This is a genomic window from Amycolatopsis sp. NPDC104819, assembly GCF_055583145.1.
On sequence record NZ_JBVJON010000006.1, the window covers coordinates 280,949 to 392,468 of the forward strand.

At 72.4% G+C, this 111,520-nt stretch carries 114 protein-coding genes (1 of these 114 only partly in view); 59 read left to right on the forward strand and 55 right to left on the reverse strand.

Annotated features, from left to right (window positions below; translation table 11 throughout):
• Positions 1-144: 144 nt before the first annotated feature.
• Genes ACZ63E_RS20710 through ACZ63E_RS20720 form a run of 3 tightly spaced genes read right to left on the reverse strand, consistent with a single transcriptional unit; the run spans position 145 to position 1,668 of the window.
• A complete protein-coding gene (locus ACZ63E_RS20710; RefSeq protein WP_465337776.1) occupies positions 145-786 on the reverse strand; it encodes an anti-sigma factor family protein in 642 nt (213 codons plus the stop codon).
• Entirely contained in the window at positions 783-1,295 is a 513-nt protein-coding gene (locus ACZ63E_RS20715) for a sigma-70 family RNA polymerase sigma factor (protein WP_465307135.1), read from the reverse strand. The genes ACZ63E_RS20710 and ACZ63E_RS20715 overlap by 4 nt, the downstream gene beginning before the upstream one ends.
• 4 nt (positions 1,296-1,299) lie before the next feature.
• Positions 1,300-1,668, reverse strand: coding sequence for a hypothetical protein (locus ACZ63E_RS20720; protein ID WP_465337777.1), 369 nt, complete (start codon positions 1,666-1,668; stop codon positions 1,300-1,302).
• A 105-nt stretch (positions 1,669-1,773) separates the two neighbouring features.
• Here ACZ63E_RS20720 and ACZ63E_RS20725 point away from each other — a divergent pair, with 105 nt between their 5' ends.
• Positions 1,774-2,211: a QcrA and Rieske domain-containing protein gene (locus tag ACZ63E_RS20725; RefSeq protein ID WP_465337778.1), complete on the forward strand. Its 438-nt coding sequence runs from the start codon at positions 1,774-1,776 to the stop codon at positions 2,209-2,211.
• Between the two features lie 69 nt (positions 2,212-2,280).
• Here the strand turns inward: ACZ63E_RS20725 and ACZ63E_RS20730 are convergent, their stop codons facing one another.
• Positions 2,281-2,736: a PTS sugar transporter subunit IIA gene (locus tag ACZ63E_RS20730; protein ID WP_465337779.1), complete on the reverse strand. Its 456-nt coding sequence runs from the start codon at positions 2,734-2,736 to the stop codon at positions 2,281-2,283.
• A complete protein-coding gene (locus ACZ63E_RS20735; RefSeq protein ID WP_465307143.1) occupies positions 2,733-3,131 on the reverse strand; it encodes a PTS sugar transporter subunit IIB in 399 nt (132 codons plus the stop codon). The genes ACZ63E_RS20730 and ACZ63E_RS20735 overlap by 4 nt, the downstream gene beginning before the upstream one ends.
• Positions 3,132-3,216: 85 nt before the next feature.
• Here ACZ63E_RS20735 and ACZ63E_RS20740 point away from each other — a divergent pair, with 85 nt between their 5' ends.
• The 5 genes from ACZ63E_RS20740 (at position 3,217) to ACZ63E_RS20760 (ending at position 7,922) form a co-directional block, all read left to right on the forward strand.
• Positions 3,217-4,005, forward strand: coding sequence for a GntR family transcriptional regulator (locus tag ACZ63E_RS20740; RefSeq protein ID WP_364529260.1), 789 nt, complete (start codon positions 3,217-3,219; stop codon positions 4,003-4,005).
• On the forward strand, positions 4,002-5,237 hold the full coding sequence (locus ACZ63E_RS20745) for a PTS transporter subunit EIIC (protein ID WP_465337780.1): 1,236 nt from the start codon (positions 4,002-4,004) through the stop codon (positions 5,235-5,237). Before ACZ63E_RS20740 ends, ACZ63E_RS20745 begins: the two co-directional genes overlap by 4 nt.
• A gap of 39 nt (positions 5,238-5,276) precedes the next feature.
• On the forward strand, positions 5,277-5,543 hold the full coding sequence (locus ACZ63E_RS20750) for an HPr family phosphocarrier protein (protein ID WP_013224593.1): 267 nt from the start codon (positions 5,277-5,279) through the stop codon (positions 5,541-5,543).
• 82 nt (positions 5,544-5,625) lie between these two features.
• Positions 5,626-6,441 (forward strand): serine hydrolase domain-containing protein, encoded by an 816-nt coding sequence (locus tag ACZ63E_RS20755; protein WP_465337781.1) that lies wholly within the window; start codon positions 5,626-5,628, stop codon positions 6,439-6,441.
• Complete coding sequence (locus ACZ63E_RS20760) at positions 6,438-7,922, forward strand: alpha/beta hydrolase (protein WP_465337782.1); 1,485 nt, start codon at positions 6,438-6,440, stop codon at positions 7,920-7,922. Before ACZ63E_RS20755 ends, ACZ63E_RS20760 begins: the two co-directional genes overlap by 4 nt.
• A 187-nt stretch (positions 7,923-8,109) precedes the next feature.
• Here ACZ63E_RS20760 and ACZ63E_RS20765 read toward each other — a convergent pair whose 3' ends face one another.
• Together ACZ63E_RS20765 and ACZ63E_RS20770 are read right to left on the reverse strand one after the other, a co-directional pair.
• Positions 8,110-9,042, reverse strand: coding sequence for a D-2-hydroxyacid dehydrogenase family protein (locus tag ACZ63E_RS20765; protein ID WP_465337783.1), 933 nt, complete (start codon positions 9,040-9,042; stop codon positions 8,110-8,112).
• A gap of 4 nt (positions 9,043-9,046) precedes the next feature.
• On the reverse strand, positions 9,047-10,240 hold the full coding sequence (locus ACZ63E_RS20770) for an endonuclease/exonuclease/phosphatase family protein (protein WP_465337784.1): 1,194 nt from the start codon (positions 10,238-10,240) through the stop codon (positions 9,047-9,049).
• A gap of 152 nt (positions 10,241-10,392) precedes the next feature.
• Between ACZ63E_RS20770 and ACZ63E_RS20775 the strand changes: the two genes are divergently transcribed.
• On the forward strand, positions 10,393-10,830 hold the full coding sequence (locus ACZ63E_RS20775) for a hypothetical protein (protein WP_465337785.1): 438 nt from the start codon (positions 10,393-10,395) through the stop codon (positions 10,828-10,830).
• 25 nt (positions 10,831-10,855) lie between these two features.
• Positions 10,856-11,515, forward strand: a complete 660-nt coding sequence (locus tag ACZ63E_RS20780) for a TetR/AcrR family transcriptional regulator (protein ID WP_465307157.1) — start codon at positions 10,856-10,858, stop codon at positions 11,513-11,515.
• Here ACZ63E_RS20780 and ACZ63E_RS20785 read toward each other — a convergent pair.
• The 7 genes from ACZ63E_RS20785 to ACZ63E_RS20815 form a co-directional block, all read right to left on the reverse strand.
• On the reverse strand, positions 11,502-12,758 hold the full coding sequence (locus ACZ63E_RS20785; protein ID WP_465337786.1) for a GrpB family protein: 1,257 nt from the start codon (positions 12,756-12,758) through the stop codon (positions 11,502-11,504). The genes ACZ63E_RS20780 and ACZ63E_RS20785 overlap by 14 nt on opposite strands.
• Positions 12,759-12,816: 58 nt before the next feature.
• On the reverse strand, positions 12,817-13,683 hold the full coding sequence (locus ACZ63E_RS20790; protein WP_465337787.1) for a shikimate dehydrogenase: 867 nt from the start codon (positions 13,681-13,683) through the stop codon (positions 12,817-12,819).
• Positions 13,664-15,796: an endolytic transglycosylase MltG gene (mltG, locus tag ACZ63E_RS20795; protein ID WP_465337788.1), complete on the reverse strand. Its 2,133-nt coding sequence runs from the start codon at positions 15,794-15,796 to the stop codon at positions 13,664-13,666. Before mltG ends, ACZ63E_RS20790 begins: the two co-directional genes overlap by 20 nt.
• On the reverse strand, positions 15,793-16,254 hold the full coding sequence (gene ruvX, locus ACZ63E_RS20800; protein WP_465337789.1) for a Holliday junction resolvase RuvX: 462 nt from the start codon (positions 16,252-16,254) through the stop codon (positions 15,793-15,795). Before ruvX ends, mltG begins: the two co-directional genes overlap by 4 nt.
• A gap of 31 nt (positions 16,255-16,285) precedes the next feature.
• Positions 16,286-18,946, reverse strand: a complete 2,661-nt coding sequence (alaS, locus tag ACZ63E_RS20805) for an alanine--tRNA ligase (RefSeq protein ID WP_465337790.1) — start codon at positions 18,944-18,946, stop codon at positions 16,286-16,288.
• A gap of 78 nt (positions 18,947-19,024) precedes the next feature.
• Positions 19,025-19,327 carry a hypothetical protein gene (locus ACZ63E_RS20810; RefSeq protein WP_323335219.1) on the reverse strand — a complete coding sequence of 101 codons (303 nt, stop codon included), beginning with the start codon at positions 19,325-19,327 and terminating at the stop codon, positions 19,025-19,027.
• Complete coding sequence (locus tag ACZ63E_RS20815) at positions 19,324-19,710, reverse strand: DUF948 domain-containing protein (protein WP_370961356.1); 387 nt, start codon at positions 19,708-19,710, stop codon at positions 19,324-19,326. Before ACZ63E_RS20815 ends, ACZ63E_RS20810 begins: the two co-directional genes overlap by 4 nt.
• Positions 19,711-19,837: 127 nt before the next feature.
• Here ACZ63E_RS20815 and ACZ63E_RS20820 point away from each other — a divergent pair, with 127 nt between their 5' ends.
• A complete protein-coding gene (locus ACZ63E_RS20820; protein ID WP_465337791.1) occupies positions 19,838-20,227 on the forward strand; it encodes a hypothetical protein in 390 nt (129 codons plus the stop codon).
• Complete coding sequence (locus ACZ63E_RS20825; protein ID WP_465337792.1) at positions 20,224-20,349, forward strand: hypothetical protein; 126 nt, start codon at positions 20,224-20,226, stop codon at positions 20,347-20,349. The genes ACZ63E_RS20820 and ACZ63E_RS20825 overlap by 4 nt, the downstream gene beginning before the upstream one ends.
• A 111-nt stretch (positions 20,350-20,460) precedes the next feature.
• Here the strand turns inward: ACZ63E_RS20825 and ACZ63E_RS20830 are convergent, their stop codons facing one another.
• Positions 20,461-21,306 (reverse strand): NAD(P)-dependent oxidoreductase, encoded by an 846-nt coding sequence (locus ACZ63E_RS20830; protein WP_465337793.1) that lies wholly within the window; start codon positions 21,304-21,306, stop codon positions 20,461-20,463.
• 97 nt (positions 21,307-21,403) lie between these two features.
• On the opposite strand from ACZ63E_RS20830, the gene ACZ63E_RS20835 reads away from it, so the two are divergent.
• Entirely contained in the window at positions 21,404-23,473 is a 2,070-nt protein-coding gene (locus ACZ63E_RS20835; protein WP_465337794.1) for a phosphocholine-specific phospholipase C, read from the forward strand.
• Here ACZ63E_RS20835 and ACZ63E_RS20840 read toward each other — a convergent pair.
• Positions 23,467-23,844 carry a VOC family protein gene (locus tag ACZ63E_RS20840; RefSeq protein WP_465307176.1) on the reverse strand — a complete coding sequence of 126 codons (378 nt, stop codon included), beginning with the start codon at positions 23,842-23,844 and terminating at the stop codon, positions 23,467-23,469. The genes ACZ63E_RS20835 and ACZ63E_RS20840 overlap by 7 nt on opposite strands.
• Before the next feature lie 127 nt (positions 23,845-23,971).
• Positions 23,972-25,348 carry a replication-associated recombination protein A gene (locus ACZ63E_RS20845; protein ID WP_465337795.1) on the reverse strand — a complete coding sequence of 459 codons (1,377 nt, stop codon included), beginning with the start codon at positions 25,346-25,348 and terminating at the stop codon, positions 23,972-23,974.
• Between the two features lie 140 nt (positions 25,349-25,488).
• Between ACZ63E_RS20845 and ACZ63E_RS20850 the strand changes: the two genes are divergently transcribed.
• The 3 genes from ACZ63E_RS20850 to ACZ63E_RS20860 all read left to right on the forward strand — a co-directional run bounded on the left by ACZ63E_RS20850 (position 25,489) and on the right by ACZ63E_RS20860 (position 28,232).
• Complete coding sequence (locus ACZ63E_RS20850) at positions 25,489-26,184, forward strand: TetR/AcrR family transcriptional regulator (protein ID WP_465337796.1); 696 nt, start codon at positions 25,489-25,491, stop codon at positions 26,182-26,184.
• Between the two features lie 33 nt (positions 26,185-26,217).
• Positions 26,218-27,441, forward strand: coding sequence for a cytochrome P450 (locus ACZ63E_RS20855; protein WP_465337797.1), 1,224 nt, complete (start codon positions 26,218-26,220; stop codon positions 27,439-27,441).
• A gap of 62 nt (positions 27,442-27,503) precedes the next feature.
• On the forward strand, positions 27,504-28,232 hold the full coding sequence (locus ACZ63E_RS20860) for a metallophosphoesterase family protein (RefSeq protein WP_465337798.1): 729 nt from the start codon (positions 27,504-27,506) through the stop codon (positions 28,230-28,232).
• Here the strand turns inward: ACZ63E_RS20860 and ACZ63E_RS20865 are convergent.
• From ACZ63E_RS20865 to sthA, 7 genes are all read right to left on the reverse strand, one after another.
• Positions 28,204-29,052 (reverse strand): SGNH/GDSL hydrolase family protein, encoded by an 849-nt coding sequence (locus ACZ63E_RS20865; RefSeq protein WP_465337799.1) that lies wholly within the window; start codon positions 29,050-29,052, stop codon positions 28,204-28,206. The two genes, ACZ63E_RS20860 and ACZ63E_RS20865, sit on opposite strands and share 29 nt — an antisense overlap.
• 195 nt (positions 29,053-29,247) lie before the next feature.
• Positions 29,248-30,438 carry a phosphotransferase gene (locus tag ACZ63E_RS20870; protein ID WP_465337800.1) on the reverse strand — a complete coding sequence of 397 codons (1,191 nt, stop codon included), beginning with the start codon at positions 30,436-30,438 and terminating at the stop codon, positions 29,248-29,250.
• A gap of 74 nt (positions 30,439-30,512) precedes the next feature.
• A complete protein-coding gene (locus ACZ63E_RS20875) occupies positions 30,513-31,460 on the reverse strand; it encodes a DUF389 domain-containing protein (protein WP_465337801.1) in 948 nt (315 codons plus the stop codon).
• A complete protein-coding gene (gene aspS, locus ACZ63E_RS20880; protein WP_465337802.1) occupies positions 31,460-33,235 on the reverse strand; it encodes an aspartate--tRNA ligase in 1,776 nt (591 codons plus the stop codon). Before aspS ends, ACZ63E_RS20875 begins: the two co-directional genes overlap by 1 nt.
• 116 nt (positions 33,236-33,351) lie before the next feature.
• Positions 33,352-33,954 carry an organomercurial lyase gene (merB, locus tag ACZ63E_RS20885; RefSeq protein ID WP_465337803.1) on the reverse strand — a complete coding sequence of 201 codons (603 nt, stop codon included), beginning with the start codon at positions 33,952-33,954 and terminating at the stop codon, positions 33,352-33,354.
• A 349-nt stretch (positions 33,955-34,303) separates the two neighbouring features.
• Positions 34,304-36,202, reverse strand: coding sequence for an intein-containing Rv2578c family radical SAM protein (locus ACZ63E_RS20890; protein ID WP_465337804.1), 1,899 nt, complete (start codon positions 36,200-36,202; stop codon positions 34,304-34,306).
• Between the two features lie 87 nt (positions 36,203-36,289).
• Positions 36,290-37,702: a Si-specific NAD(P)(+) transhydrogenase gene (gene sthA / locus ACZ63E_RS20895; RefSeq protein WP_465337805.1), complete on the reverse strand. Its 1,413-nt coding sequence runs from the start codon at positions 37,700-37,702 to the stop codon at positions 36,290-36,292.
• 284 nt (positions 37,703-37,986) lie between these two features.
• Between sthA and ACZ63E_RS20900 the strand changes: the two genes are divergently transcribed.
• From ACZ63E_RS20900 to crcB, 3 genes are read left to right on the forward strand one after another with little or no spacing between them, the layout of a single operon-like run.
• A complete protein-coding gene (locus tag ACZ63E_RS20900; RefSeq protein ID WP_465337806.1) occupies positions 37,987-38,394 on the forward strand; it encodes a fluoride efflux transporter FluC in 408 nt (135 codons plus the stop codon).
• Complete coding sequence (locus ACZ63E_RS20905; RefSeq protein WP_465337807.1) at positions 38,394-38,726, forward strand: DUF190 domain-containing protein; 333 nt, start codon at positions 38,394-38,396, stop codon at positions 38,724-38,726. Before ACZ63E_RS20900 ends, ACZ63E_RS20905 begins: the two co-directional genes overlap by 1 nt.
• Complete coding sequence (gene crcB / locus ACZ63E_RS20910) at positions 38,723-39,097, forward strand: fluoride efflux transporter CrcB (RefSeq protein WP_465337808.1); 375 nt, start codon at positions 38,723-38,725, stop codon at positions 39,095-39,097. Before ACZ63E_RS20905 ends, crcB begins: the two co-directional genes overlap by 4 nt.
• 182 nt (positions 39,098-39,279) lie before the next feature.
• Here crcB and ACZ63E_RS20915 read toward each other — a convergent pair whose 3' ends face one another.
• The 5 genes from ACZ63E_RS20915 to ACZ63E_RS20935 are packed head-to-tail and all read right to left on the reverse strand — an operon-like array spanning position 39,280 to position 43,871.
• Positions 39,280-40,230, reverse strand: coding sequence for an LLM class F420-dependent oxidoreductase (locus ACZ63E_RS20915; protein WP_465337809.1), 951 nt, complete (start codon positions 40,228-40,230; stop codon positions 39,280-39,282).
• Positions 40,227-42,326, reverse strand: a complete 2,100-nt coding sequence (locus ACZ63E_RS20920) for a S9 family peptidase (protein WP_465337810.1) — start codon at positions 42,324-42,326, stop codon at positions 40,227-40,229. Before ACZ63E_RS20920 ends, ACZ63E_RS20915 begins: the two co-directional genes overlap by 4 nt.
• Before the next feature lie 20 nt (positions 42,327-42,346).
• Complete coding sequence (locus ACZ63E_RS20925; RefSeq protein WP_465337811.1) at positions 42,347-43,201, reverse strand: PPK2 family polyphosphate kinase; 855 nt, start codon at positions 43,199-43,201, stop codon at positions 42,347-42,349.
• Between the two features lie 17 nt (positions 43,202-43,218).
• Positions 43,219-43,596, reverse strand: coding sequence for an SRPBCC domain-containing protein (locus ACZ63E_RS20930; RefSeq protein WP_465337812.1), 378 nt, complete (start codon positions 43,594-43,596; stop codon positions 43,219-43,221).
• Positions 43,593-43,871, reverse strand: coding sequence for an ArsR/SmtB family transcription factor (locus tag ACZ63E_RS20935; protein ID WP_465337813.1), 279 nt, complete (start codon positions 43,869-43,871; stop codon positions 43,593-43,595). The genes ACZ63E_RS20930 and ACZ63E_RS20935 overlap by 4 nt, the downstream gene beginning before the upstream one ends.
• Positions 43,872-43,979: 108 nt before the next feature.
• Between ACZ63E_RS20935 and rocD the strand changes: the two genes are divergently transcribed.
• Entirely contained in the window at positions 43,980-45,212 is a 1,233-nt protein-coding gene (gene rocD / locus ACZ63E_RS20940; RefSeq protein ID WP_465337814.1) for an ornithine--oxo-acid transaminase, read from the forward strand.
• 112 nt (positions 45,213-45,324) lie between these two features.
• Complete coding sequence (locus ACZ63E_RS20945; protein ID WP_465337815.1) at positions 45,325-46,683, forward strand: DUF2252 domain-containing protein; 1,359 nt, start codon at positions 45,325-45,327, stop codon at positions 46,681-46,683.
• Here the strand turns inward: ACZ63E_RS20945 and ACZ63E_RS20950 are convergent.
• Positions 46,672-47,559: an FAD-dependent oxidoreductase gene (locus tag ACZ63E_RS20950; RefSeq protein WP_465337816.1), complete on the reverse strand. Its 888-nt coding sequence runs from the start codon at positions 47,557-47,559 to the stop codon at positions 46,672-46,674. The two genes, ACZ63E_RS20945 and ACZ63E_RS20950, sit on opposite strands and share 12 nt — an antisense overlap.
• A gap of 80 nt (positions 47,560-47,639) precedes the next feature.
• On the opposite strand from ACZ63E_RS20950, the gene ACZ63E_RS20955 reads away from it, so the two are divergent.
• On the forward strand, positions 47,640-48,191 hold the full coding sequence (locus ACZ63E_RS20955) for a phosphatase PAP2 family protein (protein WP_465338092.1): 552 nt from the start codon (positions 47,640-47,642) through the stop codon (positions 48,189-48,191).
• Here the strand turns inward: ACZ63E_RS20955 and zapE are convergent.
• On the reverse strand, positions 48,145-49,164 hold the full coding sequence (zapE, locus tag ACZ63E_RS20960) for a cell division protein ZapE (RefSeq protein ID WP_465337817.1): 1,020 nt from the start codon (positions 49,162-49,164) through the stop codon (positions 48,145-48,147). The two genes, ACZ63E_RS20955 and zapE, sit on opposite strands and share 47 nt — an antisense overlap.
• Before the next feature lie 89 nt (positions 49,165-49,253).
• Between zapE and ACZ63E_RS20965 the strand changes: the two genes are divergently transcribed.
• The 11 genes from ACZ63E_RS20965 (at position 49,254) to ACZ63E_RS21015 (ending at position 56,157) form a co-directional block, all read left to right on the forward strand.
• Positions 49,254-49,991 carry a pyrimidine reductase family protein gene (locus ACZ63E_RS20965; protein WP_465337818.1) on the forward strand — a complete coding sequence of 246 codons (738 nt, stop codon included), beginning with the start codon at positions 49,254-49,256 and terminating at the stop codon, positions 49,989-49,991.
• On the forward strand, positions 49,988-50,548 hold the full coding sequence (locus ACZ63E_RS20970; RefSeq protein ID WP_465307230.1) for an RNA polymerase sigma factor: 561 nt from the start codon (positions 49,988-49,990) through the stop codon (positions 50,546-50,548). Before ACZ63E_RS20965 ends, ACZ63E_RS20970 begins: the two co-directional genes overlap by 4 nt.
• Positions 50,548-50,961, forward strand: a complete 414-nt coding sequence (locus ACZ63E_RS20975) for an Asp23/Gls24 family envelope stress response protein (RefSeq protein WP_465337819.1) — start codon at positions 50,548-50,550, stop codon at positions 50,959-50,961. Before ACZ63E_RS20970 ends, ACZ63E_RS20975 begins: the two co-directional genes overlap by 1 nt.
• Positions 50,962-51,050: 89 nt before the next feature.
• The gene (locus ACZ63E_RS20980) at positions 51,051-51,488 is read left to right on the forward strand and encodes an Asp23/Gls24 family envelope stress response protein (RefSeq protein WP_465337820.1); all 438 of its coding nucleotides are present in this window, start codon (positions 51,051-51,053) and stop codon (positions 51,486-51,488) included.
• Positions 51,485-51,724 (forward strand): hypothetical protein, encoded by a 240-nt coding sequence (locus tag ACZ63E_RS20985; RefSeq protein ID WP_465337821.1) that lies wholly within the window; start codon positions 51,485-51,487, stop codon positions 51,722-51,724. Before ACZ63E_RS20980 ends, ACZ63E_RS20985 begins: the two co-directional genes overlap by 4 nt.
• A 51-nt stretch (positions 51,725-51,775) precedes the next feature.
• Entirely contained in the window at positions 51,776-51,952 is a 177-nt protein-coding gene (locus ACZ63E_RS20990; protein WP_013224542.1) for a hypothetical protein, read from the forward strand.
• Complete coding sequence (locus ACZ63E_RS20995) at positions 51,949-52,299, forward strand: Asp23/Gls24 family envelope stress response protein (RefSeq protein ID WP_465337822.1); 351 nt, start codon at positions 51,949-51,951, stop codon at positions 52,297-52,299. The genes ACZ63E_RS20990 and ACZ63E_RS20995 overlap by 4 nt, the downstream gene beginning before the upstream one ends.
• Positions 52,300-52,301: 2 nt before the next feature.
• Positions 52,302-52,838, forward strand: coding sequence for a DUF6286 domain-containing protein (locus tag ACZ63E_RS21000; protein ID WP_465337823.1), 537 nt, complete (start codon positions 52,302-52,304; stop codon positions 52,836-52,838).
• Positions 52,835-53,434, forward strand: a complete 600-nt coding sequence (locus tag ACZ63E_RS21005) for an alkaline shock response membrane anchor protein AmaP (protein ID WP_465337824.1) — start codon at positions 52,835-52,837, stop codon at positions 53,432-53,434. The genes ACZ63E_RS21000 and ACZ63E_RS21005 overlap by 4 nt, the downstream gene beginning before the upstream one ends.
• 26 nt (positions 53,435-53,460) lie before the next feature.
• Entirely contained in the window at positions 53,461-54,540 is a 1,080-nt protein-coding gene (locus ACZ63E_RS21010; RefSeq protein ID WP_465337825.1) for an ATP-dependent DNA ligase, read from the forward strand.
• A gap of 66 nt (positions 54,541-54,606) precedes the next feature.
• Positions 54,607-56,157 (forward strand): alpha/beta hydrolase, encoded by a 1,551-nt coding sequence (locus ACZ63E_RS21015; RefSeq protein WP_465337826.1) that lies wholly within the window; start codon positions 54,607-54,609, stop codon positions 56,155-56,157.
• 149 nt (positions 56,158-56,306) lie between these two features.
• On the opposite strand, the gene ACZ63E_RS21020 is transcribed toward ACZ63E_RS21015, so the two are convergent.
• The gene (locus ACZ63E_RS21020; protein ID WP_465307248.1) at positions 56,307-56,549 is read right to left on the reverse strand and encodes a DUF2630 family protein; all 243 of its coding nucleotides are present in this window, start codon (positions 56,547-56,549) and stop codon (positions 56,307-56,309) included.
• 84 nt (positions 56,550-56,633) lie between these two features.
• Here ACZ63E_RS21020 and trxA point away from each other — a divergent pair, with 84 nt between their 5' ends.
• Positions 56,634-57,005: a thioredoxin gene (gene trxA, locus ACZ63E_RS21025; RefSeq protein ID WP_465307250.1), complete on the forward strand. Its 372-nt coding sequence runs from the start codon at positions 56,634-56,636 to the stop codon at positions 57,003-57,005.
• Between the two features lie 48 nt (positions 57,006-57,053).
• Here trxA and ACZ63E_RS21030 read toward each other — a convergent pair whose 3' ends face one another.
• Together ACZ63E_RS21030 and pruA are read right to left on the reverse strand one after the other, a co-directional pair.
• Positions 57,054-57,983 (reverse strand): proline dehydrogenase family protein, encoded by a 930-nt coding sequence (locus ACZ63E_RS21030; RefSeq protein ID WP_465337827.1) that lies wholly within the window; start codon positions 57,981-57,983, stop codon positions 57,054-57,056.
• A gap of 13 nt (positions 57,984-57,996) precedes the next feature.
• Positions 57,997-59,625, reverse strand: a complete 1,629-nt coding sequence (gene pruA / locus ACZ63E_RS21035; RefSeq protein ID WP_465337828.1) for an L-glutamate gamma-semialdehyde dehydrogenase — start codon at positions 59,623-59,625, stop codon at positions 57,997-57,999.
• A 106-nt stretch (positions 59,626-59,731) separates the two neighbouring features.
• Here pruA and ACZ63E_RS21040 point away from each other — a divergent pair, with 106 nt between their 5' ends.
• The 3 genes from ACZ63E_RS21040 (at position 59,732) to ACZ63E_RS21050 (ending at position 62,362) form a co-directional block, all read left to right on the forward strand.
• Positions 59,732-61,285 (forward strand): PucR family transcriptional regulator, encoded by a 1,554-nt coding sequence (locus tag ACZ63E_RS21040; RefSeq protein ID WP_465338093.1) that lies wholly within the window; start codon positions 59,732-59,734, stop codon positions 61,283-61,285.
• A gap of 18 nt (positions 61,286-61,303) precedes the next feature.
• A complete protein-coding gene (locus ACZ63E_RS21045) occupies positions 61,304-61,960 on the forward strand; it encodes a maleylpyruvate isomerase N-terminal domain-containing protein (protein ID WP_465337829.1) in 657 nt (218 codons plus the stop codon).
• Between the two features lie 111 nt (positions 61,961-62,071).
• The gene (locus ACZ63E_RS21050; protein ID WP_465337830.1) at positions 62,072-62,362 is read left to right on the forward strand and encodes a putative quinol monooxygenase; all 291 of its coding nucleotides are present in this window, start codon (positions 62,072-62,074) and stop codon (positions 62,360-62,362) included.
• A gap of 39 nt (positions 62,363-62,401) precedes the next feature.
• Here the strand turns inward: ACZ63E_RS21050 and ACZ63E_RS21055 are convergent, their stop codons facing one another.
• The 3 genes from ACZ63E_RS21055 to ACZ63E_RS21065 all read right to left on the reverse strand — a co-directional run bounded on the left by ACZ63E_RS21055 (position 62,402) and on the right by ACZ63E_RS21065 (position 64,307).
• Complete coding sequence (locus ACZ63E_RS21055) at positions 62,402-62,623, reverse strand: S1 RNA-binding domain-containing protein (protein WP_465337831.1); 222 nt, start codon at positions 62,621-62,623, stop codon at positions 62,402-62,404.
• Positions 62,624-62,873: 250 nt separating this feature from the next.
• Complete coding sequence (locus ACZ63E_RS21060) at positions 62,874-63,866, reverse strand: LLM class flavin-dependent oxidoreductase (protein WP_465337832.1); 993 nt, start codon at positions 63,864-63,866, stop codon at positions 62,874-62,876.
• Positions 63,867-63,914: 48 nt separating this feature from the next.
• Entirely contained in the window at positions 63,915-64,307 is a 393-nt protein-coding gene (locus tag ACZ63E_RS21065) for a DUF6221 family protein (RefSeq protein ID WP_465307262.1), read from the reverse strand.
• A 356-nt stretch (positions 64,308-64,663) separates the two neighbouring features.
• Here ACZ63E_RS21065 and ACZ63E_RS21070 point away from each other — a divergent pair, with 356 nt between their 5' ends.
• Positions 64,664-65,185 carry a hypothetical protein gene (locus tag ACZ63E_RS21070; protein WP_465337833.1) on the forward strand — a complete coding sequence of 174 codons (522 nt, stop codon included), beginning with the start codon at positions 64,664-64,666 and terminating at the stop codon, positions 65,183-65,185.
• On the opposite strand, the gene ACZ63E_RS21075 is transcribed toward ACZ63E_RS21070, so the two are convergent.
• Positions 65,122-66,141, reverse strand: a complete 1,020-nt coding sequence (locus ACZ63E_RS21075; RefSeq protein ID WP_465337834.1) for a DNA polymerase domain-containing protein — start codon at positions 66,139-66,141, stop codon at positions 65,122-65,124. The genes ACZ63E_RS21070 and ACZ63E_RS21075 overlap by 64 nt on opposite strands.
• A 66-nt stretch (positions 66,142-66,207) precedes the next feature.
• Between ACZ63E_RS21075 and ACZ63E_RS21080 the strand changes: the two genes are divergently transcribed.
• From ACZ63E_RS21080 to ACZ63E_RS21115, 8 genes are all read left to right on the forward strand, one after another.
• Complete coding sequence (locus ACZ63E_RS21080) at positions 66,208-66,882, forward strand: TVP38/TMEM64 family protein (RefSeq protein WP_465337835.1); 675 nt, start codon at positions 66,208-66,210, stop codon at positions 66,880-66,882.
• Positions 66,883-67,048: 166 nt separating this feature from the next.
• Positions 67,049-68,656, forward strand: coding sequence for a serine/threonine-protein kinase (locus tag ACZ63E_RS21085; protein ID WP_465337836.1), 1,608 nt, complete (start codon positions 67,049-67,051; stop codon positions 68,654-68,656).
• Between the two features lie 55 nt (positions 68,657-68,711).
• Positions 68,712-69,017 carry an aminotransferase class IV gene (locus tag ACZ63E_RS21090; protein WP_285483171.1) on the forward strand — a complete coding sequence of 102 codons (306 nt, stop codon included), beginning with the start codon at positions 68,712-68,714 and terminating at the stop codon, positions 69,015-69,017.
• A gap of 19 nt (positions 69,018-69,036) precedes the next feature.
• Positions 69,037-69,459 carry a peptide-methionine (R)-S-oxide reductase MsrB gene (msrB, locus tag ACZ63E_RS21095; protein ID WP_465307270.1) on the forward strand — a complete coding sequence of 141 codons (423 nt, stop codon included), beginning with the start codon at positions 69,037-69,039 and terminating at the stop codon, positions 69,457-69,459.
• 88 nt (positions 69,460-69,547) lie between these two features.
• Positions 69,548-70,456 carry a TIGR04222 domain-containing membrane protein gene (locus ACZ63E_RS21100; protein WP_465337837.1) on the forward strand — a complete coding sequence of 303 codons (909 nt, stop codon included), beginning with the start codon at positions 69,548-69,550 and terminating at the stop codon, positions 70,454-70,456.
• A 66-nt stretch (positions 70,457-70,522) separates the two neighbouring features.
• On the forward strand, positions 70,523-71,443 hold the full coding sequence (locus ACZ63E_RS21105) for a TIGR04222 domain-containing membrane protein (protein ID WP_465337838.1): 921 nt from the start codon (positions 70,523-70,525) through the stop codon (positions 71,441-71,443).
• Positions 71,436-72,236 carry an MbnB/TglH/ChrH family RiPP precursor modification enzyme gene (locus ACZ63E_RS21110; RefSeq protein ID WP_465307276.1) on the forward strand — a complete coding sequence of 267 codons (801 nt, stop codon included), beginning with the start codon at positions 71,436-71,438 and terminating at the stop codon, positions 72,234-72,236. Before ACZ63E_RS21105 ends, ACZ63E_RS21110 begins: the two co-directional genes overlap by 8 nt.
• Positions 72,233-72,571, forward strand: a complete 339-nt coding sequence (locus tag ACZ63E_RS21115; protein WP_465337839.1) for an SCO6045 C-terminal-like domain-containing protein — start codon at positions 72,233-72,235, stop codon at positions 72,569-72,571. The genes ACZ63E_RS21110 and ACZ63E_RS21115 overlap by 4 nt, the downstream gene beginning before the upstream one ends.
• Before the next feature lie 124 nt (positions 72,572-72,695).
• On the opposite strand, the gene ACZ63E_RS21120 is transcribed toward ACZ63E_RS21115, so the two are convergent.
• The 4 genes from ACZ63E_RS21120 to hemE all read right to left on the reverse strand — a co-directional run bounded on the left by ACZ63E_RS21120 (position 72,696) and on the right by hemE (position 77,266).
• Complete coding sequence (locus tag ACZ63E_RS21120) at positions 72,696-74,024, reverse strand: CoA transferase (protein ID WP_465338094.1); 1,329 nt, start codon at positions 74,022-74,024, stop codon at positions 72,696-72,698.
• Between the two features lie 8 nt (positions 74,025-74,032).
• Positions 74,033-74,725: a hydrogen peroxide-dependent heme synthase gene (gene hemQ, locus ACZ63E_RS21125; protein WP_465307280.1), complete on the reverse strand. Its 693-nt coding sequence runs from the start codon at positions 74,723-74,725 to the stop codon at positions 74,033-74,035.
• Positions 74,726-74,798: 73 nt separating this feature from the next.
• On the reverse strand, positions 74,799-76,199 hold the full coding sequence (hemG, locus tag ACZ63E_RS21130; RefSeq protein WP_465337840.1) for a protoporphyrinogen oxidase: 1,401 nt from the start codon (positions 76,197-76,199) through the stop codon (positions 74,799-74,801).
• Positions 76,196-77,266: a uroporphyrinogen decarboxylase gene (gene hemE, locus ACZ63E_RS21135; RefSeq protein ID WP_465337841.1), complete on the reverse strand. Its 1,071-nt coding sequence runs from the start codon at positions 77,264-77,266 to the stop codon at positions 76,196-76,198. Before hemE ends, hemG begins: the two co-directional genes overlap by 4 nt.
• Before the next feature lie 88 nt (positions 77,267-77,354).
• Here hemE and ACZ63E_RS21140 point away from each other — a divergent pair, with 88 nt between their 5' ends.
• From ACZ63E_RS21140 to ACZ63E_RS21150, 3 genes are all read left to right on the forward strand, one after another.
• On the forward strand, positions 77,355-77,918 hold the full coding sequence (locus ACZ63E_RS21140; protein ID WP_465307285.1) for a DUF3000 domain-containing protein: 564 nt from the start codon (positions 77,355-77,357) through the stop codon (positions 77,916-77,918).
• 747 nt (positions 77,919-78,665) lie between these two features.
• On the forward strand, positions 78,666-79,382 hold the full coding sequence (locus ACZ63E_RS21145; protein WP_033261886.1) for a response regulator: 717 nt from the start codon (positions 78,666-78,668) through the stop codon (positions 79,380-79,382).
• A 97-nt stretch (positions 79,383-79,479) separates the two neighbouring features.
• Positions 79,480-80,703 carry an HRDC domain-containing protein gene (locus ACZ63E_RS21150; RefSeq protein WP_465338095.1) on the forward strand — a complete coding sequence of 408 codons (1,224 nt, stop codon included), beginning with the start codon at positions 79,480-79,482 and terminating at the stop codon, positions 80,701-80,703.
• A 379-nt stretch (positions 80,704-81,082) separates the two neighbouring features.
• On the opposite strand, the gene ACZ63E_RS21155 is transcribed toward ACZ63E_RS21150, so the two are convergent.
• The 5 genes from ACZ63E_RS21155 to ACZ63E_RS21175 all read right to left on the reverse strand — a co-directional run bounded on the left by ACZ63E_RS21155 (position 81,083) and on the right by ACZ63E_RS21175 (position 85,511).
• On the reverse strand, positions 81,083-81,649 hold the full coding sequence (locus ACZ63E_RS21155; RefSeq protein WP_465337842.1) for a thiamine pyrophosphate-dependent enzyme: 567 nt from the start codon (positions 81,647-81,649) through the stop codon (positions 81,083-81,085).
• The gene (locus ACZ63E_RS21160; RefSeq protein WP_465337843.1) at positions 81,646-82,164 is read right to left on the reverse strand and encodes a hypothetical protein; all 519 of its coding nucleotides are present in this window, start codon (positions 82,162-82,164) and stop codon (positions 81,646-81,648) included. The genes ACZ63E_RS21155 and ACZ63E_RS21160 overlap by 4 nt, the downstream gene beginning before the upstream one ends.
• Entirely contained in the window at positions 82,164-83,333 is a 1,170-nt protein-coding gene (locus ACZ63E_RS21165) for a hypothetical protein (RefSeq protein ID WP_465337844.1), read from the reverse strand. The genes ACZ63E_RS21160 and ACZ63E_RS21165 overlap by 1 nt, the downstream gene beginning before the upstream one ends.
• The gene (locus ACZ63E_RS21170) at positions 83,333-84,676 is read right to left on the reverse strand and encodes a DUF6002 family protein (protein WP_465337845.1); all 1,344 of its coding nucleotides are present in this window, start codon (positions 84,674-84,676) and stop codon (positions 83,333-83,335) included. Before ACZ63E_RS21170 ends, ACZ63E_RS21165 begins: the two co-directional genes overlap by 1 nt.
• Positions 84,677-84,752: 76 nt before the next feature.
• Positions 84,753-85,511, reverse strand: coding sequence for a class I SAM-dependent methyltransferase (locus ACZ63E_RS21175; RefSeq protein ID WP_465337846.1), 759 nt, complete (start codon positions 85,509-85,511; stop codon positions 84,753-84,755).
• Positions 85,512-85,696: 185 nt separating this feature from the next.
• Between ACZ63E_RS21175 and ACZ63E_RS21180 the strand changes: the two genes are divergently transcribed.
• From ACZ63E_RS21180 to ACZ63E_RS21190, 3 genes are read left to right on the forward strand one after another with little or no spacing between them, the layout of a single operon-like run.
• Positions 85,697-87,013: a trans-sulfuration enzyme family protein gene (locus ACZ63E_RS21180; protein WP_465337847.1), complete on the forward strand. Its 1,317-nt coding sequence runs from the start codon at positions 85,697-85,699 to the stop codon at positions 87,011-87,013.
• A complete protein-coding gene (locus ACZ63E_RS21185) occupies positions 87,010-88,047 on the forward strand; it encodes an OsmC family protein (RefSeq protein WP_465337848.1) in 1,038 nt (345 codons plus the stop codon). Before ACZ63E_RS21180 ends, ACZ63E_RS21185 begins: the two co-directional genes overlap by 4 nt.
• Positions 88,044-89,315 (forward strand): lysine N(6)-hydroxylase/L-ornithine N(5)-oxygenase family protein, encoded by a 1,272-nt coding sequence (locus tag ACZ63E_RS21190; RefSeq protein ID WP_465337849.1) that lies wholly within the window; start codon positions 88,044-88,046, stop codon positions 89,313-89,315. The genes ACZ63E_RS21185 and ACZ63E_RS21190 overlap by 4 nt, the downstream gene beginning before the upstream one ends.
• Before the next feature lie 57 nt (positions 89,316-89,372).
• Here ACZ63E_RS21190 and asnB read toward each other — a convergent pair whose 3' ends face one another.
• The 6 genes from asnB to ACZ63E_RS21220 all read right to left on the reverse strand — a co-directional run bounded on the left by asnB (position 89,373) and on the right by ACZ63E_RS21220 (position 96,449).
• Positions 89,373-91,202 (reverse strand): asparagine synthase (glutamine-hydrolyzing), encoded by a 1,830-nt coding sequence (gene asnB / locus ACZ63E_RS21195; protein WP_465337850.1) that lies wholly within the window; start codon positions 91,200-91,202, stop codon positions 89,373-89,375.
• Between the two features lie 19 nt (positions 91,203-91,221).
• The gene (locus ACZ63E_RS21200) at positions 91,222-92,112 is read right to left on the reverse strand and encodes an LLM class flavin-dependent oxidoreductase (RefSeq protein WP_465337851.1); all 891 of its coding nucleotides are present in this window, start codon (positions 92,110-92,112) and stop codon (positions 91,222-91,224) included.
• Between the two features lies 1 nt (position 92,113).
• Positions 92,114-93,445 (reverse strand): hypothetical protein, encoded by a 1,332-nt coding sequence (locus tag ACZ63E_RS21205; protein WP_465337852.1) that lies wholly within the window; start codon positions 93,443-93,445, stop codon positions 92,114-92,116.
• Entirely contained in the window at positions 93,442-94,719 is a 1,278-nt protein-coding gene (locus tag ACZ63E_RS21210) for an MFS transporter (protein ID WP_465337853.1), read from the reverse strand. Before ACZ63E_RS21210 ends, ACZ63E_RS21205 begins: the two co-directional genes overlap by 4 nt.
• 273 nt (positions 94,720-94,992) lie before the next feature.
• Positions 94,993-95,406, reverse strand: coding sequence for a hypothetical protein (locus tag ACZ63E_RS21215; RefSeq protein WP_465337854.1), 414 nt, complete (start codon positions 95,404-95,406; stop codon positions 94,993-94,995).
• 377 nt (positions 95,407-95,783) lie between these two features.
• Positions 95,784-96,449: a TetR/AcrR family transcriptional regulator gene (locus tag ACZ63E_RS21220; protein ID WP_465307313.1), complete on the reverse strand. Its 666-nt coding sequence runs from the start codon at positions 96,447-96,449 to the stop codon at positions 95,784-95,786.
• 293 nt (positions 96,450-96,742) lie between these two features.
• Here ACZ63E_RS21220 and ACZ63E_RS21225 point away from each other — a divergent pair, with 293 nt between their 5' ends.
• From ACZ63E_RS21225 to ACZ63E_RS21260, 8 genes are all read left to right on the forward strand, one after another.
• A complete protein-coding gene (locus tag ACZ63E_RS21225) occupies positions 96,743-97,576 on the forward strand; it encodes an urea amidolyase associated protein UAAP1 (protein WP_465337855.1) in 834 nt (277 codons plus the stop codon).
• Positions 97,573-98,208, forward strand: a complete 636-nt coding sequence (locus ACZ63E_RS21230; protein WP_465337856.1) for an urea amidolyase associated protein UAAP2 — start codon at positions 97,573-97,575, stop codon at positions 98,206-98,208. The genes ACZ63E_RS21225 and ACZ63E_RS21230 overlap by 4 nt, the downstream gene beginning before the upstream one ends.
• On the forward strand, positions 98,205-101,732 hold the full coding sequence (uca, locus tag ACZ63E_RS21235; RefSeq protein WP_465337857.1) for an urea carboxylase: 3,528 nt from the start codon (positions 98,205-98,207) through the stop codon (positions 101,730-101,732). Before ACZ63E_RS21230 ends, uca begins: the two co-directional genes overlap by 4 nt.
• Entirely contained in the window at positions 101,729-103,324 is a 1,596-nt protein-coding gene (locus ACZ63E_RS21240; protein WP_465337858.1) for an allophanate hydrolase, read from the forward strand. The genes uca and ACZ63E_RS21240 overlap by 4 nt, the downstream gene beginning before the upstream one ends.
• A 30-nt stretch (positions 103,325-103,354) precedes the next feature.
• Positions 103,355-104,515: a hypothetical protein gene (locus ACZ63E_RS21245; RefSeq protein ID WP_465337859.1), complete on the forward strand. Its 1,161-nt coding sequence runs from the start codon at positions 103,355-103,357 to the stop codon at positions 104,513-104,515.
• 88 nt (positions 104,516-104,603) lie between these two features.
• Positions 104,604-105,224: a DUF998 domain-containing protein gene (locus ACZ63E_RS21250; protein ID WP_465337860.1), complete on the forward strand. Its 621-nt coding sequence runs from the start codon at positions 104,604-104,606 to the stop codon at positions 105,222-105,224.
• A gap of 140 nt (positions 105,225-105,364) precedes the next feature.
• Positions 105,365-106,555 carry a thiolase family protein gene (locus ACZ63E_RS21255; protein ID WP_465338096.1) on the forward strand — a complete coding sequence of 397 codons (1,191 nt, stop codon included), beginning with the start codon at positions 105,365-105,367 and terminating at the stop codon, positions 106,553-106,555.
• On the forward strand, positions 106,555-108,666 hold the full coding sequence (locus ACZ63E_RS21260; protein WP_465337861.1) for a 3-hydroxyacyl-CoA dehydrogenase NAD-binding domain-containing protein: 2,112 nt from the start codon (positions 106,555-106,557) through the stop codon (positions 108,664-108,666). Before ACZ63E_RS21255 ends, ACZ63E_RS21260 begins: the two co-directional genes overlap by 1 nt.
• Here the strand turns inward: ACZ63E_RS21260 and ACZ63E_RS21265 are convergent.
• The gene (locus ACZ63E_RS21265; protein ID WP_465337862.1) at positions 108,663-109,091 is read right to left on the reverse strand and encodes a hypothetical protein; all 429 of its coding nucleotides are present in this window, start codon (positions 109,089-109,091) and stop codon (positions 108,663-108,665) included. The two genes, ACZ63E_RS21260 and ACZ63E_RS21265, sit on opposite strands and share 4 nt — an antisense overlap.
• 69 nt (positions 109,092-109,160) lie before the next feature.
• Between ACZ63E_RS21265 and ACZ63E_RS21270 the strand changes: the two genes are divergently transcribed.
• Positions 109,161-110,699, forward strand: coding sequence for a twin-arginine translocation signal domain-containing protein (locus tag ACZ63E_RS21270; RefSeq protein ID WP_465337863.1), 1,539 nt, complete (start codon positions 109,161-109,163; stop codon positions 110,697-110,699).
• Positions 110,700-110,765: 66 nt separating this feature from the next.
• Here ACZ63E_RS21270 and ACZ63E_RS21275 read toward each other — a convergent pair whose 3' ends face one another.
• On the reverse strand, positions 110,766-111,520 hold the 3' portion of the coding sequence (locus tag ACZ63E_RS21275; RefSeq protein ID WP_465337864.1) for a sensor histidine kinase. The gene runs 370 nt beyond the window's last position; 755 of the gene's 1,125 nt are visible here — the last part of the coding sequence; its start codon lies beyond the right edge, outside the window; the stop codon is at positions 110,766-110,768.

The window sequence follows — 111,520 nt, forward strand, 5'->3', positions numbered from 1 at the left end:
GCTAACAACGCACTTGTACGGGCACAACACCCCCCCCCCTCCCGGAACCAACCTTGCGCTGGGGAAACACAGGGGGGGGGGGGGGGGCGGCTCCCCCCCCCCCCCCCCCACCCCCCCCCCCCCGGGACCAGCCGGACGAGCGGACTAGAGGGGCAGGCGGAGCAGGGGTCGGCCGCTTCCGCCGCGGACCTCCAACGCCGTCAGGTCCGAGCGTTGCAGGGCCGTGCCGATCACGATGCGGGCCGTGTTGTCCGGGACCGCCTTCCACGTCGCCAGGACCGTCTCCGTGCCGTTGCGGGCGATCGCCACCAGCAGGTAGTCGCCGCCGCTGCGGCCGCCCGTGTAGCTGCACGACATGTCGACCTGGGTGCCCCAGTCGAACGTGTCGAGGCGGGCGTCCGCGCGGACCGGGAACTGGCCCAGTGCCGTCATCTGGATCGCCGGCGGGCCCGACGGCGTCGGCCACGCGGCCACCACGCCGAGCGCGACGCACGCCGACACCGCCAGCGCGGCCGACACCGACGTCACCGCGAACCGGATCCGCCGCCCGCGCCGGACGCGGCGCAGCACCGAAGGCAGCAGCTCCGGCGGAGGCGGCCCGGCGTCGAAGACCGCGGCCGGCGTGTCCACCCTGGCCAGCAGCCCCGGCAGGCCCGCCAGCTCGCGCACCGAAGCCGCGCACCGGTCGCACTCCCGCAGGTGCTGCTCGAAGCGCTGGCGGTCCTCGGGGGCGAGCGCCCCCAGCACGTACGCCGCGTCGAACGTCGCGAACGGGTCCTCGCTCACTGGGTCACCCCCCTCTCCTCCAACACCAGGCGCAGCGCGCGCAACGCATAGTGCGTCCGCGACTTGACCGTCCCCTCGGCCACGCCGAGCCGTTCCGCCGCGTCGGCGACGGAGTACCCCTGGAAGTAGCACAGCAGCAGCACCTCGCGGTGCCGTTCCGACAGCTCCGCGAGCGCCTCCGCGACCAGCCAGCCCTGCACCGCCCGGTCGGTCCCGTCCGCCACGGCCCGCTCCGGCGGCTGGTCGGTGACCACCTCCGAGCGGGCCGACGCCGAGCGCCAGCCGTCGATCGCGATGCGCCGCGCGACGGTGAACAGCCACGCCCGCGCCGAGCCCGTCGACTGGTCCAGCACCGTCGTCGACCGCCAGGCACGCAGCAGCGTCTCCTGGACGACGTCCTCGGCGCGGATCCGGTCGCCGGAGGTCAGGTGGAGCGCGTAGGACCACAGCGCGCCCGCGTGCTCTTCGTGCAGGGCGCGCATCAGCGCGTCTTCGGCGACTTCCCCCACGAACTCAGGCCGCTACTCGACGCCGGTCCTTCACGAACATCAGGGCGAGACCGCCGACGATGCAGACCGCCTCGGTGATCACGCCCCAGTACTCCGGCTGGCTGTCGAACTGGTCGTGGTTGCCGGCGAAGCCGACCGTCGCGGCCAGCACGTACGCGCCGAGCGTCAGCACCCCGAAACCGACCGCGCCCAGCGCGGGCAGCCAGTGCCGCCAGGCCAGCACCGCAATGGCGACGACCAGCCCGCCGATCGCGTCCAGCAGGAACAACGGGCCGACGATGCCCGGGTAGTCCTCGGTCCACAGGAAGTAGTGCACGCCCGCCGAGCCCAGCAACGCGGCCGCCACGACGATGCGCAGAACCCAACCCACCATGATCTTTCCTCCGCTCCACACCCACTCGGGTAGATACACGGAACAGGGGCCGATCCGGTTCACCGCGGATTGAACCGATGCGGTGCCGGTCTCGTTCATTAGGGCATGACTGCCGAACTGCACTCCCGCCGCACCGTCCTCACCACCGGTGCCGCCGTCGCCGGCGCCGCCGTCGGCGCCGTCGCGCTCACCGCCTGTGGCTCGTCGGACGACGCCAAGTCCGGCACCGCGCAGGCCCCGATCGCCGCGGGCACGCCGCTGGTCGCGCTCTCCGAGGTCCCGGTCGGGCAGGCGAAGGCCGCCAAGGCCCCGGACGGCTCCGACGTGATCGTGGCCCGGACGTCCGAATCGGCGTGCGCCGCCTTCAGCGCGATCTGCACGCACCAGGGCTGCACGGTCGCGCCGAAGGGCGCCGACCTCGTCTGCCCCTGCCACGGCTCGGTCTTCAACGCGCTCACCGGGGAGGTCAAGCAGGGCCCGGCGAACAAGCCGCTGCCGTCGGTGGCGGTCAAGGTCGAGAACGGGAAGGTCGTCACCAGCTGACGGGCCGGTCGGCACGAAGGGCCCTTGTGGACGGTCGTCCGCAAGGGCCCTTCGTGTGACAGAAAGAACTCAGGCGTCCCAGGCGAACAGCCGCTCACCGGCGGTGACGTCGCGCTCGCCGTCCAAACCGGACAGCACGTCCGCCGAGGCGTCCAGCGCCACGACCGGGACGATCGCCGAATACCCCGCCGCGGTCACGGCTTCCGGGTCCCAGCTGACGATCGGCTGGCCGGCCCGCACCTGCTCGCCCTTGACGACGTGCAGCGTGAAGCCCTCGCCCTTCTCCTTGACCGTGTCGATGCCCAGGTGCACCAGCACCGCCTTGCCGTCGTCGGTCGCGACGACGTAGGCGTGCGGGTGCAGCGTCGCGACCGTGCCGTCGACCGGCGCGACCGCGTCGGACCGGCCGCCCGAGGGCTGCACCGCGAGGCCCGGGCCGACCATCGCCTCCGCGAACACCGGGTCGGGGACCTCGGTGATCGCCACCACGCGCCCGGCGACCGGGCTGAGGATCTCGAGGCTCACAGCAGGTCCTCGATGTCGCTGGCGATCGTGTCCGCCTCCGGCCCGACGATCACCTGCAGGGCCGTGGACCCCATCTTGACGACGCCCATCGCGCCGGCCTTCTTCAGCGCCGCCTCGTCGACGAGACCCATGTCGTCGACCTCGCAGCGCAGCCGCGTGATGCAGCCCTCGATCTCGGTGAGGTTGCCCGCGCCGCCGAGTGCCGCGAGGATCTGTTCGGGCCTGTCATCCGCCATCGCGGTCTCCTTGATCGCTGTTTGTTCCCAACCTGACGCGAACCGCGTGTCCACCTGTACTACGCCGTTCGTCGGCATGCACCCCGCCGCGGGCCACGAACGGATAACGGTGGTTGACACCCGTCCGCGCGGCGGAGCATCCTGCCCCATCAGATTCATTGGTCTAGACCGGAACGTACCAATGTTCCGGTCCGGACGCGAGCACCGGTCCCCCGGTGAACCGAGAACGAGGAGGGTGACGCCGATGAGCGCGGCCGCGCACGTCCCGCCACCCGACCGGGTCGTGAACGGGCCCACGCCCAAGCACGCCCAGCTGCGGGAAATCCTCCGCCGCACGGTGGAGCGAGAGCTCCCGCCGGGTGCGCCGATCCCGTCGGAACGCGAGTTGGCCCAGCGCTACGGCGTGTCGCGGCTCACGGTCAGATCGGCGATCGGCAAGCTGGTCGAGGAGGGCCTGCTCGCCCGGGTCCGCGGCAAAGGCACGTTCACCGCGGCCCGGCGGATGGAGCTGCAGCTGTACCTGATGTCGTTCACCGACGACATGCGGAGGCGGGGGCTGACCCCGACGACCGAGGTGGTGTCGGCCGCCACCGAGGTCCCACCCACCGCCTCGGCCCACGCCCTCGGCCTGACCGAGGGCGCCCCGGCGCACCACCTGGTGCGGCTGCGCCACGCCGACGGCGTGCCCCTGGCCGTCGAACGGGGCTGGTACCACGCGGGCCGGGCTCCCGGCCTGCTCGAGCTCGACCTGACCCAGTCGATCTACGCGCAGCTGGCCGAGACGTACGACGTGCGTCCCGACCAGGCGTGGCAGACCGTCTGGGCCGAAGGAGCGGATCGCGAGACGGCCCGGCTGCTCGGCATGCGCGCCGGCAGCCCCCTGCTCGTGTTCCGCCGGGTCTCCAGCGCGAACGGCGACCCCATCGAAGACATCACGTCCTGGTACCGGGGAGATCACTACCAGGTGACCATGCAGTTGGACCGGAACACCCCGGAGCCCGGTCAACCACCCCACTATGGAGGATCCAGATGAGCTCCACCACCGCGGAAGGGGCGACGAAGAAGGGCGGCGGAGGCCTCGCCGGTCTTCAGCGCTTCGGCCGTAGCCTCATGCTTCCCATCGCCACGCTCCCCGCGGCCGGCCTGCTGAACCGGTTCGGCCAGGACGACATTCTCGGCAAGACAGGCCTGGGCTGGGACAAGGTCGCCGCCGTCGTCGGCGGGGCGGGCAACGCGCTCTTCGACTTCCTGCCCCTGCTCTTCGCGATCGGCATCGCGGTCGGCTTCGCCCGCAAGGGTGACGGTTCGACCGCCGTCGCCGCGGCCGTCGGCTGGGTCGTGCTCAACCGCGTGATCCAGGCGATCGCGCCGATCAGCAGCCAGACCGGGTACAAGCCGAGCTGGGACGGCTCGCCGCTGCACTGGCCCTACAGCGTGCTGACCGGCATCATCGCCGGTCTCGTCGCCGCGGTGCTGTGGCAGCGCTACTACCGGATCAAGCTGCCGGCGTGGCTGGCGTTCTTCGGCGGCCGCCGGTTCGTCCCGATCATCACCGCTTTCGCCATGATCATCCTGGGCGTCGTGCTCGGCCTGGTCTTCAAGTACGTCGACGCCGGCATCCAGAACCTCGGCGAGGCGATCGTCGGCCAGCCGGTCGTCGGTGGCGGCATCTACGGCTTCTTCAACCGGCTGCTCATCCCGGTCGGTCTGCACCAGCTGCTGAACGTCCCGGTGTGGTTCATCTTCAACGGCGGCGACCTGACCAACTTCTTCAACCACGTGCAGGGCTCGGGCACGTTCATGACCGGGTTCTTCCCGATCTTCATGTTCGCCCTGCCCGCCGCCGCGCTCGCGATCTGGCAGACCGCGCGCCCGGCGCAGAAGAAGGTCGTCGGCGGTGTGATGATCGCGGCCGCGCTGACCTCGTTCATCACCGGTGTCACCGAGCCGATCGAGTTCTCGTTCATGTTCGTGGCGTGGCCGCTGTACATCTTCCACGCGGTCATGACCGGTGTGTCGCTGGCGGTGGTGAACGCGCTGGGCATCAAGCTCGGGTTCTCCTTCTCCGGTGGCGCGATCGACTTCGCGCTCAACTCGAGCCTGGACACCGCGCACAAGGCGTGGCTGCTCATCCCGATCGGGCTCGTGTTCGCGGTGATCTACTACTTCGTGTTCCGGATCGTCATCACGAAGTGGAACCTGCGGACGCCGGGCCGCGAGGACGACTCGATCGAGTCGGACCTCGACCGCACGGCCGCGAAGTAAGATCGGTACGACGTAAACCCCTGTAGTGAGAGGACGAACATGCCGGAGAAACGCGTCGCCGTGGCAAGCAAGGTGGGCCTGCACGCCAGGCCGGCCGCGCTGGTGGCGAAGGCGGCCGCGGCGCAACCCGTCGCGGTGCAGATCGCCAAGGCGGGCGGGAGCCCGGTCGCTGCCGGCAGCGTGCTCAACCTGATGACGCTCGCCGCCGGGTACGGCGACGAGGTCGTCATCAGCGCCGAGGGCGAGGGCGCCGAGGAGGCCGTGGAAGCGGTCGCCCAGCTGGTCGCCACCGACCTCGACGCCTGAGGTAGAACACACTGCGAAGGCCTTCGCACCGGTCCCCCGACACCGGTGCGGAGGCCTTCGTGGCGTTTCGTAGGGTGGACGCATGGACAGCGTGCGCCTGATCGACGAGTGGCCGGTGGACAACGCCGCGACGGCCGTGGTGACCGCCGGCGGGAGTGTCGTGGGCCGCCACGGCGACACCGCGCGGCAGTTCCGGCTGGCCTCGGTCAGCAAGCCGCTGACCGCCTACGCCGCGCTCATCGCGGTCGAAGAGGGCGTCGTCGAGCTCGACACCCCGGCCGGGCCCGAGGGCTCGACCGTGCGGCACCTGCTCGCGCACACCTCCGGGCTCGCCTTCGACGCGCACAAGGCGATGGCCGCGCCGGGCACCCGCCGTCTCTACTCCAACGCCGGCTTCGAGCAGCTCGCCGACGCGCTGGCCGAGCACTCCGGCATCCCGTTCGCGCAGTACCAGGCCGAGGCGCTGTTCGCGCCGCTGGGCATGGGCGCGACCACCCTCGACGGCTCGCCCGCGTCCGGCGCGGTGTCCACTGTGGACGACCTGGTGGCCTTCGCCGCCGAGCTGCAGGCGCCCAAGCTCCTCGACCCGGCCACCGTGACCGCGGCCACGAACGTCGTGTTCCCCGGCCTGTCCGGCGTGCTGCCGGGGTTCGGGCACCAGAAGCCCAACGACTGGGGCCTCGGCTTCGAGATCCGCGACCACAAGAGCCCGCACTGGACGGGCTCGGCGAGCTCACCGCGGACCTTCGGGCACTTCGGCCAGTCGGGCACGTTCCTCTGGGTCGACCCGGACGCCGGCGTCGCCTGCGTCGCGCTGAGCGACCGCGCGTTCGGCCCCTGGGCGGCCGAGGTCTGGCCGCGGTACACCGACGCCGTGCTGGCGGAATTGAGCGCGTGAAGCGCCTTCTCGCCGCGCTGCCGCTTCTGCTCGCCGCCTGCAGCGCGCCCACGGCCGCCCCGCCGCCTCCTTCGCCGTCGCCGGCCGCCGCCGAAGCTCCCCCCGCCCTCGGCACGAACGGCGCCGCCGTGCCCGCGCTGCGCTGGACGCCCTGCCACGGCGGCTTCCAGTGCGCGCCCGCGGCCGTGCCGCTGAGCTACCGCGAGCCGAAGGGCAAGGCCGTCACGCTGTCGGTGATCCGGCTGCCGGCGACCGATCCGGGACGGCGGCTCGGCTCGCTGTTCTTCAACTTCGGCGGCCCGGGCACCGACGGGGTCGGCGAGCTGACGCGGTTCGCGGCGCGGTACCCCGCCGAGCTGAAGGCCCGCTTCGACCTGGTGAGCTTCGACCCGCGCGGGATCGGCGGGTCCGCGCCGATCAGCTGTCCGGGCGCCGACCACGCGCCGTCGCCCGGGTCACCGCTGCGGCAGCCGGACGCCTTCTTCGCGGCGAGCGCGGCGCCGGGCAAGGCCTGCGCGGCGGGCTCCGGCGACCTCTTGGCCCACCTGTCGACGGCGAACGTGGCGCGCGACCTGGAGCTGCTGCGCCAGGCCGTCGGCGACCCGGCCCTGAACTTCTACGGCTACTCCTACGGCACGTACCTCGGCGGCACGTACGCGAACCTGTTCCCGGACAAGGTCCGCTCGATGACCCTCGACGGCACGCTCGACCTGGTCGCCAACGCCACCGGGAAGCCGGGCCAGGAGAAGCAGCCGGTCGACGTCCGCGCCGACGTCGCCGGGGCCCAGCAGCAGGAGCTGGACCAGTTCTTCACGGTGTGCGCCGCGGCCGGACCGAAGTGCGCGTTCTCCAGCGGCGACCCGAAGGCGAGGTTCGCCGGGGTCTTCGCGCGGGCGTCGCGCACCACGGGTGTCGGCGGCCTGATGAAGACGGTCGACAGCGCGCTGTATCAGTCCGGGCGGTGGAAGCGGCTCGCGCAGACCCTCGCGGCGATGCCGGCGGATCCAGCGCTCGCTTCGCCAGTGCTCGACCCGTACGTCCCTACGCACTCCCCCGGCTTCCTGGCCGTCCAGTGCGTCGACAGCGACAACCCGTCCGCGCCGGCGGACTACGCGGCACTGGCGACCCGGGAGAGCGCGCGGCAGCCGTACTTCGGGCTGGGCTCGGTGTTTTCGATGGCGCAGTGCGTCGGCTGGCCCGCCCACGACGAAGACCGGTACACCGGGCCGTGGAACCGGACGCGGAAGAACCCGGTCCTGGTGCTGAACAACCGGTTCGACCCGGCGACCCCGCTGCACAACGCGCAGGCGACGGCGGCGGAGCTGGGTGACGGCCGGGTGCTGGTCGTCGACGGGTACGGGCACACCTCGCTGGACGCGCCGAGCGCGTGCGCGTCGGCGGCCGTGGTGCGCTACCTGACCGACCTGGCCGCGCCGGCGGCGGGGACGACGTGCCCGCCGGACGCGGTCCCGTTCCCGTGAAGGAGAAACCGTTTTCCGGCCCGGTTTCTCACTCACTCCCCGCGAGCGCGGGTCGTTCAGCCTAACGGCCGACGCCGGCAGGGTCTTTGGACCCTGCCGGAGGCACTGCGCGGGTGGTGTGATCCAGGGGTGCGCGCCCGCCGCCGGGCCGGTGCGGGGACCTCGGGCCCCGGCGGGCCGCACACCACTACTGCGCCATGACGCGGATCGGTTCCCCCGCCTGGAAAGCCGCGATGTCCTCGACGGCGTCGCCGTAGAAGATCTCGTAGACCTCCCGCGCGACGAAGCCGATGTGCGGGGTCAGGGTCGCGTTGTCGAGTGTCCTCAGTGGATGGTCGGCCGGGAAGGGTTCGATGTCGTAGACGTCGAGCGCGGCGCGGATCGCCTTGCGCCGCAACGCGTCCACCAACGCGTCCTCGTCGACGACCGGGCCGCGCGAAGTGTTCACCAGGAGCGCGCCCGGTTTCATCGCCGCCAGCTCCGCCGCGCCGACCAGGCCGCGGGTGCGCCCGCTCAGCACGAGGTGGACGGACAGGACGTCCGAGCGGGCGAACAGCTCGTCCTTCGACACCGCCGTGACGCCGTGCGGCTCCGCCTTCTCCGGCGTGAGGTTCTGGCTCCAGGCGATGGTCTCCATCCCGAAGGCCTGCCCGATCTTCGCCGCGCCCGAGCCGAGCCGGCCCAGGCCGAGCAGGCCGAGCGTCTTGCCGTGCAGCATGGTGCCGACGCCGGTCTGCCAGCCGCCCTCGCGCATGGACCGGAACTCCTGCGGGAGGTTCCGCGACGCGGCGAGGATGAGCGCCCAGGTGTGTTCGGCGGTCGGCTCGCCGAGGTAGCCGGTCTTGCACACGACAACGCCGTTGCGCTGCGCGGCGGGCACGTCGATGGCGGCGTTGCGCGGACCGGTGCTGACGAGCAGCTTCAGGTCGGGCAGCCGGTCGAGCACCTCGGCCGGGAAGCGGGTGCGTTCGCGCATCGCGACGACGGCTTCGAAGCCCTGCAGCTGCCCGACGACGTCGGTGAGGGGCTCGGTGAAGACCGTGATGTCGGCCTTCAGCGAGTCCCAGTCACCGAAGGTCAGGGCGACGTCCTGGTAGTCGTCGAGGATGGCGATTCGCATGATCTCACCGTAGTGGCACGAGCACGTCCACGCGGACCAAGTGGTGGTCGGAGGCGTCGTCGAGCCGGGACAGCGGGTCGGCCGGCACCGGCCAGAACACCTCCGCGTGCCAGGGCAGCAGCCCCTTCGACGGCAGCACGTAGTCCGTGCGGAGGTTGCCCGGCGCGACGTCGTTGAAGTCGCCCGTGTCGTAGAACGGGTTGCTCTTCTGGCCCACGTTCGCGCCGCCCTGGGTCTGGGACGCCAGGACCGCGCCGCGGCTGCCCGGGCGCGTCTGGATCACGCGGCGCGCGTTCAGCAGCTGCTCGATCGCGCCCGGGACGCTGTCGCCGTCCAGCGGGTCGGAGTTGTTGTCACCCGCGACGACGAAGCGTTCCGACGCACCCAGGCCGCCGCGGTGGCCGCGGTCGTCGTAGATGTAACCGCCCTTGCCCGGCGTGACGTAGTCGGCCCAGAAGCGGATCTCGTCGTTGTTGCGGGTGCCGTTGCGGTCCTCCGGGCCGTCGAAGCTCGGCGGTGTCGGGTGCGAGACGAGGAAGTGCACCGTCGAGCGGCCGATCTTCAGCGGCAGGTCCCAGTGGGACTTCGACGACAGCCGCAGCACGTTCAGCTCCGCGGGGCTGTACCAGTCGTGCGGCGCCGGCGTCGCGGGGTCGTCCGGCAGGAGCGCGCCCGGCATGTCCTTCCAGAGGAACTTCTGGAACGTCCGCGCGTGCGCGAAGTCGATCGGGTACTTCGAGAGCACGAGCAGCCCGTACTGGCCTTCGAACGTGCCGAAGCCCTGGGCGTCGTTGCCGAGGCCGATGGTGCCGTCGCGGTCGAGGTCGAAGCCGGTCGGGACGCCCGTGTTCACCGGCGCGGTGTAGGCGTACGGGTAGTCGATCGGCTTCGCGCCGTGCTGGCCCACCGCCAGGTAGTTCTTCCGGAACAGGTCCGCGGCCTTGTTGCCCGGCACGTAGTCGAACTCGTTGATCAGCTGGACATCGGCGCGGTTGCGCTGCACGACTTCGGCGACCTCCTGGGCCTGGGCGTTGCCCGGCGTCGAGAGGTCGGTGACCAGCTGCCCGGCGGCCGCGCGGTTGAGCGAGGCGTTGAAGGTGGCGAAGCGGACGTTGGTCCCGAAGCTCGCTTCAGCGGTGGCGGGCACGAAGAGCGCGACGAGCGCGGCGACGGTCAGCCCGGCGGCGATGCGTTTCACGGTGAATACCTCCCAGTCGGGCGACACCCTATGCGGCGAAACCCCGTCCCGGGTGAGCGCCAGGTGAACGGCCGACGTGACCCAGCCCTCTTGAACGCGTTCAAAAAGAGCGCTACCGTTCCTCTTGAACACGTTCAAAACAAGGAGGGACCATGGAACCCGTTGTTGTCGCCTACGCGCTCTACCTGCTGATCAGCATCCCGCTGACGGTGCTCGTCGCCCGGACGCTCAGCAAGCACGGCCGCACCTTCCTCACCGAGGTCTTCGAGGACAGCCCCGGCCTGGCCAACGCCGTCAACCAGCTGCTGGTCGTCGGCTTCTACCTGATCAGCCTCGGCTTCGTGACGCTGTTCCTGACCAGCCACGCCGCCGTCGGCACCGCCCGGGAGGTGTTCGAGCTGCTGTCGGTGAAGGTCGGCGTCGTCGCACTCGTCCTCGGGGTCATGCACCTGTTCAACGTCCTGGTGTTCAACGGCATCCGCCGCCGCCACCTGGCCCCCAAGCCGGCGCCGCAGCCGGTGCTCGCCGGCCGTCCCGTCCCCTACCCCGGCGCGCCGGGCCAGCCGGTCCCGCCCTTCCCGCAACCCTGACGTGGCCGGCGCTAACGTGCAGAGCGTGCCGAAGAGCGAGGAAACGCGGTCCCTGATCGTCACCACCGCCATGCGGCTGTTCACCGAGAACGGCTACGACCGCACGACGATGCGCGCGATCGCCACCGAGGCCGGTGTCTCGGTCGGGAACGCGTACTACTACTTCTCGTCGAAGGACCAGCTGATCCAGGGGTTCTACGACGAGATCGCGCGGCTGCACCTCGACGCCGCGCGCGAGCTGCTGGCGAACGAGCCGGGGTTCGCGCAGCGGCTGAAGGCCGTGCTGCTGTGCTGGCTCGACCTCGCCGAGCCCTACCACCGCTTCGGCACGCAGTTCTTCGTCAACGCGGCCGACCCGGAGTCCCCGCTGAGCCCGTTCAGCCCGGAGTCCGCGGCCGCCCGCGACGCGTCGATCGAGCTGATGCGCGAGGTCGTCGACGGCTCCGACGTCAAGCTCGACCCGGAGCTGCGCGCCCAGCTTCCGGAGCTGCTGTGGCTGTTCCAGATGGGCGTGGTGCTGTTCTGGGTGCACGACCGCTCGGCCGGGGAGAAGCGCAGCCGGATGCTGGTCGAGCGCAGCGTCCCGCTGCTGGCCCGGCTGGCCGCGCTCTCCCGGCTGCGGGTGTTCCGGCCCGTCAGCCGGGAGATCGTCGACCTGATCCAGGATCTCGCTAAGCGGGACTGACCGCGCGGAAGTACAGGAACCGCGGGGTGGTCCGCAGCTTCTCCGTCCACTTCGGATCGGCCTCGGCCGCCTCGGGCACCGGCATCGGCTCCTCCAGGCGGTCGACGGCGAAGCCGGCGTCACGGACCGCGTTGAACGTCCAGCTCAGCGGCCGCCGGTAGAACTGGACCGGGTGGGTGATGCCTTCCAGGCCGAAGTCGTCGTCGAGCAGCTCGACCTCGAAGTAGTTCTCCTTGCCGAACCAGTGCCAGTCCTCGCCGGGGTGGTGCACCGAGAACACGAGCGCCCCGCCGGGCTTGAGCACCCGCCGGAACTCGGCGAGGGTGGCGCCCCAGTCCTTCAGGTAGTGCAGCACGAGTGACGCCGTGATGATGTCGACCGAGCCGTCCTCGACGTCGAGGGGCCGGGTGACGTCCGCCTGCTCGAAGCGGGCGACGTCGCCGAACTCGCGGCGGGCGACGGTGATCATGCCCGCGCTGGCGTCGACCCCGAGGACGTCGGCGCCCCGCGCGGCCAGCAGCGCGCTCAGGTGCCCGGCCGCGCAGCCGACGTCCAGCACGCGCCGGCCCTCGACGTCGCCGGCCAGGTCTGCGATCGCGGGCCGGTCGTAGAGGGCGTTGGTGACGGACTTCCCGGCGTGCTCGGCGTAGGCCTCGCTGTAGGCGTCGTACTGCTCGGCCCGCGCCCGGCCGATGATCTCCTCGATCACCTCGGTCTTGGCGTCGGCGTAGTTCTGGACGTACTTCCACTCCCGCGCGGCCAGCTCACGCTTCTTCGCCGCGTACAGCGCCAGCTCCTCCGGGTGCGAGCGCAGGCGTTCGCGGAAGAGCCGGTAGCGCGGCGTCTGGCCGTTGCCGGGTGAGTAGACGTGCAGGTTGATGTTCGTGTCCGGGCCCTTGAAGCAGCGGTGCTTCTCCCAGTCCGGCTCGCGGATGACGAGCTGGTAGCCCGCGCCTTCCAGCGCCGGCAGGTAGTCGTCCTCGTCGTCGGAGTCCGGCACCTCGAGGAGGATGTCGACGCAGGGCTTGGCGCACAGGCCCGGCACCGACGTCGAGCCGACGTGCTCGAGGACGAGCGCCGTCTCCCCGAGCACGCCGCGGATCCGCTCGGCCTCGTGTTCGAAGACCTTCGGCCACTCCGGGTCGTAGTCGACGAGGGTGATGGTCGAGTCGAGCTTCGGCGGCTCGCCGCCGACCCAGGCGTTCTCCAGCTGGCTGTCGTCGAGTGCTTCTTGGCTGGTCATTCCGGTAGACCCCCTTGCTGAAGGCAGTCGGCCAGAATATCAGCCCGGGGCAAGCGGTTTACGAGATCGGCAACGGCAGGATGTTCCCGGTCGCCTCGCGCAACGCGTCGCGCATCGCCGCACGCGGGGCCGGGCGGCCGGTGAAGTGCTCGGCCTGGCCGAACGCCTGGTGCAGCAGCATGTCCAGCCCGGTCGCGAGGTGGCCCCCGCGGGCCGCGACGGCCTCGGCCAGCGGCGTCGGCCACGGGTGGTAGATGACGTCGAGGACGTGCGCGACCGCCGCGAGGTCGGCCACGTGCGGCCGGACCGCGTCCGGCGGCACGGTGTTGACGAGCACCGCGGCTTCCGCCGCCAGCGCCGCGAAGTCCGTTTCGGACCAGCGCAGCACGTCGACGTCGAGCGAAGCGCGTTTCGCGGCATCGAGGGTGTCCCCGGCCCGAGCCGGTTCCCGCACGACCAGGCGCACCTGCCGCACCCCGAGCGCCGCCAGGCCGACGACCGCCGCGGCCGCGGTGCCGCCCGCACCGAGCACGATCGCGGTGTCCGACGGCGTCGGCGTGTACCCGCCCGCCGCGCCCAGGGCGCCGGTGACGCCGTCGACGTCGGTGCAGTCCGCGAGCCAGCCCTTCGCCGTCCGGACCAGGGTGTTGGCCGCGCCGACGGCGGCCGCGCGCGGTGTCACCTCGGCCGCGTGGTCCAGCGCCGCGCGCTTGCCCGGCATGGTCACCGAGAGCCCGGCCCATTCCGGGCCGAGGCCGTCGACCAGGCCGGGCAGCTCCTCGGCGCTCGTCTCGATCCGCTCGTAGGTCCAGCCGGTCAGGCCGAGCGCGGCGAACGCGGCGCCGTGCAGCACCGGCGACAGCGAGTGGGCCACCGGCTTGCCCAGCACCGCGGCCCGCCGGGGCTCAGAAGATACCGCGGGCATGGGCCAGGTCGACGTTCTTGCGGTGGTCGTCGAACGAGACCGCGAAGCAGGACAGGCCGTTCTTCTCGCACTTGACGAAGTAGACCCAGTCGCCCGCCGCCGGGTGCACCGCCGCCTGGATCGCGTCGGCGCTCGGAACCGAGATCGGCGTCGGCGGCAGCCCGTTGATCTTGTACGTGTTGTACGCCCCGGCCTTCGTCCGGTCGGCGTCGTTGGTCGCCAGGGTAGGCCGGTCGAGCACGTAGTTGACCGTGGAGTCCATCTGCAGCCGCATGTCGATCGCGAGCCGGTTGTAGATCACCCGGGACAGCTTGCCGAAGTCCGCCTTCACCGCCTCGCGCTCGATGATCGAGGCGATGATCAGCGTCTGGTACGGGGTCATCTCCGGGCCGGTCGACTGCGGGCTCAGCCCGGCGTTCTGGATCGCCTCGGTCGAGCTGCGCACCAGCTGGCCGACGATCTCCTGCGCGGTCGCCCCGGGCCGGACGTCGTAGAGCCCGGGCGCGATCAACCCCTCGAGCCTGCGGTCCTTGCGGTCGGCCTTGTTCGCGGGCTCGATCGCCCAGTCCGGCACGCCGAGCGTCTTGAGGTCGGCGCCGTCGACGAACTTGCGCAGGTCGTCGGCCGAGACGCAGGTGCTCTTGCCGTTGATCTGCGCGCACGACGCCTTCGCCATCAGGCTGTAGACGCCGGGGGTCACCTTGCCGTCGGGCTGGGTGATGTCGTCGAACTGCGTGTACGGCCGGACCTCCAGCTGGCCGACCCGCGAGCCGGCCTCGAGGATCCGGTCGACCGCGCTGGCCCCGGACATGTGCGACTTCATCACGTAGAAGCCGTGCTGGATCCGCGACAGCTTCGGGTTGTCCTCGCCGGCCTTGACGAACGCCTTGCCGCTGGCGACCACACCCGCCGTAGCGAGCTTCGCGCCGATCGCCGACGTCGAGTCGCCGTCGTCGACCTGGAACAGGACGTCTCCGTCGCCGGAGCCTTCGAAGTCCTCGTAGCCGAAGAACTTGGTGAAGCCGAAGTAGGCGCCGCCCGCGAGGAGGGCGATCACCGCGATCGCGGCCACCCAGCCGAGGGCACGCTTGCCCTTCTTCTTCCGCGGCTTCTTCGGCTCTTCCTCGTACTCGTCGTAGTCCTCTTCGTAGGCGTCCTCGTCGTAGTCGCCTTCGTACTCGTCGTAGTCCGCGTACTCGTCGTCCTCGGCGAAGAAGCCGTCGTCTTCGGGCTCGTCCGGCGGCGGGGCCGGGGGCTGCGCCGGGATGATGTCGGTCACCGGCTCTTCGCGCACCGGCGGGGGCGGCGGACGGCGACGCCGTGGCGGCTCCGCACCGGTTTCGGGCACGCCGACAGAGCGGTCACCCGGCTGGACGGGCCGTCGCCGGGGCTCGGGGGCGGGACGGCGGCGGCGCGAAACCGGCGCCTCGCCGGTCTCGTCGGGGGGTGGGACGGCTCGGAGGCGGGGCGTTTCGGCCGGCTCGTCGGCACGCATCCGGGCCGCCTGGGCTTCGGCGGCCTCTTCCAGGTCGAGCATCGCCTGGTGACGGCGGGCCGCGTCGGCTTCGGCCAGCTCTTCGGGGCTGGGACGGCGACGGCGGGGGTCCACCGGCTCGTCCCGCTCCGGCGCCGGACGGCGACGGCGGGGCGCCTCGTCCTCGGGCGGGACCGCGCGACGGCGGCGCCGGGGTTCGGCGGCTTCGCCGGGATCCGGCGCGCCGCGACGGCGTGCGGGCGGGGGCGGCGCGTCGGCGCCCTGGTCGAGGCCATGGCGGGCGCGGGCCGACGCCGAGCGCTCGACCTCCTGCGGGTCGAAGCCGTCCTCGGCCGGGGGCAGCGTGCCCGGCGGCTCGAGCCGGCGACGGCGGCCGGTCTGCGGCGCGTCCCGGCGGGGGTCGTAGCCCGGCTCGGGCCGCGCGCGGCGCGACGGCTGGGGCAGCTCGTGCGAGCCGCTCTGCCGCGAAGGCTGTGGAAGCTCCTGGTACCCGCTCGCGCGGGGGTCACGCGGGTCGGCGCGACGCGGCGAGGGCCGGGACGGCGGCGGGGCCGCCGGTTCCGGCTCGCGGAGTCGCCTGCGCCCGCGAGGGGGCACAGGTGGCTGCTCGTCGTTCATCGGTCTCCCTCCCGGGCGCGGTGCGCAGCGGCGGCGTCGATCCAGGCCTGCAGGATCTCGACGGCGGCGGCCTGGTCGACCACCGCGCGCTGCTTGCGGCCTTTGACCCCGCGCTGGGAGAGGATGCGGGATGCGGTGACCGTGGTCAGCCGCTCGTCGCCCAGCCGGACCGGCACGGGCGCGACGCGCCCGGCCAGGCTCTCAGCGTACGCGATCGCCGACTCGGCCGCCGGACCCTGCCGGTTGGCGAGCGTTCTCGGCAAGCCCACGATCACCTCGACCACCTCGTGCTCGGTGACGAGGGCGGCCAGCTGGTCCAGATCACTGTCGTCGGTCGCATCGCGGGAGAGGGTAACCAATGGCGAAGCGAGCATCGGGGCCGGATCGCTGAGCGCGACGCCGACCCGGACGGATCCGACATCAACACCGAGGCGACGGCCGCGCCCCGGATCGGCCACACCGGGCCGGTCCGGGCCGCGGTTTCCGCGGTTAACCAATGCCGGCAATCGCCGAACGCAGCGCCGTGACCGCGTCCGCCGCGCCCGCCGGGTTCGTGCCGCCACCCTGGGCCATGTCGGGCTTGCCGCCGCCGCGGCCGCCGATCTTCTCGGCGAACGACGGCACCAGCTTGCCCGCCGCGATGCCCTTGTCCTGGGCCGCCTTCGTCGTCGCGACGACGAAGCTCAGCTTCTCGCCGGCCGGCGAGAACAGCGCCACGACGCCGGGCCGCGTACCGAGCCGGCCGCGGATGTCCGAGGCGAGCGCGCGCAGGCCGTTGCCGTCGACGTCCGGGACGACCTCGGCGACCACCGTGACGCCGCCGATCTCCTGCGCCTTGTCGAGCAGCGAGCCCGCCGAGCCCAGCACCTGCTGGGTCTTCAGCTGGGTGATCTCCTTCTCGGCGTTCTTCAGCCGGGTCAGGACGTCCTCGATGCGGCCCGGCAGCTCGTCCGAGGGCACCTTGAAGGTGTTCGCCAGCTGCGAGACCAGCAGCTGCTCCTTGCGGACGTACTTCAGCGCGTCCGAGCCGACGAGCGCCTCGACGCGGTGCACACCGGAGCCGATGGAGGCGTCGGAGACCAGCTTGACCAGGCCGAGCTGGCCGATCCGGTCGACGTGCGTGCCACCGCAGAGCTCGCGCGAGTACTCGCCCATGTCGACCACGCGGACGTCGTTGCCGTACTTCTCACCGAACAGCGCGACCGCGCCCAGCTCGAGGGCCTTGTCCTTGGTCGTGGTGAAGCTCTGCACCTCGACGTTGGTCTGCAGGTAGTCGTTGACCTCCTGCTCGACCTCGGTCAGCACGTCCGCCGACACCGAGCCCGGCGTGGTGAAGTCGAACCGCATGCGGCCCGGCGAGTTCAGCGAGCCCGCCTGCGCCGCGCGCTTGCCGTACGCGCCGCGGACGGCCGCGTGCACCAGGTGCGTCGCGGAGTGCGAGCGCTCGATGGACAGCCGGCGGTGCGCGTCGACCGAGCCGGTGAGCTTCGTGTCGAGCCCGACCTCGCCCTCGGTGACCTCGACGCGGTGCACGAACAGCCCCGGGACGATCTTCTGGACGTCGAGGACCTTCAGCTCGACGCCGTCACCGAGCAGCACGCCGGTGTCGGCGACCTGGCCACCGCTCTCGGCGTAGAACGGCGTGCGGTCGAGGACCAGCTCCGCCTTCTTGCCCGCCGAGACGCTGCGGACCGGCTGCCCGTCTTCGAGCAGCGCGACGACCTTCGCCTCGGCCTGCAGGTCGGTGTAGCCGAGGAACTCGGTCTCGCCGTGCTGCTCCAGGACCTTCCGGTACTCCGAGAGGTCGCCGTGGCCGGTCTTGCGCGCCGCCGCGTCCGCCTTCGCGCGGGTGCGCTGCTCGTTCATGAGCGTGCGGAAGCCGTCCTCGTCGACGGACAGGCCCTGCTCGGCCGCCATCTCGAGGGTCAGGTCGATCGGGAAGCCATAGGTGTCGTGCAGCTGGAACGCCTTGTCGCCGGCCAGCACGTCCCCGCCGCCGCGCTTGGTCTCCTCGGCCGCGAGGTCGAAGATGCGCGAACCACTCGTCAGCGTCGAGAGGAAGGCCTCCTCCTCGATCCGGACGACCTCGTTGATGCGGTCGAAGCCCTCGACCAGCTCGGGGTAGGTCGGGCCCATCGTGTCGCGCACGACCTTCGCGAACTCCTGCAGCACCGGCTCGTGCACGCCGAGCAGGCGCGTGGAGCGGACGATGCGGCGCAGGAGCCGGCGCAGGACGTACCCGCGGCCGTCGTTGCCCGGGGTGACGCCGTCGCCGATCAGCAGCACGCCGGTGCGGGCGTGGTCGGCGATGACGCGGAAGCGGACGTCGTCGGCGTGGTTGCTGCCGTAACGACGGCCGGAGAACTCCTCCGCGCGGCCGATGACCGGACGCACCAAGTCGGTCTCGTAGACGTTCTCGACGCCCTGCAGGATCGTCGCCACGCGCTCGACGCCCATGCCCGTGTCGATGTTCTTCGCGGGCAGCTCACCGAGGATCGGGAAGTCCTTCTTGCCGCTGCCCTCGCCCCGGATGTTCTGCATGAACACCAGGTTCCAGATCTCGATGTAGCGGTCCTCGTCGACGACCGGGCCGCCCTCGCGGCCGTACTCCGGGCCGCGGTCGTAGTAGATCTCCGAGCACGGGCCGCAGGGGCCGGGGATGCCCATCGACCAGAAGTTGTCGACCATGTCGCGCGCCTGGATGCGCTCGCCGGGCAGACCGGTGAGCTTGCGCCACAGCCCGGCCGCCTCGGAGTCGTCCTCGTAGACGGTCGCCCAGATGCGGTCCGGGTCGAGGCCGAAGCCGCCTTCGCTCTGGGGCTTGGTGATCAGCTCCCAGGCGTACTCGATGGCGCCTTCCTTGAAGTAGTCGCCGAAGGAGAAGTTGCCGGCCATCTGGAAGAACGTGTTGTGCCGGGTGGTCTTGCCGACCTCGTCGATGTCCGGGGTGCGCACGCACTTCTGGACCGACGTCGCGCGCGGGTACGGCGGCGGCGCCTCACCGAGGAAGTACGGCTTGAACTGGACCATGCCGGCGTTGACGAACAGCAGGTTCGGGTCGTCGAGGATCAGCGGCGCGCTCGGCACGCGCGTGTGGCCCTTACTCTCGAAATGGCGCAGGAAACGGTCGGTGATTTCGTGTGTGTCCACGGGTCAGTCCTTGGCTGGTGCTGGAGTACAGGGTGACGACGGCGGCGGAGCGGCCCCGGGTCGCGCGGGCGCGACCGGTCAGCGCTCCGCCCGGCGAGCTCGCCGGACGGGGCGGCGGTCGGCGGCGTGCCGGCCGGACGCCTGCGGCGTCACCACGCCCGTCCGCTCCTCGACCATGTCGTGCAACTCCTGCTCCCGCTCGTTCATGCCCGCGCGCACCTCGGCGCCGAACGAACCCACGGCGCCCGCCAGCTCGCGCACGGCGTCGCCCAGGTTCGATGCTAACCCCGCGGGAGTGGCCTGACGAGCGGTTTCGGCGGCCTTGCGGGACAGCGCGACACCGGCGACCACGCCGACGCCGAGCCAGAACAGCCGCTTCACTTCGCCGCCTTCTTCGCGGCTTTCGCGGCGCTCTTCTTCTTGCGCGCGCGGATCGCCTTGCTCAGGCCGTAGGACAGCGCCGCCGTCTTGACGAGCGGGCCGCCCAGCGTCGCGGTGAACACCGAGGTCAGCGCGGAGACGTTGCCGGTGACGGCCTGCGCGTTCGACGTGATCCCGTCCACCCGCTCGAGCTGGGTGTTGACGTGGGTGATCGTCTGGTTCGCGCCGATCAGCAGCGGGTCGGTGTTGCTGTTGGTGCGCTCGATCGCCTCGGTGGCCGCGTCCAGCGTCTTGCCGAGCTTGATCAGCGGGATCGCCAGCAGGACGACCAGCACCACGAATGCTCCTGCGGCGATCAACGCGGCGATCTGCCCTGCCGACACGGGCCCTCCTCGGTTCAGCGGTCAAGTGGGCCTGAGGTTACCGCCTGGCCGGGTCCCCGACCGTGTCACCCCGCGCGGGCCGGAAAACGCGTCGCCGCCCGCCCCCGCGACGCGGTACACCTGGGCGATGGGACACGACGACGGGCCCGCCCGGCGGGTGCTCGCCGGGCCGGGCGGCACGGCGGCCGACGTGCTGGCCGCACTGCCGGGCGCGGACCTGACGACGGTCCAGCTGGAGGTGGCCCGCCGACGCGCGGCACGGCTGTCCGCGGCGGACGTCCTGCGCCGCCACCGGACCGACCGGTTCGTCGCGCCGAGCCCGCTGCCGTTCGCGCTGCTGCGGCACGTCGAGGACACGCTGCTGGCGGTGGCGGCGGACTTCGAGCCGGTGACTGGAAGCGGCGGTGCGGCGGTCAGGGGCTGCTCCGGTGCGGCTGGCGACGGGTGCAGCGGGTGGTGCGCGCCCAGCCGGTCCCGGCGGGGTTGTTCGCGCACTTCTCGCTGTTCGGCGCGGTGACGGCCGGTCGCGACACGGGCAACCTGACGTTCGAACGGGCGCGGTTCGAGGAGGTGCTCGCCGCGGTGGACGTCCCGACCCACCCGCTCCCGGAGCGCGAAGGAACGGCTGATGACCAGTGACCTCGGGATGGACCGCCTGGCCACCCCGCTGCCGGATCGACAGCGCCCCAAGGCCACATCGGGTGCGTTCAACGCACCGAAGGCCACATTGGGGGGGGCTTGAAGCCCCGCTCAGCGCTTCTTGACCACCGCGCGGTACAGCGCCGCCATGTCCTCTTCGCCGTGGCCGGCTTCGACCGCGGCCTCCAGATGAGCCAGAGTCGCCTTCGCCCCCGCCATATCGACCTCGGATCCCGCCGCCTCCACCACCAGCCGGGCGTCCTTCGCCGCCAAGCCCGCCGGGAACGCCGGGGGGTACTCGCCGGACAGCATCGCGCCGCCCTTGACATGCGCGTAGCCCACGTCGAGGCCGCCGCCCTTGATCGTCTCCAGGAACAACGCGGGGTCCAAACCCAGCGCGCTCGCCAGGCCCAAGCTCTCGGCCGTGCCGTTCGTCAGCGCCAGGACCCACGCGTTCACCACCAGCTTGAGCCGGCTGCCCTGGCCGGCCGGGCCGAGCCAGCGTGTCTTCGCCGCTACCGCGTCGAACACCGGGGTCGCCGCGGGCCGGGCCTCCTCCGGGCCGGACGCCAGCACCTGCAGCTGGGCCTGCTCCGCGGGCCGGCGGGTGCCGAGCACCGGCGCGTCGACGAACACCACGCCCGCCTTCTCCGCCAGCTCGGCCAGGCGGTCGGTCCACTCGAGGCCGACCGTGCTCATCTGCAACCACAACGTCCCCGAAGCGGGCGACGCGGCTTCGAACGCCGAAGCGACCGCGGGACCGTCGGCGAGCATCGTCACCAGGATGTCCGCGCCCTCGGCCGCCGAGGCCGCCGAATCGGCCACCGTCGCGACGTCGGCGAGGTGCTCGGCCTTCTCCCGGGTCCGGTTCCACACCCGGACGTCGAGACCCGCCTTCGCGAGGTTGGCCGCCATCGGCGCGCCCATGATCCCGGTGCCGAGAAATCCGATGCTCATGTCCCCATCGTGCCGAACGCGCGGCCGCCTCGCAGTCCGCGAAAAGCCATCAAACGGACCTTGTCCCGTTCACCTGGGCCGACGAGGGTCGGAAACCATGCCCGAACTGTCCCGCCGCCGCCTGCTCGGCGTGTCCGGAGCGGCCCTCGCCGGCTCGCTGCTGCCCCCGTCCCTGCACTCGGCGATGGCCGAGCCCATGCGCCGCGGCGGCCTCGACGCCGTCGAGCACGTCGTGGTGCTGATGCAGGAGAACCGCTCGTTCGACCACTACTTCGGCACACTCCGCGGGATCCGCGGCTTCGGCGACGCGCACCCCCTGGAGCTGCCGTCCGGGCGCTCGGTGTTCGAGCAGCCGAACCCGGCGGGCGGCACTGTGCTGCCGTTCTCGCTGCGCAAGGAGGCCGAGCGCGAAGGCCGCGCCGCCGGCGACATCCAGTACCTCGGCGACCTCGACCACAGCTGGACCGGCACCGGCAAGGCGTGGGCCCGCGGCTGGAACGACGGCTGGATCGGCGTCAAGAGCCCGGCGACCATGACCTACTACGACCGCCGCGACATCGCGCTGCAGTACGAGCTCGCCGACACCTTCACCCTGTGCGACGCCTACCACTGCTCGATCTTCGGTTCCACCAACCCGAACCGGAACTTCCTCTGGACCGGCACGGTCGGCTACGAGCCGAACAGCACCGCGCGCGCCGTCACGAACGCCGCGTACTCCTACGACCACGCCGGTTACGACTGGACGACCTACCCGGAACGCCTCGAGAAAGCGGGCGTCTCGTGGCAGATCTACCAGGAGTGGGACAACTTCACCGACAACGCCGTCGAATACTTCTTGCCGTTCAAGAAGATCGGCACCAAGATCCTCGCGTCGGTGAGCGAGAAGTTCCGCACCACCGAAGAGTTCTACGACACGCTCTTCAAGAAGACCCCGGAAGAGCAACAGAAGCTGCGCGCCGAGTTCGACGCGGGTGTCGCCGCGCTGGCCCCGGCCGAGCGGCGGCTGTTCCAGCGCGCGATGTACCGCAGCGAGCCGGAAACGCTCGTCCCGCGCCTGCGCGCGGACATCCGGGCCCGCCGGCTCCCCCGGGTCAGCTGGCTGGTCCCTTCGGCGGTCGACTCCGAGCACCCCGGTGCGTCCACGCCGATCGGCAGCGCCAACCTGATCTACGACGTGCTCGACGCGCTTGCGCAGGACCACGACACGTGGTCGAAGACGGTGCTGCTCGTCAACTTCGACGAGAACGACGGCTACTTCGACCACGTGCCACCGCCGGTCCCGCCCGCCGACGCCGCCGACGACCACTTCGCCGGGCAGCCGCTCGGGTTCGGGCCGCGGGTGCCGATGACGGTCGTCTCGCCGTGGACGATCGGTGGGTTCGCCGACTCGACCGTGTACGACCACACGTCGGTGCTGCGCCTGCTGGAGCGCTGGACCGGCGTCGCGGAGCCGAACATCAGCGCGTGGCGGCGGACCGCCGCGGGTGACCTCACGGGCGCGTTCGACTTCGGCCGCGCCGGCCGCCCGCCGCGGGTCGCCAAGCCGGGCCCGGTCCCGGCGCCGATCGCGCGCTGGCACCCCGCCGCGCCGGCCCGGCCGGAGCCGCCGGCGGTCGAGCCGGGCACCCGGCCCGCCCGCGCACTGCCTTACCAGGCCTCGGTTTCCGGCACGCTCGACGCGTCCGGGAAGCTCGCGCTGAAGCTGGCCAACAGCGGCCGCGCGGCGGCGCACTTCGCGATCTACGCCTACGCGGGCGAGCTCGCGGAACCGGCCCACCACGACGTCCTCGGCACGCGGGACGTCGTGCTGCCGGTGCCCGGCGCGGCGCACCGCGTGGTCGTGCAGGGCCCGAACCGCGGCTGGTGGGAGTTCCGGGGCAGCGCCGCCGGGGTGCGCGTCGACGTGCGGACGCGGTTCGTGCGCGGCGGGCTGGAGCTCACGTGTGCCAACCCGGGCGCTTCGGCGGTCACGCTGCGGCTGACCTCACCGCGCCACGGCCGGACCACCCGGGTGGTCCGGGTGCCGGCCCGCCGCTCGGTGGCGGTGGCCTGGCCGGCTTCGCAGGGCTGGTACGACGTGCGGGTGACCGCCGACGGCGACACCGGGTTCCTGCGCACGCTCACCGGCCGCGTCGAAGACGGCCGGCCGGGCACCTGCGGTCAGTAGTCGCCGAGCAGGCAGAAGGGATGGCCGGCCGGGTCGGCGTAGACGCGCCAGCCCCGGCCGTCCGGGTCCGGGTCGAGCAGCCGGCCGCCGTGCTGCAGCACCTGGTGGTGCGTCTCGCGCATGTCGTCCACCTCGAAGTCGAAGTGGAACTGCTGCGAGAACGCGGGATCGGGCCAGCGCGGCGGCTGGTGGCCCGGCGACCGCTGGAACCCCAGCACCATCCCGCCGACGTGGAGGGTCGAGAAGTCCTCGTCGACCCGCCACCGCGGATCGGGCCGGTCCACCTCACCACCGGCGATCGCCTGGTAGAAGTACGCGAGCACGAGCGGTTCCGGACAGTCCAGGACGATGCACTGCAGCGTCGCGGGCACGGGGAAACCTCCTGCCGTCGCCGGGACCCGGTTCGGGTCACCTCAGGCGCGAAGCTTACGAAACGCGATGATCTTGAAGTTCCCGGCCCGGGTGGTGATCACTTTCCCGGCGATCGTCCGGCTGTGGTCACCGCTCACCGCGGATGGTCCGGCGCAGCTTCGGGACGCGCTCGGCGAGCGGGCGCTCCGCCCCGCGCTGGGTGGGCTCGTAGTAGTCCTTGCCGACCAGCTCGTCCGGCGGGTACTGCTGCGCCAGCACTCCCTCCGGGACGTTGTGCGGATACCGGTAGCCCTGCGCGTTGCCGAGCTTCTTGGCGCCGGCGTAGTGGCCGTCACGCAGGTGCGGCGGGACGCTGCCCGCCAGCCCGGCGCGGACGTCGGCCAGCGCGGCGTCGATGCCGGTGACGACCGCGTTCGACTTCGGCGCCGTGGCCAGGTGGATCGTCGCCTGCGCGAGCGCCAGCCTGCCCTCGGGCATGCCGATGAGCTGGACGGCGTGCGAGGCCGCGACCGCCGCCTGCAGCGCCGTCGGGTCGGCCATCCCGATGTCCTCGCTCGCGTGCACGACCAGGCGTCGCGCGAGGAAGCGCGGGTCCTCCCCCGCCTCGATCATCCGGGCCAGGTAGTGCAGCGCGGCGTCCACATCGGACCCGCGGATCGACTTGATGAACGCGCTGATGACGTCGTAGTGCTGGTCGCCGTCGCGGTCGTAGCGCACCGCCGCCTTGTCCACAGTGGACTCGACGGTCGGCAGGTCGATCGTCTTGGCTTCGGTGGCCGACGCCGCGTCCGCCGCCGCCTCCAAGGCCGTGAGCGCGCGGCGCGCGTCCCCGCCCGCGAGCCGGACGAGGTGGGCGCGCGCGTCCTCGGTCAGCGTCAGCTCGCCGCCGAGGCCGCGCTCGTCGGCCAGCGCGCGCTCGATCAGCTGCGTGATGTCCTCGTCGGTCAGCGGGCGCAGCTGCAGCACGAGCGAGCGGGACAGCAGCGGCGAGACGACGGAGAACGACGGGTTCTCGGTGGTCGCCGCGACCAGCAGCACGGTGCGGTCCTCGACCGCGCCGAGCAGCGCGTCCTGCTGGGTCTTGGAGAACCGGTGCACCTCGTCGATGAACAGCACGGTGTTCTCGGTGTTGTACTGCCGGCGCCGCCGCGCCTCCTCGATGACGCCGCGCACCTCCTTGACGCCCGCCGAAAGCGCCGACATCGCGACGAACCGGCGTCCCGTCGCGATCGAGACGAGGTTGGCCAGTGTCGTCTTGCCCGTGCCCGGCGGGCCGTAGAGCAGCACCGACGCCGGCGCGGCGCCCTCGACCAGCCGCCGCAGCGGAGCGCCTTCGCGCAGCAGGTGCTGCTGGCCGACGACCTCGTCGAGCGAGCGCGGCCGCATCCGCACGGCCAGCGGGGAGCTCGCCGGGTCCGCCTGCCGCTCGTCGGCGTTCGACGTCGTCCGCTCGGGCGGGGGCGCCACGTCGGCGTTCACGGTGAAGAGCTCGTCCTGTGCCACACCGATGACGTTAACCGAACCCACCGACAGAACCCTTACCCCGGTCCGCGGAGCCGCGCTACCGTCGCGGTGACCGGTTGACCGAAAGTGCGATTCCGGTCAACAAGTCAAACGTTCAAGGAACCAGCAGGTGGAGACGCATGAGCCATCCCAACCGCGAGCGCGCCGACCGTATCCTGGACGCGGCGGGCGAGCTGCTGCTGCGCATGGGCTACCGGAAGGTGGCGGTCGACGACATCGCGCGCGCGGTCGGCATCGGCAAGGGCACCGTCTACCTGCACTGGCGCAACAAGGAGCTGCTGTTCCAGGCGCTGATGATGCGGGAGTCGGCCGACCTGACCGACGAGATCCTGGCCCGGATCAAGGCCGACCCGGCGATGATCCTCCCGCACCGGATGATCTCGGCGTCGTTCCTCGTCACCCACCGGCGGCCGCTGGTGATGGCGATGCTGCGTGGCAACGCCGACATGTTCGGCTCGCTCGGCGACCTCGCCCTGCGCAAGCAGCAGGACCAGCTGCGCGCGCAGTTCGAGGAGGCGATGCTCCGGCACGGCCTGATCCGGTCGGACGTGCCGAACCTGACGTATGCGCTCACCACGTCGACCCTCGGCTTCTACCTGGGCGACACGCTTTCCGAAGAGTTCGAGGCCATTCCGCTGGAGGAGAAGGCGGAAGTCCTCGCGTACCTGATCCGCACCGCGTTCGAGCCGGCCGGGGAGCCCGATCCCCGCGCGGTCGCGGACGTGGCGACGGAGCTGAGCTCGGCGCTCGAGGAGCTCGTCTCGGGCTACCGGCAAGGGATCTACGCGCACGATCCCGCCAAGGCGCCCGGCTGATCCCGGGCCACACAGGGGAAAGAAGGGGCGGACATGACCACCACACAAGCGGACACCTGGGGACTCCACGAATCCCAGTTCTGGCTGCGGGGGAAGCAGCCCGAGGCACGCGTGCACCACGCCGCCGACCTCGGGTTCTGGAACGTCTACGGGCACCCGGAGGCCGAAGAGGTCCTCCGCGACCCGGCGACGTACTCCTCGGACACCACGCGGCTGGTGCCGAAGGAGATGATGGCCGGCGTCGACCCCGACGTCGACTTCGAGGAGATGCAGGCGGGCAACCTGCTGCAGCTGGACCCGCCGCTGCACAACAAGATGCGCAAGCTCGTCAGCCGGGCGTTCACACCGAAGGTCGTCGCGGACCTGGAGCCGCGCATCGCCGCGGTGACGCACGAGATGCTCGACGCGGCGGGGTCGTCCGGCCGGCTCGAGCTGGTCGAAGACCTGGCCTACCCATTGCCGGTGATCGTCATCGCGGAGCTGCTGGGGGTCCCCGCGAGCGACCGGCACCTGTTCAAGGGCTGGGTGGACAAGCTGTTCAGCTCCTCGGAGCAGTTCTCGCTGAAGGAGCAGACCGAGGGGCGGCAGGAGGCGGTCAAGAAGTCCTTGGAGGGGCAAAAGGCGCTCGTCGAGTACCTCGGTGTCCACGTCGACGAACGGCGGAAGCAGCCCCGGGAGGACCTGCTGACGAAGCTCGTCGAAGCCGAGGTCGACGGGGAGAAGCTGACGCGCAACGAGGTCGTCAACTTCGCCAACGTCCTGCTGCTGGCCGGGCACATCACCACGACGATGTTGCTCGGCAACGCCGTGCTGTGCCTGGACACGCACCCCGAATGGGACGAGCGGGTGCGCGCCGACCGGTCGCTCGTGCCGCCGATGATCGAGGAGTCGCTGCGGTACCTGTCGCCGTTCGCGGCCGTGGCCCGGGCGACCACGCGGGAGGTGGAGCTGGGCGGGACGACGGTGCCCGCCGACCAGATGCTGATGGTCTGGGTGGCCGCCGCCAACCGCGACGACCGGGTGTTCGCCGACCCGGACACCTTCACCCCGCTGCGCGATCCCAACCCGCACCTGGCGTTCGGGCGCGGGATCCACTTCTGCATCGGGGCGCCGCTCGCGCGGCTGGAGGGACGGGTGGCGCTGAACGTCCTGTTCGACCGCTACCCCACGCTGCGGACGATCCCGGGTGAGCCGCCGAAGTTCCAGGTCAACCCGAACATGACCGGCGTGCGGGAGCTGCCGCTCACCACGGCGTGAACCGGTTGCGCCCTGGGCGAAACCCCTCGCCCGGGGCGCGAGCCGTGCCGCAGAGTGGGCCGATGCGCATCGCGGTGCTCTCGGACATCCACGGCGTGCTCCCGGCCCTCGAGGCGGTGCTGGCCGAGCCGGACGTCGTCGCGGCCGACCGGATCGTGCTGCTCGGGGACATGCTCGCCGGGCCGATGCCGGTGGAGACCCTGGAACGGCTGGTTTCGCTGGGCTCGCGGGCGGTCTGGGTGCGCGGCAACGCGGACCGCGAGCTGGCGGCGTCCGCGCGCGGCGCCGGGATGTTCGTCCCGGACCCGATCTTCCCGTGGGCGGCGAAGCAGCTGCGTCCGGCCGACCTGCCCGTCCTGGACGCGCTCCCGTTGACGGTGACGGTGGGCGATGTGCTGTTCTGCCACGCGACCCCGCGCGACGACACCGAGATCGTGCTCGTCGACAGCCCGTTGGCGCGCTGGGCGGAGGTGCTCGAGGGGGTCGAGGCGTCGACGATCGTGTGCGGGCACACGCACATGCCGTTCGTCCGGCTGGCGGACCGCAAGCTGATCGTGAACCCCGGCAGCGTCGGAATGCCTTACGGCGCTTCGGGCGCGCACTGGGCCCTGTTCGGCGACGGCGTCGAGCTGCGGCGCACGGAGTACGACGTCGAAGCGGCGTGCCGGTTTCTCGCCGAGGAGTGCGCGTACCCGGACATCGAGGAGTGGGCGGACTTCTTCGTCCGCAACCCGGCTTCGGACGCGGAGGCGCTTCGCGTGTTCAGCGGGAGCGAACCGAATTCCACATGATGACGGCGGCGTAAGGAAGGAATTCGCGGCCGCGGCGGCAGAGCCACGGGATTCCCTTGACCACCAGCCAGCCCAGGTGCCCCGCCGCGCTCGGCTCGAGCCCGCCGCCGCAGGTGAGGCTGACCGGCTCCGGCACGTCGAACCCGGCTTCGGCGAGCAGGCCGGTGAAGCCGTCCGCGAGCATGCGGTGGCCGAGCTCGGAGGGGTGCAGCCGGTCGACGCTCCACGACGTCAGGTCGTAGGCGCCGGGAAGCCGGTCGAGGTCGAGGCAGGGCACGCCTTCGCGGGCGACGACCTCGCCGATCGCCGCGTTCAGCTCGGCGACGCGGGCACTGAGCGCGCGCTTGAGCGACGGCGGGAGCCGGAACACCTTGCTGTGGTCGTGGAACCGCACCGGCACGACGGTGGTGCCGGTCGCGCGCAGCCGGTGGATGACCTCGGTGAGGTCTTCGGCGATGCGCGCGGCGTCGAAGTCCGGGCGCAGGGTGTCGTTCATGCCGGCGACGAGCAGGGCGACGTCGGCCCGGTGCGCGACGGCGGCGGGCACCTGCTCGGTGAGCACGCACCGCATCCGCGCCCCGGTGAAGGACGGGTTCAGGTAGCCGTCGGCGTCGACCCCGAGCGCGGCGGCGACGAGCGGGCCGACCCCACGCCAGCCACCCCGCCGCGGCAGGGGATCCCCCAGGCCGACGGCGGTGGAGTCGCCGAGCACCACGAGGCGCCGCGCTCGCTTGGGCGACGGGACCGCCGTGAGCGCGGGGCGGGAGGGTTCGGGTGCGGGAGTGACTTCGAGGCTGATCACGGTCACGCTCAAGACCATCGGCCACGGAAGCTCACCTGCGGTGAGGAGGAGGTAACGCGCCCACGACACCGGGCCTAATTTTTGACGCTCACCTCACGGAGGTCCGAAAAGTCCTGTTCGGGTGGGTGGGAGGGCGCCGGGACGTCATCAATGACTCATTCATGACGTCTGGCGAGATGAATGAGTCATTCACGGCTTCGCAGCCGGGCATGCTCAGCGGAAAGCCGGATAAAACGCCAGGTCCGCATGCGGACCCAGCCGCGCCGCCAGTCCAGCCGCCACCTTGGCCGCGAACTCCGACACCGCCGTCATCCGGACGTACCCCGCGTGCTTGGCCAGGTCGCGCCACCACGTCACCAGGGCCGACTCGCGGCTCACCGGGGCCGCGTGGTGGGACAGGTCCAGTGCGCCGAGCTCCTCGCCCGTGATCAGCCAGACCCGCAGCAGCTCGCTGGTCGTCAGGTGGCCGGCGAGGACGTCGTCGTCGGCGAAGCCGGGCCAGACACCCACCACCTCCGCGCGCCACGCCGCGACCATCGCCTCGCTCATGCCTGCCGGCAGGGCCAGCGCGTCCGGCCAGGCCGCGAACGGCAGCCGCAGGTGGGCCGCGTCGACCAGGGCCGAGCGGACACAGCCGTACTCGAAGTCGAGGAACCGGACGCCCTCGCCCGTGACGAGGTTGTTGTCCGGGCTCAGCTCGACCGGGCTGAACGCGCGGAAGCCCGCTGAGCGGGACTGCTCGAGCGCCTCCGCCACTTGCTCGCGGACCGCGTCCGGCACCGGGATGCCGAGCCGCTCCTGGATGAGCGCCGGCACGCGGGCGAAGAGCTCGTCGTCGCGGCTGGAGGAATCGTTCTTCGCCGGGCCGCCCAGGCGCCGCAGCAGCGCGTTGAAGTCCGCTTCGCGGCCCGCCGTGCTCGCGTGCAGGCGGCCCAGCGACCGGGCCCACGACAGCAGCGCACGCTCGGCCGCGCGGGATTCGCGCGCGTAGAGCTTGTCCTCCAGCGTCGCCGTGCGGCCGAGGTCCTCCAGCACGAGCACGCGGTCGCGGCCGTCGTGGGCCAGCAGCTCCGGGCACATCCGCTCGTCCGGCGAGAGCGCGGTGAACAGCTGGTAGCTGACCGCCTCCTGGGCGAACGGGTCGGCGGCGCCCGGCTCCGGCGTCTCCGGGTAGTGCTTGATCACCAGCGTCCGCGGCAGCGCGAACGACGACGACACCACTCTCGCGCGGACGACCGTGGCCGGTCCACTTCCCGCGAGGTCCTCGGGGGCGACCAGCGTGATCGCACTGCCGAACCGGCGCGAGAGGACTGACTCGCCCGCCGCGACCGCGGCGGCAACGGCGAGCTGCTCGGCTCCTGCCCCGACCCCAGCGTCGCCGGTGGAGGAGGTGTCGACTGTCATTGTCACCGACCCTACTCGTGACTGAGCAACCATGACTACTGACATCCGGTCAAGAAGGATCGTCCGGATGGGTTTCATCCCCGTGAAAGCGGACGCGTTCCCACCGGTGAACGTTGCCCATTCCGGCGCACGATCAACACAATGGCCGCTGCTGCAACGATTCCGAGAAGGTTCACGAGCAGCTGCCCGAGCGACTGGAGACACCGGCTCCACTCCCCCGCGACCGCCGCGACGACCGCGTACCCCGCGGCCGGCACCGTGGTGACGGAGATGAAGACGCCCACCAGCGCGGCCGACTTGGCCGAGGTCATGGCCAGCATCCCGGCGGCACCGGCGAGCATGGCGACCACCAGCGACGGCAACCCGACGGAGAAGACGAAGTCGACCTCGTTGTGCTGCTGCAGCTCGAACGCCTTTTCGCCGAAGACGTCGGTCGCGCGGACCAGCAGCGCGCCGCCCAGGGTGACGACCATGGCCAGCGGGAACCCGACGCCCAGCGCGGCGCCGGCCAGCCGGACGAGGTCCCAGCGGCGCAGCACCACCCCGACCGCCAGCGCGGCCAGCGGCCCGAACTCCGGGCCGACGACCATCGCGCCGACGATCGTCACGGGCGAGTCGGTGAGCACCCCGACCGCGGCCAGCAGGCAGGCGATGGTGAGGAACGCCAGGAACGTCACGTTGAGCCGGGACTCCTCGCCCGAGCGGGCGACCAGCTCCTCCCAGACGACGGCGTCCGCGCCTTCGCCGGGCGCGGCCTCTTCCGCCTTGTCGGCGGCGTCCGAGAGGGCCGTGTCGAGCGCTTCGAGCGTGATCCCGCCGGTGTGGTCGAGCTCCAGCACGCACAGCGCCTCGATGATCTCGTCCGCCGCCTCACGCGCGATGTCGGCCTCGACCAGGTCGCCTTCGGGCGCCACGGCGACGCCGCGGTGCACCACGAGGTGCGCCGTCCCGGCGTGGGCCCGCAGGATCTCGAGCGCCTCGGCGGTCTTCTCCTGCGGGCACACGGCCCTGAGGTGCAGCACTAGTTCGAGACGGGAGGCGCCGGCTTCGCGTCGATGCCGGCCTCCTTGCGCTGCTGCGCCGTGATCGGCGCCGGCGCCGCCGTCAGCGGGTCGTACCCGCCGCCGGTCTTCGGGAACGCGATGACGTCACGCAGCGAGTCGGCCTTCGCCAGCAGCATGACGATCCGGTCCCAGCCGAACGCGATGCCGCCGTGCGGCGGCGGGCCGAACTGGAACGCGTCGAGCAGGAAGCCGAACTTCTCCTGCGCTTCCTCTTCGCCGAGGCCCATCAGCGCGAACACGCGCTTCTGCACGTCACCTCGGTGGATACGGATCGAGCCACCGCCGATTTCGTTGCCGTTGCAGACGATGTCGTAGGCGTAGGCGAGCGCGTTGCCCGGGTCCTGCTCGAACTTGTCGATCCACTCCGGGGTGGGCGAGGTGAACGCGTGGTGCACCGCGGTCCACTTGCCGGAGCCGACCGCGACGTCGTCGCCGATGTCCTCGACCGGCGCGAACAGCGGCGCGTCGACGACCCAGACGAACGACCAGGCGTCTTCGTCGATCAGGCCGAGGCGCTTGCCGATCTCGTCCCGCGCCGCGCCGAGCAGCGGCTGCGTGCTCGACGCCTTGCCCGCGGAGAAGAAGATGCAGTCGCCCGGCTTGGCGCCCGCCGCCGCGGCGACGTTCTCGCGCTCGGTCTCGGACAGGTTCTTCGCGACCGGGCCACCGAGCGTGCCGTCCTCGTTCACCAGGATGTACGCGAGGCCGCGCGCGCCGCGCTGCTTCGCCCACTCCTGCCACGCGTCGAGCTGGCGGCGCGGCTGGTCGGCGCCGCCGGCCATCACGACCGCGCCGACGTAGGGCGCCTGGAACACGCGGAACGGCGTGTCGGCGAAGAACTCCGTCATGTCGGTGATCTCGAGGTCGAAGCGCAGGTCCGGCTTGTCCGAGCCGTACTTGGCCATCGCCTCGTGGTAGGTGATGCGCGGGATCGGCCGCGGGATCTCGTGCCCGACCAGCTTCCACAGCGCGGAGACGATCTGCTCGCCGATGGCGATGACGTCGTCCTGCTCGACGAAGCTCATCTCGATGTCGAGCTGGGTGAACTCCGGCTGGCGGTCGGCGCGGAAGTCTTCGTCCCGGTAGCAGCGCGCGATCTGGTAGTACCGCTCCATGCCGCCGACCATGAGCAGCTGCTTGAACAGCTGCGGCGACTGCGGCAGGGCGTACCAGGAGCCGGGCTTGAGCCGGGCCGGGACCAGGAAGTCGCGGGCGCCTTCCGGGGTGGAGCGGGTCATCGTCGGCGTCTCGATCTCGACGAAGTCCTGGTTGTGCAGCACCTCGCGCGCGGCGCGGCTGACCTCGCTGCGCAGCCGCATGGCCGCGGCCGGGCCGCTGCGGCGCAGGTCGAGGTAGCGGTGCTTGAGGCGGATCTCCTCACCGACGTCGACCCGGTCGTCGATCGGGAACGGCAGCGGCGCGGCCTCGGAAAGGACCTCGAGCTCGGTCGCGAGGACCTCGATCTCGCCGGTGGGGATCTCGGCGTTCGCGTTGCCCTCGGGGCGCTTCGCGACCTCGCCGACGATCTTGACGCAGAACTCGGACCGCAGCGCGTGGGCGCGCTCGGCCATCTCGCCCTCGCGGAAGACGACCTGGGCGACGCCACTGGCATCGCGGAGGTCGATGAAGATGACGCCGCCGTGATCGCGCCGCCGGGCCACCCATCCGGTGAGGGTGACGGTCTGTCCGGCCTGTCCGGCACGCAGGGTGCCGGCTTGGTGAGTGCGGAGCACTGCGACTGCTCTCCTTCGACGTGGGGGTTCTCGCCGCTGAAAGGCTAACGAAGCGCCCAGCGTACGACGTCGGCAGGCTCGCTCGCGCGGCAGTTACGGGGACGGGGTGCCGCCGGTCAGAGCACGAAGCGCGGCCGGGCCTCCAGCGCGGCGACCAGCCGGTGGGCCTGGGCCAGGTAGGCCGCGACCGGGTAGATGCGCCCGCCGGGGTGCCCGACCAGCCAGGTCGCGGCCGCGGACGCCGCCGCGAAGAACGGCTGGCCCGCGCAGGCCACGGCGTCGGCGCTCGCCAGCCCGAAGCCGAGGTCGACGGCCGCGACCACGGCGGTCGGCGGGTCGGCCTGGAGGATCGTGTGGTCGTTGAGGTCGATGCGGATGCGGGTGCCGGTGACCGGGCACACGGCGGCGGCGTGCACGCGTTCGCCGGTGGCGATGGCCAGCAGGAACATGTCGACCGAGCCGTCGGGGCCGGCGCCGAGGGTGCCTTCGGCCGGCTGGAGGCGGTGGTGGGCGCCGCGGGGCGCCGGGCCGGTGCTCACGAGGTCGCGGTGCAGGGTGAAGCCGATCAGCTCGACCAGCCGGCGGGCCTCGACGGTCGCGACGCCGACGGTCGCGGCCAGCCGGTCGACGCTCACCGGGTGCCGCCCGGCCCGGGTCAGCTTCAGCGCGGCCCAGGCGAGCCGGGCGGCCGCGACACGGTCGGTCTGCGAGGTCGTCAACGTCCGGCTCCCTTCAGGATCGATCCCTTCGACGTTAGGCGTCGGCGGTGTGGGACGACAACGACACGATCGGACATTTTCCCGCAACCCCCCGACTGCGCGGCGCAAGGACGCCGCGACTACGGCGAACGGCGCAGCCCGGGAGGTGCGGGGTGACGGCTTCACCCACACGGCGAGGCGGCGGGTGATCACCGACTTCGGGGTCGTTTTGTCCACAATGGACCAACCGGCTGCGCGGTGGCGGCAGTGGTCGCGTGACCGGCGAAGACGTAGTGAATGACTCATTCATGTCGTCCGGCGACATGAATGAGTCATTCACTACCGAACGCATCGACTTCGGCGGGCCACCTCACAGCAAACGCAGCTGCTCCACCACCGGCGCCTCCACGCGCGCCTCGGGCACCGGCTCCGGGCTGCGTGTCTCGTAGCCCGTCTTGGGCGCCAACCCGTGCCGCCGCAACAACGGCGCCACCCGCTCACCCAGACGCTCGCGGTAGGCCTTCTGAACGTAGCTCCCCCGCGCGTACAGCTCCCGGTACCGCGGCACCAGCTCCGGGTACGAACCCGCCAGCCACCGCCCGAACCACTCCCGCGCGCCCGGCCGGAGGTGCAGCGGGATCACCGTCACGCTCGACGCCCCGACCTCCGCCAGCTGGGCGAACAGCGCGTCGAGGGCCTCCGCGGAGTCCGTCAGCCACGGCAGCACCGGCGCCACCAGCACCGAACACGGCAGACCCGCGTCACGAGCCTTGCGGATCAGCTCCAAGCGGGCCCGCGGGCTCGGGGTGCCCGGTTCCAGGCGGTGCTGCAGCTCGCCGTCGAGCAGTGCCAGGGAGACCGCGAGCGAAACCGGGACGTCCCGGGAGACGTCCTGCAGCAGCGGGAGGTCGCGGGCCAGGACCGTGCCCTTCGTCAGCACCGACAACGGTGTCCCGGAGCGGGCCAGCGCCGTGATGATCCCCGGCATCAGCCGGTACCGGCCCTCGGCGCGCTGGTACGGGTCCGTGTTCGTCCCCATCGCCACGTGTTCGCGCTGCCACGACGGGCGTTTCAGCTGCGCCGTCAGCACCTCCGGCGCGTTGACCTTCACCACCACCTGGGTGTCGAAGTCGTGGCCCGCGTCGAAATCCAGGTAGGTGTGCGTGTTCCGGGCGAAACAGTTGTGCGACACCATGCCGTCGGCGACGAAGTCGCCCGTGCCCGTGGTGATGTCGAACAGCGGCAGCTGCAGCCCCAGTGGCTCGATCGCCTCGACCCGGCGGCGGCTCGCGCCGATCACCGCGCCGTCCAGGGACCGCTTCCACGTCACCGCCGGGTTGCTCACGTGGAAGAACCGGAGGACCTCGGCGGCGCCGCCGAGCAGCCGGACCTCCTGGCGCGTCGGGAACTTCGGCACTTCGTCGAGCTGGTGGGCGAAGCCGAACCGGGTGAGCGCCGCCGCGACCGCGTCCGCGATGTCGGGTTCGTCGTGCGCGATCGCGAGGATGCCCCGCCCGTACCCGCCCGCCAGGTCGAAGACGCCCGCGAGGAACCCGCGCTGCCAGTGGGCGTCCGGATCGGCGGGCACCTTCAGGAACCCGACGGACGCGCCGAAGTCGGGCAGGTACTCGAGCGCCCGCGCGGCCGCGTCCGCCTCCGCCGCGAACCCGCCGGAGCGCAGCATCCCGCAGAGGTACCCCGCGCGGTAGCCGAGCGTCTCGTCCGGGGTCGGCTCGAAGCGGCCGACGCCGATCAGCTCGCTGCCGGGGGTCAGGCGCGGCCGCTGCGCCGCGCCGAACTTGCTGCCGGTGACGTGTTTCCAGCCCTTCGAGGTGAGGAACCGGTGGTCGCCGCCGGCGACGAGGCGGGTGCCGTCGTCGAGGGTGACGCGGTAGGCCGCGCGCAAGGTCGTCCAGTGCGCTTCGACCCGGGTCGGCACCAGCCGCCGGGTGGCGCCGTGGCCGCGGGTGCCGTAGATCTCGTCGCCGATCTTCAGGTCCGACAAGGCTTTCGTGCGCCCGTCGGCCATCAGGATCCGGGTGCCGCCTTCGAGGCAGTAGGTGCAGGCGTGCGAGCACCCGCGGTAGGGGTTCACCGTCCAGCCGAACGGCACCCCCGACCCGGCGGGCACCTTGTTCAGCACCGAGCGGGCGTGCACCTCGTGAAAGGTGACGCCGTCGAACTCCGGTGACCGCACGGACCGCACCAGGCCTTCCAGCCCGGGCAGTGCCGGCTCACCCTCCCCCGCTCGCTGCCGATCCCATCGCACGACGTCAGTCGAACATATGTTCTAGTCGGGTGTCAAACCGGTTCGCCCCAAGCGAATCGGGTGGTGCTGGTGGTGCTCGTGGGGCGATCAGGACGAGAAGCGGTCCAGCGCCCGGATCTTGTTCGTCGCGTCCAGCGCGGCCACCTTGTACGCCTCCGACAGCGTCGGGTAGTTGAACACCGCGTCGACGAGGTAGTCGACCGTGCCGCCGCAGCCCATCACCGCCTGTCCGATGTGGACCAGGTCCGTCGCGCCCGTGCCGAACACGTGGACGCCCAGCAGCTTGCGGTCCGTCGTGGACACCAGCAGCTTCAGCATTCCGTAGCTGTCGCCGGTGATCTGGCCGCGCGCCAGCTCGCGGTACCGCGCGATGCCGACCTCGTACGGCACCGACGACGACGTCAGCTGGGCCTCCGTGGAACCCACGTACGAGATCTCCGGGATCGTGTAGATCCCGATCGGCTGCAGCGCCCCCAGGCCGTTCGCCGGTTCGCCGAACGCGTGGTACGCCGCCAGCCTGCCCTGGTCCATCGACGTCGCCGCCAGGGCGGGGAAGCCGATCACGTCGCCGACCGCGTAGATGTGCGGCACCTCGGTGCGGTAGTGCTCGTCGACCACGAGCCGGCCGCGCTCGTCGGCCATCAGGCCCGCGGCCTCGAGCGTCAGGTCGCCGGTCATGCCCTGGCGGCCCGCCGAGTACATGACGCCGTCGGCCGGGATGCGCTTGCCGCTGACCAGGGTCGTGATCGTCGCGTCGTCGGACACCGCGACGTCGGCGACCTTCTCGCCGAAGCGGAACGTCACGCCGAGGTCGCGCAGCTGGAACTTGAGCGACTCGACGATCTCGGGGTCGCAGAAGTCGAGCATCTGGTCGCGCTGCTCGACCACCGTGACCCGCGAGCCGAGCGCGGCGAACATCGACGCGTACTCGATGCCGATCACGCCCGCCCCGACCACCACGAGCGACGACGGGATCTGCTCGAGCCGCAGGATCTCGTCGGAGTCGAGCACGCGGGCGGCGTCGAAGTCGACGTGCCCGGGCCGCGCCGGCCGGGTGCCGGTGGCGATGACGACGTAGTCCGCGGTGAGCGTCCGGCGGTCGCCGGGGTGTTTCCCGTCGACGAGGACGGTGTGCGGGTCGGCGAACGAGCCGGTGCCGGCGATGAGGTCGACGTGGTTGCGCATCAGCTGCGCGCGCACCACCTGGACCTCGCGCCCGACCACGTGCTGGGTGCGCGCCAGCAGGTCGGCGATCGTGATGTCCTGCTTGACGCGGTAGCTCGCGCCGTACAGCTCCCGCTGGTTCATCCCGGTCAGGTAGAGCACGGCTTCGCGCAGCGTCTTCGACGGGATCGTGCCGGTGTTGACGCACACCCCGCCGACCATGTCGTGCTTGTCGACGACCGCCACCCGTTTGCCGAGCTTCGCCGCGGCGATGGCGGCCTTCTGCCCACCCGGGCCCGATCCGATGACGATGAGGTCGTACTCGTGCTCGCTCACGTGTCGAGCCTGCGCACCCGGACGGCCCGGCGCAACCCCCTGCCGGTGAAGATCCGCGCGCGGGGAAGTCTCGGCGCCGTGCTGACGCGGTCGGTCGCGCTCGTGCCGACCTGGTTGGGCACGCCGGGTGGGCGGAGCCGCGACGGCGGATCGCGGGGTGTTCCGGCCGGACTCGAACGACGCGCAGACCCTGACCAACCTCAACCGCGAGCTGCTCCAGCTGCGCCGCGTGCCGCACTCGCCGCCTACCACGGTGAGCTCCCGGGGTAGGTTCGGTCGCGGAGGTGATCAGCTTGCCCGCGACCCGGTGGGACGTCCTGCTCGCGATCGGCGCCGGCGGCGCGCTCGGCAGCCTCGCGCGCTACGGGCTGTCGGTGGCGATCCCGCACGCGCGCGGCGAGTTCGCGGCCGCGACGCTGCTCACCAACGTCCTGGGCTGCCTGCTGATCGGCGTCCTGATGGCGCTGCTGACCACCACCGCGCGGCCGCACCACCTGCTGCGGCCGTTCCTCGGCGTGGGCATCCTGGGCGGCTTCACGACGTTCTCCACGTTCGTGACCGACACCCTCGACGCGGCCACGACAGGGCGGATACTGGGTTCGCTGCTGTACGTGGCGGCGTCGCTGGCCCTGTGCCTGGCCGCGGTCACGGCCGGCCTGACCGCGACCCGCGCGATCCGGAGGGGACGCTGATGGAGGGACCCGCCACCCGTCTCACGATCTACATCGGCGAAGACGACCACTGGCACCACAAGCCGCTCTACCACGAGATCGTCCGCCGGGCCCGCGACGCCGGCCTGGCCGGGGCGTCGGTCCTGCGCGGCGTCGAGGGCTACGGCGCGTCGTCGCTGATCCACACCACGCGGATCCTGTCGCTGTCGGAGGACCTGCCGGTGGTGATCGTGATCATCGACGCGGAGGAGAAGCTGCGCGCGTTCCTGCCGCAGCTGGACGAGCTGATCGGCGAGGGGCTGGTGACGCTCGACCAGGTCGAGGTGGTCCGCTACGTGGGGCGGACGGAGTGACCCTGGTCCTGGTGGCTCTAGGCGGCGCTTTGGGGTCCGTGCTGCGTTATCTCACGGATCGCCGGGTGCAGGCGTGGCGCGATTCGCCGTTCCCGTTCGGGACGCTGACGGTGAACGTCGTGGGCTCGTTCATCCTGGGGTTTCTGAGCGGGTGGCTGCTGCACGGGGCCGAGCCGTCGTCGGTGCGCGCGCTGGTGGCGGTGGGTTTCTGCGGCGGCCTGACGACGTTCTCGACGTTCGGCTACGAGACCGTGCGGCTGTTCCTGGAGAAGACGCGGCTGTACGCGGTGGTGAACGTCGCGGTGACAGTGGTCGCGGGCCTGACTTCGGGCGCGCTCGGGTTACTGCTCGCCACGGCGATCTGGTCCTGACCCGACTCAGTCGCGGTCCGGTAGGCCCAGACGCCGTTGGATGCGGCCGAGCGCTTCGTCCAGGCGGACGGCCCGGCCGCTGCTCGGCGGCTTCCGCGCGCCGCGCCGGTCCTTCGGACAACTGAGCCGCTTCTTCTCCGGCGTCCAGGAAGCACCCGGGCGCCGGCGGCGGCAACGGAATATCAGCGCGGGGCCAGGCCCCGCACCTGCTCGAACGGATCCCCGCCGGTCGGGAGCAGCGCGATGATCGGCGTCGTCAGTCCGTTGTCCACATAGGACTGGACCTGCTCCCGGCACGACTCCACGCTGCCGTGGATCACCAGCTCGTCCACCACCGAGTCCGGGATCACCTGGTTGGCCTTCTGCCGGTCACCCGCGGCCCACGCCTCGTGCATCGGGGCCAGGGCCTCGCCGCGGCCGAGCCAGTCGTGGAAGGCCGCGTACACCGGGACCGTCAGGTAGCTCGAGATCAGCATCCGGCCCAGGCCGCGCGCCGCCTCGGCGTCTTCGGTGGGGCAGACGAAGATCCGGGCCGCCAGCTCGACGTCCGGGCCGGCCACCGACCGCACCTGGGGCACGTCCGTGGCCGCCAGCCAGTTGGTGATCGCGCCGTCGGCTTCGCGAGCGGCCAGGCGAAGCATGCCCGGCCGCAGGGCCGCCAGCATGATCGACGGCGGCGGGTCGGCCGGGCGCTCCAGCCGGAACTTCGAGACGGCGAACGTGTCGTACTTCTCGCTGACCTTCTCCCCCGCCAGCGCGGACCGCAGGAACCGCAGCGTGTCCCGCGAGCGCGCGAACGGCTCCTCGAAGGGCGCCGCGTTCCAGCCGGAGACGATCACCGGGGACGACGCGCCGATGCCGAGCACGAACCGGCCGGGCGCCAGCTCCGCGACCGTCGCCGCCTGCATCGCCAGCAGGCCCGGCCCGCGGGTGTACACCGGGACGATCGCCGTGCCCAGCCGCAGCTGCGGCGCCCACTGCGACGCCAGGACCAGCGGTGTGAACGCGTCCGTGCCGGCGGTCTCGGCGGTCCACGCGTCGGTGTAGCCCAGGTCCGGCAGCTGTTCGACCAGCTCGCGGTGCGCCGTCAGCGGCACCCCGGTCAACGGGATCGTGAGGCCCCAGCGGCTCATGCGGTCTCCTTCTCAACGGCGGAAAGCTCGCGCAGCAGCCAGTCCACCTGCGTGCGCATCAGGTTCTCCGCGACCTCTTCGGCCTGCGGCGTCATGTGGGTGGCGCCCGCCAGCGGCAGGAAGACGTGCGAGCGGCCCTTCGCCAGCAGCGCCGACGACAGCCGCAGCGCGTGCGCGACGAACACGTTGTCGTCGGCCAGCCCGTGCACGATCAGCAGCGCCCGGCTCAGCTCCGAAGCGCTCTCGATGAGCGAGTTGTGCGCGTAGCTTTCCGGTTCGTCCTGCGGCTTGCCCAGGTACCGCTCGGTGTAGTGCGTGTCGTACAGCGACCAGTCGGTGACCGGCGCGCCCGCGACCGCCGCGTGGAAGACGTCCGGGCGGCGCAGCACCGCCAGCGCCGAGAGGTACCCGCCGTAGGACCAGCCGCGGATCGCGACCCGTTCCAGATCCAGCTCCGGGTAGGACACAGCCGCCGCCTGGAGCGCGTCCACCTGGTCCTGCAGGGTGACGTCGGCGAGGCGGCCGTGGATCTCGCGCTCCCACACCGCGCCGCGCCCGGGCGTGCCGCGGCCGTCCGCGACGAGCACCGCGAACCCCTGGTCGGCGAGCCACTGCGACGTCAGGAACGCGTTGCGGCTCTGCAGCACACGCTGGGCGTGCGGGCCGCCGTACGGGTCGAGCAGCACCGGCAACTTGCCTTCGCTCGGCTCGTAGCCGCGCGGCAGGAGCAGCGCCGCGCGCAGGCCGCGCTCCCCCAGCGTCAGCCAGGTCAGGTTGGGCACGATGTCCGGGTCCACGGTGGACGTCGCGATCGACGCGACCGCCGAGCCGTCCCGCAGCACCGACACGCGCGGCCCGCTGTACTCCAGGCTCCACGAGGAAAGCACGGTGACCGCCGCGGACCCGGCGCCGACGTGCACGCCGTCCACAGTGGACAGCCGACGGACGGAAGATCCCTCCGTGCGGAAGACGTGGATCTGCGTCGGGTCGTCCTCGGACGCGCTGAAGAGGATCTCGTCGCCGACGTCGAGCACAGCCCGCAGCTGCAGCCCGGGCGGCGTGACAGCCTCGCCGCCGACGAAGAGCCGGTGGTCACCGTCGACCATGCCTTCGGTGACCAGGCGCCCGTCGGGCGTCCAGGCCGGGACGCCGCCGACGATGTCGATCCAGTGCTGGTCGGTGGCGGTGTGCACGACCGACGTCGAGCCGTCGGTGACGTCGACCGTGAGCACGTCCATCCGCGTCTGGTCGCGCGGCTCCACGGCCAGCAGCGGCGCGCCACCGGCCGACCAGTGCACCGAGGCGAGGTACTCCCAGTCGCCGTCCGCGACGTCCACGCGGGAGCCGTCCAGGCCGAGCACGGACAGGGACACGAGCGCGTTCGTCGTGCCCGCGGCCGGGTAGGCGACGACGTTGGCCGGGTGCTGCGGGTTGGCGGGGTCGGCGATGGTCCAGCGCGGGACGGGGCCGCGGTCGGAGCGCTCGGCGAGGATGCTGCGGCCGTCGGGGGCCCACCAGTAGCCGCGGGTGCGGTCCATCTCCTCGGCGGCGATGAACTCGGCGAGGCCCCAGGCGATGTCTTCGCCGTCCTCCTCGACCAGCACGCGGTCATCGCCGGTGGCCAGCTCCATCACGTGCAGCCGCCGGTTCTGGACGTACGCGACGTGCGTGCCGGTCGGGTTCGGGCGCGGGTCGATGACCGAGCCGTCGACGCGCAGGGTCACCTCGCCGGTCGCGAGGTCCAGCGTGTAGAGCTTCCCCGAGAGGGAGAACGCCGCGACGGTGAAGCCGGCGTCGACGCCGTAGTGCACCACGCCGCCGCCGGTCTCGCGGGCGCGTTCCCGCCGCGCCCGTTCCTCGGCCGGCAGCTCCTCCTCGCCCGGCAGCAGCTCGACGGCGTCGACGAGCTTCGTCTCGGCGCCGCTCGCCAGGTCGGCCGACCAGAGGCTGTGCCGGGGGTCGGTGCCCGACTCCGCGCGCAGGAACAGCACGCGCGAGGCGTCCGGCACGACCCGGAACTCCTTCGGCGCGCCGAGGGTGAAGCGCTGGGTGCGGGCCTGCTTGCGGAGGAACGGGAGGTCGTCGACATCGGTCACGCCCGCACTCTTTCAGACGATCACACGGGTACGCCAACACCCTTCAGCTTCGCCAGCTCCTCGGCGACGTCGAAGCCCGGTTCGGGGAACACGGGGTCCAGCTCGGCGAGCGTCTCGATCAACAGCTCGGCGACGGCCCAGTTCCGGTACCACTTGTGGTCGGCGGGCACGACGTGCCAGGGCGCGTGGTCCGTCGAGGTCTTCTTGAAGATGTCGGCGTAGGCCTCGGCGTAGGCCGGCCAGTGCGAGCGGGCCTCAAGGTCGCCCGGGTTGTACTTCCAGTGCTTCTCGGGGGTCTCCAGCCGGGCCTTCAGCCGCTTGAGCTGCTCCTCCGGCGAGATGTGCAGGAACACCTTCACGACGGTCGTGCCGGCGTCGGCCAGCTCCTTCTCGAAGGCGTTGATCTCGCTGTAGCGGCGGCGGCGCTCGGCCGCCGTCAGCAGGCCGGTCACGCGCGGGACCAGGATGTCCTCGTAGTGCGAGCGGTCGAAGACGCCGATCTGGCCGGCCGAGGGCAGCTGCTTGCGGATGCGCCAGAGGTAGGGGTGCCGCCGCTCGGCGGCCGTCGGCGCCTTGAACCCGGCGTAGCGGACGCCCATCGGGTTGACCAGGCCGAGCACGTGCGAGACCGTGCCGCCCTTGCCCGAGGTGTCCATGCCCTGCAGCACCAGCAGGACACTGCGCGAGCCGCCGCCGACTCCCTCGGCGTAGAGGGCTTCCTGCAGCGCGGAGAGGCGCGCGGCGGCGTCGTCGAGCTTGGCGACGGCCTTGGGCTTCTTGCCGGGGCCCACCGGGGTCGAGCCCGGGTCCGGCAGCTCCGCGCCGACGCGCAGCGCGTTCCGGACTCGGTTCCCTGCTGTTTCCTTCTTGGCCATCTGCGCACGATAACGACTCAGGCGGCGGCTTTCCCGGCGAACAGTTCCAGCAGCCCGCCGTGTCCTCCTTCGGTGGAGACGCCGTTGCGGACCTTCGCCGCGGTTTCGCCGTGCCGCTCGAAGTTCCGGTGTTCCAGCTCGACGCGGGTCGATCTCGGCCCTTCTTCGACGAACCGGACCTCGATCTCGCTGGCGTGCGCGGGATCCGGGTCCACCTTCCAGTCGCCGTCGATCCGCCACGACAGGACCACCCGGGCGGGTGGCTCCCAGACGAGCACCTCGCCCAGGTGGTGCTCGCGCGGCCACCAGCTGTCGAAGGCCTCGGTGTAGGTCTTGAACGCGTGCTCGCGCGAGCACGCGACGGTGATCGTCCGGCGGATCGGCTCCAGCGTCATTCCCGCTCCTCTTCGGTGGACTCCGCCCGGTCGGCGAAGGACTTCAGCGCGTCGGACCACATCCGGTCGAGGTAGGCGCGCACCGCGGCGATGCCGTCGGGCTCGAGGCGGTACAGCCGCTTCGTGCCCTCGGCCCGGTCGGCGACCAGCCCGGCCGCCTTGAGCACCTTGAGGTGCTGCGACACGGCAGGGCGGCTGATCGGCAGGTCCGCGGCCAGCTCTCCGACGGCGCGCGGCCCGGCGCGCAGCGCTTCGACGATCGCGCGCCGCGTCAACTGCCTCGCAGCGTTTCGGGGGTCGGAGCCGCACATTGCGCAACGAACAACGGGTGAAAGCAACGATTCCCGGCTGAACTCTGCGTCTTCTGCCTCTAACCTGAACAGATGACGACGTTCGCCGGCCGGGAGACCGCCGCCCCCTCCGCCGCGAGCTTCATCGAGCTCGACGAGCAATGGAGCACGCACAACTACCACCCGCTGCCCGTCGTGATCGCCGAGGCCGAAGGCGCCACGGTGACCGACGTCGAGGGCAAGTCCTACCTCGACTTCCTCTCCGGGTACTCGGCGCTGAACTTCGGGCACCGCCACCCGGACCTGGTCGACGCCGCGGTGGCGCAGCTCGGGCGCGTCACGCTGACATCGCGGGCGTTCCACCACGACCAGCTGGGTCTCTTCTGCCGCGAGCTCGCCGAGCTGACCGGCACCGAGCTCGTCCTGCCGATGAACTCCGGCGCCGAAGCCGTCGAGTCGGCGGTCAAGATCGCCCGCAAGTGGGCGCACCGGGTCAAGGGCGTGCCGGACGGCACCGCCGAGATCATCGTCGCCGGCTCCAACTTCCACGGCCGGACGACCACGATCGTGTCGTTCTCGACCGACGAGACCGCGCGCGCCGACTTCGGCCCGTTCACCCCGGGCTTCGTCACCGTGAAGTACGGCGACGCCGCCGCGCTGCGCGACGCGATCACCCCGCGCACCGCCGCCGTGCTCCTGGAGCCGGTGCAGGGGGAAGCCGGCGTCATCGTGCCGCCGGAGGGCTACTTCGCCGACGTCCGCACCGCGTGCGACGAGCACGGCGTGCTGCTGATCTCCGACGAGATCCAGTCCGGCCTGGCCCGCACCGGCACCGTGCTGGCGCTGGACCACGAAGGCGTCCGCGCCGACGTCTACACCCTCGGCAAGGCCCTCGGCGGCGGCATCCTGCCGGTGTCGGCGGTCGCCGGCCGCCGTGACGTGCTGGGCGTGCTGAAGCCGGGTGAGCACGGCTCGACCTTCGGCGGCAACCCGGTGGCGTGCGCGGTCGGGCGCGCGGTCGTCCGCCTGCTGAACACCGGCGAGTTCCAGCAGCGCTCGACGGAGCTGGGCGCCCACCTGCACGAACGGCTGACCGCGCTGATCGGGAACGGCCTGTCCGAGGTCCGCGGCCGCGGCCTGTGGGCCGGGCTCGACATCGCCCCCGGCGGGCCGTCGGGCCGCGAGGCGTCCGAGGCGCTGGCGAAACGCGGCGTGCTGTGCAAGGAGACGCACGAGCGCACCCTGCGCGTGGCGCCGCCGCTGGTGATCACCCGCGAGGAGCTGGACCGCGGCCTCGACGCGATCGCCGACGTCGTCCGCCCCTGAACCACCGGATGCCGCCGGGTGAGCCTCCCGCCCCGGCGGCATCCGGAGCACAACGCGCCCCGGCCGGGTGACGTCCGGGAGCAGAACGTCCCCTTCGGTCGTTGTGCCGGGTATGGGATCAGGGGAATGGGTGGAGCGGCCGCTGGCGGGCACGGACAGTGTCACCCCGGCCGAGCTGTACGACCAGGGGAAGCGGCTCCGGGAGAAGACGCCCGCCGCCGCGCACGACCACGAGGCCGCCGCGAAGGACCGGCCGAGCCCGAAGCGGTACTTCGACACCAGCAACACCGGGCGGCTGCCGGAGCTGGTCGAGCTGCGCCGGGAGCGCATGCTCGCCTCGCCGTTCACCTTCTTCCGCGGGGCCGCCGGGCTGATGGGCGCCGACCTCGCGGGCACGCCGGACGCCGGGCTCACCGCGCAGCTCTGCGGCGACGCGCACGCCGCCAACTTCGGGCTCTACGGCACGCCCGAGGGCAAGATCGTGATGGACATCAACGACTTCGACGAGACCGTGCCGGGGCCGTGGGAGTGGGACCTCAAGCGCCTCGCGGCCAGCCTGGTGCTGGCCGGCCGGGAAGGCGGCATCGGCGAGTCCGGCTGCCGCGAAGCCGCCGAAGACGCCGTGAAGTCGTACCGCCGGACCATCCGGGCGCTGGCCGAGCTGCCGTTCCTGCGGTCGTGGAACGCGCTGCCGGACTCGTCGGTGCTCTCGAAGGCGCGGGCGGACGAGCTGATCGACGACTTCGCCGACGCCGCCGAGAAGGCGCGCAAGAACGACAGCGCGAAGGTCGCGGCGAAGTGGACCGAGCGTGTCGACGACCACCGGACCGGCCTGGCCCGCCACCGGTTCGTCGAGGATCCGCCGGTGCTCACGCACGTCGACGAGCGGACCGCCGAAGCCGTCGCCACCGGGCTGGCGTCCTATGTGGACACCCTGCGCGAGTCGCGGCGCACGCTCATTTCGCGCTACCGCATCGCCGATGTCGCGTTCCGCGTGGTCGGCACCGGCAGCGTCGGGCTGCGCAGCTACGTCGTCCTGCTGCACGGCAACGACGAGGAAGACCTGGTGCTGCAGGTGAAACAGGCGCAATCGCCGGCGCTCGCGCCGTACCTCGACCTGCCCGGGATGGCGCACGAAGGCCAGCGGATCGTCGACGGCGCCCGGCTCGTGCAGGCCGAGACGGACATCCTGCTCGGCTGGACCACGATCGACGGGGTGCCGTTCATCGTCCGCCAGTTCCGCAACCTCAAGGGCGACATCGACCCGGCGGAGCTGGAGAAGGACCACCTCGACGACTACGGCCGGCTGGCCGGCGCCCTGCTCGCCCGGGCCCACACGCGGTCCCTGCACCCGAAGCTGCTGGCCGGCTACTTCGCCGACGACTCCGATCTGGACGAGGCGATGGGCGCGTACGCCGTGCGGTACGCCGACCGGACCGAAGCCGACCACGCCGAGTTCTCAGCCGGCTGACCCGACCAGCTCGGTGACGTCGGCCGCGCAGCCCCAGGCGAGGGTGATCCCCGAGCCGCCGTGGCCGTAGCAGTGCACGATCTCGCCCGACCGCTCCAGCCGCACGATGGGCCGGAACGGGCGCAGGCCGACCACGGACCGCAGGACCTCCGCGCCCGCCAGGGCCGGGACCAGCTCGCGGCAGCGGCGCACGATGTCCGCCGTCACGCCCGGGTTCGGCTCGACGTCGCCGCGGCCCGGCTCCTCGGTGCCGCCGCAGACGACGTGGCCGCCGTGCGGGATGACGTACGTGACGCCCGGGCCGGTCTCGTCGACCACGAACTCCGGCAGGCCCGGGTCGGCCAGGTGCACCACCTGCCCGCCGACCGGGACCATCGAGCCGTCGCCGGCCAGGCGGCCCGCGCCGAGACCCGCTGCGTTGACCACGACGTCGGCCTCGACGTCCGCAAGGGACGTCAGCGACCGGTACTCGAAGCGCACGCCGAGCGCTTCGACGCGCGCGAGCAGCCAAGCCAGGTACACCGGGGTGTCGACCAGGGCCGTCGTGAACTCCAGCCGGTCGCCGGCGCGCACGGGGTCGATCATCGCCGGCAGCCATTGTGGTTCCGGCTCGCCCTGGGCCAGCAGGACCCGGCCGCGGCGGAACCGCACGCCCGGAGCGTCCTGCTCCCGCAGCTGCGCGAGCGTCGCCGCGGTCCAGCGCACGATCCGCTTGTCCGGGCGGCGCACCGGCGGGTACAGCACCCCGCCGGCCACCGCCGAGGTCGACTCCCCCGGGCCGGCCGCCGCGACGACCGTGACGTCGTGTCCCGCACCCGCCAGCCGGTACGCGCAGCTCAGGCCGATGATCCCGGCCCCCGCCACTGTGACTCGCATCCGTTCCTCCCTCCCCGCATGGTGGCAGACGGAGCCGTCACGAGATCGCGGCTACCCTCGCGCGGGTGAGGACGATGTGGGTGCCGGCCGCGGTGTGCGGCGTGCTCGCGCTGCTGCTCGGGCTGCCGTTCGCCGGCGAGCGCGCGCCCGGCGCCGTGGACACGACGGCCGCGGGCTGGACGGCGCACCTGAGCCCCGGTGTGCTGCGGGCGCTGGTCTTCCCGACCGAACCCGTCGTCGTGATCGCGCTGGGCGTCCTGGCCGTCGTCCTGTGCCTGCGTGCCGGGAAACGGGTCGAGGCCGCGCTCGCGCTCGGCGCGCCGCTGCTGGCGATCCTGCTGACGAGCTGGCTGCTGAAGCCGCTCTACGACCGGTGGAAGAACGACACGCTGGTCTACCCCAGCGGCCACACCGTGAGCCTCGTCGCGGTCCTGACGGTGCTGGTGCTGGTGACCCGGCGCGTGGTCGTCGTCGTGCTCGCCGCGCTGACGCTGCTCGCGGCGGCCGCCGGGCTGGTCGGCCTCGGCTACCACTACCTGACCGACGTCGCCGGCGGGACGCTGTTCGCGGTCGCCGTGGTGCTGCTCACGTGGCCGGCGCCGCGTCCCGCGCCAGCGCGGTCAGCCGGCTGACCGCGCGCAGGTACTTCTTGCGGTAGCCGCCGTTCACCATCTCCTCGGTGAACAGCGACGGCAGCGGCTCGCCGGAGACGACCACCGGGATGGCGCGGTCGTAGAGCCGGTCGGCGAAGGCGACCAGCCGCAGGGCCACGTTCTGGTCCGGCGCCGGGTGGACCCCGCGCAGGTGCACGCGCGTGACGCCGTCGAGCAGCCGTCCGTACCGCGACGGGTGCAGGGAGGCCAGGTGCTCGCACAGCGCGTCGAAGTCGTCCACAGTGGACCCTTCGTGCGCGGCGACGGACTCCTCCAGCACTTCCGGGGACACCGGTGGCGGCGCGTCCGGCAGGCCGCGGTGGCGGTAGTCCGGGCCGTCGACGCGCACCACGCCGAACCGGGCCGACAGCGACTGGATCTCGCGCAGGAAGTCCTCGGCGGCGAAGCGCCCTTCGCCGAGCTTCTCCGGCAGGGTGTTCGACGTCGCCGCGATGTGCACACCGGCGTCCATCAGCTCCTGCAGCAGCCGGGTGACCAGCGTGGTGTCGCCCGGGTCGTCCAGCTCGAACTCGTCGATGGCCAGGATCCGATGCTCCGCGAGGCGCCGCACGGCCTCGGCGAAGCCCAGCGCGCCGACGAGGTGGGTCAGCTCGACGAACGTCCCGTACGCCTTGGGCGACGGCGAAGCGTGCCACGTCGAGGCGAGCAGGTGGGTCTTGCCGACCCCGAACCCGCCGTCGAGGTAGAGCCCCATCGGCCCGGCCGGCTCGGGTGAGCCCCCGAAGAGCTTGAAGCGCTTCTTCTTCGGCTGGGCGCCGACCCTTTCGGCGAACGCCGAACACGCCTCGACCGCGGCGGCCTGGCTGGGCTCGTCCGGGTTCGGGATGTAGGTCCCGAACCGGACGGCGTCGAAGCGCGGCGGCGGCACCAGCGCGCCGATCAGCTCGTCGGCGCCGAGCTCGGGGCGGCGGTCGGTCAGGTGCGCGGGCATGGTCGCAGAGCCTAGCCACGCCCGTGCCCCGGCCGGGTGGCCCTGTCCCCCGGTGGAGACGTGGTTCACGCCCGTGCTGGGATTGTCCCGTGCGGAGCGTGTGGCCCCTTTCGACGGGCGAACTGACCGGGGTGGACCTCGAGGAGATCTACGCCTACCCGGACGGCTTGACCGGCCCCTGGGTGCAGGTCAACTTCGTCGCGTCCGCCGACGGGGCCGCCGAGGTCGACACGACGTCGGCGGGGCTCTCGCACGCCGCCGACCGCCGGGTCTTCCTGCTCGGGCGCGATCTCGCCGACGTGATCCTGGTCGGCGCCGGGACCGTCCGCGCCGAGGACTACCGCGGGGTCGTGCCGAGCGCGAAGCGGCTGGAACGCCGTCACCGCCTCGGGTTCGGCGGGGTCCCGCCGATCGCCGTCGTGACGCGCACCGCCGACCTGGACCCCGCTTCGCGGCTGTTCACCGAAACCGCCGTGCCCCCGATCGTGGTCACCACCGAGACCGCGCCGACCGGACCCCTCGAAGCCGCCGGGGCGGAGATCCTGCGCGCCGGCGACGACGACGTCGACGTGCCGCGGGCCCTCGACCTGCTCGCCGCCCGAGGCCTGCGCCGGATCGCCTGCGAAGGCGGGCCGGGGCTGTTCGGGCAGCTCGTCGCCGCCGACCGCGTCGACCAGCTCTGCCTCACCGTCGCGCCGCTGCTCGTGGCCGGGCCCGCGGTCCGGATCGCCACCGGTCCCGAGGCCGTGCCGCGCCGGCTCGCCCTGGCGTCGATCCTGGTCGAGGACGGCTTCACGCTCCTGCGTTACCGCAGAGCCGCCGGATGAGCGACGACGCCGACCTCGTCGCGCGGGCCGCGGACGGCGACGAGGCCGCCTTCGGCGCGCTCGTGCGGCGGCACACGCCCCGGATGTACCGCGTCGCGCTGCGGATCACCGGCAGCGCGGGCGAAGCCGAGGACGTCGTGCAGGAGTCGTGGCTGGCCGCGTGGCGCGCCCTCGCCGGCTTCCGGAACGAGTCCGCGGTGTCGACGTGGCTCTACCGCGTCGTCACCAACAGCGCGCTCGCCCTGCTGCGCCGGCGCCGGCCCACGATCTCCCTCGACTCGCCGGAACCCGACGGCCAGTCCACTGTGGACAGCGCGCTGCTCGCCGGAGCCGACCCGGGCCCCGAAGGCCGTGTGGTGCGGGCCGAGGAGGTCGACGCGGTGCTGCGCGCGATCGGCCGGCTGGAGCTGTCGCAGCGGGTGCCGCTCGTGCTGCGCGAGCTGGAGGGGCTGAGCTACGACGAGGTCGCCGAAGTGCTCGACGTGAACGTCGGCGCCTTGCGCTCACGGCTGCACCGGGCCAGGGTGGCGCTGCTCGCCGAATTGAGGGAGCGGTGATGACCGAGCCGCAGGACCCTGAGGGGGACCCCCGCTGGGACGCCGTGCGCCGGGTGGCGGCCCGCCGGGTGCCGACTCCGCCCGGCCTGGTCGAGCGGGTGCTGCGGGCGGTCGCGCGCAGCCGCCGGACGGCCGTGGAGGTGCCCGGCGACGCGGGCAGCCTGCGCGTCACCGAAGCCGTCGTGGGGCGGCTGGCCCACACGATCGCCGCCAAGCGCGCGCCCGGCGGGGTGCGTGTGTCGGCCGTCGCGGTCGAAGACGACGTCGTGCAGGTGCTGGTGTCGGTCCGCTTCGGCGTCGCGGCCGAGGAAGCGGCCGAAGCGCTCCGGCGCGCGATCACCGCCGAGCTGTCCCGCCAGCTCGGGGTCGGCACGACGGTGAACGTGCACGTCGTCGACGTCCACCCCGGTTAAGGTTCCCCCGATCGGGGGATCTTGCGTGAGGGTCCGGCGCCGCCGGGCATCGTAAGGGCGAGAGACCGCCGCGAGAGGAGCCTTCAGGCATGCATCCGGAACGGACCGAAAGCCCGGGCACGGTGACCCCGCTCAACGAGGAGGGCGCCGCCGGCCGCACCACGATCTCGTCACTGGTCGTGCAGAAGGTCGCCGGCCTGGCCACCCGTGAGGTCCCCGGCGTGCACACACTGGGCGGCGGCGGGGTGTCGCGGGCGATCGGCGCGCTGCGCGAGCGGATCCCCGGGTCCGGCACGGTCACCACGACCGGTGTCTCGGTGGAGGTCGGCGAGAAGCAGACCGCGATCGACCTCGACGTCGTCGTCGAGTACGGCGCGCGCATCACCGACGTCGCCCGCGCGGTGCGGCGCAACGTGATCACCGCGGTGGAGCAGATCACCGGCCTCGAGGTGATCGAGGTGAACATCGCCGTCAACGACATCCACCTGCCCGGCGAGGAGGAGCCCGAATCGACGCGGGTGGAGTGACCGGGCGCGACGACCCGGAAGGCCGAGCGGCCTTCCGGGCTTTTGTGCGCGCCCACCACCCCGACGCCGGCGGCGACCCGGCGGAGTTCGCGGCCGGGCTGGCGCGGTTCCGCGCCAAGCGGTCCGATGCGGACTCCCGCTTCGACGCGCCGGTGAGCTTTTCCGTCCGCCGCCGCGGGTTCGCCGCGCTGGTGGCCCGGTTCCGGCGCCGCCGCCGGCCGCCCCGGGTGCGCTGACCGCGCCGCCGGGGCAAGCTCTCTTCCGTCCAAGCCGTCCTAGGAGGACATGTGAACGCAACGCAGACCGGGCTGCTGGCCGGGCTCATCCTCGGCCTGGCCGCGACCCAGGGGTTCACCGCGTTCCTGGTGACCCTGGCCGTCGGGATCATCGGCCTGGTCGCCGGCCGGGTCCTCGACGGCGAGCTCGACCTCGGCGAGCTCTTCGGCAAGGGCCGCGACAAGTGAGCCGCGCCCTCGACGTGCCGCGCGAGCTCGCCGAACCGGCCGAGCGCGGCACCCTCACCATCGGGCATTCGGTGGTGCGCAAGGTCGCCCAGCACGCCGCCGACCAGGTGCCCGGCACCAGCCGGGACGGCAGGAAGGGCGCGAAGGCGAAGGTCGGCGGCCTCGACAACGACGTCGACCTCGCGCTGGACCTCGCCCTGAACTATCCGGCCGCGGTGAAGGCGGTCGTCGGTGACGTGCGCGCGAAGGTCGTCGAAGAGGTGGAGCTGCTCACCGGCTACCACGTGCGGACGCTGGCGGTGACGGTGTCGGCGCTGCTGCCGGACGTGCCGCCGAGGGTGCGGTAGCCGTGCGCCCGTTCGTCCGCGTCCTGTCCACCCTGCTCGGCCTGGCCTTCGCCGCCGCCGGGGCGCTGCTCGCGCTCGAGGTCGGCTGGCACTGGTGGCGGCCGGGGGCCGGGCCGCTGGTGGTGCCGTGGCCGCGCTGGCAGGCGGAGCTCACGGCGCTGGGCTGGGACGCCTACACCGTGCGGGTCGCCGCCGGGGTGCTCGCCGCGGCGGGCCTGGTGCTGCTGCTGTGCGCGCTGGCCGCCCGCAGCCGCGCGGTCCGGCTGACCGACCCGGCCGCCGCCGTGAGCGTCTCGACATCACCGCGGTCGCTCGCCCGGCTGGTCGGGCTCACCGTGCGCGCGCAGGACAACGTCGCGGCCGCGACGGTCACCGCGAGCGCCCGGCGGGTCCGCGTCCGCGCGAAGTCCACGCTCGAAACCGAGGGCGAGCTGCGGCCGCGGCTGCTGGCGACGGTGTCGGAGCTGCTCGACGAAGTCCCGCTCGTGCGGCGGCCGAAGGTGTCGGTCGTCGTCGACTCGCCGAAGGACCGCCGATGACCAAGTCCGTCTCCGCGAAGGCGCTTTCCCGCTCGTACGCGGGTGAACGCACCCTGACGTTCCTCGTCGGGCTGTTCGCCCTGCTCGGCGGCGCGCTCGCCCTGGTGGTGGGCTTCGGGGTGCTCGGCGAGTTCCGCGGCCGCCGTCCGCTGCTCGACCCGATCGCCGTCGGCTGGCTCGGCGGGCACGCGACACCGGCCCGGATCGTCGCGATCGTGCTCGGTGTCCTGCTGTTCGTGCTCGGGCTGCGCTGGGCCCTGCGCTCGCTGCGCCCGGAACCCCGCCCGGACCTGGACCTGGACCGCACGGAAGGCGCGGAGCTGGTCGTCACGGCGTCGGCGATTTCCGACGCGGTCCAGGCCGACGCGGAGCAGCTGACGGGGGTGAGCCGCGCCCGCGTCCGCGCGGTCGGCTCGCGGACGTCCCCGGCGCTGCGCCTCACGCTGTGGCTGCACGAGGGCACCGACCTCAAGAGCGTCTGGGCGGAGCTGGACTCCCGCGTGCTGACCCGGGCGCGGGAGTCGCTCGGGCTCGACGTGCTGCCGACGGCCGTCCGGCTCGAACTCGACACGAGCACCGCCAAACGCGTGCGCTGAGCGGCGTCTTTCCGCAGAATGCCCGCATGCCCCTACCGCTGCAGCCGCCGCTGAAGCCGATGCTCGCCAAGCCGGCCAAGGCCATCCCGGACTCCGGGGGCCTGCTGTTCGAACCGAAGTGGGACGGCTTCCGCTGCATCGTCTTCAAGGACGGCGACGAGCTGTACCTGCAGTCGCGCGCGGAAAAGCCGTTGAACCGGTACTTCCCGGAGGCCGTCGCGCGGCTGCTGGAGATCCTGCCGCCGCGGGTGGTGCTGGACGGCGAGCTCGTCGTCGCGCGGGACGGGCGGCTGAACTTCGACGCGCTCACCGAGCGGATCCACCCCGCCGAAAGCCGCGTCACGCTGCTGGCCGCCGAGCAGCCCGCCGAGTTCGTCGCCTTCGACGTCCTGGCGCTGGAGGACGAGTCCCTGCTGGACGAGCCGACGTCGGCCCGCCGCGAACGGCTCGTCGAGCTGGCCGGCGACCGCTTCCCGCTCACCCCGGCCACCACCGACGCCGCCACCGCGCGGCACTGGTTCGAGCTGTTCGAGGGCGCCGGGCTCGACGGCGTCATCGGCAAACCCCTGGACGAGCCCTACACGCCGGGCAAGCGCGTCCTCCACAAGTACAAGCACCTGCGCACCGCGGACTGCGTGCTCGCCGGGCTGCGCTGGCACGTCGACGGCGGCCCGGGCGACCTGGTCGGCAGCTTTCTCCTGGGCCTGTTCGACGACGCCGGTGTGCTGCACCACGTCGGCACCGTCGGGTCGTTCCCGAAGGACCGCCGTCGTGAGCTGGCCGAAGAGCTGGCGCCGCTCGTCACCGACGGCGAAGACCACCCGTGGGGCGGCAAGGCGACCGGCGAGGCCCAGCGGATCCCCGGCGGCATCACGCGCTGGCGCGCCACCGAGCACGAATGGGTGCCGCTGAACCCCGAGCGCGTTGTCGAGGTCGCCTACGAGAACACCGAGGGCGGCATGCCGTCGCGCTTCCGGCACAACGCGCGGTTCGTCCGGTGGCGCCCGGACCGCGAACCCGCGTCCTGCGACTACAGCCAGCTCGAGGAGCCCGCCCGCTACGACCTCGACGCCGTGTTCCGCGGCCAGGTCGTGCGGACCCGCTAACCCGCGTCCCACACCGGCCGTGCGAAGCTCGGTGCCCCGCCCTTGATCGACGTGAGGACTCCGCCCGTGCGCCGCCGCCGTACCCGTCTCCTGGTCGCGCTGCTCGGCCTGGCCGCCGCCGCGGGGTGCGCCGCCGGGCCGTCGGTCCGCCCGGCGCTGGTCGAGAACGACGGGAAGCCGACCGACGGCACCCCCGCGGGCAGCCCGTCGGTGCCGCTGCCGCCGCTGACCGAGCCGCAGTCGCCGTCGCTGCGGTGGGCCGACTGCGACGACGACACCCGGCAGCGGATCGGCACCCCGGCTGTCCCGGACACGCTGCACTTCACGTGCGCCCGCGTCACCGCGCCGCTCGACGCGCCCGGCGAGGCGCGGCGCTCGGTCGTCCGGCTGCTCGCGGTGAAGGTCGGCAGCGGGCCGATCCCGCTGGTCGTGGTCAACGACATCGACGGCGAGCCGGGCTCGGTGTACGCCGCGCGGCTGGCGGCGACGCTGCCGCCGGCGTTCCTGGAGAAGTTCTCGCTGATCGGCCTGGACCGGCGCGGCACCGGGCTCTCGGGCGCCGTCCAGTGCGTGCCCGCCGACGTCCGGCACGACCTGATCGACGCCGACCCGGCCGAGGGTGACCTGCAGGGCGTGCTGGACGCGGCCCGCAAGGCCGGTCAGCAGTGCGCGATCGAGCTCGACGACTCCCAGACGGCGCTGGACAGCTGGCGCGGCGCCGGCGACCTCGAGGAGCTGCGCAAGCAGCTGGGCCTGGAGCGGCTGAACGCGCTCGGCCGCGGGGACGGCTCGAAGGTGCTGTCGCAGTACGCCGTGCGGTTCCCCGGCCAGGTCGGGCGGATGGTGCTCGATGGCGTCCCCGACCCGGGCCCGGACACCGCGGCGGTGCTCGACGCGGTCGCCGCCGGCGCCCAGTCCACGTTGGACGCCTTCGCCACGGACTGCGCGGCCCGCGGCTGCGCGCTCGGCGACCCGAAGGCCGCTCTGACCGCGCTCACCGGGCAGCTGCGGCAGAACATCGCGCCGCTGACCGACGACGGCGTCGCGTTCGGGCCGGGGGTGGCGATGTACGCCGTCTACTCGGGCCTGGCGCAGCGGTCGCGGTGGCCGGAGCTGGCCGACGCGATCGCGGCCGCGCGGTCGGGGAACATCCGCCCGCTGGCGGCCTTCGTCACACCGGTGCTGCACGACTCGCGCGCCCAGCCGTCGCGGATCGACGCGACCATCGCCACCCGCTGCAACGACAGCCAGTCCCGGCTCTCGGCCGACCAGCTCGACCAGGTCGTCGGCGGGATGCGCACGAAGTACCCGCAGTTCGGCGCGGTCGTCGCCCAGCAGCTGGCCTGGTGCGGGCCGTGGCCGGTGCGGACAGAGCCGCTGCCGCCGGCGGGCGCGTCGGGCGCGCCGCCGATCCTGGTCACGGCGACCGCGGCCGACCCGGTGACCCCCCAGCTGGGCAGCACCCGCGCGGCCGACCAGATGCCGTCCGCGGTGACCATCACCTGGCAGGGCGCCGGCCACGGCGCGGTCGGCGCGTCCCCCTGCGTCACCGACGCGGCCCGCGCTTTCCTCATCGACGGCAAGGTCCCCGCCAACGGCACCCTCTGCCCCGCGTAAAGGGGAATCACGCGTGATCAGAGGGGCATCACGCGTGATTGGCGGGGCATCGCGCTGATGCCCCCTCAATCACGGGTGATGCCCCTCCAGACACACGTGATGCCCGCCGAATCACGCGTGATGCCCCTCGGCGCACGCGTCGACCGGGGTTACTGGCGGTAGGACTCGACCTCGGAGATGGGGCGGGCCGCGGCGTCGTCGGGGTTCTCGTGGAACTCCGTTTTCGCGCGGCGCTGCCGGAGCAGGTCCCAGCACTGGTCGAGCTGCTGCTCGACCGCGGTGAGGCGATCCTTGTCGCCGCCGCTCAGCCCCACGCCGACCGAGCGCGACCGGAGCTCGTGCTCCTCCGCGATCAGCTCGTCGATCCGGCCCAGGATTTCGCCGTCGGCCATCTGTTCCTCCTCTTACGGGTTGCTCGCGTAAGACGCTACCCCGGCCCCGGGAATTCCCGTCGCACCCACGTCGTTGACCTGCTCATGAGCACCGTTGAGCTGACTGCCGAGAACTTCGACCAGACGGTAAACGACAACGAGTTCGTCCTGATCGACTTCTGGGCGAGCTGGTGCGGACCGTGCCGCCAGTTCGCACCGGTCTACGAGAAGGCCTCCGAGAAGCACGAAGACCTCGTGTTCGCGAGCGTCGACACCGAAGCGCAGCAGCAGCTGGCCGCCGCCTTCGACGTCCGCTCCATCCCGACGCTGGCCATCATCCGCGACAAGACCCTGATCTACGCCCAGCCCGGCGCACTGCCCGAGCCCGCCCTCGAAGAGCTCATCAAGCAGGCTCGCGAGGTCGACATGGCCGAGGTCAAGCGCAAGGCCGCCGAAGCCGAGGCCGACCAGGCCTGACCACCACCACATGACTGAGGCCGCCCCGCGGGGCGGCCTCAGTCATGTTCAGGACCGCGTCGCGAGCCCGCGCAGGAAGAACGCCAGGTTCGCCGGCCGCTCGGCCAGGCGGCGCATGAAGTAGCCGTACCACTCGTCGCCGTAGGGCACGTAGACGCGCATGCGCGAGCCCGAAGCCGCGATCCGCGCCTGCTCCTCCGGCCGGATGCCGTAGAGCATCTGGAACTCGTGGTCGTCGTCCGTGCGCCCGTTCTCCTCCGCCAGCGCGGCGGCGATCTCGATCATCCGCGGGTCGTGCGACGCGACCATCGGATAACCCTGCCCCGCCATCAGGACCCGCAGGCAGCGGACGTAGGACTTGTCCACTTCGGACTTCTCCTGGAACGCGGCCGACTCCGGCTCGGCGTACGCGCCCTTGCACAGCCGCACGCGCGACCCGGGCCCGGACAGCTCGCGGCAGTCCTGCTCGGTGCGTCGCAGGTAGGCCTGCAGCACCGCGCCCACCCACGGGTACTCGCCGCGCAGCTCGCGCAGGATGCCGAGCGTCGAGTCCGTGGTGGTGTGGTCCTCCATGTCGAGCGTCACGGTGGCGCCGACCGCCTCCGCCGCCGCGCAGATCTTCCGCGCGTTCTCCAGCGCGACGTCCTCGCCGTTCGACGGCAGGAACTGGCCCACCGCCGACAGCTTCACCGAGACGTCCGCCCCCGAAGCCAGGCCTTCCGCGGCCAGCGCCGTCAGCACGGCTTCGTAGGCCGCGACGGTCGCCGCCGCCTGCGCGGCGTCGGTGGTGTCCTCACCCAGGTGGTCGAGGGTGATCCGGCGGCCGTCCGCGGCCAGTTCGTGCGCGACGCGCACGGCCTCGGCGGTCTCGGACCCGGCGACGAACCGGCGCACCACGGATCGCGTGGCAGGCACCGCTTCGACGAGCCGCCGGATGCCCTTCGACCGGGCGGCGGCGAGCAACGGGGCACGCAGCATGACGGTCTCCCTCTCAGCCCTGGTGCGGGTAACGGACGCTGGTCGGCGGCACGAACGTCTCCTTGATGGAGCGCGGGCTCGTCCACCGCTGCAGGTTGAAGATCGAGCCGGCCTTGTCGTTGGTGCCCGAGGCCCGCGCGCCGCCGAACGGCTGCTGGCCGACGACGGCGCCGGTCGGCTTGTCGTTGACGTAGAAGTTGCCCGCGGCGAACCGCAGCGCCTCGGCCGCCTTCGCCACGGCCGTGCGGTCGTTGGCGATGATCGCGCCGGTCAGCGCGTACGCGGCCGTCTCGTCGACGAGCTTGAGCACGGCGTCGAAGTCGCCGTCTTCGTAGACGTGCACCGACAGGATCGGGCCGAAGTACTCGGTCGAGAAGATCTCGTGCTTCGGGTTGTCCGAGACGAGGATCGTCGGCTGGACGAAAAAGCCGTCGGTGTCGTCGGCCGTGCCGCCGGTGAGGACCTCCACCGAAGCGTCGCCCTTGACGCGGTCGAACAGCTCCGCGTGCTTGGTGAACGCACGCCGGTCGATCACCGCGCCGCCGAAGTGCGACAGGTCGGTGACGTCGCCGTAGGACAGCGCCTCGGTCTCCGCGACCAGGCCGTCCTTCACCTGGTTCCAGACGCTGCGCGGGACGTACGCGCGCGAAGCGGCGGAGCACTTCTGGCCCTGGTACTCGAACGCGCCGCGAACCATCGCCGTGCGCAGGACGTCGACGTCGGCCGACGGGTGCGCGACGATGAAGTCCTTGCCGCCGGTCTCGCCGACCAGCCGCGGGTAGGAGCGGTAGCCGGCGATGTTCGCGCCGACCGTGCCCCACAGGTGCTGGAACGTCGCGGTCGAGCCGGTGAAGTGGATGCCGGCCAGGTCGCGGTGGGTCAGGGCGACCTCGGAGACGGCCTTGCCGTCGCCCGGCAGCAGGTTGATGACACCCGGCGGCATGCCCGCCTCTTCCAGGAGCCGCATGGTGAGGTGCGCGGCGAACGACTGCGTCGGCGACGGCTTCCACAGCACCGTGTTGCCCATCAGCGCGGGCGCGGTCGGCAGGTTGCCGGCGATCGCGGTGAAGTTGAACGGCGTGATCGCGTAGACGAAGCCTTCGAGCGGCCGGTGCTCCAGGCGGTTCCACACGCCCGGCGAGCTGATCGGCTGCTCGGTGAGCACGCGGCGGCCGAACTCGACGTTGAAGCGCCAGAAGTCGGCGAGCTCGCAGGCGGAGTCGATCTCGGCCTGGGTCGCGGTCTTGGACTGGCCGAGCATGGTGGCGGCGTTGAGCGTGGCACGCCACGGGCCGGTCAGCAGGTCGGCGGCGCGCAGCAGGATCGCGGCGCGGTCGTCGTAGGACAGCGCGCGCCACTCCGGCGCGGCCTTCGCCGCCGCGGCGATGGCGTCAGTGGTGTCCTGCTGGGTGGCGCTGTGGATGGTGCCCAGCACGTGGCGGTGGTTGTGCGGCTGGACGACGTCGATCTTCTCGCCGCCGCCGGGGCGCTGCTCGCCCCCGACGGTGACCGTGAGGTCGACGGGTTCCGCCTGGCCCAGCCGCTTGAGCGCACCCTCGAGCTCGGCGCGCTCAGCGCTGCCCGGCGCATACGTCAGCACCGGCTCGTTCTTCGGGGCGGGGGTCTGGGTCACGGCGTCCACGGCGGCTCCTCTGCTTTACGTCCGGATGCCCCGAACGGTAACTCCGGACACGCTCCGGCGGCTTGTCCAACCGGCTAAAATCGATCGGGTGACTTTGGCCGATCCGATAACTTCGTTGCGGCACGTGCTGGCGACCCTGGGCGAACCGCTCGTCGAGGTCGTCGTGGCGCCGCACGGCCTGGGCGTCCCGGTCACCGACGTGGTGATCCTCGACCCCGAAGACCCCTTGGAGGCGTCGCCCGGCGACCTGGTGCTGGTGATCGGCGCGCGCGGCCGGGCGGCGGCGCCCGCGATCCGGGCGGCCGGGCGGGGTGGCGCGGCCGCGGTGGCGGTCAAGGGCGCGACGGGCGCCGACGTCGCGGCCGACGCGGGTGTCGCACTGCTGACCGTCGGCAGCGAAGCCCGCTGGGAGCAGGTCGAGTCGCTGGCCCGCGAAGTCGTCGACGCGGCCCGCGCGGGCGGCGAAGCGGCCAGCGGTGAGGTGCTCGGCGACCTGTTCGCTCTGGCCCAGACCATCGCGACGCTCACCGGCGGCCTGGTCAGCATCGAGGACACAGCGAACCGCGTGCTCGCGTATTCGCGGGCGGGCGACGAGGTCGACGAGCTGCGGCGGCTGTCGATCCTCGGCCGCGAAGGCCCGGAACGCTACCTCGCGATGTTGCGCGAATGGGGCGTCTACCAGCGGCTTCGTGCCGGCGAGGGGATCGTCCGGATCGACGAGCGGCCCGAGCTGGGCATCCGCCGCCGGATCGCGGCGGGCATCCACGCGGGCAAGCAGCCGCTCGGCACGATCTGGGTCCAGGAGGGCGCGCAGCCGCTCACCGAACGCGCCGAGACGGCCCTGCTCGGCGCCAGCCGCACCCTCGCGCCGCAGCTGATCCGCGCCCGCACGCTGCCCAGCCCGGAACTGCGGCTGCGGGAGGACCTCCTCGCGAGCCTGCTCGAAGGCCGGCTCGACGCGGAGTCCGTCGCGGACGACATCGGCGCGGACCCGGCCCGGCCGGCGCAGGTGCTCGCGTTTTCGCTGGAGCGCTCGGACAACCGGCAGCTGCGGCGCGCCGAGCTGGTGCACCTGATCGCCGTACACACCGCGGCCTACCGGCGCAGCGCGCTGGTGAGCGTGATCGGCGGCCGTGTTTACGCGCTGCTGCCGGACCTGCCCGAGCACTCGGACGCGGCGGTGCTGGCGCTGGCCCGCGAGATCGCCGCCACGGCCCGCCGGCACCTCGACGTCCCGGTGCGGGCGGCGCTCGGTGGAGTGGTGCCGCGGCTGTCCGACGCGGCCGCGTCGCGCGGGGACGCCGACCGCGTCCTGGCGGCGATGGCGCGTGGGCACTGGGCCGCCGACGTCGCGTCGCTGGCCGACGTCCGCGCGGAGGTGCTGCTGTCGGAGGTGCTGGCGTTCCTGGGTTCGCAGCCCCGCATCCGCGACCCGCGCCTGAAGTCGCTGGTGGCGCACGACGCCGAGCACGGCGGCATCCTGGTCCCGGCGGTGCTGGCGTGGCTGGACGCGTTCGGCGACGTCCGGGCGGCGGCCCGGGCGCTGAACATCCACCCCAACACGGTCCGGTACCGCGTCCGGCGCGCCGCCGAAGTGTCCGGAGTGGACTTCGACGACGCGGCGCAGCGCATTCTTACTCAGCTGCAGCTGAGGCTCTGACCCTGCTAGCTTCGCCGCGTGGATCTCTTTTCGCGCACGTGGGCGGCGTTGCGCGCCGCGGTCGCCGCTCTTCCGGACTCCGCGTTCGCCGAGCCGTCGGGCTGCCGGGGATGGCTGGTCCGGGACCTGGTGTGCCACCTGGTGATCGACGCGCAGGACGTGCTGATCACGCTGGTCACCCCGGCTTCCTCGGCGGTGACGCACAACGCCGTGACGTACTGGGCGGTGGCCTCGGAGCTGCCTTCCGGCGACGATCCGCTGGACGCGCTGATCGTCCGGTTGGCGGCGGCGTATGAGGACCCGGCGCTGCTGAAGTTCCACCTCGACGACGTCGGCGCGGCGGCGGGCCGGGCGGCGGACCTGGCCGACCCGGGCCTGCACGTGTCAACGCAGGACATGGTCCTCACCGCGGGCGACTACCTGTCGGCGTACGTGCTGGAGTGGACGTTGCACCACCTCGACCTGGTGGCGCACGTGGCTTCGGTGCCGGGACCGCCCGCGGAGGGCCTGGCGCGGACGCGGGAGACGCTGGAGAAGATCGCGGTGACGGCGTTCCCGGCGTCGTTCTCGGACGAGGACGTGCTCCTGGTGGCGACGGGCCGCCGCGCGCCGACGGCCGCGGAGACCACGGCACTGGGCGACCTCGCCGGGCGGCTGCCGTTCGTGCTCGGATGATCGCCTGACTCCGGTCGAGCTGCGCCGCCGTGCGCTGATCCCTTCGCCGCGTGCCGAAGCTTCGGCGGCTTACGGTGAACCCGCTGCCCCGCCGATCCAGGAAGGTCACCGATGCCCGAACTGCAAGTCATCGCCCGGCACACCCTCCCCGCGGGGAAGGTCGCCGACCTGCTGCCGCTGTACCGGCGGCTCGCCGAGGCCAGCCGCGCCGAGCCCAGCAACCTCGCCTTCGAGATCTGCCGGGACCTCGACGACGAGCGCAGCGTCGTCCTGCTCGAGCGGTACACCTCGCCGGAAGCCTTCGAGGAGCACCGGCAGACCGCGCACTTCAAGGAACTCGTCCTCGAGCAGCTCGTGCCGGCCCTCGAACACCGCACCGTCGAGTCGTACGAAGCGCGCTGAAGGGACCGGTCGCCCGCCGCGCGGCGGGCGACCGGCGGGTCACGGCTGGGCCGGGACCAGGCTGAACCGGCGGTTTTCCACGTCGATCCGCTCGATGCGGACGCTCAGCCGCGTCCCCGGCTCGGGGGCGGCGTCGGTCACCAGGAGACCCTGCTGCCCGTCGACCTCGACAAACGCGCCGAACGGGACGACCCGGGACACCACGCCGTCGAGCACCCCGCCCTCGGCGTGGGCCGCGACGAACTCCTGCCACTCGGACATGCGATTTCACCTCCTTCCCGCGCACGGTCCGATGTCGGAAGACGTGCGGGAGGCGGCGGGCCACGGGCCAACCCGGAGGTCACGGCACAGCCGGGTACCCCGTCTGCTCACGGCTCGAGGCCGACCCGGCAGTCACGCGGAAACCGTACCGCGGCGGCCGGAAAAGGCACCACCGGTAATGATTCGACACGGTGTCGCGGCACTCCGATATTGAATCACCGACCCAGTGCACGGAGAATTCGCCGATCCCTCACGAAATGGGGACGCGGAGCCCCGCGAGTTCGGCGAGGGCCGCGAAAGAATCGAGCCGCGCGGATTGGTCGAAGGCGGCGGTCGTCGCGAGGACTTCGTCGGCTTCGACGGCCCCGACGAGGTTCCCCAGCCGGTCGGCCACCTCGGCGGGCGTGCCGGAGATCTGGCCGTCCAAGGTGTCCTCGAGCCGGCGTCGTTCGCGGTCGGTCATCGGCCGCGCCAGGACTTCCGCGGGCGGCTCCAGCGGCGGGAAGACGCCGTGAGAGCGTGAATAGACCGTCGCCCAGGCTTCCGAGACGAGCAGCCGCCGCGCGTCCGCGGCCGAGTCGGCCACCGCGATCGCCGTCGACACCACGACGTAGGGCTCCCGCGCCCAGCCGCTCGGCCGGAAGCCGTCACGGTAGCGCGTCACGGCTTCGGCCAGCGCGCGTTCGCCGCGGACCGGCGCGATCACCAGCGGCAGCCCGAGCTCGGCGGCGAGGTCCGCGCCCGAGCCGGTGGCCAGCAGGAACGGCGGCACGCGCAGGCCCTCGGCCGGGTAGGCGTGGACGCCCGGATAACCGTGCTCGCCGGTGAAGAACCCGAGCAGCTCCCGCACCTGCGCGCCGAAGTCGTCGGCGGCCTCCTTGCCGTGCCCGAGCGCCTCGCGGACACCGCCGGTGAAGCCGACCGAGCGGCCCAGCCCCATGTCGATCCGGCCCGGATGAAGCGCTTCCAGGACGCCGAACTGCTCGGCGACGACCAGCGGCCGGTGGTTCGGCAGCATCACCCCGCCGGTCCCGACGCGGATGCGCGCGGTCGCCCCGGCGACGGCGGCGGCCAGCACGGTCGGCGCGGACCCGGCGACCCCGGGCACGCCGTGGTGCTCCGAGACCCAGAACCGGTGGTAACCCAGCCGTTCGACGGCGGCCGCGAAGGTGACGGTGTCCCGCAGCGCCCGCGCGGTCCGCCCGGGTCCGCCGTCCCGCCGCACCGGCGAACGGTCGAGCACGGAGAGCTTCACCCCGGGTGCAACGCCCGGCGCGCGCCGGGATTCCCGTCAGGGACGCCAGCGCTCGCTGTAGTCCGGGTGGTCGGTGTAGGGCAGCGCGAGCAGGCGCAGGGTGAGGCACCAGTTGGAGCCGGCCTCGTCGGCGGGCACGTGGCAGGTCTCACACCAGTATTCGCTGCCGTAGAGCGGAAACCCGGGGACCTTCTCGGAGACGGTGGTGCGGTGGGCGAGCAGGATCCGCCGGGTCGCCTCGATCTCGTTGATCATCTGGTTGACCGCGTCGAGGTCGAGGTCGGTCAGCCCGCGGATCCGCTGCTCCACGGCGACCTTCGTCTCCCCGCGGTTCATCGTGTCGCCGGCTTGCGCCTTGTTGACGGCCTGCATGATCAACGCCTGCCGGGCGCCGACGCGCGCGGCGAGGAATGCGATCAGGTCGTCCACGAAGGGCCTTCCTCTCGTCGAACCGCCCCCGGTCGTTGTCCCGGGGAGTCGTCGATTCGGGACCGCACGTTACGCCGTCCGAGACCATGATCGTGACGCCGAACTCGGCCGTGCAACATTTGTGACCCGAAAGGCGACAGCAAGTGGACGCGCGATCACTCCGCGTTCCGAGCCTCCCGTTTGTCCGGCCGGAGCCGGTGAATTCCGGAGATTCGCGTCTCCCGATGCGGTTGGTCACAGGGCGGGGTGCGGGGATTTCGATTGCCGCTCATCGGTACCGCGGGAGTCGCTGCGCGGGCACGCTTCCCGGCGCCCGCTCCCCGCCGAAGCACCGCAAGTGGCCGTGGGTCGTGGGCGTGCTCGTCGTCCTCCCCGCGCTGGCGGCCGGTGTCGTGCTGGCACTGGTGGTGGGCAAGGCCGCGTCCGGCCCGTGCCTGAACAAGGCCCTGCACGCCCCCTGCGCCGGCCCGGGCGGCACCTGGGTGTCCGCCGACGGCGACACCCGGCCGCGCGACGCCGCGGCGCCCGCCACCACCAGTCCGTCGATCCCCGCCCTGACCGTCCCGACCACCACCGAACCGGTGCTGCCGGAACCCACCGCGAAGGACTACTCGGTCGACCTGGCCGTCCTGTCCAAGCAGTGCTTCGGCTCCGCGGGCTGCAACGTCGTCGTCGAACCCAAGCTCACCGCGCTCGGCGCGAGCACCCTGCTCTGGGAGTGCGACATCACCTACAGCGTCTCGGGCGACGAGTCCGGCGAGCTGATCGAGACCGCCTACGCCCAGGGCGGCTCCTCCTACCGCGAGCGGCGCGGTCAGCTCTCCGGGCGGGCCTTGCTCGGCTGCACCCGCTTCGGCTCCCCCGGCATCTTCGGATAGTCCGGCGGATACGGCAGCTCCCCCAGCCCGTGGTCCCGCTCATCACGCTCGTACCACTCCAGCGCCGTCTCCAGCCCGAACGGCTCCTCGTCCATCGGCGCGTGCAGGTCGCCGTGGGAAGCCAGGAACTCCGGGATCGTCAGGACGTCGAAGTCGTCCGCGTCGACCTCGGTCAGCAGGTCCCACGTCAACGGTGTGGACACCGTGGCCCGCGGGGTGCCGCGGACCGACCAGCTCGAGGCCACCGTGCGGTCGCGGGCCGCCTGGTTGTAGTCGAGGAACACGCGGCCGCCGCGTTCCTCCTTCCACCACGCGATCGTCGCCTTCTCGGGGATCCTGCGGGTCACCTCTCGGCCCAGGGCGATCACCGCGTGGCGGACCTGGATGAAGTCCCACTCCGGGCGGATCCGGACCAGCACGTGCACCCCACGCCCGCCGGAGGTCTTCGGGTAGCCCGTCAGGCCCGCGTCGGCCAGGACGTCGCGGACCACCTGGGCCACCTCGACCGCGTCGGCGAAGCCGGCCCGGTCGGGCGGGTCGACGTCGATGCGGAGCTCGTCCGGGTGGTCGACGTCCGCGCTGCGGACCGGCCACGGGTGGAAGTCGAACGTGCCCAGGTTGGCCGCCCACGCGAACACGGCGGGCTCGGTCGGGCACACCTCCGCCGCCTTCCGGCCGGACGGGAACGTGATCTCGGCCGTCTCGAGCCAGTCCGGCGCGCCCTTCGGCACGCGCTTGGCGTAGAACCACTCGCCTTCGACACCGTCGACGTAGCGCTTCAGCGTCGTCGGCCGCTCGCCGATCGCGCGCAGCAGGGGCGCGCCGACCGTGATGTAGTGCTCGACGACCTGGCGCTTGGTGATGCCGCGCTGGGGGAAGTACACCTTGTCCGGGCTCGAGACGCGGACCGTGCGCCCGCCCACCTCGTACTCGACCGGATCACCGTGCTTGGGCATGCGGCCACGCTAGCGGTGTTCGCTCCCCCGGGCCGCGAAGAACGCGCCGCCGGTACGCTGGACCGGGTGTCCGGCCGCACCAAACTGATCGTCGCGCTCGCCGTGCTCGCCCTCTTCGCGGCGGCCGCGGTGCTGCTGCCGATCCCCGGTCCGGCCGACCTGCGCGCCTGGGCCGCGGCCACCGGCCCGGCCACGCCGCTCGTGCTGCTCGTCGCGTACTCGCTGCTCACCGTGGCGCCGATCCCGCGCACGGTGTTCAACCTGGCCGCCGGCCTGCTGGTCGGCACCACGGCCGGGATCACCATCGGCCTGGTCGCCACCACCATCGCGGCCGGCCTCTCCTTCGGGCTGGCCCGGCTGCTCGGCCGGGACCTCGTCACGCGCCACCTGCACCGCTCGGCCGTCCGGACGGTCAACGACCGGCTCTCCGGCGGCGGGGTCCTCGCGATCACCTCGCTGCGGCTGATCCCGGTCGTCCCGTTCGCGCCGTTCAGCTACCTCTGCGGCGTGTCGTCGGTGCGGCTGGTCCCGTACCTGGCCGGTACGCTGCTGGGCAGCGTGCCCGGCACCGTCGCCGTGGTCGTCCTCGGGGATGCGCTGACCGGCGACACGCCGCCGGCGCTGCTCGTCTGTTACGGCGTCTTCGCGCTGGCCGGGGCGATCGGCCTGGTCCGGGTGTTCCGGAAACGGACGCCGGTGGCGCCGGCGCCCGAACCGGAGCCCGCCGGACCGGCTGGCTGACGCGAACTGCACCGGGCCGACCGCTACACTCGATCGGGTGCGCGAAGCGGAAACGCGCTGAGCAGGGCCACCACCACCGGGAATTTCGTCAGGAGCAGTCGCCATCGACACCGGTCAGCTGATCGCCGGGCACTACCGCCTCGTCGAGCACATTGGTAGCGGTGCCATGGGCGTGGTGTGGCGCGCGACCGACGTGCGCCTCGAACGCACCGTCGCGATCAAGCAGATCCTCCCCCAGCCGGGCGTCTCCGAGACCGAGCGCGACAACATGCGCCAGCGCGCCATGCGCGAGGCGAAGAACGCCGCCCGGTTCCAGCACCCGAACGCGATCGTGGTGTTCGACATCGCCGAGCACAACGGCGACCCGTGCCTGGTGATGGAGTACCTGAACGGCCCGAGCCTCTCGACGATCCTGTCCCAGGAGGGCACGCTCCCGCTCGGCCGGGTCGCCCGCCTCGGCGAGCAGGTCGCCTCCGCGCTGGTGGCCGCGCACCGCGCCGGGATCGTGCACCGCGACGTCAAGCCGGGCAACATCCTCATCGACGAGACCGGCACCGCGAAGATCACCGACTTCGGCATCTCGCGCGCGGCCGGCGACATGACGCTGACGGCGACCGGCCTGATCGGCGGCACCCCCGCCTACCTGGCGCCCGAGCTGGCGCGCGGCGCCGACCCGGTGCCCAGCTCCGACGTCTTCGCCCTCGGCGCGACCCTCTACCAGGCGATCGAGGGCACCACGCCGTACGGCAACACGACCAACCAGCTCGCGCTGCTCTACGCGGCCGCGAACGGCCAGATCAACCCGCCGGTGCAGGCCGGCGGCGCCACCGCGCTGCTGATGAGCCTGCTGCGCAGCGAGCCGGGCGAGCGGCCGTCCATGGCCGAAGCCCGGGAACGGCTGGCCGCGCTGGCCCGCACCGAGCCCGGCGGCATGTCGGCGTCCCCGCCGCTGCTCTCCGGCGGCGCGGGCCGCAAGCCGGCCGGGCCCGCCGAGGGTGGCGAGCGGCCGCCGTGGCAACGGACCGACCAGCCCGCGCCGTCGTCACCGCCGGTCGGCACCCCGGTGCCCACGGCCAAGGCGGCGTCCAACCCGCCGCGCCCGACGGCGGCGTTCATGCCGATGCGGTCGCCGGCGGCGCCGCCGAACACCCCGCCCAGACCGATGCCCGCGGCGACGCCGTCGGCCAGGGCTCCGCAGTACTCGTCGAGCACCGCGAAGCCGGACAACAAGCGCAAGTACGCGATCTTCGCCGGCGCGGGCGCCGCGGTCGTCGTGGCCGCGGTGATCCTCTTCCTGACGCTCAACTCGGGTGACGGCGGCACCGGCGGCAACCAGGTCGGGCAGTCGGCGGGCTCCCAGCCGAGCACGGGCCAGACCACCCCGAACAGCAGCAGCCCGAGCACCCCCGCCGCGCCCGCCGACCTGGGCAAGACGCCGTCGGAGGGCAAGATCACCGACTACGGCCAGGCCGGACGGCTGCTCACCGACAGCTACTACCCGAACCCGGCCGCAGGCTGGAACCTGCTGACACCCGCGGCGCAGGCGGTCTACGGCTCGGAGGCGGAGTACCAGGCCTACTGGGCGGACCAGAAGAAGAACATCCAGGGCTACCGCAAGGCCCAGGCGGATGGGGGCAGCGGGAACGACGGCTCGCTGAACCTGACGATGGAGATCAACGGCATCCGCCGTCCGTACCACATCGTGTTGGTGAACGGCCAGCTGCTGATCGACAGCAACACCCGGCTCGACGCGAATCCCAGCACCGGCCTGTAAGAGACTTAACGCGCCGCTGGTGGGCTGACGGGCGCGGATGGCCTACCGTGGAGCCATGGCCGACAACGGAGCTTCGCTGCCGGGCCAGAATCCTCGCTTCCACGAGGATCTGGTCGGCCTCGACCCGTACGACCCGGAGGCGCGCGCGTTCGCGGAGCACCTCGACCGGATCGAGCGATCCGGTCCCAACTACACGATCGAAGCCGCGCTCGACGGCGTGTCCGACTTCGCCGATTCCAGCAACCGCCTCGGCGGGCTGCGGTACTGGGTGTCGGCGCTGATCGTGGTCCTCATCGTGCTCGGCGTGATAGTCGCCGCATGGGACATCGTGGTGCACGCCCTGGCGTGGCTCGCGGCGTAACGTGGAACGGGTGAAAGGTATGAAACCCGTTGTCGGCGCCACCCCGCGCGTCGTGAAGTCCGAGCAGGAATGGCGGGCGGAGCTGGGCCCGGAGGAGTACGCGGTGCTCCGCCAGGCCGGCACCGAACGGCCGTTCACCGGTGAGTACACCGACACCAAGACCACCGGCGTCTACGAGTGCCGCGCGTGCGGCGCCGAGCTCTTCCGCAGCGACACGAAGTTCGAGAGCCACTGCGGCTGGCCGTCGTTCTACGACCCCGCCGACTCCGACGCCGTGCTGCTGCGCGAGGACCGGACCATGGGCATGAAGCGCATCGAGGTCCTCTGCGGCTCCTGCCACAGCCACCTCGGGCACGTCTTCGAGGGCGAGGGGTACGCCACCCCGACCGACCAGCGCTACTGCATCAACTCGATTTCGCTGAAGCTGGTGCCGCAGCCGTAGCACCGCCAGCCTAAATCCTCCTTAAGCCGACAACCCACCGCCCTTCCTCGGACGTAATCTCCGCACACGGACGAGGGAGGGCGGAGTCATGACCGACACGTGGGGGATTCCCGGACCGGTTTTCGCGGGCCTCTACCTGGGCCTGCTGCTCGTACCGGCGATCTACGCCGGGCTGCGCACGCTCCAGCTGCGGCGCGGCCGCGTGGGCGACGCGCCGAACCGGGCCGAAGAGCTGGCCCTCCTGACCGGCGGCCGGTCGCGGGGTGGCGAGGTCGTCATCGCGCGGCTCCTGGACCAGCAGGCCGTCCGGCTCGACGGCACCGGCCGGCTTTCGCGCGTCAAGGGCTCGGCGTCCGACGAACTGGGCCGCGCCGCGCTGCTGAAGATCGGCAAGCACGGCAGCTCGGTCGACCGGGTGCGGGCGACGGTCGCCGACCACCCGGCGATGCGGGCGCTGGAGACCGCGCTGATCGGCCGGGGCCTGCTCGCCGACGCGCGGAAAGCACGGTCGGCCTGGGTGGCCGCCGCGGTGGTGTACTGGCTGCTCGTGGTCCTCGGCGTGGTCCGGCTGATCGCCGGGTCGAGCACCGGGCACCCGGTGGGATACCTGCTCGGCCTGCTCGCGGTCGCGCTGGTCGTGGCGATCGTCGTGACCGTCAAGGCCCGGAACCAGCCGCCGGTCAAGGCCACCGCGGCCGGCCGGGCGGCCGCCGAAGAGGCCCGCCGCGTCGGCACCTTCGTCACGGGGCCCGTCGCGGCGGTCGCGTCGAGCGGCTTCGAGGGCCACCCCGACAAGGACGTCCGCCTGGCGGTCAGCCGCGCGACGCAGCGATCGGTGGCAGAGCACCGCCGCGCGACCCGGACGCGCTGGGCGAGCGCCGGGGGCGGCGGCGCGGTCGGGTACGTCGGCGGCAGCTCGTGCGGCGGGGGCGGCAGCTCCTGCGGTGGCGGAGGGGGCGGCTGCGGCGGTGGTGGCGGCGGGGGTTGCGGCGGTTGAAACGCCGACGCGGGCCGCGACGTCTCACAGCTACGGTAAGCGCACTTCACTGAGGGGAGACGGGCGATGGACGACCCGTGGGGCATCTCCGGACCGGATTTCGTGGTCCTCTACATCGCGCTGCTGGGCGCGGTCCTGCTGATCAGGCTCATCGTCGCGGGCGTCGTCGCCGGCCGGGCGCTGCGGTCCGACCAGGCACAACCCGGGCCGCCGCCGTCGGTCTACCAGCTGGCCTTCCTGGCCGGCGGGCCCGACCGGGCGGTCGACACCGCGATCGCCGCCCTGGTCGAACGCGGCCAGTTGCGCGTCAACAGCTACAAGCAGATCAGCCAGGCCGGGACGCGGCCGGGCGAGCCGCTGGAGCAGGCCATCTTCGACGCGGCGCAGCTGAAGACGACGGCGACGCTGCGAGCCCACGGCCGCCGGTCGGCGGCGATGCGGGCGCTGGAGGACGGGCTCGAGCAGCGCGGGCTGCTGGTGTCGGCCGTGGCGAAGCGGCAGTCCAGGACGTTCGGGCTGGTCCTGCAGCTGGCCGTGCTGGTGCTCGGCGTGGCCCGGCTGGTCAACGGCATCTCGCTCGGCCGGCCGGTCGGCGTGCTGGTGTTCCTGGTGCTGGTCGCGGCGGTGCTGACGATCGTGGCCGCGGTCCGGCGGTCGAAGACCGGTCCTCGGCAGCCGAACGCCGCCGGGCAGCGGGTCCTCGGCCAGGCGCGCACGGCGGCGTCCGGGCCGATGCCGGGCGGCGCGCTGGCCGGCGGGGTGCTGCTGGGCGGCGCCGCGGCGGCGGTCGCGCTCGGCGGCTGGGCGATGTACCCGGACGAGGAGCTGAGCGCGGCGCTGATGCCGCCCGCGGGCTCCTTCGGCGGCGGCGGTTCGTCGGGCGGCTCTTCGTGCAGCAGCGGGTCGTCGTGCTCGAGCTCGTCGTGCAGCAGCGGGTCTTCCTGCGGTGGCGGGTCGTCGTGCGGTGGAGGTGGGTGCGGTGGGTGAACTCGGCATCGGGATCGGCTGGCGGCACGAGCTCGACCTGTCCATCGCGCGCCTGCCGGGCGTCGACTGGGTCGAGGTCGTCGCCGAGAACCTGCACCACGACCACCTGCCGGAGACGCTCGTGGCGCTGCGGCGGCGCGGGATGCCGGTGCTGCCGCACGCCGTCTCGCTGTCCCTCGGCGGGGCCGAGCCACTCGACACGGGGCGCGTCCAGCACCTCGCGGAGGTCGCGCGGGCGCTGGACGCGCCGCTGGTCAGCGACCACGTGTGCTTCGTGCGCGCGGGCGGGCTCGACTCGGGGCACCTGATGCCGCTCCCCCGCACGCGCGAGGCACTGGACGTGCTGGTGGCGAACGTCCGGCTGGCTCAGTCCATAGTGGACGTGCCGTTCGCGCTGGAGAACATCGCGGCGGTGCTGGAGTGGCCTTCTTCTGAGCTCACCGAAGAACAGTTCCTCACCGAGCTGACCGAGCGCACGGACTGCCGGCTGATCATCGACGTCGCGAACCTGTACGCGAACGCGCGCAACATCGGCACGGACCCGGAGGCGTTCCTCGACGGCATCCCGTGGGAGCGCCTGGCGTACGTGCACATGGCGGGTGGTGTCGAGCGCGACGGCGTCTACCACGACACGCACGCGCACCCGGTGCTGCCGGAGGTCCTGGCGCTGCTGGCGGAGCTCCGGCGCCGCACGGACCCCCCGGGGGTACTGCTGGAACGCGACGACGACTACCCGAGCGACGACGAGCTGGCGGCGGAGCTGGCGGCTTTGCGGGCGGCGGTGACGGTGTGAGCCGCTCGGACCTGGCCCGGCAGCAGGCCTCGCTGCTGCGGGCGTTGCTGGCTTCGGGCCCGGCCCCGGAAGGTTTCGACGCCGCCCGGCTGCGGGTGGAGGCTTCGGTGCTGCGGCGCAAGCACGGGCGGGTGCTGGCGCATCAGCGGCCCGAGCTGGCGGAGTCGCTTGGGGAGCGGTTCGGGCCGCTGTTCCTGGAGTTCAACGCGGGGCGGCCGAAGCGGGACACCGAGCGGTCGGGGGCTTATGCGGACGCGTTTGTGGAGTGGTTGGTCGCGGGTGGGCATCTGCCGAAGCCTCGGCGGGGGTTGGTGTCCCGGCTCAGGCGCCGGTGAGCCGTGCTGGGGCGTTGGGGTGTGGACAACCGGGCTCGGACCAGGCCTTCTGTCGGGGGGGTGCCGGTAAACTGGGTGCGGGGGCATCCCCCGGGAAGGGCGGGCCGCGCTTGGCTGCGCCGTGTCAGGGAGTCCAGGTCGGTTTGTCGACTCCCGGCAACCGCGTCCCGAAGTCCCAGTGGGGCTCCGCTCCCGGCAGCCCTCCCGCCATCCGGACCCGCGTCAGCCGGCCGTAACCGCTGTCCGTCTCCTCCAGCAGATCACTGAAGTTCACCTCAGCAGCGCCAGGATCCTTACGCCCCAAGGAATCCAGCCAATGGCCCGTGCCCGCCAAGGACAGCCGAACCCGCCAGGTGCCTCCGTCGGTGACCTGCCGGCGGACCGCCGTCATGATCGCCGCCGCTGCGAGCCAACCCGTTGCGTGGTCCAACGCCTGGAGCGGCAACGGCGCCGGGTCCGGGCCCCACGCGATGCCGCTCGACATCTGGACCAGGCTGTCGAACCCGCGCCTGCGGGCCCACGGCCCTTCCCAGCCATACGCGCTCAAATCGGCGATTACCAAACCCGGGCGCAGTGACGCCAACTCCGAAGGCCCGAAGCCGATCCGGGCCAGCGCGCCCGGGCGGAACGACTGCAGCAGCACGTCCGCGCGGCTGATCAGCTTCTTCAGCCGCGCGCGACCGCCCTCGGTGTCGAGCGCGACGAACGTCGACCGCTTGCCCTGCCCCGTGTCGCGCGCCAACGCTTCGACGCGCGGGAGGTGCGCCGCGCCCACGTGCAGGACGTCGGCGCCGTGTGCGGCCAGGACCCGGCCCGCCACCGGCCCCGCGAGCACGTGCGTCAGCTCCAGGACCCGGACGCCGCCCATCGGACGGTCCGAGTAGAACAACGTCCGCTTCGGCGCCGCCCCCACCGGTTCCAGCGAAACCAACGGCAGCGAAGCCACCGCTGACCCCTGCGGGTGCGCCGCCCAGTCCTCGGGGGACCGCAGCTGGGCCGCCGCTCCCCCGGCCGACACCACCGCGTGCTCGACCTCCCGCGCGCCCCGCCCGGCGACCGCCTTCTCGACGGCTTCGCGGGTGCCGGGCACTCCGAGGCCCCAGCACACCGCCGCTTCGTGGCGCGGGTAGTTGCAGTGCAGGCGCACCCAGCCGTCGGCCGTGCGGTAGTTGCCCGACAGTGGCGCCCACACCGGCTCCGGTGAAACGCCCTCGACGTGCCCCAAGCCCTCGCTCGCGAACGCCGCCGCCGCGTGGCGCGTGTCCGCCGTGACGACGCCGGGCTCGATCTCGCGCAGCTTCAGCAGCTCCCCGGCGGCCAGGGTCGCCGCCGCGACGGAGGCCGTTGCGGCCGCCGCCACCCGGTACGGGCCGGGCAGGACGTCTTCGGCGCCGGTCAGCTCGACCGGTCCCGGCTCTTCCCCGGTGAGGGTGCGCCAGACGCCGTCCAGGATCGCGTCCACTAGGGCAGGGCCGCGACGAGCTCGGCGGGCGGCACGCGGGTGCCGGTGTAGAACGGGATCTCTTCGCGCACGTGCAGGCGGGCCTCGGTGCCGCGCAGGTGGCGCATCAGGTCGACGATCCGGTGCAGCTCGTCCGCCTCGAAGGCGAGGATCCACTCGTAGTCGCCCAGCGCGAACGACGCGACGGTGTTGGCGCGCACGTCCGGGTAGTCGCGGGCCTCCTTGCCGTGGTCGGCGAGCATCTTGCGGCGCTCGGCGTCCGGCAGCAGGTACCACTCGTAGGACCGGACGAACGGGTACACGCAGATGAACTTGCGGGCCTCTTCGCCGGCCAGGAACGCCGGGATGTGGCTCTTGTTGAACTCGGCGGGCCGGTGCAGCGCGGTCTGGCTCCAGACCGGCGTCGACGCGCGGCCGAGCGGAGTGCGGCGGAACCCGGCGTAGGCGGCCTGGACCTGCTCGATCTCCTCGGCGTGCCACCAGATCATGAAGTCGGCGTCGGCGCGCAGGGCAGACAGGTCGTACACACCGCGGACCGTGACGCCCTTGGCCTCCAGGCCGTCGAGGTACTCGGTGGTCTCGCGCCCGGCCGTTCCCCGGTCCTCGCCCAGCCGCCCCGGCTCGATCTTGAAGACCGACCAGGTGGTGTACCGGATGGTGTCGTTGAGCTCGTTGTAGTTGACCCGCGCCATGCCTCCATCCTGTCACCGCGACGGCCGCCACGGCCGCCAGGGTCGGGTGAGAGCACTCACGCGAAGGAGCGGCTCAAGCCGTCAGGTGCGCCGCGATCCGGTGCGCCGCCGCTTCCGCCGTCGCCACGCACGCCGGCAGCCCCACACCGTGCAGCGTCGCGCCGGCGACCGCCAGGCCCGGCACGCCTTCGACCGCCTTCTCGATCCGTTCCACGCGCTCCAGGTGCCCGGCGCCGTACTGCGGCAGCCCGCCGCCCCAGCGGGTCACCAGGGTCTCGACCGGGTCGGCCCTGATGCTGGTCAGGCGCGCGAGGTCGGCGCGGACCACGCGGACCAGCTCGACGTCGTCGGCCTGCAGCGCGCCCAGCTCGCCGAAGCGCCCGACCGAGCCGCGGACCAGCACCGGCCCCGAGCCGAAGTGCGCCCACTTGCGCGAAGAGAAGGTGAACGCCTTCGCCGCGTACGGCACTCCGGCGGAGTCTCGCTCGCCCTGGCCGATGAGGATCCCGGACGCCTCGGGCAGCGCCGTGCCCGGCGGGAGCGCCAGCGCGACGACGGCCATCGAGGCCAGCTCGACCTCGCCGAACGCCGCCGACGCCGCCGGCACCAGCTCGGCGAGCAGCCGCCGGGCCGACGGGGCCGGCACCGCGAGCACCACCGCGTCCGCTTCGACGGTGTTGTCCGCGGGCGCGTGCGCGGTGGGCGCCGCGCCGATGCGCAGCCGCCAGCCGGCGCCGCGCCGTTCGACGTCGCAGACCGGCAGCCCGGTGCGCAGCTCGGCGCCGGACAGCTCGGTGAGCCGGTCGATCACCGTGCCCAGACCGCCGGGGACGGTGCCGAACACCGGCGCCGAAGACGGGTTCGCGGGCAGCTGCGCTTTGGCGGCCGCGGTCAGCGACCCCGCGCCCGCGGCCACCGCCGCGGCCAGGCCCGGCATGGTCGCGCGCAGGCCCAAGCCGTCCGCGCCACCCGCGTAGACACCGCCGAGCAGGGGGTCGACGAGCCGGTCGACCAGCTCGTCGCCGAAGCGTTCGCGCAGCAGCGGTCCCAGCGGCAGGTCGCCGCCCGGCAGCCGCAGCTCCGGCAGTGTCACCTCGGCTTCGACCGCGCGCCGCCCCGCCTCCGACAGCACGCCGGCCACCGACTCCGCCGACGCCGGGACGCCCATCACCGTGCCCGGCGGCAGGCCGGTGACCCCGCCGCCGGCGTGGATCTTCGCGCGGGCCGCCGTCGGGTGGACGACGTCGAGCCCCAGCTCGCGGACCAGCCCGAGCATCTCGGGCCGGCGGACCAGGAAGGCCTCCGCGCCGACGTCGTAGGGCACGCCGGCCAGCTCGGCCGTGCGCAGCTTCCCGCCCGGCGTCTTCGTCTTCTCGAACACGACGATCTCGACGCCGTCGCCGAGCAGCCGCCGCAGCCGGTACGCCGCGGTCAGCCCGGAAACACCGCCCCCGACGACGGCGACGCGCTTCACAGCTCGTGCACCAGCCCGACCACGCGGGTCAGCACCTCGGGGTCGACGCCGGGCAGCACGCCGTGGCCCAGGTTGAAGATGTGCCCGTCGGCCGCGCGGCCCTCTTCGACGATCCGGCGGACCTCGGCTTCGAGGACCGGCCAGGACGCGTGCAGCAGCGCCGGGTCGAGGTTGCCCTGCACAACAGCCTGGCCGCCGAGGCGGCGCACCGCTTCGTCGAGGGGGATCCGCCAGTCGACGCCGACGACGTCCGCGCCCGCGTCGCGCATCGCGGCGAGCAGCTCGCCGGTGCCGACGCCGAAGTGGATCCGTGGCACGCCGTACTCCGCCACGCCGGCGAGGACCTTCGCCGAGTGCGGCAGCACGAACTCGCGGTAGTCCCGCTCGGACAGCGCGCCGGCCCAGGAGTCGAACAGCTGGACCGCGTCGACGCCGGCGTCGAGCTGCGCGCGCAGGAAGGTCAGCGCGATGTCGGCCAGGCGGCCGGCCAGCTCGTGCCAGACCTCCGGCGCCGAGTGCATCAGCGCCTTGGTGTGCTCGTGGTTGCGGCTCGGGCCGCCCTCGATGAGGTAGCTGGCGAGGGTGAACGGCGCGCCGGCGAAGCCGATCAGCGGGGTGCCGCCGAGCCGCTCGACCAGCAGGCGGACGCCGTCGGCGACCGACGCGACCTGGTCGGGAGCCAGCTCCGGCAGGGCCTTGACGGCGGCGAGGTCGCGGATCGGCGCCGCGGCCACCGGGCCGGTGCCGGGCACGATGTCGATGTCGACCCCGGCGGCTTTCAGCGGCACGACGATGTCGCTGAAGAGGATGGCCGCGTCGACGCCGTGCCGGCGGACCGGCTGCAGCGTGATCTCGGCGAGCATCTCGGGGTCGAAACAGGCGTCGAGCATCGGCACGCCCTCGCGCAGCGCGCGGTACTCGGGCAGCGAGCGGCCGGCCTGGCGCATGAACCAGACGGGCGTGCGGGCCGGGCGGTCGCCGCGCGCGGCGACCAGGAAGGGGGCTTCGGGCAGCTCGCGGCGGCCGGACGGGGCGGCTCGCTGCGGCAGGGGCGTGGTCGGAGACATCGCCGTCAATCGTGCCACGAGCCGGGGGCCGCGGTTCCATCGGCGCGCCTGCGCCCGCAACAGGGCGTGCCCGCCCTAAAGTCGGTGCGTGACCGCGATGACGCCAGTGCCCGAACTCTTCCGTGAAGCAGTTGTGGCGCTGCAGTCCGTCCGGCCCCGCCGGGAGGTGCTGCTGGAGCCGATGCGGGCGCCGCAGCGGCTCGCGCCGTGGTCGTACGCGGTCAGCTGCGAGGTCTCCGGGCCCGCGGACGTGCTGGCCTCGGGCCGGCTGGTCCTGCTGCACGACCCGGACGGCCAGGACGGCTGGGACGGCGTGCTTCGCCTCGTCATGTACGTGCGCGCGGAGCTGGACCGCGAGCTCGCGACCGATCCCTTCCTGCCGGCGGTCGGCTGGTCGTGGCTGACCGACGCGCTCGAGGTGTCCGGCGCGAGCTGGAAGGCGCTGGGCGGCACGGTCACCGAAACGTCGTCGGCCCGCTTCGGCGACATCTCCGGCCCGGCCCGCACCGACGACCTCGAGCTGCGGGCGTCGTGGACCCCGACCGACGCCGGGCTGCTGCCGCACGGGCAGGCCTTCTGCCAGGTGATGGCCAGCGTCGTGGGCCTGCCGCCGGTCGGCGTGACGCTCTTCGGGCAGCGCCAGAGCTCCTGAGCCGCGGCGTCCGGGCGATCATCGGTCACGGATCTGCAACAGCGAGCGCCTGCGAGTCGCCTCCCGGGTCACCTCTTGTACGGATGTGAGCAAATTTCACATCCGCTGAACGACGTCCAACATCGGCCGCGCCACTCCGGCGGCGGCCGAGTGCCTCGCTGCGCACGCGAAGTGGTCCGGACAACTACGGACCCCTGAGGACCACCCGCGCTGTTCCTGAGGGCGTTTCACGTCCTCGGCGCGTGCCCCCGTTCGTGAACGAGAGGCCGTCACGCACCGCTACAAGATCAACTTGCGCCGCGCGGCCCGGCACCGGCCCGCGAGCGATACGGACAGTCACCGTTTCCGGTCCGAAAATCGCCGCCGGGGCCCTTCGGAAAAGTTGATCATGCCCCGGCCGGGGCCACATTCCGGGCCTCCGGGACGGCCATCCGGACCCTCGTCACTACGCGCACCGGCAGCTGCACACTTCATCTGCACGGCCATTTGGTCGCCGGTAACTTCTTTGCATCGTGTTCGCTGGGCTATCCGTTAGCAACCGGCCGTGTACTAGCCCGATCGTGTTACTACGAACCCACTGAGTGACTGTTCGTTTGAGATAGATACCCATTCGATCCCCCCGCGAAGGGCTCCGGGCGGCTACAGTGCCTTCGACGACACCACTTTCGGTCTAAAGCTGGCGCGGCTGAACGGCCGAAGGTCCCGGTGCCGGTCGGGGGGCACGACCGACTCCAGGGAGGTAGTGACGTGGCTACCGTCGGCATTTCTCAGGCCGTCCGATCCACGCCAGCCGGTGCATTGCCGGCGAGCATGGTTCCGCACCCGCGGGAAGAGCTTTTTTCCGTGTTGGTGGTCGATGACCACCCGCTGTTGAGGGAGGCAATCGCAGCAAGACTCGCACAGATGGGTGCGGGTACCGTCCACGAAGCCGCCACGGTGGCCGAAGCGAGGGCGCGAGCACAGGCCACTGGGCCTTGTGACCTGGCGATCCTCGACCTCGGACTGCCGGACGGCAGCGGTATCGAGCTGGTTACGGAACTCCGTAGCCACGGCTGGCCGCGCGTGGTCGTACTCGCATCTTCGGACGACCCGTACGCGGTGCGCTCGGCCTTCCAGGCCGGGGCCCAGGCGTACCTGCTGAAGTCCGCGTCGCCGGTCGTCGTGACCGACGGCGTGCGGCGTGTGCTCGAGGGCGGCGTCTACGCCGACCCGAGCGTGGCTCCGGTGCTCGCCACCGGAACCCGCGTCGCGGGCACCGACAACACCCCGCGCGAGCTTTCCGCTCGTGAGGTGGAGGTGCTCCAGCTGGTCGCCGACGGACAGTCCAACAAGGAGATCGGCGAGGAACTTTCCCTCTCCGCGCTCACCGTCAAGTCCCACCTGTCCCGGATCGGGCGCAAGCTCGGCACGGGCGACCGGGCTCAGATGGTGGCGCTGGCCATGCGGGCCGGCGTCATCCGCTGACACGAGCGACATCCCCGCGGGGCGGGCGCACCAGGCGCGGTACGCCCGTCCCGTAGGGTCGCACACCATGGGAAGCACAGAGGCCGAGGACACCGGGATGGAGATCGAGTCCACGGGCGGCCCGGTGCTGCTACGCGAGCCCGCGGAGGGCACACCCTCGGTGGTCGCCAGTCAGTCCGCGCTGGTCGAAGCCTGCGCGCGGCTGGCCGCGGGCACCGGCGCGGTCGCCGTCGACACCGAACGCGCGTCCGGCTACCGCTACTGGCCCAAGGCCTACCTCGTCCAGCTGCGGCGCGAAGGTTCCGGCACGGTCCTGGTCGACCCGACCGAGCTGGACGACCTCACGCCGTTGAAGAACGTCCTCAACTCCCTGGAGTGGGTGCTGCACGCCGCCTCCCAGGACCTCCCCTGCCTCGCCGAGCTGGACCTGCACCCGGCGGCCCTGTTCGACACCGAGCTGGCCGGCCGCCTGGCGGGCTACGAGCGCGTGGCCCTCGGGACGCTCGTCGAGCTGCTGCTCGGCTACACCCTCGAGAAGGGCCACAGCGCGGCCGACTGGTCCAAGCGGCCGTTGCCGGTCGACTGGCTCAACTACGCCGCTCTCGACGTCGAGCTGCTCATCCAGCTGCGGGAAAAGCTGGAAGCGGAGCTGGGCGCCCAGGGCAAGCTGGAGTGGGCCCGGCAGGAGTTCGAAGCGGTCCGGACGGCCCCGCCGCCCGCGCCGCGGGCCGAGCCGTGGCGCCGGACGTCCGGGGTGCACAAGATCCGCAACCCGCGCGGCCTCGCGGCGGTCCGCGAGCTGTGGCAGGCCCGCGACGAGCTGGCCCGCAAGCGCGACCGAGCGCCGAGCCGCATCCTGCCCGACAGCGCGATCATCAACGCCGTGACGGCGGACCCGAAGACGGTCGAGGACCTGCAGGCGCTGCCGGTGTTCAGCGGCCGGGTCCAGCGGAAGTACACGGCGAGCTGGCTGCGGCACCTGCAGGCCGCGAAGGCGCTGCCGGCTTCGGAGCTGCCGTCGCCGTCCCAGCCGACGGACGGCCCGCCCCCGGTGAACCGCTGGGCGGACAAGGACCCGGACGCGGCGGCGAGGCTGTCGGCGGCCCGCGCGGCCCTGACGGCGATCGCGGAGGACCGCCGGCTGCCGGTGGAGAACCTGCTGCTGCCGGACCTGGTCCGCCGCACGTGCTGGCGCCCCCCGGCCGAGACCGACGAGGACACGGTCGCGGAGGTCCTGAGGGCGGGAGGGGCCCGGCCGTGGCAGGTCGAGCTGACCGTCACGGCCCTGAGCAAGGCTTTGCAGGCGACGGCGGCCGCCTGAGCTGGTCCGGCGGGGCCTGCGCCGATCGGCCAAGAGCGATCTGGCGGCGACAGCCAGGCCCGCGAAGGTGAGCCCGCGGCGGGTGCACCGGACCGCCGTCTGAGCGGGCCGGGCGGGGCAAGCGCCGGTCGGCCGCGGTCAGGCGGACGGCTGCGCGGCTTGTGCCGGGCGGCCACGGCGTGCCGGGCGATGGCTGAAACGCAGTGAATGACTCATTCACTGCGTCCAGCGCCATGAATGAGTCACTCACTGCGCGCCCACAGCGATCGGTCAAGACCCGCCAGTCGGCGGCTGCGCCCGCGTTACTCGGCCAAGAGCGATCTGGCGGTGACAGCTTGGCCTGACCGCTGCCTCCGGATCGTGTGGCTCGCGACCGCTCTCAGCGGGTCGCAGCCAGATGCCTGCGGAACCTCGCCGCGTGCTCATCCAGCGCCGCGTCGATCCGCGCCGCCACCGGAGGATCGGCCGTGGTCACCACCCCATGGATGAACACCGGTCCCGCACACCCCGCGATCTCCTCCCGCAGGATCGCCTCGAACTCCCCCGCCGACGTCGTGCTCCGGACCCGCGCATACCCCGACGCCGACGCCCAGCCGCACAGATCCGTGCGCGTCGACGGCACCAGCTGGCCGCCGGTCGACGCGTACCTGCCGTCGTCGAGCAGGACGTGGACCAGCGGGAGGTCGCTCAACGCTCCCGCCGTCACCAGGCCGACCGGGTTCATCAGGAGGGCTCCGTCGCCGTCCACCACCACCGTCGTTCGGCCCGTCTCGCGGGCCACTCCGATGCCGATCGAGGACGCCAGGCCCATCGAGCCCGTCATGTAGAAGTGGCTCGGCCGGTCCGCTATGCCGCGCGCGATGCGGCACGAATAGCCCGTGGTGAAGACCACCGGCTCGTGGGTGGTCGCCGCGATCACGGCGCTGATCGCCGCCGTCTTGTTCATGCTCGCCAGCCGAACACCGCCGGGGGCACCAGCAGGGCCGCGGGACGGCGGTCCGCCGCCACGATCCGGTGCACCCGCTCCACCTGGGGCCCTCGCGGCCGGTCGCCGTCCAGGGTCAGCGCCTCGATGCCCAGCTGGGCCAGCAGCGGCTCGGTGAGCCGGCCCATCACCAGGTTCTCCTGCGTGGGGTCCGGGTCGGTGCCGCGCATGCTGATCACGAACAGCATCGGGATCCGGTACGGCTCGACGAGCGAGGCGATCGCGTTGATCGACTGCCCGAACCCGGAGTTCTGCATGAGGACCACCGGCAGCCGCCCGGCGAGCGACGCTCCCGCGGCGATCCCCACCGCGTTGTCCTCGCGGGCGACCGTGAGCAGGCCCGCGAGCTCGTCCAGCGCGGTGAACATCGGCGAGAGGATCCCGCACGGCGTGCCGAGGAACGGCCCGAAGCCGGCGGTGACCAGCTCGCCGCACAGGTCCGTGGCGACGTCGACGTCCTGGAAGTAGGCGGTCATCACGCGGCCTCGGCTTCGTCGAGGTCGAAACCGACGGGGGTGGTGACCCGCTCGAGGCCGGCGAGGAACTCGTCGAGGTCGATCACCCGGGACTCTTCGATGCCCGGGCCGGTGCCGACGATCCGGGTGTGCGGGGGCCGGTCGGCGTCGGCGAAGTGGACGGCGGTCAGCTTCCCGGCCTCGTCGACCGCGATCACCGGCGTGAAGACCAGGAAGTCCCGGACCGCGTCCGTGTCGCGCAGCACCCGCAGGTGCAGCCGCTTGTCGCGGAAGTGGTCGGTGGGCAGCTCGGTGAGCGGGTGCAGGCGCCGCTTGAACTGGAAGACACCCTTGCCGGGAAACGGCTCGCCGCCCGACATGTCCATCTGCTGGATCTTCTCGTGGCCGACCGAGCACTCCATGCCCAGGTACCAGAGCGCCTTGACCGCGCCACTGCGGTAGTGCGTCTCGTCGCCGTCGAGCACGCCGAGCAGCCGCGCGCGCAGGATGCGGCGGTCGTCGTCGAGCCGGACCAGCACCCCGGCGACGCGCTTGCCGCCTTCGGTGACGAAGAACAGCGCGCCGCGCTGGAACAGGCAGTTCACCGCGGTGTCCCAGTCAGCGCTGCGGGTCGCCTTGCCGTGCCGGAAACCCATGGTGGGCAGGTGCATCCGCTCGTAGAAGAACTCGAGGTCCGCCATCGTGTGGCCGCGTTCCCACGCCCAGTCGTTCTTGGCGCGCAGGTTGGCGAACTGCTTGCGCTCGTTGCGGGAGACCTTCTTCGACATGGCCTCCATGTCCGGCAGCACCTCGAGGATCTGCTGGATCCGGAACGGCAGCACGAGCGAGTTGGCCTGCGGCAGCGCGGCGGCCTGACGGCTGCCGCAGCCGGTGAACACGATGTCGGCGTCCACTGTGGACAAACGGCGGCCGCGCCGCTCGGTCTGGGTGATGTCCTCGCAGGTGCGCTCCAGCTGCTCGCGCAGGAACGGCAGCACGTGCCGCCCGCCCGCGGGGAAGCCCCGGTACCCGACGGCGAGCCGCGGCTCTTCGCGGACCAGCAGGCCGTCCAGCCGCTCGGCGAACGGCGAGGTGTCCACCAGCTGGCGGGCGGCCGCCCAGGCGCCGGTGCCGTGGTCCCACCGGTAACGCAGCTGCGACACCATGTTCCGCGGCGAAAAGGCGGCCATCAGATCGCCTCGCCCGAAGCGGCGGCGAGGATGACCTTCTTCAGGTCCGCGCCGGTGTCGACCGGGTGGAGCCGGTGCTCGGGGATCGGCGTGAAGTCGTCTTCGGAGTAGCACCCCGAACCGTGCACGACGACTTCGTCGGCGGTCAGCAGGCCGCGGTCGATCGCGTTCAGCACCCCGGTCAGGGCCATGACCAGCGACCACTCCCGCAGTTTCCACGGGTCGGCGGGGAGCCGGACGCCGGAGCCGGCCAGCAGCGTCCGGATCCGCGGGTAGCGCGCGAGGCACTCCTGCCGGGAGACGACGATGCCGCCGCCGCCCTGGCGCCGGATGATCTCGTTCATCACCGGGGACGTCGCGGGCGAGCGGGTGTAGAACGTCGGCTCGAGGTTCTCCGCCGGGTCGAACGTCGTCGCCGGGAACCACGGGTCCGCGTCCTGGCGGAACAGCCCGGTCTCCGGATCGTGGTGGTACTCGGGCACTTCCGTGCCGTACAGGCTCGTCACCATGTCCGGGGTCGCCAGGTGCTGGACGAGGAAGTACTGCGACGGGAACTCCGCCGGCGGCAGCATCGTCGTGCCGAAGTGGTGGCCCAGCAGCCCGAACGCGCTGGACACCGAGTGCGCGTGCGCCCGGGTGGTCCCCGGCGCCTGGGGCAGGAACTCCCGTTCCGCGAACGCGCGGGCGGCGTCGGCGCCGCGGTAGTTGGCCAGGTCGAGGGTGTACCAGAGGTTGACGCCGAACCCGGACTTCAGCTCGGCCGCCGCCTCGGGGAAGGCCTCGGTCGCGGTCAGCTTGACGTCGGCCGGGACGTCGCAGTGCCGCACGCACATCGGGTTGCGGGCCGCGAGGTCCGGGTCGGCGGTGAGCGCCGAGGACCAGAGCTTGCCGCGCGCGACGTCGGGCACCAGCGTGACGATCTGCAGCTCCTCCGGGGTGACCAGCCCGGCCCGGTGCGCCCGCAGGACCGCGTCGCGCAACGCGGTCGCCTTGTTGGCCGACGACGGCGTCAGGATCATCACGCGCTCGCCGGTCTCGCGGATGTAGCGGACCGCGCGGGCGACCATGACGAGCGAGCCGAACGTCTTCGTCGTGCGCGTCCCGGGGTTGCGCATCATGTCGAGCAGCACCAGCCGCGAACCGTGGTGCGCGCCCAGCTCGGTGAAGCCGATTTCCGCCACCGAAAAGAAGTCCCGGAGCTTCGAGTCCACCACGGGGAGCTCGAAGCCCGGGTTGAACGCCCCGGAGGGGGCGCTTTCGGCTTGGCAGCGGTCCAGGGCCAGCCGGAGCCGGTCTTCGAACGCCGTCAGGGTGTTCACGCCTTCGATGATGTCCGCAGTCATGGCCGTCCCTGGTCGCCAGTCACGAGTCGCCTTCTTCCCACCGGGGGTACGCGGAGCTTCCCGGGCACCGATGGTTTCAGGCGACCGACCGCGACCGCGTCTCTTCGGCTGCGGCGCCGGTGCGGACGCCGACCAGCAGCCCGCGTCCGGTCAGGCCGCCGGTGTCCCAGGTCGCTTCGACGCCGGCCAGCGCGGCCGCCTCGATGAGCTCCTCCCGGGTGAACATCGCGACCTTGTGGCGTTCGGTGCGCGCGGTGATCTCGCCGTCCTGCGCGGCGACGTAGTGCATGATCAGCTCGGTCAGCTGACCGTGCACCCGGAAGATCCGCACCCGCACCAGCTTCATGTCGGGGTCCTCGATGACCACGACCGCGCTGCTGCCGTCGACCCAGTTCTCCTCCTGGTCGACGATCATGTCCGGCTGGATCCACGGCTCGACCACGAGGACACCGCCGGGTGCGAGGTGCCGGGCGAGGCACCGCATCGCGGCCTGCATGCGTTCGACGGTCTGCACGTACGCGATCGCGCTGTACAGGCAGGTGACGACGTCGAAGCGGCGGCCGAGGTCGAAGTCGGTCATGTCCCCTTCGCTGAACGGGATCCCGGGCAGCCGGTCGCGCGCGACCTCGAGCAGGCCGGGCTCGACGTCGACGCCTTCGCAGGAGTACTGCTCGCCCAGGTGCCGCAGGTGGCCACCGGTGCCGCAGGCGACGTCGAGCAGGGTCCGCGCTCCCGGGTGGTTCCGGCGCACGTGCTCGACGATCTGCCGCGACTCCGCGGCGTAGTCCTTGTTGCGGTGCAGACGGTCGTACCAGGACGCGGATTCGGTGTACATGCCCCGGAATTGTTCGCCGCCTCCCGCCCGCGGCGCATCTCCCGTCGTGGCAAGGTCGCAGCGCAGTCCGGAAGAACGGCGAGCAGGGCAGAAGACGCCCGTGGATCACCGCGGATCGGAAGATGGTTTCGACTGATGTTCGAGCCGGGTTCAGTCGTCACCGCGATCCGACACCAGGGGACAGAGTGGCTCAAACAGAGCGGACAGCCAAGGGATTCGAGGAGGGCCGCACAGCCGAGGCGGGCTGGTTCGGCGAGCTGACCCGGCGGCGCAGCGCGGGTCCGGTCTCGCCCCAGCACCGGGTCCTGCCCCGGGAGATCTCGCCGGAGACCCTCGCCGTGCACGCCGGGACCTACGAGGACCCGGTCACCGGGAGCGTCGGCACGCCGATCTTCCAGACGAGCACGTTCCTGCTCGACGACGCCAGCTACGGCGCGTTCTCCGACGGCGCGCTGCGCGACGTCCCGATCTACACCCGCTACGGAAACCCGTCGCAGTGGTCGGTGCAGGAGAAGATCGCCGCGCTCGAAAACGCCGAGAGCGCGCTGGTGACCTCGTCCGGGATGAGCGCGATCGCCAGCACCATCTACGCGCTGACGAACTCGGGCAGCCACATCATCTCCGCCTACGACGTCTACGGCGGCACCTACAACCTGCTGCGCGAGGACATGCCCTCGGCCGGGCGCGAGGTGACGTTCGTCGACCCGACCGACGTCGACGCCGTCCGCGCCGCGGTCCGCGAAGAGACCCAGCTGCTGTTCTTCGAGACGCTGACCAACCCGCTGCTCAAGGCGCCCGCGATCCGCGAGATCGCCCAGGTCGCCCGAGAGGCCAACGCGTTGCTGGTGGTGGACAACACCTTCCTGACCCCGGTGATGTCGCAGCCGCTGGCACAGGGTGCGGACATCGTCGTGCACAGCGCGACGAAGTACCTCGCCGGGCACAGCGACCTGACCGCGGGCGCGGTGGTCGGGCGGCGCAAGTTCCTCGACCGGATCTGGGCGCAGGCGCTGCGGTTCGGCGGCACGCTCGAACCGCTCTGCTGCTTCCTGCTGGAGCGCGGGCTCAAGACGTTGCCGCTGCGCATCCGGACCCAGAACGAAAACGCGCGTGAGATCGCGAAGTTCCTGGCCGGCCACGACCGGATCGCCGACGTCCACCACCCGGACCTCGGCGGCGACCGCTACGCGAACCTGCGGCGCGCGGACTACGCGGGCTACGGCGGCATGGTCAGCTTCGAGGTCAAGGGCGGCGACCAGGCCGCGCTGGCGTTCATGCGGAACCTGAAGATCCCCTACGTCGCCACGAGCCTCGGCGGGGTCGAATCGCTCGTGAGCATGCCGAGCAACACCTCGCACAGTTCGCTGACCTCGCGGCAGATGGCGCTGATCGGGATCAACCCGGGACTCGTCCGGCTGTCCGCGGGCATCGAGAACATCCGCGACCTGATCGAGGATCTCGCCCACGCGCTCGACGCGCTGCCCGAGGAAGGTGTGCGATGAGGAACAGCTTCAACACCGCGGGATTCAGCGAGGTCGTCCACGAAACCCGGGAAGACGTCTCGGAAGCCTGGTACTGCTACCGCGGCAAGGCGCGCTACTCCCCCCGCCGGGGCCTCTCGGCGTCGAACGGCGCGGCCGTGCTCGGCAGCGTCAAGTCCACCCGGAAGTTCGCGTTCGAGCTCAGCGACGACGAATGGCGCGACGCGGACGGCCTGCCGCCCACCGGGGCGCCGACGCCGATCGACCTGGCGCTGACCGGGGTCGGCTCGTGCTCGCTGAAGACGATGGTCGGCGGCGGGAGCGCGCAGGGGGTTGTGTTCGACACCCTCGAGCTGCACATCGAGAGCGGCAACGGGATCGACTGCCGGTTCGAGGTCGGCGTCCAGGACCAGGACGCGCTGATCGACCAGCTGCTGCGCAAGGTCGAGAACTTCAGCCCGAACCACAAGACGCTGACCGCGGTCGTCCCGCTCGAAGTGTCGTATGTGGACCCCAAGGGTGGTGCCGAGACGGAGACGATCGCCGGCGCCGAGGCCACCGCCCGGATCCGCCGCCCGGTGGCGGCCCGGCGCGTGCGCTGGATCAGCGGGGTGCAGCTGGAGTCCTACCCCGCCGACGGGGACGGCGTCACCGTGCGGATCGACTCGCCGAAGCAGCTCACCGGCGTCGACTGGGGCCCCAACCCGCAGGAGCACCTGCTGATGGGCCTGGCCGCGGACATCGCGGCGCACCTCGGGCAGCTGTCGCGCGAACGGCTCGGCGAGCAGCTCGAATGGCACGTCGTCACCGACGGCAAGGTCGACATCCGCGGGCTGCTCAACTCCGACCCCGAGGCGATCGTGCACATGCAGGAAGTGCAGTGCGCCATCACGGCCCCGGGGATCCTCGACCCGGCCCTGCGGGAGCTCGCCCACGAGGCCGTCGTCCGCTCGGAGGTGCGAAGCCTCATCTGCGACCGCCAGACCGTGGGCGTGACGCTGCAGCCGCCGGTCTACCGAGCCCCGACGTGGCAGCGGGGCAGGAGCGCGTCGTGAGCTCGGCCAGGCACCGCTCGACCGGCGTGCTCGCGGTCGGGGGCGGCCCCGCCAACCTCAGCCTGGCCGCGCTGGCCGAGCCGATCGGCGACTGCGCCGTCTCCGTGCTGGAGTCCCGGACGTCGGTGGCGTGGCACCCGGGCCTGCTGTGGGACAACTCGCGGCTGCAGGTCAGCAGCGTCAAGGACCTCGTCAGCCTGGTCGACCCGCGCAGCCGGTTCAGCTTCCTCAACTTCCTGCACGAGCAGGGGCGGCTGTACCGGCACCTCATCGCGAACCCCCAGTTCGTCAGCCGCAAGGAGTTCGACCAGTACTTCACGTGGGCGGCGCAGCTGCTCGGCACCTACCTCGACGAGACCGTCGAGGCGGTCGAGCACGACGGCGCCCGGTTCGTCGTGCAGACGAGCCGGGGCCGGTGGTCGGCCGACCACCTCGTGCTCGGCGTGGGCCAGGTGCCGTGCTTCCCGCCGTTCACGCGGAAGATCGAGAACCCGGCGCTGTGGCACGCTTCGCGCCACCTCGACCGCGGCCTCCCGGTCGAGGGCAAGGACGTCCTGCTGGTCGGCGGCGGGCAGAGCGGCGCGGAGGTCGCGCTCGACCTGATCTCCGGCCGCACCGGCCTGCCCCGCCGGCTGACCTGGGTGGCCGGCCGTGAGGGCCTCTCGCCGCTGGACGACTCGCCGTTCGCCAACGAGTGGTTCAACCCGAGCTACGTCGAGTACTTCCACGGCCTGTCCGCGGACCAGCGCTCGCGCCTGTCGCGCAAGCAGCTGGGCGCGATCCGGGGCATCACGCAGGACCTGCTGGCACAGGTCTACAAACGGCTGTACGAGATCGACTACCTGCTGCCCGAGCCGTTCGACCACCGGCTGCTGGCGGGCGTGGAGCTGGCGGACCTGGCCGAGAGGCCCGGCGGTTTCCACGGTTCGCTGCGGGACACGGTGACCGGCGCCGAGCAGGAGGTGACCGCCGACCTCGTGGTCCTCGCGACGGGGTTCCGCGCGGAGCTGCCGAGATTCATGGAGCCCTTGGGCGGCCGTCTTCCGATCCTCGACGGCGCGTACGAGGTGGAGCGGGACTACCGGGTGCGCTGGGACGGCCCCGACACGAACCGCATCTACGTCCAGAACGGCGCCCGGCGCACCCACGGCGTCGGGGATCCCAACCTGAGCCTGGCGTCCTGGCGCAGCGCGACGATCCTCAACAGCCTGCTGGGCCGTGAGGTCTATTCGCTCAAGGACGAGGACATCACGCTGTCGGTCGCCTGAGCCCACGACGAAACCGCCGTCCGGAGATTTCCTTCCGGACGGCGGTTTCGCCGTGGATCAGCGGATCGTCAGGCCCTGGTCGCGCAGCCAGACGTCCAGCTCCACCACCGGGATCAGCATGTGGGCGGTGCCGGCGTGGGTCATCGTCCGCGAGTCGCTCCCGGCCAGCTCGCGCAGCGCCGCCGGGTCGAGCAGGTCCCGCAGCGGGGACGCCGAGTCGTCCAGCAACGCCCGCGCGGCGTCCCGGACGGCGACGTCGTGCTCGGGGTCGTGCATCGCCGGGTACGCGCTCTTCGGCCGGTAGAGCACCGGGTCCGGCAGCAGGTCCTGGACCGCCATGCGCAGCAGGCTCTTCTCGCGGCCGTCGGCGACCTTCATCTCCCACGGCACGTTCCAGACGTACTCGAGGAGCCGGTGGTCGCAGAACGGCACGCGCACCTCCAGGCTGACCGCCATGCTCATCCGGTCCTTGCGGTCCAGCAGCATCAGCAACGGCCCGTGCAGGCTGTAGAACAGCACCTCGCGCATGCGGGCGTTCAGGCCGTCCTCGCCGGGCAGGCGGGGCACCTGGGCGCGCAGGGTCGCGTAGCGGTCCGCGGTCTGCGCGTCCGGGCGGAGGGCCGCGCGGGCGTCCGCGGTGAGGTACTCCGTGAGCTGGGGCGCGTCGCCGAGCCACGGGAACTTCTCGCGCCAGACCGTGTCCGAGTCGTGGAACCACGGGTAGCCGCCGAAGACCTCGTCGGCCGCCTCACCGGACAGCGCGACGGTGGACCGCTCGCGCAGCGCGGCGAACATCAGGTACATCGACGTGTCGAACTGGCCGATGCTCGGCAGGTCGCGGGCGCGGCGGGCGGCCGGGATCGCCTCGGCGACGTCGCGCGCCTTCAGCACGACCTCCACATGCTCGGAGCCGATGTGCTCGGCGACCATCGCCGCGTAGGGCGCGTCCCGTTCGGGGCGCAGCTGCGTGGAGCGGAAGTGCTCCTCCTCGCCGTCGAACCGGACCGAGTAGGTGAGCAACGGGCCCTCGCCGGACCGCTTGAGGCTGCGGGCCGCCAGCGCCGCGATCGCACTGGAGTCCAGCCCGCCGGAGAGCATCGACGCGCGCGGCACGTCGGCGATCAGCTGGCGCTCGACGATGTCCTCCAGCAGCTCCCGCACGGTGCTCACGGTCGTGCCGAGGTCGTCGGGGTGCTCGTGGCTGACCAGCCGCCAGTACGGGGACTCGTGGCAGCCGCGCCGGTCGATCCGGACGACGTGACCGGGCTTGACCTCGCGCATGCCGTCGATCGCCGTCTCACCCGGCAGCGCGAACCGCGGGTTGAACAGGATCGGCAACGCGGCCAGCGAAACGCCCGCGCTGAACGCCGGGTTCGCCAGGATGCCCTTGGGCTCGGACGCGAACAGCACCCCGCCGGGTGTGGGCGCGTAGTAGAGCGGCTTGATGCCGAGCCGGTCGCGGGCGAGCAGCAGCTCCTCGCGGTCGGCGTCCCAGACGGCGAAGGCGAACATCCCGTTGAACCGCTCGACGCACCCGGCGCCCCACTCCTGGTAGGCGCGCAGCACGACTTCGGTGTCCGAGCGCGTCGCGAAGTGGTGGCCCAGCCCGGTGAGCTGACCGCGCAGCTCGCGGAAGTTGTAGACCTCGCCCGAGTAGACCAGCACCACCGGCGCGTCCCGGCGACCGGACTCGGCGGTCATCGGCTGGGCGCCGCCCGCCACGTCGATCACGGCCAGCCGCCGGTGCCCGAGCCCGGTGTGCGGGCCCAGCCACGTGCCGCGGTCGTCCGGCCCGCGCAGGGCCATGGTGTCGGTCATCGTGTCGAGCACGTCCTGCTCACCGCGGAGGTCCCGGGTGAAGTCCAGCCAGCCGACAATGCCACACATCAGGTGGTCCCCTTCCTGGTCAAGGTGCCCCAGCGACCTGGGGAACGGCCTTTTCGAACCCGCGGACGTCCCCCGCGAAGACCCCGTCGGCCCGCGGATGAGCCACGACGACGTCGGTGAAGCCCAGTTCGCCGCACCGGCCCACCAGGTCGGCGAGCCGTCCCGGTGAGCTGTACGGGTCGGTGACGACCCGGCTCAGGTTGACCAGCCGGCGCAGCTGTCCGGCCGGGCGGCCGGTTTCCCGGCAGGCGCGGTCCAGCAGCGCGGACTGCCGCCGCAGCGTGCCGAACGCGCGTTCCTCGTCCTCGGCGCCGGGCGCGGCGGGCTCGCCGATGGTCACCCAGTAGTCGCCCAGCTCGGCGGCCAGGCGCATCCCCCGCGGCCCGCTCGCCGCGACGGCCAGCGGCACCCGCGGCCGCTGCACGCAGCCCGGCACCATCCGGACGTCGGTCGCGGTGAAGTGCCGGCCGGCGAAGGACGTCTTCGGCTGCCGCAGCAACCGGTCGAGCAGGGTGACGAACTCCTCGAACCGCGCGGTCCGGTCCGCCCGTGTCGGCGCTTCGCCGCCGAGGGCGGTGTCGTCGGGGCCCGCGGCGCCCGCGCCGACGCCGAGCACGAACCGGCCCTCGCTCAGGTGGTCCAGCGCCATCGCCTGCTTCGCGGTGAGCACGGGGTGGCGGAAGTTCGGCGTCGTCACGAGCACGCCGAGCGTGAGTTCGCTCGTGCAGCACGCCGCGCCGGCCAGCGTGGTCATCGCGTCGAACCACGGCCGGTCGGCCAGCGACCGCCACGAGAGGTGGTCGAGGGTCCAGGCGTGCCGGAACCCGAGGTCCGCCACCCGGCGCCAGACGTCGTCCGCCGACCGGCCCGGGTGTTCCGGCAGCACCAGGGTGCCGAGCCGGACGGTCATCTCACGCCTCGGCCAGCAGGCAGGCCCGCCCGGCGCCGGGCCCGCCGATCGCCAGCGCCTGGTCGCCGGCCTCGGCGAACCGGACGTAGACGCCGGCCGACTGCCCGCCGAGGCAGAACGGGCTGACGACCGACTCGGCCGTGATCCGCTTGACTTCGCCGTCCTCGGTCACCAGGTCCATCGGGAACGTGTCGGCGTGGACCCGTTCCTGCACGATGTAGTAGCCGGTGCGGACGGCCTCGTCGACCAGCTCCGCCCACCGCTGCGGGGAGGTCGTCCAGCCGAAGAACACCTCCTGGCAGCTCCAGCCGGTGGCGCCCTTGAGCACGAACGACTCCTGGTGCTCGAGCAGCAGCCGGGGTAGGTCGTGCCGCTGCTCGCGCCAGCGGACCTTGCGGTCGCCCACCACGCGGCTCCACGGCACGTACCGCTGCACCAGCTCGGTTTCGCGGGGCGTCATCCACGGCTGGCCCTCGGACAGCAGCGCGAGGGTCTTCTTCGAGTGCAGGAACCACGCGCTCTGCGACGGGATCAGGACCAGGCCCGCCTCCTGCGCCACGCGGGCGGGCTCGAGGGAGTAGCCGATCTCGGCCGCGTCCTGCGGGGTGAACGCCGCGATCCCCAGCGGCCAGCGGAGCTTCTCGGGGAGGCCGACGCCGGCGACCAGGTCGTCGAAGTCGAGGTGGATGGCCGGGACGCCGTGCCCGCGCAGCGCGTCGACCTGCACGTCGAACATCCGCGTGCCGACGTCGGGACCCCAGTCGCGGGGCGTGCCGACGATGACCGCCGACGGCGGCTGCCCCAGCTCCGCGCTGGTGGCCTCGATCAGCCGGGCCTGCCGCGAGTAGGGGTCGGCCGCGACGAAGGCAGGCCGGCCGGCCTGCTCGCACATCCGCGCCCAGGCCTTCTGGTAGAGCATGAAGTGCACCATGCCGCCGAAGGCGCCGCTGACGTTGAACTCGACGAACTTCGGGCCGTCCGGGCCGATGACGACATCGGCGCGGGTCATGTCGGCGCTGTGCCGCAGCTCGAAGTCCTCGTCGGGGGTGAACAGCGGGCAGTCGGCGGGGTCGATCCCGAGCGCGTCGATCCGCCCGGAGCGGTCGCCGGCCAGCCCGACGACCGTCCGGCGCAGCAGGGAAAGCAGCTCGGCGGTCGCCGAAAGCAGCTCCCGGTACGACTGCTGCGGCACGACCACCGGGTGCAGCGCGAGCGGGAAGCCGCAGCGCGGCATGCCGCGGAACTCGTGGTTGAGCGTGTCGACGATCTGCTCGGGGGCCAGGCCGATCTCCGGCGGGGCCGTGCGGTCGCCGAACCAGGACTGAGCCGTCATGAGGTCTTCTCCCGTTCTCGCTCGCGGTCACGCAGGGCCCAGCGGCCGGCGAAGAGGGTGCCGAACCCGCCGAGGAGGTAGACACCGGCCAGCACGAACCAGCCGGCCACGCTCCACTCGACCAGCAGCAGGGTCATGATCCCGGGCGCGAGCATCATGGCCGCGGCCTGCCCGGTGCCGAACACACCCTGGTACTCGCCGTGCGCGCCCTCCGGCGTCAGCCCGACCGAGAGGCCGAACCCGCTGCCCACGAAGAGGAGCTCGCCGACGAGGTAGACCATGGTGGCCACGATCAGGACGCCGACGACCAGCAGGCCGGTGCCGTTGTGGCTGAGGGCGAAGACCAGGCAGGACGCGGCGAGGGCGACCCCGGACCACATCCCGAGGCGCGTCGCGGCGGAAACCGTTGCGCCCCAACGGCTGAAGCGGTTCTGGAACAGCACGGTGCCGCCCGCGGAGATGCCGACCACCACCGCCCAGATCCACAGGGGAGCGTGGGTGTGGGCCGAGATCCACAACGGGATGCCCGGGTCGACCATGCCCCAGTTGAGGGCGAGCACGCCGTTGAGCCCGGTGATGACGAGGAACGGCCGGTCGCGCAGCACGAGCGTGCGGCGCTTGACCTTGCGGTCGGCCAGCGACGTCACGTGCGGCAGCCGGAAGGCCAGCAGCAGCGCACAGCAGACGTGCAGCGCGCCGTAGACCCCGAGCAGCGTGACGTACCCGGACCGGGTGTCCAGCGACAGCACAAAACCACCGACGAGCGCGCCGACGACGGTCCCGACCTGCATCACGACGCGGGCCGTGGAGATGCTGGCGAGCCGGTCCTCACCGGTGGTCAGCCCGGAGATGGCGGCGATCCGGATGCCCGGCGCCGACCGTTCGCCCGCGGTGACCAGGCAGGTGGCGAGCAGGATCAGCCAGAAGTCGTGGAGGAAGGTGTAGGAGAAGATGGCGGCACCCTGCACGACCCCGATCCCGACGAGGACCTCCCGCGCCCCGACGCGGTCCGAGAGGTAGCCGAGCGGCCCGCCGACGACCATGCCGACGATGCCCGCGGCGGTGACCCCGAGCCCGAACTGCGCGGGGGTGAGGCCGACCGAGCGGATGAAGAACATGGCCCAGCAGGTGAACCACGCGCCCCGCCCGAGGGAGAGCACGAGCCCGGCGAGGTAGATGGGACTGACCGGGCCCCGCCACCAGTCGGCGGTGGTCCAGGGCGGACGGCGCGGTTTTCGCGTGCTGACCTGCTGTTCCGCCGTGTCGGTGTCCACGCCACCCCCTCCGCCGAGCATTCCTTGCCCTCGACCTTCCCAGCGGGGCGGGCCGGGGGTCACCTCCATGCGTGCGGTGCCGCGCGGCACTCCGGACGTGCCCCCACAAATCCGACAGACACCCCGTGACCAGAGGGTCGACACCCGTGATCAGAAGGTCAACACGCGTGATGGGGAGGTCGACACGGCGGTGAGGGGCCGGCGGCGCCGTGTCGACCCTTCAATCACGCGAGTTGACCCTTCAATCACGCGTGTCGACTCTTCGATCACGCGTCAGCCGGCGGCTTCCTTCGCCGCGGCCAACGACTCTGCGGCTTTCAGCGTGTCCGGGTGGGACTCCCCCAGGACGATCTCGCAACCCTCCACGGCGTAGCCGTACGCGACCACCGCCTCGGCCCACTCCTCCCGGCGCGCGTGCACGCGGGCCACCGTCGCCTGGGCGGACAGCAGCTCCGGGTGTCCCGGCGGCCACGGCGCCGACGCCAGCACCGCCCGCGCGTAGTGGTCCGCGTCCGCGAGACGGTCCGTCTCGGCCAGCGCCCGGGCCAGCAGCAGCCGCGCCTCCCAGGTCAGCCGGTCGTCCGGCCCGGGAAACACCAGACGCGCCGCCAGCAGCTCCTCGGCCGTCGACGCCGCTTCGGCGAACGAGCCCGCCAGCAGCAACCTGTACGCCAGCCGGGCCCGCACCGCGCCCGGCTCGACCTCGGGCTCATCCAGCAGTCCCGCATCGCCGTGATCATCGGGCCGGGCGCGCCCAGCTCGGCCCGGATCGCCCAGCGGACGAGCGGCGCCCGCGGGTCGGCGGACCCGCGGACCGTCTGCTCGGCCTCGTCGAAACGGCCCAGCTGGACCAGCACGTCCGCCGCCTCGATGAGGAACTCCGGGCCGAGCGCGCGGTAGGCGTCGAGCGCCGCAGTGGAGCACCGCGTCGTGGGAGGCGCCCTTGACGTACGCGTACGCCGCCCGCACCGACGCGAACACCGTCAGGGCCTCGTGCCGGCGGCGTCGCTCCAGCTTTCCGGTCAGCCGGGCGATTTCGCCGCGCAGCCGGTCCGGCTCGACCATCAGTCGGTGAGCGTCGCCAGCAGGGTGTGCGCTTCGGCCCGCAGCGCGTCCGACGGCTCCGCGATCCCGATCAGCCGCACCACGCCGTCCGCGCCCTCGCGCACGTGGGCCTCGACGTCCAGCGCCGGGTCGTCGCGGCGGATCACCGCGATGCTCTCCACCAGCCCGAACACCAGGTCGGTCCGGATCGCCACCGCGTCGGGCGCGACCCCCGCCGCCGCGACCAGCCTGCCGTACGCCCCCTTCAGCTCCGCGCGCTCGGCGCGGAAGCGAGCGAGGTTGGGCGAGGACACCTCGGGCAGCAGGTACAACGCGCCCAGGTTGTGGCGGGCCCCGCCGAGCAGGCGGATGTCCGCGTAGGCCAGCGCCCAGAGCCGGACCTCGACGGCGGCGGAACCGGCGACGAGCCGGGCCGCCAGGGCCAGCGACGGGCGGACCGTCTCGGCCAGCAGCGCCGCGAGGATGTCTTCCTTGGCCGGGAAGTGGTAGTAGAGCGACGCCTGGCGCAGGCCCGCGCGTTCGGCGATCGCCCGGGTGGTGGTCGCCGCGTATCCGGCTCCAGTGAACAGCTCGCCCGCCGCGTCGAGCACGGCTTGGCGCGCGTCCGGCCGGTTCGCCGCCGCTCCGCTCGCTCGGGGTCTCCCGACCCCCGCCCCTTTGACCACGCCGGTGATCTTGCCAGGTCCACGGCCCGGACACCCGCACCGAGGTCCGTTACATCCGGATGGCGCTGCCGGCACCCGCGTTCACGCGCCCGAAACCCGGCCGGAACGCACGAGCCCGCTCGATCCGCTAATTTCTATCAGGTGACAGAAACGTGGTCCGCGGAACGGGACGCACCCCCGTGATCCACATTCCACCCGGTCAGCGCTACCGCCGGGCCCCGTTCTTCCCGATAGAGTCCGGCGGCGGCGCGCTCGTTCCCGCCCTCGAACCCCCGACCCCAGAGAGGACGACCATGAGCACCACCGCGACGACCCACGGTGCGCGCGACCACGCCCGTGCCCAGGCCGGCACCGTGGTCGACACGATGCCGTCGATCCCCGCGAGCACGTGGTCGTCACCGCCGGGCGGGGTGGCGCCCGAGACGCTGACCTGGGCCGAGACCGTGGCCGGCGGCGGGTACACGCACAAGGTGCTGGCCCGCGGCACCCGGCTGCGGCTGGTCGACGTCGACGGCGACGCCTGCGCGCACCTGCTGCTGTTCAACGCCGACCAGCCGTGGGAGCGGCTGAACGTCGCCGACACGGTGAAGGTCCAGTGGAACGCCTACCTGGGTTCGCAGGTGGCGCTGCTGTCGGACCAGGGCCGGGTGCTCGCCACGATCGTCGAAGACGAGAGCGGCCACCACGACGCGCTGTGCGGGACGTCCACTGTGGACGGCAACACCGAGCGGTACGGCGACGGCGCCCCGCAGGGCCCCTCCCCCGCCGGGCTGCCGCTGTTCACGCTGGCCGCGGCGAAGCACGGCCTCGGCCCGCGGGACCTGCCCCCGAGCCTCTCCTTCTTCCAGGGTGTGCGGGTCGAGCCGGACGGCGGCCTGGACTTCACCGGGAACGCCGGGGCGGGCAGCGCGGTCGACCTGCGGATCGAGCTGCCCTCGATCGTGCTGGTCGCCAACGTGCCGCACCCGGTCGACCCGCGGCCGGACTACACCGTCACGAACCTCGAAGTGCTCGCCTGGCGGGACGCACCGACCACTCCGGACAGTCTGGAGTGGACATACATCCCGGAGACCCAGCGCGCCTTCGAGAACACCGCCGACTACCTGACCGCCCGGGGGATCGCATGAGCGCGGCGTACCAGTCCGAACTGGAGCTGACCTTCGACGTCCCGGCGCGGGCGCCGTTCTCGACGGTGCTGCGCCGGGGCCAGGAGCTGACCATCGTGGACCTCGGCGGCAACCAGGCCGTCGACTTCCTCTGCTACGACGCGAACGACACGGCCCAGCGCTACAGCGCGGCCGCGACGATCGCCGCGCAGCGCAACATCTTCCTCACCACCGGCAGTGTCCTGCGCACCCAGGCGGGCGCGCCGCTGCTGACCGTCGTCGCCGACACCTGCGGGCGCCACGACACGCTCGGCGGCGCGTGCAGCAAGGAGTCCAACAGCCTGCGCTACGGCCAGCACACCCGGTTCCAGCACGCCTGCGTCGAGAACTTCCTCCTCGAGGGCGCGAAGTGGGGGCTGGGCAAGCGTGACCTGGTCAGCAACGTCAACTGGTACATGAACGTGCCGGTCGAGGCGGACGGCACGCTCGGCATCGTCGACGGGATCTCCGCGCCGGGCCTCGAAGTCCGGCTGCGCGCCGAGACCGACGTGCTCGTGCTCGTGTCGAACTGCCCGCAGATCAACAACCCCTGCAACGGCTTCGACCCGACGCCGGTGCGGATGGTCGTGACCTCCCCCGGAGGCGGCGAGTGAGACTGCTCGTCGCCAACCGCGGGGAGATCGCCGTCCGGATCCTGCGCACCGCCCGGGAGCTGGGCTGGGAAACCGTCGCGGTGTACTCCGACGCCGACCGCCTCGCCCCGCACGTGCGGCTCGCCGACCGGGCCGTCCGGCTCGGCCCGGCGCCCGCGGCCGAGAGCTACCTGCGCGCCGGCACGATCGTCCGGGCCGCGCTCGACACCAGCTGTGACGCCGTCCACCCCGGTTACGGCTTCCTGTCGGAAGACGCTGCGTTCGCGCGGGCCTGCGAAGACGCCGGGCTCGCGTTCGCCGGGCCGTCGCCCGAGCACCTGGAGGTGTTCGGCAGCAAGCACACCGCGCGCGAAGCGGCGATCGCGGCGGGTGTCCCGCTGCTCGCCGGCACCGGCCTGCTGTCCGATGTGGACGAAGCACTCACCCGCGCGGCGGAAATCGGTTACCCGGTGATGCTCAAGGCCACCGGGGGCGGCGGCGGGATCGGCATGCGCGCGTGTGACACGCCCGAGGAGCTGCGCGCCGCCTGGGAGACCGTGCAGAGCATCGCCGCCAAGAGCTTCGCGAACTCCGGGGTGTTCCTGGAACGGCTCGTGCGGCACGCGCGGCACGTCGAGGTCCAGGTGTTCGGCGACGGCTTCGGTGAGGTCCTGGAGCTGGGCACGCGCGACTGCTCACTGCAGCGGCGCAACCAGAAAGTCGTCGAGGAGTGCCCGGCGCCCGACCTGCCCGACCCCGTCCGGCGGCAGCTCGTCGCCTCTGCCGTCGCGCTGTGCTCGTCGGTGCGCTACCGCTCGGCGGGCACGGTCGAGTACGTCTACGACGCCGAACGCGGCGAAGCGGCGTTCCTCGAGGTCAACACCCGGCTGCAGGTCGAGCATCCGGTGACCGAGGCGGTGTACGGCGTCGACCTGGTCGCCTGGATGCTGCGGCTGGCGCAGGGTGACCGCGCGATGTTCCGCGCGGTGCCGGTCGCGCGCGGGCACGCGATCGAGGCGCGGGTGTACGCCGAGGACCCGAGCGCCGGGCACCGGCCGAGCGCGGGCCTCGTCACCCGCGTCACGCTCCCCGAAGGCGTCCGGGTGGACACCTGGGTCGAGCCCGGCACCACCGTCACCACGCACTACGACCCGTTGCTGGCCAAGGTGATCTGCACCGCCGCCGACCGCGCCGACGCCGTGGCGAACCTCCAGGAAGCGCTGGCCGGGACCCGGGTCGACGGCGTGCGGACCAACCTCGGGCAGCTGCGGTCCGCGGCCGCGGACCCGGCGTTCACCGCCGCGACCCACAACACGTCCACTTTGGACACCGTCGAGGACGGCGAGCCGCGGATCGACGTCGTGCGCGGCGGGACGATGACCACCGTGCAGGACTGGCCGGGCCGCACCGGGTTCTGGCACGTCGGGGTGCCGCCGAGCGGGCCGATGGACGACCGGTCGCTGCGCCTGGGCAACCTCGCGCTGGGCAACCCCGAGGGCGCGTCCGGCCTGGAGTGCACTGTGGACGGCGTGACGCTGCGGTTCTCGCACCCCACCGAGGTGTGTGTCACCGGTGCGCCCGCCACGGTGCTCGTCGACGGCGCCGAGCGTCCCCTGTGGACCCCGCTCGAGGTGCCCGCGGGCGCCACGCTCGACGTCCGGGCCTGCACGGCCGGGTTGCGCAGCTACGTGCTGGTGCGCGGCGGCGTCACCGTGCCGGAGTTCCTCGGCAGCAGGGCGACGTTCACCCTGGGCCGCTTCGGCGGGCACGGTGGCCGCGCGCTGGCGGCGGGTGACGTCCTGCACCCGGGCCCGGTGCCCGCGGACCCCGTCGTGGGCCCGGTGACCGACCGTCCGGAGTTCGCGACACAGTGGACGGTCGGCGCGCTCGAAGGACCGCACGCGGCCCCGGAGTTCTTCACCCCCGAGGACGTCGAGACGTTCTACGCCACCGACTGGCAGGTGCACTTCAACTCCGCGCGCACCGGCGTCCGGCTGGTCGGGCCGCGGCCGAAGTGGGCCCGCCCGGACGGCGGCGAGGCGGGCCTGCACCCGTCGAACATCCACGACACGCCGTACGCGATCGGCGCCGTCGACTACACCGGCGACCTGCCGATCCTGCTCGGCCCGGACGGGCCCAGCCTCGGCGGGTTCGTCTGCCCGGCGACGGTCGCCACCGGCGAGCGCTGGAAGCTCGGGCAGCTGCGGCCGGGGGACACCGTGCGGTTCGTGCCGATCGGCACCGACCACGCGGCGGCGCTGCGGACGCGGCCCGCGTCGGCAGTCGAGCCGAGCCGGCCCGCCCGCGCCGACGACGGTGTCCTTTCGCGACTGTCCGCTTCGGACGCCGAGCCGTCGGTGACCTACCGCCGCAGCGGGGACGACAACCTGCTCGTCGAGTACGGCGAGATGAAGCTCGACCTGGCGCTGCGGATGCGCGTCCACGCGCTCGCCGAGCGGCTGGCGGCCGAGGGTGTGCCCGGGATCGTCGACCTGACCCCGGGCATCCGCTCGCTGCAGGTGCACGTCGACCCGGACGCGCTGCCGGTCGGGAAGGCGCTGGGCCTGGTGCGGGAGCTGGAGCGGGACCTGCCGCCGACGCACGACCTCGTGGTGCCGAGCCGCAGTGTGCGGCTGCCGCTGTCGTGGGACGACCCGGCGACCCGCGAGGCGATCGAGCGGTACATGACCGGCGTGCGCGACGACGCGCCGTGGTGCCCGTGGAACATCGAGTTCATCCGCCGGGTCAACGGACTGTCCACTGTGGACGACGTCTACCGGACGGTGTTCGACGCCGAGTACCTGGTACTGGGCCTCGGCGACGTCTACCTGGGAGCGCCGGTCGCGACCCCGCTGGACCCGCGGCACCGGCTGGTGACGACGAAGTACAACCCGGCCCGGACCTGGACCGCCGAGAACTCCGTCGGCATCGGCGGCGCCTACCTCTGCGTCTACGGCATGGAAGGCCCGGGCGGGTACCAGTTCGTCGGGCGGACCGTGCAGGTGTGGAACAGCTGGCGCGGTGGGAGCCGGCCGTGGCTGCTGCGGTTCTTCGACCGGATCTCCTGGTATCCGGTCTCGGCCGACGAGCTCCTCGACCTGCGGGCGCGGAGCTCGTCCGGGCAGCTCGACCTGGACGTCAGCGAGGGCACCTTCGTGCTGGCGGACTACCAGAAGTTCCTGGCGGACAACGCGGACAGCATCGCCGGGTTCCGGGCGACGCAGTCCGCGGCGTTCGAGGCCGAGCGGCGGGCCTGGGCCGCGGCGGGTGAGTTCGACCCGAAACCGGAGCCGGTCACGCGGCCGCCGAAGCGGGTCGAGGCGCCGCCGGGCGGGCACGTCGTCGAGGCGCCGTTCGCGGCGACGGTGTGGCGGGTCGACGTCACGGCGGGCGAGCGGGTCGAGGACGCGCAGTCGCTGGTCACGCTGGAGGCGATGAAAACGGAGGCGCGGATTCCCGCGCCGGCGAGCGGTGAGGTGGTCGAGGTGCTCGTGTCCCCCGGTGACCAGGTCGCGCCCGGCACCCCGCTGGTGGTGCTGGCATGAGCGTGCTCGAACGCGTGAAGGCCGCCTACCGGCGGATCGAGCAGGTCGGCCGGCCGGAGATCTGGATCGACCTGCGGCCGGAAGCCGACGTCCTGGCCGAAGCCGCCGCGCTGGAAGAGCGGGGGCTGCCGCTCTACGGCAAGCTCGTGGCGGTCAAGGGCAACATCGACGTCGCCGGCCTGCCGACCACGGCCGGGTGCCCGGCGTACGCCTACCGGCCGGAAGCCGACGCGCCGGTGGTCGCGCGGCTGCGGGCGGCCGGGGCGCTCGTGCTCGGCACGACCAACCTCGACCAGTTCGCGACTGGGCTGGTCGGCACGCGCAGCCCGTACGGCGCGGTGCGCAACGCCGTCGACCCGGCGTACGTCTCGGGCGGGTCCAGCTCCGGCTCGGCCGTGGCGGTCGCGCTGGGCATCGCGGACCTGGCGCTGGGCACCGACACGGCGGGCTCGGGACGGGTGCCGGCGGCCTTCAACGGGATCGTCGGCCTCAAGCCGACCCCGGGCCTGCTGCCGACCGACGGCGTGGTCCCGGCCTGCCGGAGCATCGACTGCGTGACGCTGTTCGCGCGGACGGTCGAGGAAGCGGCGTTCGCGCTGACCTGCCTGGCCGAGCCCGCGCAGGTCCACACGGGACAGTTCCGGCTCGGCGTCCCGGCGGACCTCGGCCCCTTGGCCGACGGCTGGGCGGAGGCGTTCGAGGCGGCCGTCGCGGACTACGCGGCCGCGGGCGCCGAAGTGACCACTGTGGACATGTCGCCTTTTCTCGACGCGGCCCGGCTGCTCTACGGCGGCGCGTTCGTCGCCGAGCGGTACACCGCGGTCGGCGAGTTCCTCGACGCGCATCCCGGCGACGTCGACCCGGTGGTGCACGGCATCATCACCGCGGCCCGCGACATCCCCGCCCACCGGCTGTTCGCCGACCAGGAGACCCTGGCCGCCCTGCGGACGCAAGCGCTTGCGGTGCTGGCCGGCGTCGACGCGCTCCTGATGCCGACCACCACCGAGCACCCCACGATCGCCGCGGTGGCGGCGGACCCGGTCGCGGTGAACGCGCGGCTGGGCCGGTTCACCAACTCCACCAACCTGTTCGGCCTGTCGGCCCTGGCGGTCCCGGCGGGGACGGTGGCCGGGCGCCCGTTCGGCGTGATGCTCGTCGGCGCGCCCCACGACGACCTCAAGCTGGCCGCGCTCGCGACCCTGCGCGCCGAGCGGATCCCGATCGTGGCGGTCGGCGCGCACCTGCGTGGCCAGCCGCTCAACCACGAGCTGACTTCACGCGGCGGCCGGTTCGTGTCCGAAGTGGACACGGCGGCGGCCTATCGGCTGTACGCATTGGACACTGTGCCACCGAAGCCGGGTTTGGTGCGCGTCACGGACGGCGGCGTGTCGGTGACGGCCGAGGTGTGGGAGCTGCCGGCCAAGGGGTTCGGCGAGTTCGTCGCGCGGATCCCGGCGCCGCTGGCGATCGGCAAGGTGGAGCTGGCCGACGGCAGGCAGGTGCCCGGCTTCCTCTGCGAACCGGCGGCGACCGAGCGGGCGAAGGACATCTCCGGCTTCGGCGGCTGGCTGGGTTATCTCGGTTCGCGGTAATTCGGATGCGCGCCCGCGGATACTGAGGGCGTGAAAGTTCTCCAGTGCGGCCATCTCGCTCCGGCCGCCGGGGCGCGCGTCTGCGTCCATCTCACCACCGACGACGGCCCGCTCTGCTTCCGCGTGCTCACCGGCGTCGGGATCCACTTCGACCTGATCTGCAAAGCCTGCGTCGACGCACCCGAGCTGCTCGATGCCTGCGTCGGCTGCTTCGACCGCGCCGACGCAAGGGCCCACCTCGGCTTGCGCGGCACTCCCGAGGTCCGCCTGCGGGACCGGGACCTGCCCGGTCGCTGGACGACCCGGCCGTGCCCGGTGCGGCCGCTGAACGACCGTTGCCTGGTCCCCGTGCCCGAGGGCTGGCTCGCGCTCACCGACGCGGGTTTCGTCCGGATCGACGACGAGGACCAGTGGCTCCTCGGGCCGGTCGAACAGCGGGAGGAACGCGACGTCGAACGGTGCGACCGCCCGGACCGGCCCCGGGGTCCCGCGCTGCACGCCTCGGCCGACGGCCGGTTCGCGGCCGTCGTCTCGGACTACGGGCAGTACGGGACCGTCGTGGACCTGGCCGAGTGGGTCACCGTGCTCGACCTCGACCGGGACTGGAGCGACAACGAGTGGACGCGCTACCCGTTCGCCTTCCTCGACGGCGGCGAGTTCGTCGCGGCCACCGACGTCGACCGGCTCGATATCTTCGAAGCGGCCACCGGGCGCCTGCTCACCACCCACGCGACGAATGATTCCGGCTATTTCTTCGGCGCGGTGCTGCCGAGCCCGTCCGGCCGGTCGCTGCTCGTCGACGGCTGGGCCTGGCACCCGGTGGGGATCCCGCTCGTCATCGACCGCGCGGCGTGGCTCGCGGGCGATCGGGACCCGGCCCGGCTGGCCGACCGCGGCAACCTCTGGGACGAGCCGATGGCCTGGCTGGACGAGGGAACCGTCGCGGTGCAGGGCCTCGGCGAAGACCGGCCACCGATCGCCGGCGTCGAACTGCGCGAGGCGGCGTCCGGCCGGCGGATCGGGCAGTTCGCCGGGCCGAAGGGCCCGATGTGGGCACACGGCGGGCACCTCTACGTCCGGGCCGAGGCCGGGCTTGAGGTCTGGGACCCGGCCGCAGGCGCGCGGATCGGGCTGCTGCCCGGGTTCGCCCCCCCTCGCACACCACGACGGCACGTTCGCCGAGCTGCGTAACGATCAGCTGAGGATTTGGGTGACCGGCCTCCAACCGGGGCAGTAACCCGCCGATGACCTTGGTGAGGACTCTCCCCCGGAGGCGGCCATGACCACGGCGACCCGAGCCCCGCTCGTCCACTCCTACCTCTACCTGCGGCGCGCGATCGGGCTGATCGGGCTGGCGCTGCCGGTCGTGATCGTCGTCGGCAAGCAGGTCGTGCAGGGCGGCGACCTGATCGGCTCGCTCAGCGGCTACTACTACACCGACCTGCGCGACGTCTTCGTCGGCACGATGTGCGCCACCGGTGTCTTCCTCCTCGCCTACTACGGCCACGACTACGTCGACAACGTCGCCAGCACCGTCGCCGGGCTCGGCGCGATCGGGCTCGCGCTGTTCCCGACCACCCCGGACCACGACGCGACGCCGTGGCAGCACACCTCCGGTGTCCTGCACTACGTGTTCGCCGCGGTGTTCTTCCTGAGCCTGGCCTACTTCTGCCTGCGCCTGTTCCCGCACGACGGCGAGCAGCCCCCGGGCACCGGGGTGGTCTACCGCGTGTGCGGGGTGGTGATCCTCGCCTGCCTGGTGCTGATCGCGCTGACGAACTTCCTCGGCCTGGTCCCCGGACTGCACCCCGCGCTGTGGCTGGAGTGCGTCGCGGTGTGGGCGTTCGGCACCGCCTGGCTGGTGAAGGGGCAGACGCTCAAGCCCCGAAGGAACCCGTGAGTGTGCCGTAGCCCACTCGACGGGGCTACAGCACTGGTTACCGGCGGGTAACAAGGGCTACCCTGCGGTCAAGAACCTGTCTACTTGATGGAGCATTCGTGGCCGCACCAGCAACGCCGCTCGCGCCGAACGCGCGGGGCGTGCGCACCGTCGCCTTCGTCGAGGGGGTACGGACCCCCTTCGGCAAGGCCGGCGACAAGGGCATCTACGCCGGGACCCGCGCCGACGACCTCGTCGTCAACGCCATCCGTGAGCTGCTGCGGCGGCACCCGGAGCTGCCGCCCGAGCGCGTCGACGAGGTGGCCATCGCCGCCACCACGCAGATCGGCGACCAGGGCCTGACCATCGGCCGCACCGCCGCGCTGCTCGCCGGGCTGCCGAAGTCCGTGCCGGGCTTCGCCATCGACCGGATGTGCGCCGGCGCGATGACCGCCGTCACGACCGCCGCGTCCGGCATCGGTTTCGGCGCCTACGACGTCGCGATCGCCGGTGGCGTCGAGCACATGGGCCGCCACCCGATGGGCGAAGGGGTCGACCCGAACCCGCGGATCATCGCCGACAAGCTGGTCGACCCGACCGCGCTCGTCATGGGCCAGACCGCCGAGAACCTGCACGACCGCTTCCCCGCGATCACCAAGCAGCGCACCGACGCCTACGCCGCGCGCAGCCAGGAGCGCTACGCCGAAGCCGTCAAGACCGGCAAGATCGGCCCCGAGCTGGTCCCGGTCGCCACGCGCTCGAAGGAGCTGGGCTGGGGCCTGGCCACCGAGGACGAGCCGCCGCGGCCCGGCACCACGCTGGAGACGCTGGCCGGGCTGAAGACGCCGTTCCGCCCGCACGGCCGGATCACCGCGGGCAACGCGGCCGGCCTCAACGACGGCGCGACCGCGTCGCTGCTGGCCGACGAGGACACCGCCCGCGAGCTGGGCCTGCCCGTCGCGATGCGGCTGGTCGGCTACTCCTTCGCCGGTGTCGAGCCGGAGGTCATGGGCATCGGCCCGGTGCCGGCCACCGAGAAGCTGTTCAAGCGCACCGGTCTGTCGATCGACGACATCGGCCTGTTCGAGATCAACGAGGCCTTCGCCGTGCAGGTGCTGGCCTTCCTCGACCACTTCGGCATCGACGACGAGGACCCGCGCGTCAACCAGTGGGGCGGTGCGATCGCGTGCGGCCACCCGCTGGCCTCCTCCGGCGTCCGGCTGATGACGCAGCTGGCGCGCCAGTTCGCCGAGCGGCCCGACGTCCGGTACGGCATGACGACGATGTGCATCGGCATCGGCATGGGCGGCACCGTGATCTGGGAGAACCCGGCGTTCGAGGGGGCGAAGTAATGACGTTCACCGCTGAAGAAGCGAAGGCCGCGTTCCCGGACGAGGTCGTCACGAACGCCGTCACGCGGCTGGTCAAGGTGCCCGGGCTCGAGAAGCCCGTCGCGCTGATCACGCTCGACAACGGCCACGACCACACCCGGCCGAACACCTTCGGCCCGCAGGGTCTCGTGTCGCTGAACACCGCGCTGGACAAGGCCTTCGAGGCCGAGCCGGCCGCGATCGCCGTCACCGGCAAGCCGTTCATCTTCGCCGTCGGCGCGGACCTGTCCGGCGTCGAGTCGGTCAGCGACCCGAAGCTGGCGCGCGAGATCGCCCAGACCGGGCACGACGTCTTCCGCCGCCTCACCGAGACGAAGATCCCGACGTTCGGGTTCATCAACGGCGCGGTCATGGGCGGCGGGCTCGAACTCGCGCTGTCCTGCCACTACCGGACGCTCTCGGAGAACACCGCCGCGATCGCGTTCCCCGAGGTCTTCCTCGGCCTGTTCCCGGGCTGGGGCGGCACGCAGCTGCTGCCGAACCTCATCGGGCCGGACGCCGCCGTCACGGTGATCATCGAGAACGCGTTGGCGCAGAACAAGATGCTGAACGTCAAGAAGACGGCCGAGCTGGGCATCGTCGACGCCGTCTTCGGCTCCGCCGACTACCTCGAGCAGTCGCTGCTGTGGCTGGCTCGCGTGGTGAACGGCGAGATCACCCCGGAGCGCCGCGAGATCAACCGCGACTCCGAGTGGGACGCCGCGATCGCGCGCGCCAAGTCCCTTGTGGACGGACGCACGCACGGCGCCTCGCCGGGTGCCACCAAGGCCGTCGAGCTGCTCGATCTGGCCCGCGAGAACGACCTGGACCGCGGATACGCGGCCGAGACCGACGGCCTCGCCGAGCTGCTCATGTCCGACGTCCTGCGCGCCGGGCTGTACTCGTTCAACCTGGTCAACAAGCGCGCCAAGCGCCCGGCCGGCGCGCCGGACAAGAACCTGGCGCGCAAGGTGAACAAGGTCGGCATCGTCGGCGCCGGCCTGATGGCCAGCCAGCTCGCGCTGCTGTTCGTGCGCCGTCTCAAGGTGCCGGTCGTGCTGACCGACGTCGACCAGGCGCGCGTCGACAAGGGTGTCGGGTACGTCCACGACGAGATCGACAAGCTCCTGGCCAAGAAGCGCGTCTCCCCGGACGGCGCCAACCGGCTCAAGGCGCTCGTCTCCGGCTCGCTCGACAAGGCCGCGTTCTCCGACGCCGACTTCGTCATCGAGGCCGTGTTCGAGGAGCTGGGCGTCAAGCAGCAGGTGTTCGCCGAGCTGGAGCAGCACGTCTCCCCCGAGGCGATCCTGGCGACCAACACGTCGTCGCTGTCGATCACCGCGATGGCGTCGAAGCTGCAGCACCCCGAGCGGGTCGTCGGTTTCCACTTCTTCAACCCGGTGGCCGTGCTGCCGCTGCTGGAGATCGTGCGCGGCGAGAAGACCGACGACGCTTCGCTCGCGACGGCGTTCTCGGTCGGCAAGCAGCTGAAGAAGTCCAGTGTGCTGGTGAAGGACGCGTCGGCGTTCGTCGTCAACCGGCTCCTGCTGCGCTTCCTCGGCGAGGTGCTGGTCACCGTCGACGAGGGCACGCCGTTCGACGTCGCCGACTCCGCGCTCGAGCCGCTCGGCCTGCCGATGACCCCGCTGACGCTGATGCAGCTCGTCGGCCCGGCCATCGCGCTGCACGTCGGCGAGACGCTGCACGAGGCGTTCCCGGACCGGTTCACCGTGTCCGACAACCTCGCGAAGTTCGTCAAGGCGGGCAAAAAGGGCGTCTGGGTCTGGGACGCCCAGGGCACCCAGTCCGCCGACCCCGAAGTCGTCGAGCTCTGGACCCAGGGTGACCAGCCGTCCACTTCGGAGCAGGTCCGCGAGCGCGCGCTCGCGGCCATCGCCGAGGAGATCCGGATCATGCTCGACGAGGGTGTGGTCGCGGAGGCGCAGGACATCGACCTGTGCCTGATCCTGGGTGCGGGCTGGCCGTTCTGGAACGGCGGCATCACGCCGTACCTGGACCGCTCGGGCGTGTCCGAGCGGGTGAACGGCAAGCCGTTCCTCGCCCCGGGCGTGGCTTCGGTCCCGGCTTCCTAGTATTCGCCCTCACGCGGGCACTTCGGCGGCGGCGCAGTGACTTTCAGCTGCGCCGCCGCCGCGTCCGTGTCGATGACCGTGACGCGCTCGGCGGTCCGGAAGCGGGCGTGCAGCTCCTGCGCCCAGGCCTTCAGGTCCGTGCCCGGGACGGCGAGCAGGGAGACCGACGGCGGGTCGACGAACATCCGCCGCGCCTTGGTGTCGTCGTGGAAGGCGGGCACGGCCGCCGCCATCCCGGCGTCCGTGGAAAAGACCACGACGACCGCCGCGCACAGCGTGTGCCCCGCCAGCGGAGCCGGGTTCGTGTCCACCGGCAGGTCCGGCGGGCGCTTCAGGGCCGCGACGCCGAAAGCCAGCCCCACCCCGGCCGCCAGCGCCAGCGCGAAGACCGGGACGACGACTCGGACCAGCGGTTTTTCCGTCACGTCGAAGATCACAGCACACGTTGGTCACCGGGACACCGCCCGTTCACCCCGGCGGCTTAGCGTCCCGCCGTGACCACCGACAGACGCCGGTTCCTCAAGGGCGCCGGCCTCGCGGCCGCCGCCGCGGGCCTCCCCCTCCCCGCGCCCGGAAACTTCGACCCGGACCGGCTGTGCGACCGCTACCAGTGGCTGGTCGGCGACCACCACACGCACAGCCAGTACTCCTACGACGCGATGTACCGGATCGACCAGATCGCGCGCGGCGGCCGGGCGCACGGCGCCGACTGGATCGTCTTCACCGACCACGGTCACGCCGAGCACGCGAAGGTGTCGGTCGAGCCCACCGAAGCCGACTTCCTCGCCGCCCGGCGGAAGTACCCGGACCTGCTGCTGTGGCACGGCATGGAGTGGAACGTCCCGGGCGCCGAGCACGCGACGGTGTTCTTCCAGGCCGGCGCGCGGCAAGCGGCGAAGCTGCGCGAGTTCGAGCGCACCTTCGACTGGCGGCTGACGAAATCCGAGGCGTCGAGCCCGGCGAACGAGGCCCTCGCCCTGCGCGCGCTGCGGTGGCTCGCCGGCGAAGAACGCGCGAAGCGGATCCACGCGCCGGTCGTGCTGGTCAACCACCCGCTGCGCAACGGCCGGATCGCCCCGCACGAGCTGCGTGCCTACCGCGACGCGGCGCCGGACATCGTGATCGGCATGGAAGGCGCGCCCGGCGCGCAGGCCGACGGCTTCCCGAAGCCGGACGGCAACGGCGGCGCGCGCGGCGGTTACGTCAACAACCCGGGCCCGAACTCGTGGCCGGGCTACCCCGCCGAGGCGTACCGGACGCACGGCGGCTGGGACTGGGCGGCGGCGAAGGTCGGCGGCCTGTGGGATTCGATGCTCGCCGAGGGCAAGCCGTGGTGGATCACCACGAACTCGGACTCGCACTACAACCGCGGCGACACGCTGGTCCGGCCGTCGGTCCCGGACAACTGGTACGACACGACGGGCAAGTTCCCCGACCCGGTCGACACCGGCGTCCCGCAGCTGCTGGCGCCGTACGCCGACTTCTACCCGGGCGAGTTCAGCCGCAACCACGTCGGCGTGACGCGGCGCAGCCTCGAAGGGGTGCTGGAAGGCCTGCGGGCCGGCCGGATCTGGCTGTCCCACGGCGGTCTGGTGCAGGATCTGGCGGTCGGCGTGTCCGGCGGCGGTGACTCGGCGACGCTGGGTGGACGGGTGCGGGTGCGGCGCGGTTCCGACGTCACGCTGGTGGTTTCGGCGCGGCTCGCGGCCCGGCCCAACGGCGGCGGCTCGGTGCCGCGGCTGGCCCGGCTGGACGTCATCGCGGGCCCGGTGACCGGCCGCGTCACCGACCCCGAGACGATGACCGCGCCCGGCACGCAGGTGGTGGAGTCGTTCGAACCGCGCTGGGCGCCGGGACGGCAGGTGGTCTTCCACTACACGTTCCGGAACGTGCGCGAGCCGTTCTACACGCGGATCCGCGGCACGGACGGCCGCGAGGGCGCGTTCGAGCCGACGCCGGACGTCATCGGGCAGGCCAACCCGTTCGAAGACCTGTGGCTGTACGCGAACCCGATCTTCGTGGACGTCCAGTAGGGAGCCTGCCGCAGTGGTCGTGAGTGGTAAGTAGGGTTCTAACCCGACTAACCACTCACGACCGGGTCAGCGCACCGGCAGGTGGACGGTCACCCCGAGACCGCCGCCCACGATCGGCTCCGCCGTCACGGTGCCGCCGTGGGCCTGGACCGCCGCGCGGACGATCGACAGCCCCAGCCCGGCGCCGTGGCGGGCCGTGCGGGCCGTGCCCGCGCGGCGGAACGGCTCGAACAGCTCCGCCACGCCCGCCGGGTCGACCAGGCCGCCCGAGGACCGGACCCGCAGCATCGACCACTGCGGGCCGGCCTGGGTCGTGACGTCCAGCCAGCCGCCTTCGACGTTGTGGCGCACCGCGTTCTCGAGCAGGTTGCCCGCGATCCGTTCCAGCAGCGCGGGATCACCGAACGCCGGAGCGGGCGCCACGGCGAACTTCGCCTGGATGCCGCGGTGCTCGGCCTCGGCGCGGACGGCCCGCCAGGCGCGGTCGACCACCGCCGCGAGATCGACCGGCTCGCGCACGCCGAGCCCGGCGCCGTCGGTGCGGGCCAGCAGCAGCAGCGAGTTGACCAGCTGCCCGGCGCGCTCGGTGGCGTCGCGGACCACACCGCCCATCCGCCGCAGCTCGGCCTCGTCGGCCTCGTCGTCGGCGAGGGTGACGTCGAGCTCGGTGCGGATCACCGACAACGGCGTCCGCAGCTCGTGGCTCGCGTTCGCGACGAAGTGGCGTTGCGCGTCGAACGCGGCCTGGAGCCGGTCGAGCATGTCGTCGAACGTGCCGGCCAGCTCGGCGAGCTCGTCGCGGGAGCGGACCCCGCCGATCC

Excerpts from the sequence above, each read along its gene's own strand:
- ACZ63E_RS20830 (WP_465337793.1), bottom strand. The coding sequence starts at position 21,306 with ATGAGCATCGGATTTCTCGGCACCGGGATCATGGGCGCGCCGATGGCG.
- ACZ63E_RS21030 (WP_465337827.1), bottom strand. The coding sequence starts at position 57,983 with ATGCTGCGTGCCCCGTTGCTCGCCGCCGCCCGGTCGAAGGGCATCCGG.
- ACZ63E_RS20755 (WP_465337781.1), top strand. The coding sequence starts at position 5,626 with ATGGACAGCGTGCGCCTGATCGACGAGTGGCCGGTGGACAACGCCGCG.
- ACZ63E_RS20775 (WP_465337785.1), top strand. The coding sequence starts at position 10,393 with ATGGAACCCGTTGTTGTCGCCTACGCGCTCTACCTGCTGATCAGCATC.
- ACZ63E_RS20745 (WP_465337780.1), top strand. The coding sequence starts at position 4,002 with ATGAGCTCCACCACCGCGGAAGGGGCGACGAAGAAGGGCGGCGGAGGC.
- ACZ63E_RS21160 (WP_465337843.1), bottom strand. The coding sequence starts at position 82,164 with ATGACCGCCTACTTCCAGGACGTCGACGTCGCCACGGACCTGTGCGGC.
- msrB (WP_465307270.1), top strand. The coding sequence starts at position 69,037 with ATGAAACCCGTTGTCGGCGCCACCCCGCGCGTCGTGAAGTCCGAGCAG.
- ACZ63E_RS20870 (WP_465337800.1), bottom strand. The coding sequence starts at position 30,438 with ATGACAGTCGACACCTCCTCCACCGGCGACGCTGGGGTCGGGGCAGGA.
- ACZ63E_RS20930 (WP_465337812.1), bottom strand. The coding sequence starts at position 43,596 with ATGACGCTGGAGCCGATCCGCCGGACGATCACCGTCGCGTGCTCGCGC.
- ACZ63E_RS21055 (WP_465337831.1), bottom strand. The coding sequence starts at position 62,623 with ATGTCCGAGTGGCAGGAGTTCGTCGCGGCCCACGCCGAGGGCGGGGTG.
- ACZ63E_RS20865 (WP_465337799.1), bottom strand. The coding sequence starts at position 29,052 with ATGGTCTTGAGCGTGACCGTGATCAGCCTCGAAGTCACTCCCGCACCC.
- ACZ63E_RS21225 (WP_465337855.1), top strand. The coding sequence starts at position 96,743 with ATGAGCACCACCGCGACGACCCACGGTGCGCGCGACCACGCCCGTGCC.
- ACZ63E_RS21170 (WP_465337845.1), bottom strand. The coding sequence starts at position 84,676 with ATGACTGCGGACATCATCGAAGGCGTGAACACCCTGACGGCGTTCGAA.
- asnB (WP_465337850.1), bottom strand. The coding sequence starts at position 91,202 with ATGTGTGGCATTGTCGGCTGGCTGGACTTCACCCGGGACCTCCGCGGT.
- ACZ63E_RS20765 (WP_465337783.1), bottom strand. The coding sequence starts at position 9,042 with ATGCGAATCGCCATCCTCGACGACTACCAGGACGTCGCCCTGACCTTC.
- ACZ63E_RS20735 (WP_465307143.1), bottom strand. The coding sequence starts at position 3,131 with ATGAATCTGATGGGGCAGGATGCTCCGCCGCGCGGACGGGTGTCAACC.
- ACZ63E_RS21205 (WP_465337852.1), bottom strand. The coding sequence starts at position 93,445 with ATGACGGCTCAGTCCTGGTTCGGCGACCGCACGGCCCCGCCGGAGATC.
- ACZ63E_RS20905 (WP_465337807.1), top strand. The coding sequence starts at position 38,394 with ATGGAGGGACCCGCCACCCGTCTCACGATCTACATCGGCGAAGACGAC.
- ACZ63E_RS21085 (WP_465337836.1), top strand. The coding sequence starts at position 67,049 with ATGGGCGTGGTGTGGCGCGCGACCGACGTGCGCCTCGAACGCACCGTC.
- ACZ63E_RS21200 (WP_465337851.1), bottom strand. The coding sequence starts at position 92,112 with ATGACCGTCCGGCTCGGCACCCTGGTGCTGCCGGAACACCCGGGCCGG.
- ACZ63E_RS20720 (WP_465337777.1), bottom strand. The coding sequence starts at position 1,668 with ATGGTGGGTTGGGTTCTGCGCATCGTCGTGGCGGCCGCGTTGCTGGGC.
- ACZ63E_RS20950 (WP_465337816.1), bottom strand. The coding sequence starts at position 47,559 with ATGCGAGTCACAGTGGCGGGGGCCGGGATCATCGGCCTGAGCTGCGCG.
- ACZ63E_RS21230 (WP_465337856.1), top strand. The coding sequence starts at position 97,573 with ATGAGCGCGGCGTACCAGTCCGAACTGGAGCTGACCTTCGACGTCCCG.
- ACZ63E_RS21105 (WP_465337838.1), top strand. The coding sequence starts at position 70,523 with ATGGACGACCCGTGGGGCATCTCCGGACCGGATTTCGTGGTCCTCTAC.
- ACZ63E_RS21260 (WP_465337861.1), top strand. The coding sequence starts at position 106,555 with ATGACGTTCACCGCTGAAGAAGCGAAGGCCGCGTTCCCGGACGAGGTC.
- ACZ63E_RS21175 (WP_465337846.1), bottom strand. The coding sequence starts at position 85,511 with ATGTACACCGAATCCGCGTCCTGGTACGACCGTCTGCACCGCAACAAG.
- ACZ63E_RS21155 (WP_465337842.1), bottom strand. The coding sequence starts at position 81,649 with ATGAACAAGACGGCGGCGATCAGCGCCGTGATCGCGGCGACCACCCAC.
- ACZ63E_RS20740 (WP_364529260.1), top strand. The coding sequence starts at position 3,217 with ATGAGCGCGGCCGCGCACGTCCCGCCACCCGACCGGGTCGTGAACGGG.
- ACZ63E_RS20785 (WP_465337786.1), bottom strand. The coding sequence starts at position 12,758 with ATGACCAGCCAAGAAGCACTCGACGACAGCCAGCTGGAGAACGCCTGG.
- ACZ63E_RS20855 (WP_465337797.1), top strand. The coding sequence starts at position 26,218 with ATGACCACCACACAAGCGGACACCTGGGGACTCCACGAATCCCAGTTC.
- ACZ63E_RS20860 (WP_465337798.1), top strand. The coding sequence starts at position 27,504 with ATGCGCATCGCGGTGCTCTCGGACATCCACGGCGTGCTCCCGGCCCTC.
- ACZ63E_RS21150 (WP_465338095.1), top strand. The coding sequence starts at position 79,480 with ATGGAGATCGAGTCCACGGGCGGCCCGGTGCTGCTACGCGAGCCCGCG.
- ACZ63E_RS21010 (WP_465337825.1), top strand. The coding sequence starts at position 53,461 with ATGCCCCTACCGCTGCAGCCGCCGCTGAAGCCGATGCTCGCCAAGCCG.
- ACZ63E_RS20925 (WP_465337811.1), bottom strand. The coding sequence starts at position 43,201 with ATGGCCAAGAAGGAAACAGCAGGGAACCGAGTCCGGAACGCGCTGCGC.
- ACZ63E_RS21020 (WP_465307248.1), bottom strand. The coding sequence starts at position 56,549 with ATGGCCGACGGCGAAATCCTGGGCCGGATCGACGAGCTGATCGCGGAG.
- hemE (WP_465337841.1), bottom strand. The coding sequence starts at position 77,266 with ATGTCTCCGACCACGCCCCTGCCGCAGCGAGCCGCCCCGTCCGGCCGC.
- mltG (WP_465337788.1), bottom strand. The coding sequence starts at position 15,796 with ATGAACGACGAGCAGCCACCTGTGCCCCCTCGCGGGCGCAGGCGACTC.
- ACZ63E_RS21090 (WP_285483171.1), top strand. The coding sequence starts at position 68,712 with ATGGCCGACAACGGAGCTTCGCTGCCGGGCCAGAATCCTCGCTTCCAC.
- ACZ63E_RS20850 (WP_465337796.1), top strand. The coding sequence starts at position 25,489 with ATGAGCCATCCCAACCGCGAGCGCGCCGACCGTATCCTGGACGCGGCG.
- ACZ63E_RS20790 (WP_465337787.1), bottom strand. The coding sequence starts at position 13,683 with ATGCCCGCGGTATCTTCTGAGCCCCGGCGGGCCGCGGTGCTGGGCAAG.
- ACZ63E_RS21185 (WP_465337848.1), top strand. The coding sequence starts at position 87,010 with ATGAGGAACAGCTTCAACACCGCGGGATTCAGCGAGGTCGTCCACGAA.
- ACZ63E_RS20750 (WP_013224593.1), top strand. The coding sequence starts at position 5,277 with ATGCCGGAGAAACGCGTCGCCGTGGCAAGCAAGGTGGGCCTGCACGCC.
- ACZ63E_RS20835 (WP_465337794.1), top strand. The coding sequence starts at position 21,404 with ATGCCCGAACTGTCCCGCCGCCGCCTGCTCGGCGTGTCCGGAGCGGCC.
- ACZ63E_RS21005 (WP_465337824.1), top strand. The coding sequence starts at position 52,835 with ATGACCAAGTCCGTCTCCGCGAAGGCGCTTTCCCGCTCGTACGCGGGT.
- ACZ63E_RS20915 (WP_465337809.1), bottom strand. The coding sequence starts at position 40,230 with ATGAGCCGCTGGGGCCTCACGATCCCGTTGACCGGGGTGCCGCTGACG.
- ACZ63E_RS21240 (WP_465337858.1), top strand. The coding sequence starts at position 101,729 with ATGAGCGTGCTCGAACGCGTGAAGGCCGCCTACCGGCGGATCGAGCAG.
- rocD (WP_465337814.1), top strand. The coding sequence starts at position 43,980 with ATGACGACGTTCGCCGGCCGGGAGACCGCCGCCCCCTCCGCCGCGAGC.
- ACZ63E_RS20975 (WP_465337819.1), top strand. The coding sequence starts at position 50,548 with ATGACCGAGCCGCAGGACCCTGAGGGGGACCCCCGCTGGGACGCCGTG.
- ACZ63E_RS20820 (WP_465337791.1), top strand. The coding sequence starts at position 19,838 with ATGGGACACGACGACGGGCCCGCCCGGCGGGTGCTCGCCGGGCCGGGC.
- ACZ63E_RS20945 (WP_465337815.1), top strand. The coding sequence starts at position 45,325 with ATGGGATCAGGGGAATGGGTGGAGCGGCCGCTGGCGGGCACGGACAGT.
- ACZ63E_RS21050 (WP_465337830.1), top strand. The coding sequence starts at position 62,072 with ATGCCCGAACTGCAAGTCATCGCCCGGCACACCCTCCCCGCGGGGAAG.
- ACZ63E_RS21250 (WP_465337860.1), top strand. The coding sequence starts at position 104,604 with ATGACCACGGCGACCCGAGCCCCGCTCGTCCACTCCTACCTCTACCTG.
- ACZ63E_RS21165 (WP_465337844.1), bottom strand. The coding sequence starts at position 83,333 with ATGGCCGCCTTTTCGCCGCGGAACATGGTGTCGCAGCTGCGTTACCGG.
- ACZ63E_RS21100 (WP_465337837.1), top strand. The coding sequence starts at position 69,548 with ATGACCGACACGTGGGGGATTCCCGGACCGGTTTTCGCGGGCCTCTAC.
- hemQ (WP_465307280.1), bottom strand. The coding sequence starts at position 74,725 with ATGGCGCGGGTCAACTACAACGAGCTCAACGACACCATCCGGTACACC.
- zapE (WP_465337817.1), bottom strand. The coding sequence starts at position 49,164 with ATGCCCGCGCACCTGACCGACCGCCGCCCCGAGCTCGGCGCCGACGAG.
- ACZ63E_RS20725 (WP_465337778.1), top strand. The coding sequence starts at position 1,774 with ATGACTGCCGAACTGCACTCCCGCCGCACCGTCCTCACCACCGGTGCC.
- ACZ63E_RS20970 (WP_465307230.1), top strand. The coding sequence starts at position 49,988 with ATGAGCGACGACGCCGACCTCGTCGCGCGGGCCGCGGACGGCGACGAG.
- ACZ63E_RS21075 (WP_465337834.1), bottom strand. The coding sequence starts at position 66,141 with ATGCCCAAGCACGGTGATCCGGTCGAGTACGAGGTGGGCGGGCGCACG.
- ACZ63E_RS20980 (WP_465337820.1), top strand. The coding sequence starts at position 51,051 with ATGCATCCGGAACGGACCGAAAGCCCGGGCACGGTGACCCCGCTCAAC.
- trxA (WP_465307250.1), top strand. The coding sequence starts at position 56,634 with ATGAGCACCGTTGAGCTGACTGCCGAGAACTTCGACCAGACGGTAAAC.